This window comes from Aeromonas sp. FDAARGOS 1418, assembly GCF_019048585.1.
Classification (GTDB): domain Bacteria; phylum Pseudomonadota; class Gammaproteobacteria; order Enterobacterales; family Aeromonadaceae; genus Aeromonas; species Aeromonas caviae.
Genome location: NZ_CP077387.1, coordinates 2536582 through 2651924 on the forward strand (window position 1 = coordinate 2536582; position 115343 = coordinate 2651924).

The 115343-nt window shown below is 62.4% G+C and carries 85 protein-coding genes and 1 other RNA gene (1 of these 86 running past the window's edge); 56 read left to right on the plus strand and 30 right to left on the minus strand.

Going from position 1 to position 115343, the window contains the following annotated elements:
- Window positions 1-45 precede the first annotated feature (45 nt).
- The 9 genes from I6L48_RS11995 to I6L48_RS12035 all read left to right on the plus strand — a co-directional run bounded on the left by I6L48_RS11995 (window position 46) and on the right by I6L48_RS12035 (window position 23251).
- On the plus strand, window positions 46-990 hold the full coding sequence (locus tag I6L48_RS11995) for a TIGR01212 family radical SAM protein (RefSeq protein ID WP_216987268.1): 945 nt from the start codon (window positions 46-48) through the stop codon (window positions 988-990).
- A 370-nt stretch (window positions 991-1360) separates the two neighbouring features.
- Window positions 1361-3505 (plus strand): type I secretion system permease/ATPase, encoded by a 2145-nt coding sequence (locus I6L48_RS12000; protein WP_039040368.1) that lies wholly within the window; start codon window positions 1361-1363, stop codon window positions 3503-3505.
- A complete protein-coding gene (locus I6L48_RS12005; RefSeq protein ID WP_113070080.1) occupies window positions 3498-4913 on the plus strand; it encodes an HlyD family type I secretion periplasmic adaptor subunit in 1416 nt (471 codons plus the stop codon). The genes I6L48_RS12000 and I6L48_RS12005 overlap by 8 nt, the downstream gene beginning before the upstream one ends.
- A 35-nt stretch (window positions 4914-4948) precedes the next feature.
- On the plus strand, window positions 4949-6280 hold the full coding sequence (locus I6L48_RS12010; RefSeq protein WP_010675164.1) for a TolC family outer membrane protein: 1332 nt from the start codon (window positions 4949-4951) through the stop codon (window positions 6278-6280).
- Window positions 6281-6379: 99 nt separating this feature from the next.
- Entirely contained in the window at window positions 6380-7138 is a 759-nt protein-coding gene (locus tag I6L48_RS12015; protein WP_223917454.1) for a transglutaminase-like cysteine peptidase, read from the plus strand.
- A 3-nt stretch (window positions 7139-7141) separates the two neighbouring features.
- Window positions 7142-9067 (plus strand): EAL domain-containing protein, encoded by a 1926-nt coding sequence (locus I6L48_RS12020; RefSeq protein ID WP_113070081.1) that lies wholly within the window; start codon window positions 7142-7144, stop codon window positions 9065-9067.
- 267 nt (window positions 9068-9334) lie between these two features.
- Entirely contained in the window at window positions 9335-21850 is a 12516-nt protein-coding gene (locus tag I6L48_RS12025) for a retention module-containing protein (protein WP_254203212.1), read from the plus strand.
- An 87-nt stretch (window positions 21851-21937) separates the two neighbouring features.
- Complete coding sequence (locus I6L48_RS12030) at window positions 21938-22495, plus strand: hypothetical protein (protein WP_109112813.1); 558 nt, start codon at window positions 21938-21940, stop codon at window positions 22493-22495.
- Between the two features lie 54 nt (window positions 22496-22549).
- Window positions 22550-23251, plus strand: coding sequence for an SIMPL domain-containing protein (locus tag I6L48_RS12035; RefSeq protein ID WP_010675156.1), 702 nt, complete (start codon window positions 22550-22552; stop codon window positions 23249-23251).
- 162 nt (window positions 23252-23413) lie between these two features.
- Here I6L48_RS12035 and I6L48_RS12040 read toward each other — a convergent pair whose 3' ends face one another.
- Complete coding sequence (locus I6L48_RS12040; protein WP_039041364.1) at window positions 23414-24790, minus strand: amino acid permease; 1377 nt, start codon at window positions 24788-24790, stop codon at window positions 23414-23416.
- Window positions 24791-25149: 359 nt separating this feature from the next.
- Here I6L48_RS12040 and I6L48_RS12045 point away from each other — a divergent pair, with 359 nt between their 5' ends.
- The gene (locus tag I6L48_RS12045; RefSeq protein ID WP_052814577.1) at window positions 25150-25422 is read left to right on the plus strand and encodes a hypothetical protein; all 273 of its coding nucleotides are present in this window, start codon (window positions 25150-25152) and stop codon (window positions 25420-25422) included.
- 129 nt (window positions 25423-25551) lie between these two features.
- Here the strand turns inward: I6L48_RS12045 and I6L48_RS12050 are convergent, their stop codons facing one another.
- Window positions 25552-26364: a pyruvate, water dikinase regulatory protein gene (locus I6L48_RS12050; protein ID WP_113070083.1), complete on the minus strand. Its 813-nt coding sequence runs from the start codon at window positions 26362-26364 to the stop codon at window positions 25552-25554.
- A gap of 307 nt (window positions 26365-26671) precedes the next feature.
- On the opposite strand from I6L48_RS12050, the gene ppsA reads away from it, so the two are divergent.
- Both ppsA and modF read left to right on the plus strand, forming a co-directional pair.
- A complete protein-coding gene (ppsA, locus tag I6L48_RS12055; RefSeq protein ID WP_113070084.1) occupies window positions 26672-29044 on the plus strand; it encodes a phosphoenolpyruvate synthase in 2373 nt (790 codons plus the stop codon).
- A gap of 118 nt (window positions 29045-29162) precedes the next feature.
- The gene (gene modF, locus I6L48_RS12060; protein ID WP_216987270.1) at window positions 29163-30617 is read left to right on the plus strand and encodes a molybdate ABC transporter ATP-binding protein ModF; all 1455 of its coding nucleotides are present in this window, start codon (window positions 29163-29165) and stop codon (window positions 30615-30617) included.
- Window positions 30618-30828: 211 nt separating this feature from the next.
- Here the strand turns inward: modF and I6L48_RS12070 are convergent, their stop codons facing one another.
- The gene (locus I6L48_RS12070) at window positions 30829-31368 is read right to left on the minus strand and encodes an isochorismatase family protein (protein ID WP_113070086.1); all 540 of its coding nucleotides are present in this window, start codon (window positions 31366-31368) and stop codon (window positions 30829-30831) included.
- Window positions 31369-31437: 69 nt separating this feature from the next.
- Window positions 31438-31824 (minus strand): VOC family protein, encoded by a 387-nt coding sequence (locus I6L48_RS12075; protein WP_113070087.1) that lies wholly within the window; start codon window positions 31822-31824, stop codon window positions 31438-31440.
- Between the two features lie 340 nt (window positions 31825-32164).
- Here I6L48_RS12075 and I6L48_RS12080 point away from each other — a divergent pair, with 340 nt between their 5' ends.
- Window positions 32165-32986 (plus strand): MetQ/NlpA family ABC transporter substrate-binding protein, encoded by an 822-nt coding sequence (locus tag I6L48_RS12080; protein WP_041214971.1) that lies wholly within the window; start codon window positions 32165-32167, stop codon window positions 32984-32986.
- A gap of 53 nt (window positions 32987-33039) precedes the next feature.
- On the opposite strand, the gene I6L48_RS12085 is transcribed toward I6L48_RS12080, so the two are convergent.
- A complete protein-coding gene (locus tag I6L48_RS12085) occupies window positions 33040-33762 on the minus strand; it encodes a phosphatase PAP2 family protein (RefSeq protein WP_113070088.1) in 723 nt (240 codons plus the stop codon).
- A gap of 250 nt (window positions 33763-34012) precedes the next feature.
- Here I6L48_RS12085 and I6L48_RS12090 point away from each other — a divergent pair, with 250 nt between their 5' ends.
- From I6L48_RS12090 to dedD, 7 genes are all read left to right on the plus strand, one after another.
- Entirely contained in the window at window positions 34013-35134 is a 1122-nt protein-coding gene (locus I6L48_RS12090; RefSeq protein WP_045524344.1) for a 4-phosphoerythronate dehydrogenase, read from the plus strand.
- 147 nt (window positions 35135-35281) lie between these two features.
- Complete coding sequence (locus I6L48_RS12095; RefSeq protein ID WP_041214974.1) at window positions 35282-36298, plus strand: aspartate-semialdehyde dehydrogenase; 1017 nt, start codon at window positions 35282-35284, stop codon at window positions 36296-36298.
- Between the two features lie 293 nt (window positions 36299-36591).
- Entirely contained in the window at window positions 36592-38718 is a 2127-nt protein-coding gene (locus tag I6L48_RS12100) for a FimV/HubP family polar landmark protein (RefSeq protein WP_113070089.1), read from the plus strand.
- Between the two features lie 166 nt (window positions 38719-38884).
- The gene (gene truA, locus I6L48_RS12105; RefSeq protein ID WP_042880093.1) at window positions 38885-39694 is read left to right on the plus strand and encodes a tRNA pseudouridine(38-40) synthase TruA; all 810 of its coding nucleotides are present in this window, start codon (window positions 38885-38887) and stop codon (window positions 39692-39694) included.
- Window positions 39695-39813: 119 nt separating this feature from the next.
- On the plus strand, window positions 39814-40677 hold the full coding sequence (gene accD / locus I6L48_RS12110; RefSeq protein WP_010675139.1) for an acetyl-CoA carboxylase, carboxyltransferase subunit beta: 864 nt from the start codon (window positions 39814-39816) through the stop codon (window positions 40675-40677).
- 2 nt (window positions 40678-40679) lie between these two features.
- Window positions 40680-41939, plus strand: a complete 1260-nt coding sequence (gene folC, locus I6L48_RS12115) for a bifunctional tetrahydrofolate synthase/dihydrofolate synthase (RefSeq protein WP_216987271.1) — start codon at window positions 40680-40682, stop codon at window positions 41937-41939.
- Window positions 41940-42118: 179 nt separating this feature from the next.
- Window positions 42119-42925: a cell division protein DedD gene (gene dedD / locus I6L48_RS12120; RefSeq protein WP_069785214.1), complete on the plus strand. Its 807-nt coding sequence runs from the start codon at window positions 42119-42121 to the stop codon at window positions 42923-42925.
- Window positions 42926-43030: 105 nt separating this feature from the next.
- Here the strand turns inward: dedD and I6L48_RS12125 are convergent, their stop codons facing one another.
- The 4 genes from I6L48_RS12125 to I6L48_RS12140 form a co-directional block, all read right to left on the minus strand.
- Window positions 43031-43375, minus strand: a complete 345-nt coding sequence (locus I6L48_RS12125) for a TusE/DsrC/DsvC family sulfur relay protein (protein ID WP_039038798.1) — start codon at window positions 43373-43375, stop codon at window positions 43031-43033.
- Window positions 43376-43497: 122 nt separating this feature from the next.
- Window positions 43498-45639 (minus strand): YccS family putative transporter, encoded by a 2142-nt coding sequence (gene yccS / locus I6L48_RS12130; protein ID WP_113070091.1) that lies wholly within the window; start codon window positions 45637-45639, stop codon window positions 43498-43500.
- Window positions 45640-45903: 264 nt separating this feature from the next.
- Window positions 45904-46560 (minus strand): Bax inhibitor-1/YccA family protein, encoded by a 657-nt coding sequence (locus I6L48_RS12135; RefSeq protein ID WP_216987272.1) that lies wholly within the window; start codon window positions 46558-46560, stop codon window positions 45904-45906.
- Between the two features lie 163 nt (window positions 46561-46723).
- Window positions 46724-47662, minus strand: coding sequence for an AraC family transcriptional regulator (locus I6L48_RS12140; RefSeq protein WP_225159966.1), 939 nt, complete (start codon window positions 47660-47662; stop codon window positions 46724-46726).
- 130 nt (window positions 47663-47792) lie between these two features.
- Between I6L48_RS12140 and I6L48_RS12145 the strand changes: the two genes are divergently transcribed.
- From I6L48_RS12145 to I6L48_RS20970, 3 genes are all read left to right on the plus strand, one after another.
- Window positions 47793-49949 (plus strand): TonB-dependent siderophore receptor, encoded by a 2157-nt coding sequence (locus tag I6L48_RS12145; protein WP_113070093.1) that lies wholly within the window; start codon window positions 47793-47795, stop codon window positions 49947-49949.
- A gap of 97 nt (window positions 49950-50046) precedes the next feature.
- Window positions 50047-51093 (plus strand): alpha/beta hydrolase, encoded by a 1047-nt coding sequence (locus I6L48_RS12150; protein ID WP_042016940.1) that lies wholly within the window; start codon window positions 50047-50049, stop codon window positions 51091-51093.
- Window positions 51094-51286: 193 nt separating this feature from the next.
- On the plus strand, window positions 51287-51490 hold the full coding sequence (locus I6L48_RS20970) for a DUF6719 family protein (RefSeq protein WP_353933824.1): 204 nt from the start codon (window positions 51287-51289) through the stop codon (window positions 51488-51490).
- A gap of 104 nt (window positions 51491-51594) precedes the next feature.
- On the opposite strand, the gene prpF is transcribed toward I6L48_RS20970, so the two are convergent.
- The 4 genes from prpF to prpB form a co-directional block, all read right to left on the minus strand.
- The gene (prpF, locus tag I6L48_RS12155; protein WP_113070095.1) at window positions 51595-52794 is read right to left on the minus strand and encodes a 2-methylaconitate cis-trans isomerase PrpF; all 1200 of its coding nucleotides are present in this window, start codon (window positions 52792-52794) and stop codon (window positions 51595-51597) included.
- A gap of 157 nt (window positions 52795-52951) precedes the next feature.
- On the minus strand, window positions 52952-55570 hold the full coding sequence (gene acnD, locus I6L48_RS12160) for a Fe/S-dependent 2-methylisocitrate dehydratase AcnD (protein ID WP_216987273.1): 2619 nt from the start codon (window positions 55568-55570) through the stop codon (window positions 52952-52954).
- Complete coding sequence (gene prpC, locus I6L48_RS12165; protein WP_113070096.1) at window positions 55570-56727, minus strand: 2-methylcitrate synthase; 1158 nt, start codon at window positions 56725-56727, stop codon at window positions 55570-55572. Before prpC ends, acnD begins: the two co-directional genes overlap by 1 nt.
- 64 nt (window positions 56728-56791) lie before the next feature.
- Window positions 56792-57691, minus strand: a complete 900-nt coding sequence (gene prpB / locus I6L48_RS12170; protein WP_113070097.1) for a methylisocitrate lyase — start codon at window positions 57689-57691, stop codon at window positions 56792-56794.
- A gap of 383 nt (window positions 57692-58074) precedes the next feature.
- Between prpB and I6L48_RS12175 the strand changes: the two genes are divergently transcribed.
- A complete protein-coding gene (locus I6L48_RS12175) occupies window positions 58075-59628 on the plus strand; it encodes a PAS domain-containing methyl-accepting chemotaxis protein (protein WP_113070098.1) in 1554 nt (517 codons plus the stop codon).
- A 103-nt stretch (window positions 59629-59731) separates the two neighbouring features.
- On the opposite strand, the gene I6L48_RS12180 is transcribed toward I6L48_RS12175, so the two are convergent.
- Window positions 59732-61324: a GGDEF domain-containing protein gene (locus tag I6L48_RS12180; protein ID WP_039038778.1), complete on the minus strand. Its 1593-nt coding sequence runs from the start codon at window positions 61322-61324 to the stop codon at window positions 59732-59734.
- An 88-nt stretch (window positions 61325-61412) separates the two neighbouring features.
- On the opposite strand from I6L48_RS12180, the gene I6L48_RS12185 reads away from it, so the two are divergent.
- The 6 genes from I6L48_RS12185 to maiA all read left to right on the plus strand — a co-directional run bounded on the left by I6L48_RS12185 (window position 61413) and on the right by maiA (window position 66959).
- A complete protein-coding gene (locus I6L48_RS12185; protein ID WP_029314720.1) occupies window positions 61413-62057 on the plus strand; it encodes a TIGR01621 family pseudouridine synthase in 645 nt (214 codons plus the stop codon).
- The gene (locus I6L48_RS12190) at window positions 62054-62707 is read left to right on the plus strand and encodes an HAD family hydrolase (RefSeq protein ID WP_216987274.1); all 654 of its coding nucleotides are present in this window, start codon (window positions 62054-62056) and stop codon (window positions 62705-62707) included. Before I6L48_RS12185 ends, I6L48_RS12190 begins: the two co-directional genes overlap by 4 nt.
- A 239-nt stretch (window positions 62708-62946) precedes the next feature.
- A complete protein-coding gene (gene hppD, locus I6L48_RS12195; RefSeq protein WP_216987275.1) occupies window positions 62947-64101 on the plus strand; it encodes a 4-hydroxyphenylpyruvate dioxygenase in 1155 nt (384 codons plus the stop codon).
- Complete coding sequence (locus tag I6L48_RS12200; RefSeq protein ID WP_104454326.1) at window positions 64094-65242, plus strand: homogentisate 1,2-dioxygenase; 1149 nt, start codon at window positions 64094-64096, stop codon at window positions 65240-65242. The genes hppD and I6L48_RS12200 overlap by 8 nt, the downstream gene beginning before the upstream one ends.
- 10 nt (window positions 65243-65252) lie before the next feature.
- Window positions 65253-66251: a fumarylacetoacetate hydrolase family protein gene (locus I6L48_RS12205; RefSeq protein ID WP_216987276.1), complete on the plus strand. Its 999-nt coding sequence runs from the start codon at window positions 65253-65255 to the stop codon at window positions 66249-66251.
- Window positions 66252-66320: 69 nt separating this feature from the next.
- Window positions 66321-66959 (plus strand): maleylacetoacetate isomerase, encoded by a 639-nt coding sequence (maiA, locus tag I6L48_RS12210; RefSeq protein ID WP_216987277.1) that lies wholly within the window; start codon window positions 66321-66323, stop codon window positions 66957-66959.
- A gap of 72 nt (window positions 66960-67031) precedes the next feature.
- Here the strand turns inward: maiA and I6L48_RS12215 are convergent, their stop codons facing one another.
- The 5 genes from I6L48_RS12215 to I6L48_RS12235 all read right to left on the minus strand — a co-directional run bounded on the left by I6L48_RS12215 (window position 67032) and on the right by I6L48_RS12235 (window position 71582).
- Window positions 67032-67655, minus strand: coding sequence for a glutathione S-transferase family protein (locus tag I6L48_RS12215; protein WP_139737036.1), 624 nt, complete (start codon window positions 67653-67655; stop codon window positions 67032-67034).
- Between the two features lie 128 nt (window positions 67656-67783).
- Window positions 67784-68284, minus strand: coding sequence for a thioredoxin family protein (locus tag I6L48_RS12220; protein WP_216987278.1), 501 nt, complete (start codon window positions 68282-68284; stop codon window positions 67784-67786).
- 167 nt (window positions 68285-68451) lie between these two features.
- Window positions 68452-70116, minus strand: a complete 1665-nt coding sequence (asnB, locus tag I6L48_RS12225) for an asparagine synthase B (RefSeq protein ID WP_010675117.1) — start codon at window positions 70114-70116, stop codon at window positions 68452-68454.
- Between the two features lie 206 nt (window positions 70117-70322).
- Window positions 70323-70691, minus strand: coding sequence for a cupin domain-containing protein (locus I6L48_RS12230; protein ID WP_041213049.1), 369 nt, complete (start codon window positions 70689-70691; stop codon window positions 70323-70325).
- 141 nt (window positions 70692-70832) lie between these two features.
- A complete protein-coding gene (locus tag I6L48_RS12235; protein WP_010675115.1) occupies window positions 70833-71582 on the minus strand; it encodes an HAD-IIA family hydrolase in 750 nt (249 codons plus the stop codon).
- A 201-nt stretch (window positions 71583-71783) separates the two neighbouring features.
- On the opposite strand from I6L48_RS12235, the gene I6L48_RS12240 reads away from it, so the two are divergent.
- A complete protein-coding gene (locus I6L48_RS12240; RefSeq protein WP_113070103.1) occupies window positions 71784-72803 on the plus strand; it encodes an adenosine deaminase in 1020 nt (339 codons plus the stop codon).
- A 74-nt stretch (window positions 72804-72877) separates the two neighbouring features.
- Here I6L48_RS12240 and I6L48_RS12245 read toward each other — a convergent pair whose 3' ends face one another.
- The 4 genes from I6L48_RS12245 to I6L48_RS12260 form a co-directional block, all read right to left on the minus strand.
- Entirely contained in the window at window positions 72878-73864 is a 987-nt protein-coding gene (locus I6L48_RS12245; protein WP_113070104.1) for a zinc-binding dehydrogenase, read from the minus strand.
- Window positions 73865-74008: 144 nt separating this feature from the next.
- Window positions 74009-75118, minus strand: coding sequence for an alkene reductase (locus tag I6L48_RS12250; protein ID WP_113070105.1), 1110 nt, complete (start codon window positions 75116-75118; stop codon window positions 74009-74011).
- 175 nt (window positions 75119-75293) lie between these two features.
- Window positions 75294-76835: a TerC family protein gene (locus I6L48_RS12255; protein ID WP_039038766.1), complete on the minus strand. Its 1542-nt coding sequence runs from the start codon at window positions 76833-76835 to the stop codon at window positions 75294-75296.
- A 299-nt stretch (window positions 76836-77134) separates the two neighbouring features.
- Complete coding sequence (locus I6L48_RS12260) at window positions 77135-78061, minus strand: cation diffusion facilitator family transporter (RefSeq protein ID WP_041214996.1); 927 nt, start codon at window positions 78059-78061, stop codon at window positions 77135-77137.
- A gap of 169 nt (window positions 78062-78230) precedes the next feature.
- Here I6L48_RS12260 and I6L48_RS12265 point away from each other — a divergent pair, with 169 nt between their 5' ends.
- From I6L48_RS12265 to I6L48_RS12300, 8 genes are all read left to right on the plus strand, one after another.
- A complete protein-coding gene (locus tag I6L48_RS12265; RefSeq protein ID WP_162726185.1) occupies window positions 78231-81287 on the plus strand; it encodes an FAD-binding and (Fe-S)-binding domain-containing protein in 3057 nt (1018 codons plus the stop codon).
- The gene (locus I6L48_RS12270) at window positions 81287-81775 is read left to right on the plus strand and encodes a hypothetical protein (RefSeq protein ID WP_113070107.1); all 489 of its coding nucleotides are present in this window, start codon (window positions 81287-81289) and stop codon (window positions 81773-81775) included. The genes I6L48_RS12265 and I6L48_RS12270 overlap by 1 nt, the downstream gene beginning before the upstream one ends.
- A 126-nt stretch (window positions 81776-81901) precedes the next feature.
- On the plus strand, window positions 81902-82363 hold the full coding sequence (locus I6L48_RS12275) for a hotdog fold thioesterase (protein WP_216987279.1): 462 nt from the start codon (window positions 81902-81904) through the stop codon (window positions 82361-82363).
- 180 nt (window positions 82364-82543) lie between these two features.
- Window positions 82544-84442 (plus strand): DEAD/DEAH box helicase, encoded by a 1899-nt coding sequence (locus I6L48_RS12280; RefSeq protein WP_201997058.1) that lies wholly within the window; start codon window positions 82544-82546, stop codon window positions 84440-84442.
- 336 nt (window positions 84443-84778) lie between these two features.
- A complete protein-coding gene (locus I6L48_RS12285; RefSeq protein ID WP_216987280.1) occupies window positions 84779-85261 on the plus strand; it encodes a molybdopterin-binding oxidoreductase in 483 nt (160 codons plus the stop codon).
- A gap of 1 nt (window position 85262) precedes the next feature.
- A complete protein-coding gene (locus tag I6L48_RS12290; protein ID WP_201997060.1) occupies window positions 85263-87179 on the plus strand; it encodes a bifunctional diguanylate cyclase/phosphodiesterase in 1917 nt (638 codons plus the stop codon).
- Window positions 87180-87387: 208 nt separating this feature from the next.
- The gene (locus tag I6L48_RS12295; RefSeq protein WP_201997061.1) at window positions 87388-88293 is read left to right on the plus strand and encodes a LysR family transcriptional regulator; all 906 of its coding nucleotides are present in this window, start codon (window positions 87388-87390) and stop codon (window positions 88291-88293) included.
- Between the two features lie 104 nt (window positions 88294-88397).
- Window positions 88398-89591: an MFS transporter gene (locus I6L48_RS12300; protein WP_201997062.1), complete on the plus strand. Its 1194-nt coding sequence runs from the start codon at window positions 88398-88400 to the stop codon at window positions 89589-89591.
- Window positions 89592-89654: 63 nt separating this feature from the next.
- Here the strand turns inward: I6L48_RS12300 and I6L48_RS12305 are convergent, their stop codons facing one another.
- On the minus strand, window positions 89655-90977 hold the full coding sequence (locus I6L48_RS12305; protein WP_151028277.1) for a Na+/H+ antiporter family protein: 1323 nt from the start codon (window positions 90975-90977) through the stop codon (window positions 89655-89657).
- 226 nt (window positions 90978-91203) lie between these two features.
- Window positions 91204-91866: a ribonuclease T gene (rnt, locus tag I6L48_RS12310; RefSeq protein WP_010675098.1), complete on the minus strand. Its 663-nt coding sequence runs from the start codon at window positions 91864-91866 to the stop codon at window positions 91204-91206.
- Window positions 91867-92011: 145 nt separating this feature from the next.
- On the opposite strand from rnt, the gene I6L48_RS12315 reads away from it, so the two are divergent.
- Together I6L48_RS12315 and I6L48_RS12320 are read left to right on the plus strand one after the other, a co-directional pair.
- Window positions 92012-93985, plus strand: coding sequence for a methyl-accepting chemotaxis protein (locus I6L48_RS12315; RefSeq protein WP_216987281.1), 1974 nt, complete (start codon window positions 92012-92014; stop codon window positions 93983-93985).
- 68 nt (window positions 93986-94053) lie between these two features.
- Window positions 94054-94929 carry an OmpA family protein gene (locus I6L48_RS12320; RefSeq protein WP_039038755.1) on the plus strand — a complete coding sequence of 292 codons (876 nt, stop codon included), beginning with the start codon at window positions 94054-94056 and terminating at the stop codon, window positions 94927-94929.
- A gap of 100 nt (window positions 94930-95029) precedes the next feature.
- Here I6L48_RS12320 and suhB read toward each other — a convergent pair whose 3' ends face one another.
- On the minus strand, window positions 95030-95833 hold the full coding sequence (gene suhB, locus I6L48_RS12325) for an inositol-1-monophosphatase (protein WP_039038754.1): 804 nt from the start codon (window positions 95831-95833) through the stop codon (window positions 95030-95032).
- A gap of 200 nt (window positions 95834-96033) precedes the next feature.
- On the opposite strand from suhB, the gene I6L48_RS12330 reads away from it, so the two are divergent.
- From I6L48_RS12330 to emrD, 8 genes are all read left to right on the plus strand, one after another.
- Window positions 96034-96489, plus strand: a complete 456-nt coding sequence (locus I6L48_RS12330) for a hypothetical protein (protein ID WP_039038753.1) — start codon at window positions 96034-96036, stop codon at window positions 96487-96489.
- A 120-nt stretch (window positions 96490-96609) separates the two neighbouring features.
- Window positions 96610-97218: a glutathione S-transferase family protein gene (locus tag I6L48_RS12335; protein ID WP_113070110.1), complete on the plus strand. Its 609-nt coding sequence runs from the start codon at window positions 96610-96612 to the stop codon at window positions 97216-97218.
- Window positions 97219-97249: 31 nt separating this feature from the next.
- Entirely contained in the window at window positions 97250-97912 is a 663-nt protein-coding gene (locus I6L48_RS12340) for a glutathione S-transferase family protein (protein ID WP_052816370.1), read from the plus strand.
- A 195-nt stretch (window positions 97913-98107) separates the two neighbouring features.
- Window positions 98108-99634: an ABC transporter substrate-binding protein gene (locus I6L48_RS12345; protein WP_216987282.1), complete on the plus strand. Its 1527-nt coding sequence runs from the start codon at window positions 98108-98110 to the stop codon at window positions 99632-99634.
- Entirely contained in the window at window positions 99631-100593 is a 963-nt protein-coding gene (locus I6L48_RS12350) for an ABC transporter permease (RefSeq protein ID WP_216987283.1), read from the plus strand. The genes I6L48_RS12345 and I6L48_RS12350 overlap by 4 nt, the downstream gene beginning before the upstream one ends.
- Before the next feature lie 2 nt (window positions 100594-100595).
- Window positions 100596-101402 carry an ABC transporter permease gene (locus tag I6L48_RS12355; protein WP_216987284.1) on the plus strand — a complete coding sequence of 269 codons (807 nt, stop codon included), beginning with the start codon at window positions 100596-100598 and terminating at the stop codon, window positions 101400-101402.
- On the plus strand, window positions 101399-102829 hold the full coding sequence (locus I6L48_RS12360; protein WP_216987285.1) for an ABC transporter ATP-binding protein: 1431 nt from the start codon (window positions 101399-101401) through the stop codon (window positions 102827-102829). Before I6L48_RS12355 ends, I6L48_RS12360 begins: the two co-directional genes overlap by 4 nt.
- Before the next feature lie 271 nt (window positions 102830-103100).
- Window positions 103101-104300 (plus strand): multidrug efflux MFS transporter EmrD, encoded by a 1200-nt coding sequence (gene emrD / locus I6L48_RS12365; protein WP_216987286.1) that lies wholly within the window; start codon window positions 103101-103103, stop codon window positions 104298-104300.
- A gap of 134 nt (window positions 104301-104434) precedes the next feature.
- Here emrD and ssrS read toward each other — a convergent pair.
- Both ssrS and zapA read right to left on the minus strand, forming a co-directional pair.
- A non-coding RNA gene (gene ssrS / locus I6L48_RS12370) (6S RNA) lies at window positions 104435-104617 on the minus strand.
- Between the two features lie 16 nt (window positions 104618-104633).
- The gene (gene zapA / locus I6L48_RS12375) at window positions 104634-104966 is read right to left on the minus strand and encodes a cell division protein ZapA (protein ID WP_010675086.1); all 333 of its coding nucleotides are present in this window, start codon (window positions 104964-104966) and stop codon (window positions 104634-104636) included.
- A gap of 173 nt (window positions 104967-105139) precedes the next feature.
- Here zapA and I6L48_RS12380 point away from each other — a divergent pair, with 173 nt between their 5' ends.
- The 6 genes from I6L48_RS12380 to gcvP all read left to right on the plus strand — a co-directional run bounded on the left by I6L48_RS12380 (window position 105140) and on the right by gcvP (window position 113496).
- The gene (locus I6L48_RS12380) at window positions 105140-105709 is read left to right on the plus strand and encodes a UPF0149 family protein (RefSeq protein WP_042864005.1); all 570 of its coding nucleotides are present in this window, start codon (window positions 105140-105142) and stop codon (window positions 105707-105709) included.
- 187 nt (window positions 105710-105896) lie between these two features.
- Window positions 105897-107120 (plus strand): 2-octaprenyl-6-methoxyphenyl hydroxylase, encoded by a 1224-nt coding sequence (gene ubiH, locus I6L48_RS12385; RefSeq protein WP_216987287.1) that lies wholly within the window; start codon window positions 105897-105899, stop codon window positions 107118-107120.
- A 101-nt stretch (window positions 107121-107221) separates the two neighbouring features.
- Entirely contained in the window at window positions 107222-108442 is a 1221-nt protein-coding gene (locus I6L48_RS12390; protein ID WP_180898920.1) for an FAD-dependent 2-octaprenylphenol hydroxylase, read from the plus strand.
- Between the two features lie 381 nt (window positions 108443-108823).
- The gene (gene gcvT / locus I6L48_RS12395; RefSeq protein WP_010675082.1) at window positions 108824-109921 is read left to right on the plus strand and encodes a glycine cleavage system aminomethyltransferase GcvT; all 1098 of its coding nucleotides are present in this window, start codon (window positions 108824-108826) and stop codon (window positions 109919-109921) included.
- Between the two features lie 76 nt (window positions 109922-109997).
- Window positions 109998-110387, plus strand: a complete 390-nt coding sequence (gene gcvH / locus I6L48_RS12400; RefSeq protein WP_010675081.1) for a glycine cleavage system protein GcvH — start codon at window positions 109998-110000, stop codon at window positions 110385-110387.
- Window positions 110388-110619: 232 nt separating this feature from the next.
- Entirely contained in the window at window positions 110620-113496 is a 2877-nt protein-coding gene (gene gcvP / locus I6L48_RS12405; RefSeq protein ID WP_216987288.1) for an aminomethyl-transferring glycine dehydrogenase, read from the plus strand.
- Window positions 113497-113583: 87 nt separating this feature from the next.
- On the opposite strand, the gene I6L48_RS12410 is transcribed toward gcvP, so the two are convergent.
- A complete protein-coding gene (locus I6L48_RS12410; protein ID WP_216987289.1) occupies window positions 113584-114069 on the minus strand; it encodes a VOC family protein in 486 nt (161 codons plus the stop codon).
- 228 nt (window positions 114070-114297) lie between these two features.
- On the opposite strand from I6L48_RS12410, the gene I6L48_RS12415 reads away from it, so the two are divergent.
- The gene (locus tag I6L48_RS12415; protein ID WP_010675078.1) at window positions 114298-115047 is read left to right on the plus strand and encodes a class I SAM-dependent methyltransferase; all 750 of its coding nucleotides are present in this window, start codon (window positions 114298-114300) and stop codon (window positions 115045-115047) included.
- A 124-nt stretch (window positions 115048-115171) separates the two neighbouring features.
- Here the strand turns inward: I6L48_RS12415 and I6L48_RS12420 are convergent, their stop codons facing one another.
- Window positions 115172-115343, minus strand: the 3' portion of a protein-coding gene (locus I6L48_RS12420) for a hypothetical protein (protein ID WP_216987290.1). It continues 74 nt past the right edge of the window; only the last 172 of its 246 coding nucleotides appear in the window; the start codon falls outside the window, past its right edge — the gene reads right to left on this strand; it ends in the stop codon at window positions 115172-115174.

The window sequence follows — 115343 nt, forward strand, 5'->3', positions numbered from 1 at the left end:
CCGCCGGGCTGCGTCGCTAGAATGACACCTCATTTCGGAGGTGTCATGCAGTTACACGAACTCATCAATACATTTGGCCAGGATCTCAAGCAACGCCACGGCCAGAAGATCCACAAACTCTCCATCCACGGGGCCTTTACCTGCCCCAACCGGGACGGCACCCTGGGCCGGGGTGGCTGCACTTTCTGCAATGTCTCCTCCTTTGCCGACGAGTCGGCCCAGCAACTCTCCGTGGTGCAGCAACTGCTGGCACGCCGGGACGAGGTGACCCGGGCCAGGCGCTATCTGGCCTACTTTCAGGCCTATACCAGTACCTATGCCGAAGTGGAGTACCTTCAGCGCATGTATGAAGAAGCCTTGTCGGTGAGCGACATGGTGGGGCTCTGCGTCGGAACTCGCCCTGATTGTGTACCCGATGCGGTGCTGGATCTGCTGGCAGGTTATCAGGCCCGCGGCTACGAGGTGTGGCTGGAGCTCGGGCTGCAGAGCGCCAACGACAAGACGTTGCAACGCATCAATCGGGGCCACGGCTATGCCGCTTATGCCGATGCCGTTGCCCGAGCCCATCTGCGGGGCATCAAGGTGTGTGCCCACCTCATCGTCGGCCTGCCCGGCGAGGCGCCGATGGACAGCCTGGAAACCCTGCACCGTGTCGTGGAGACCGGCGTCGAGGGGATCAAGCTTCACCCACTGCATGTGGTGGAGGGGAGCACCCTTGGCAAGGCGTGGCAGGCGGGACGGCTGGATGTGTTGACGATGGAGCAGTATGTGGCGGCGGCGGTCGCCATGATCCAGTACACGCCTCCCGAGGTGGTCTATCACAGGGTCTCGGCGTCGGCGCGCAGCCCGACCCTGCTGGCCCCCGCCTGGTGCGAGAATCGCTGGAGCGCCATGACCGCCATTGCCGCGGCGCTGGCACGCTCAGGCCCTCAGGGGCACTGCCTGGGACGCCCTTTTTCTCTCCCTTCCACGGGCGAGTGCCAACTCTAATTTCGTCAAAAAAACAGTGGGTTATTAGATGAAATTCAGTCTTTGGAGTATAGTTTCGTTCAAGTCACCTTGATAAGATGGTCGGCTTGAAAAAAGATATAGTTATCAATAACTCTTTGCAGTTTGTATACCGGGCGGTGTCTCTTCGAACCGGGTGGCATATTTCTTGGCAACACCAGGTGCCTGGTATGTCCCCTCCGTTTCCGGCATGAAAATCTGTGAGGGAGGCGAGACATGCAGTGTCCCGGCTCTGTGCGCTAATCGGGTTGTGGGTCTGGGTGGCGAGGTCTGTTCTGTTTTTCCGGATCGCCGCCGGGCTTTGGATATTCGGCCCCGAGACAACCTTCTGAATCATGTTTGATGGGATGCTATGCAAGCAGAAACCAGCCATATAGATGAACTGTTGGAGTGCCTGGTCTTTTTGACCCGCTTTTACGGGGTGCCCAACAGTCAGGATGCTCTCACCACCGGCTTGCCACTGGTCTCCGGGCGTCTCAGCACGGCGCTCTTCAGTCGTGCCGCCGAGCGGGGCGGTCTCTCTGCCCGCGAAGTGATCCAGCCCCTTGAACAGATCTCCTCCCTGCTGCTGCCCTGCGTCTTGCAGACGCGCAATGGCGGCGCCTGCATCTTGCTTGAATGGAATGAAGAACGGACCCAGGCGAGGGTCATCTTTCCCCAGGCCGGAGACGCGGCCCAATGGGTCAGTCTTGCCCAACTGGGTGACGAGTACAATGGTCGTCTGTTCTACGTCAAGCGGCAGTTCAAGTTTGATGAGCGCTCGCCCAAAGTGCTGGAGACCCGTGATGGTCACTGGTTCTGGAGCACCTTGTTCGAGTCCCGCGGTATCTATCGGGATGTGCTGGTGGCCTCGATCCTCATCAACCTGTTTGCCATCGCCAGCCCCCTGTTCACCATGAACGTCTATGACAAGATTGTGCCCAACCTGGCATTCGACTCCCTCTGGGTGCTGGCGGTTGGAGCCATGGTGGTGTTCACCTTCGACTTCGTGATGCGCCAGCTGCGCAGCTACTTCATCGATATTGCAGGCAAGAAATCCGACGTGCTCTTGTCGGCCAAAATCTTTGCCAAGGTGATGGGCATGAAGATGGAGTCCAGGCCTGCGTCGACCGGTGCCTTTGCCAAGCACTTGCAGGAGTTTGAATCGGTGCGCGAGTTTTTCACGTCGGCCACCGTCTCCACCCTGATCGATCTGCCGTTTGCCATCTTCTTCCTCTTCATCATCTGGATTTTCGCCGGTGTCATGGTGGTGGTGCCCATCATCGCCATCCTGATCCTGGTGGCCTACAGCTTCTACATTCAGGCACCGCTGAAGCAATCCATCGAGGAGGGCTCCCGGCTCGCCTCCCAGAAGAACGCCAATCTGATCGAAAGCATCTCGGGCCTTGAGACCGTGAAGATTTTCGGGGCCGAGAGCATGTTCCAGCACCGCTGGGAGCAGGCGGTGTCCCACATCTCGACCTGGGGCGTGCAGACCCGGCGCATCACCAACTCCATGTCTTCTCTGGCGAGCTACATCCAGCAGGTGGTGACAGTGGGACTGGTGATCGTCGGTGTTTACCAGATCTCGGAAGGGTTGGTGACCATGGGGGGCATGATAGCGGCCGTGATGCTGTCGAGCCGGGCCATCGCCCCCATGGTGCAGCTCTCGGTACTCTCCACTCGCTACAACCAGGCCAAGTCGGCGCTCGAAATCCTGGAGAAGATCATGATGACGCCGGGTGAGCAGGAGGAGGGCAGGCAGTACATCCACCATCCGGTCATCCAGGGGCGCATCGAGTTTGAAAATGTCTCCTTCAAGTATCCGGGCATGGAGAGCAGCACCCTGCACAACATCAACCTGCGCATCGAGCCGGGTGAGAAGGTGGCCATCATCGGGCGGATCGGTGCGGGTAAAACCACGCTGGAGAAATTGCTGATGGGTCTCTACCGTCCGACTGACGGTCTGGTGCGTCTGGACGGCTTTGAGCTGGACCAACTGCCGCCGACCATCATTCGCCGCAACATCGGCTGCGTGCCGCAAGATGTGACCCTCTTCTTTGGTTCAGTTCGGGACAACATCATGCTGGGCAATCCCCTGGTGGACGATGCCCGTGTCTTGCGGGCCGCCAAGCGGGCCGGGGTCACCAACTTTACCAACCGGGATCCCAACGGCCTCGACAGACAGATAGGCGAAGGGGGACGTCAGCTCTCCGGTGGCCAGCGTCAGTCCATCCTGCTGGCTCGCGCCCTGCTCAACGATCCCCCCATTCTGGTGATGGACGAGCCGACCTCCAACATGGACAACCAGTCAGAGATGCACGTGAAGCAGGAGCTGGCGCGGCTCGGCCCCGAAACCACCCTTATCCTCATCACCCACAAGACCTCCATGTTGGATGTCGCTTCCCGGGTCATCGTCGTGGAGCAGGGGAAGATAGTGGCGGATGGTCCCAAAGAGGTGGTGTTGCAGCAATTGAAGGAAGGCAAGGTGCGGGTGCAGGAGACGGCGAATGGCTAACCACTGGTTCAAGAAAACGCCCTCAGATGCGGTCTTGCCTGCACCCGAACATCTCGAGTACGTGGATGACGGCGCGGCCGCCGTGCTGCTGACGACGCCCACCCGTGCCAGAGTCCTGCTGTGGGCCTGCTTCCTGTTTTTTGTCAGCGCCATCGTCTGGGCAGCCTGGGCAGAGCTGGATGAAGTGACAGTCGGCCAGGGCAAGGTGATACCGTCGCGCCAGTTGCAGGTGATCCAGAACCTAGAAGGGGGGATCGTCAAGGAGATCTTCGTCAAGGAGGGGGACATCGTCGAGAAGGGGCAGCCATTGCTTCGCATCGACGATACCCGCTTCAAGTCGGATTTTCGCGAACGGGAGCAGGAGCTGGTCACCCTCAAGGGGGATATCGCCCGCCTGCGCGCCGAAATTCGCAGCGTGGTGGTCAAGAACGAACCCAACCTGGGGTGGCGTGAGCAGGTAGCCATCGACAAGCAACCCATAGAGTTCCCCGAAGGGTACGAGAATGTCTTTGCCGAATATGCCGCCCGTGAAAGGTCGGTGCAGGAGGCGCGGTTAAACAACCTCAAGAACCAGCTCTACATCCTGGGACAGCAGATCGAGCAGAAAGAGCAGGAGACCATAGAGCTCAATGCCAAGATCCGGACCGTGGGCCGCAGCGTTGATCTGGCTCGTCAGGAGCTGAACATCAGCCGTCCTCTCGCAAAAGAGGGTATAGTTCCTCAAGTGGAGCTAATTAAACTGGAGCGGCAGGTCAACGAAATGCAAGGGGAGCTGGAGGCGAACCGCCTGCTGGTGCCCAAGCTCAACTCGGTACTGCGGGAGACCATCTCGAAGCGAAATGATATCGCCCTGAAATTCCGGGCGGACTCCCAGACCGAGCTGAACGAACGTCAAGGCAAGTTGAGCCAGTTGTCGGAGGGTCAGGTCGGCCTCAGGGACAGAGTCGATCGTACCAGTGTGATCGCGCCTCTCAAGGGGACCATCAAGAAGCTCAAGATTAATACGCTGGGTGGGGTCGTTCAGCCGGGCATGGACCTGATGGAGATAGTGCCGCTGGAAGACACCCTGCTGGTTGAAGCCAAGGTGTCGCCCAAGGACATCGCGTTCCTCAGACCCGGACTGGAGGCCGTGGTCAAGATAACTGCCTATGATTTCACTATTTATGGAGGTTTACATGGCAAGGTTGAACAGATAAGTGCCGACTCAATCCAGGATGAGGAGGGCAATTCCTTCTATCTGGTGCGAGTACGAACCGAGAAGAGTTATCTGGGCGATGAGCTTAACGCACTTCCCATCATCCCCGGTATGTTAGCCAGTGCAGATATTATTACTGGTAAAAAAAGTGTCCTAGACTACTTGCTGAAACCCATCTTGAGGGCTAAGCAGTCGGCACTGAGAGAACGATAAGCCAACAATCTAAAAACAACATGACTGGAGATACCATGAAGAAGACGATTGTTGCCATGCTGGTTAGTGGCACCATACTGTTCCCGGGCCTGAGCCAGGCACAGACGCTGGAACAGTCAGTGGCGCAGTCACTGGCTACCCATCCGAAAATCAAGGAAGCTTTTGATCTCTATCAGGCACGACTGTATCAGCATGATGGAGCCAAGGGCGGCTATTACCCCACCATTGATCTGCGTGGTGGCGTCGGTTACGAGAAGACTGACAGTCCCTCGACCCGTGCCGCAGGTCCCAATTCACAGACGATCGATGACTCCATGACGCGCAAGGAGGCCGGGATCAGCCTTCGCCAGATGCTGTTTGACGGCTTTGATGTCAGCAGCAACGTGGCACGGACCGATGCCGCCGCCCAGGCCCAGCGCCTGGCGATGATCTCCGAGGCGGAGAACACGGCCCTGCGCGTGGCCGAGGTCTATCTCAACATGCTGCGTCAGCAGGAGATTCTGGAGCTGTCCAAGCAGAACCTTGAAACCCACGAGCAGATCCGCAGTGACATTCAGAAACGGACCGACTCCGGTCTTGGGTCGACCGCTGACCAGACCCAGATCGACGGTCGTGTGGCTCGGGCTTACTCCAATCAGGCGGCGGCGGAGAACAACTATCGGGATGCCGAGAGTGAGTTCATCCGTGTCGTCAATGAAGTGCCCAAGGATCTCGTTCAGCCAGTACCGAACACCCAGCTCCTGCCAGCAACACTGGAAGATGCGCTGAAGACGGCAACAGAGGTTCACCCGACCCTGCTGTCATCCCTGCAGGACATCGAAGAGGCGAAGTACCAGCATGAAGGCTCCAAGTCAGGGTTCTACCCGAACGTAGCCTTTGAAGTGGATCAGAACTGGAACGAGGACATTGATGCGGTCAAAGGCCGTAACGACGATCTCACCGCCATGGTCCGGATGCGTTACAACCTGTTCCGCGGTGGGTCCGATCTGGCAGAAAGCAAGGCAACCTCTGCGCTCTATTCCCAGGCCAAAGACATTCACATGAATGCCTTCCGTCAGGTGGAAGAGGGGACCCGCCTCGCCTGGAACGCCAAAGAGTCGCTGGCCAAGCAAAAAGTCTTCCTCAAAGAGCACGTGGACGCCAGCTATGACACCGTACAGGCGTACAAGAAGCAATTCGGCCTGGGCCAACGGACCTTGCTGGACGTGCTGAACACGGAGAACGAACTGTTCGAGGCTCGCCGCAGCTACATCACGGCCGAGTACGACTCCCTGTTGGCGGATTATCGTATCCTCAATGCCACCGGTGGTCTGCTCAATGCCCTGAATGTGCAGCAACCGGCTGAATGGCAGGCCAACAACAACTGATGGCCCTGCCACTGATGTCATATCAGGCAAGGGGAATGGCTGCAGCGTGCTGCAGTCATTCTTTTATGCGTCCGGCGGTCAGGGGATGATGGCGGCGTCATGACACAGAAAGAAGTGGCATCGACAGGCTGGAGCCGACGTGATGGGTATCGAGCTGTCGCAGGTGCACGCGCGCCCTGGCGGGTTCGCCTGCTATGGCTGGCCCTGCTGGCGATCCCCCTGCTGCTCAGCGCCAGCCAGCCTCTCTCACCGGAGGATATGAAACTGGTCAAGCGCGCTGAGGAGACCTATGGCCCCAGGGCCGGCAAACGGGTCACCAGCTGGCGCACTTTGGCAATGCAGAACAAGGCGGCGGGGCTGACGGATCGGCAGAAGCTGGAGAAGGTGAACCAGTTCTTCAACCAGATGCGTTTCATCGATGACATCAAGTTGTGGCACAAGAAGGATTATTGGGCGACACCGCTGGAATTTCTGGGCGCAGCGGGGGGAGATTGTGAAGACTTCAGCATTTCCAAGTATTTTACCTTGCTGGAACTTGGCATCCCTGATGAAAAAATGCGAATGGTATATGTCAAGGCATTGGATTATAACCAGTTTCATATGGTCGTTGCCTACTATGAGACGCCTGCGGCAGTACCCCTGATTCTGGACAATCTTGTCGGCTCAATTCGCCCGGCGACCCAACGGGCGGATTTGTTGCCAATTTACAGTTTTAACGGTAGTCACTTGTGGCTGATGAAAGCGCGTGGTCAAGGGGAACTGGCCGGGCAATCATCCCGCTTGGGATTATGGACGGACTTACGCAATCGCATGACATCGGGGCGATTGGCTCGGCCTGCGGTCAATTTGGATGATTAACCTATGACGCTCTACAGACAACTATTGGCAACCATGCTGCTGCTGTTCGGATTGCTGTTTGCCGCCACCTATTGGGTGCAATTCAATTCGACCCGCAACTACCTGGCGCAGCAGCAGGAGACCACCGTCATCAATACGTCCACCGCACTGGGTCTGGCGCTGACCCCCTATCTGGAGAACGGCGACAAGGTCAGTGCCGAATCCGTGATCAAGGCGGTGTTCGACGGGGGTTACTACAAGCTGGTCCGTCTCGATCTGCTGGCCTCCAAGGATGTCATCGAGCTGGAGAACAGCAGCCATATCGAAGGGGTCCCACAGTGGTTCATTGGGCTGGAGCTGTTCCCTGAAGTGGCCAATGAATCGATTTTGACGTCGGGTTGGCTGCAACTGGGCAAGCTGAAGGTCGTCGGCCACCCTGGACAAGCCTACTACGAGCTTTGGAAAGGAATGAGCGAACTGGCCACCTGGTTCCTGGTCGGCTTTCTCGTCACCACTCTCTTGCTGATGCGGGCGCTCAATTATCTGCTCAAACCGCTCAAGCTGATTTGCGATCAGGCGGTTGAAATCGAGCTGCACCATTTCGGCCACGCCATTCCCGAGCCCAAGACCCGCGAGCTGCGGCAAGTGGTACAGGCCATCAATACCCTTTCCAGCAAGCTTGCCGTGCAGTTCAAAGAGCAGGCCGACGAGGCCGAGAATCTGCGAGCCCGCGTCTATGTGGATGCCGTCTCCGGGCTTGGCAACCGCTCTTACTTCGTCGGGCAGGTCAATGCCTGGATTGCGGAGGCCGGGCAGGGCGGGGTCATGCTGGTGGCCGTCGACATGCTGGACGATCTCTATCGGGAAGAGGGCTTTGCTGCAAGGGACAACATGGTCAAATCCATTGCACAGGTGCTCAGGGAATTGCTGGATGGCTGGGATGGCGCGGCGCTGGCCCGGATCTCGGCGACGGAGTATGCCTTGCTCTGCCCCACCGATGATCTGTCTCAGCTCAAGGAGCTGGCGGAGCTCATCAACAGCCGTATCGCCGATCTGGTTGTCAATCCCATGGGAGAAAGCGGTGCGCTGTCCGTCGTCGGCATCGCTGGCCGTGATGGCAATGACGATCTCTCGGCCCTGCTGACGAAGGCGGATAACGCCCTTGGCAAAGCGCGCAATGAGCGGCGCGGTGCCGTCGTGATGGAAGGCGGCAATGAGCAGGGACTGATGGGACGCCTTGCCTGGCGAGACCTGGTGCAGGATGCCATTGCCAGACATCTCTGGCGCTTCAAGGCACAGCCTGCATGCCGCTTCGATGATGGTACCCGCCTGCATGCCGAGTTGTTCGCGGCCATCTCGCGAGATGGAACGGATTACTTCGCAGGGCAGTTCTTGCCTGCGATCGAGCAGTTCAAGATGGGGGCCGAGTTTGACAAGGCGGTGCTGGAAGCCTGCGTCCCCTTGTTCAAGCAGCAACCGGAATTGGTGTTGGCAGTCAATATCACGGCGGGTTCTCTCTGTTCGGATGAGTTCCTGACATGGCTCAGAGGCTATCTGTCGCTGAACGTGGAGCTGAAGGAGCGACTGCTGTTCGAGATCCCGGAAGCGGCCATCATGAAACACAAAGAGTATGTGACTCATCTGGTTGAGCTGTTGCGAGAGCACGGCTTCTTGTGGGGGGTCGATCACTATGGCCGGCACTTCCAGTCCCTCGGCTATCTGGAAGAGCTGACCCCCGCTTATGTCAAGGTGGACCACGGGTATACCAGCCAGGTCATGGAACCAGGCGCCGATACCTCCTTCCTGGCGGCTGTCTGTCGGGCTGCCCACAACGCGGGTGTCATGACCATCGCCACCCGTGTGGAAGATAAACGGCAGGTTGAATTGTTGTCCAGTTTGCATATCGATGGTTATCAGGGGTTCGTTCACCCTGCATTTCCACTGGCATAAGCGGTACAACTCGATAGAAAGGGGCCCATTAAGGGCCCTTTTTTATATCTGTTTAGAATATGTACATCATTTTTACGCGACATATAGGTAATATCACTAAAACTCGCGCTGTTACTTATTTGATTTTTATATGTAAAAAATATTCGTTCGATTCGCTGCATCGGATGAAGTCAAAGAGACTCAACCCTGTACATTTTTGCAACGGAAGCAGGACGGGGGCGTATCTAGAGTGTAGGCATCAAGATCTGTCACCCTGGAGCAATGGATATGCGCACCCAAATCATCGACAAAACCGTGGTCGTCTCTTCCGTAGAAGGCAACGTTCAGATCCTGCTTGCCGATGGCAGCAGTCGCCCTCTCCAGCCTGGCGAGATACTGCAGCCTGGCGCCAGACTCAATATCGCTGATGATGCCAAATTGATGCTGGCGCCCTACGATGACAAACCTGCAGAGGGCAATGGTGTCCCGGCAGGGACAGAGATGCCTCCAGAGGGGCAATCTTCCTCATCGGTTGCCAATCATCAGCAAGGCTCGCCTGAAGTGTCGCCAGAAATTGCGGCGTTGCAACAATCCATCCTGCAAGGGGTTGACCCGACCAAGAACTTCGAAGCCTCTGCTGCCGGTGGGGCACCTGCCGCCGGTGGTGGTGGCGGTATCGGCGGGGTCGCTGGGGCCAGTGGCAATGGTGGTTTTGTTGTCATAGATCGCATCGGAGATGCGACCATAGCCGAGGCCGGATTCGATACCGGCTATGACACGTTGATCGATCAGAATGTGCTGCAGGAAGACGATCTTCTGCCCGAGAATCAGCTCGATGATCAGGATGAGTCTGCTGTTACCCAGGAAGATCAGGCCATCAGTGGCAATGTGCTCGACAACAGCAACAATCCGGATGGTCCCCTTGATACGTCTGTCATTTCCTATAGCTGGGGCAGCAATCAGGGAATTGCTGCCGGCGTTGAGAGCACGCTGGATGGGATTGGTACGCTGATCATCAATGCGGACGGCTCCTATACCTTTACCCCTGCGCTGAACTACACAGGCCCTGTACCTGCGGTCAATTACACCGTAACGGATGGGGATGATACCAACGACGCCACTCTGACCATCACCATCACCCCTGTAGATGAGCCTGTCTCGCTGAATGGATTGCAGGTCGAGGGTGGTGAGCTTGTCCTTGAAGAAGCCGCATTGCCGGATGGCTCAGCCCCCGATGGCGCCGCCTTGACCAAGAGCAGTACCTTTACATTCAATGCGGCAGATGGAGTACAAAGCCTGACACTGGGAGGTGTGACGCTGATCAGCAATGGCCAGGTCTTGACCACCTTCCCCCAGGGGATCCCCAGTCCTTTGGGAAATCAACTGCTGGTGACCGGCGTCAGCTACAACCCGGTGACAGGGGTTGGCAGCGTGACCTACAGCTACACCCTGAACGATAACGAAACACATAACAAACCTGCAAATGATGGGGCTCTGACGGAGAGCTTCAACGTCGTGTTGACGGACCTCGATGGCGACACGACCAGTGCAGGGCTGGATGTCGTGGTGCTGGATGACGTGCCGACGGCGGTGAGCGACGTCAACCTGACGGTGGCGAGCGAGAACAACCTGGTCCTCAATGGCAACGTCATCACCAACGACGTGCAGGGGGCGGATGGCGCGGCGGTGACTGCGGGCACCCTGAGCGGGACCTACGGCAGCCTGGTGCTCAATGCCAACGGCACCTACACCTACACCCTCAACCCGAACGACGGAGACTTCAAGGCGCTGACCGGGGGCGGGGTGGGCAGCGAAGTGTTCACCTACACCCTGACGGATGCGGACGGAGACGTGAGCACGGCGACCCTGACCCTGACCATCAAGAACGACGATGACGGGGTGACCATCACCAACCTGACGCCCAAGGGCGTGGGCGGGGATGCGAAGGTGTACGAAGACGACCTGCTGGCGACCCGCGGCGAGAACGAATCGGCGGGGTCGGACAGCAGCAAGGAGTCGACCACGGTGACGGGGGACTTTACCATCAGCGCGCCGGACGGAGTGAAGACCCTGAGCGTGGGTGGCATCAACATCGTGGTGAACGGGGTGGTGGCGGGCTTCCCGCTGAGCGGGGTGACCACGCCGCTGGGCAACACCCTGACCATCACTGGGTACAACCCGGCGACCGGGCTGGTGAGCTACAACTACACCCTGAACGACAACGGGGCGCACCCGACGGCGGACGGCAACAACAGCCTGTTCGAAGACTTCGCGGTGAGCCTAGTGGACAGCGACGGTGACTCGGCCTCGAACACCCTGAGCGTGCAGATTGTGGACGATGTGCCGACGGCGGTGAGCGACGTCAACCTGACGGCGGCGAGCGAGAACAACCTGGTCCTCAATGGCAACGTCATCACCAACGACGTGCAGGGGGCGGATGGCGCGGCGGTGACTGCGGGCACCCTGAGCGGGACCTACGGCAGCCTGGTGCTCAATGCCAACGGCACCTACACCTACACCCTCAACCCGAACGACGGAGACTTCAAGGCGCTGACCGGGGGCGGGGTGGGCAGCGAAGTGTTCACCTACACCCTGACGGATGCGGACGGAGACGTGAGCACGGCGACCCTGACCCTGACCATCAAGAACGACGATGACGGGGTGACCATCACCAACCTGACGCCCAAGGGCGTGGGCGGGGATGCGAAGGTGTACGAAGACGACCTGCTGGCGACCCGCGGCGAGAACGAATCGGCGGGGTCGGACAGCAGCAAGGAGTCGACCACGGTGACGGGGGACTTTACCATCAGCGCGCCGGACGGAGTGAAGACCCTGAGCGTGGGTGGCATCAACATCGTGGTGAACGGGGTGGTGGCGGGCTTCCCGCTGAGCGGGGTGACCACGCCGCTGGGCAACACCCTGACCATCACTGGGTACAACCCGGCGACCGGGCTGGTGAGCTACAACTACACCCTGAACGACAACGGGGCGCACCCGACGGCGGACGGCAACAACAGCCTGTTCGAAGACTTCGCGGTGAGCCTAGTGGACAGCGACGGTGACTCGGCCTCGAACACCCTGAGCGTGCAGATTGTGGACGATGTGCCGACGGCGGTGAGCGACGTCAACCTGACGGCGGCGAGCGAGAACAACCTGGTCCTCAATGGCAACGTCATCACCAACGACGTGCAGGGGGCGGATGGCGCGGCGGTGACTGCGGGCACCCTGAGCGGGACCTACGGCAGCCTGGTGCTCAATGCCAACGGCACCTACACCTACACCCTCAACCCGAACGACGGAGACTTCAAGGCGCTGACCGGGGGCGGGGTGGGCAGCGAAGTGTTCACCTACACCCTGACGGATGCGGACGGAGACGTGAGCACGGCGACCCTGACCCTGACCATCAAGAACGACGATGACGGGGTGACCATCACCAACCTGACGCCCAAGGGCGTGGGCGGGGATGCGAAGGTGTACGAAGACGACCTGCTGGCGACCCGCGGCGAGAACGAATCGGCGGGGTCGGACAGCAGCAAGGAGTCGACCACGGTGACGGGGGACTTTACCATCAGCGCGCCGGACGGAGTGAAGACCCTGAGCGTGGGTGGCATCAACATCGTGGTGAACGGGGTGGTGGCGGGCTTCCCGCTGAGCGGGGTGACCACGCCGCTGGGCAACACCCTGACCATCACTGGGTACAACCCGGCGACCGGGCTGGTGAGCTACAACTACACCCTGAACGACAACGGGGCGCACCCGACGGCGGACGGCAACAACAGCCTGTTCGAAGACTTCGCGGTGAGCCTAGTGGACAGCGACGGTGACTCGGCCTCGAACACCCTGAGCGTGCAGATTGTGGACGATGTGCCGACGGCGGTGAGCGACGTCAACCTGACGGCGGCGAGCGAGAACAACCTGGTCCTCAATGGCAACGTCATCACCAACGACGTGCAGGGGGCGGATGGCGCGGCGGTGACTGCGGGCACCCTGAGCGGGACCTACGGCAGCCTGGTGCTCAATGCCAACGGCACCTACACCTACACCCTCAACCCGAACGACGGAGACTTCAAGGCGCTGACCGGGGGCGGGGTGGGCAGCGAAGTGTTCACCTACACCCTGACGGATGCGGACGGAGACGTGAGCACGGCGACCCTGACCCTGACCATCAAGAACGACGATGACGGGGTGACCATCACCAACCTGACGCCCAAGGGCGTGGGCGGGGATGCGAAGGTGTACGAAGACGACCTGCTGGCGACCCGCGGCGAGAACGAATCGGCGGGGTCGGACAGCAGCAAGGAGTCGACCACGGTGACGGGGGACTTTACCATCAGCGCGCCGGACGGAGTGAAGACCCTGAGCGTGGGTGGCATCAACATCGTGGTGAACGGGGTGGTGGCGGGCTTCCCGCTGAGCGGGGTGACCACGCCGCTGGGCAACACCCTGACCATCACTGGGTACAACCCGGCGACCGGGCTGGTGAGCTACAACTACACCCTGAACGACAACGGGGCGCACCCGACGGCGGACGGCAACAACAGCCTGTTCGAAGACTTCGCGGTGAGCCTAGTGGACAGCGACGGTGACTCGGCCTCGAACACCCTGAGCGTGCAGATTGTGGACGATGTGCCGACGGCGGTGAGCGACGTCAACCTGACGGCGGCGAGCGAGAACAACCTGGTCCTCAATGGCAACGTCATCACCAACGACGTGCAGGGGGCGGATGGCGCGGCGGTGACTGCGGGCACCCTGAGCGGGACCTACGGCAGCCTGGTGCTCAATGCCAACGGCACCTACACCTACACCCTCAACCCGAACGACGGAGACTTCAAGGCGCTGACCGGGGGCGGGGTGGGCAGCGAAGTGTTCACCTACACCCTGACGGATGCGGACGGAGACGTGAGCACGGCGACCCTGACCCTGACCATCAAGAACGACGATGACGGGGTGACCATCACCAACCTGACGCCCAAGGGCGTGGGCGGGGATGCGAAGGTGTACGAAGACGACCTGCTGGCGACCCGCGGCGAGAACGAATCGGCGGGGTCGGACAGCAGCAAGGAGTCGACCACGGTGACGGGGGACTTTACCATCAGCGCGCCGGACGGAGTGAAGACCCTGAGCGTGGGTGGCATCAACATCGTGGTGAACGGGGTGGTGGCGGGCTTCCCGCTGAGCGGGGTGACCACGCCGCTGGGCAACACCCTGACCATCACTGGGTACAACCCGGCGACCGGGCTGGTGAGCTACAACTACACCCTGAACGACAACGGGGCGCACCCGACGGCGGACGGCAACAACAGCCTGTTCGAAGACTTCGCGGTGAGCCTAGTGGACAGCGACGGTGACTCGGCCTCGAACACCCTGAGCGTGCAGATTGTGGACGATGTGCCGACGGCGGTGAGCGACGTCAACCTGACGGCGGCGAGCGAGAACAACCTGGTCCTCAATGGCAACGTCATCACCAACGACGTGCAGGGGGCGGATGGCGCGGCGGTGACTGCGGGCACCCTGAGCGGGACCTACGGCAGCCTGGTGCTCAATGCCAACGGCACCTACACCTACACCCTCAACCCGAACGACGGAGACTTCAAGGCGCTGACCGGGGGCGGGGTGGGCAGCGAAGTGTTCACCTACACCCTGACGGATGCGGACGGAGACGTGAGCACGGCGACCCTGACCCTGACCATCAAGAACGACGATGACGGGGTGACCATCACCAACCTGACGCCCAAGGGCGTGGGCGGGGATGCGAAGGTGTACGAAGACGACCTGCTGGCGACCCGCGGCGAGAACGAATCGGCGGGGTCGGACAGCAGCAAGGAGTCGACCACGGTGACGGGGGACTTTACCATCAGCGCGCCGGACGGAGTGAAGACCCTGAGCGTGGGTGGCATCAACATCGTGGTGAACGGGGTGGTGGCGGGCTTCCCGCTGAGCGGGGTGACCACGCCGCTGGGCAACACCCTGACCATCACTGGGTACAACCCGGCGACCGGGCTGGTGAGCTACAACTACACCCTGAACGACAACGGGGCGCACCCGACGGCGGACGGCAACAACAGCCTGTTCGAAGACTTCGCGGTGAGCCTAGTGGACAGCGACGGTGACTCGGCCTCGAACACCCTGAGCGTGCAGATTGTGGACGATGTGCCGACGGCGGTGAGCGACGTCAACCTGACGGCGGCGAGCGAGAACAACCTGGTCCTCAATGGCAACGTCATCACCAACGACGTGCAGGGGGCGGATGGCGCGGCGGTGACTGCGGGCACCCTGAGCGGGACCTACGGCAGCCTGGTGCTCAATGCCAACGGCACCTACACCTACACCCTCAACCCGAACGACGGAGACTTCAAGGCGCTGACCGGGGGCGGGGTGGGCAGCGAAGTGTTCACCTACACCCTGACGGATGCGGACGGAGACGTGAGCACGGCGACCCTGACCCTGACCATCAAGAACGACGATGACGGGGTGACCATCACCAACCTGACGCCCAAGGGCGTGGGCGGGGATGCGAAGGTGTACGAAGACGACCTGCTGGCGACCCGCGGCGAGAACGAATCGGCGGGGTCGGACAGCAGCAAGGAGTCGACCACGGTGACGGGGGACTTTACCATCAGCGCGCCGGACGGAGTGAAGACCCTGAGCGTGGGTGGCATCAACATCGTGGTGAACGGGGTGGTGGCGGGCTTCCCGCTGAGCGGGGTGACCACGCCGCTGGGCAACACCCTGACCATCACTGGGTACAACCCGGCGACCGGGCTGGTGAGCTACAACTACACCCTGAACGACAACGGGGCGCACCCGACGGCGGACGGCAACAACAGCCTGTTCGAAGACTTCGCGGTGAGCCTAGTGGACAGCGACGGTGACTCGGCCTCGAACACCCTGAGCGTGCAGATTGTGGACGATGTGCCGACGGCGGTGAGCGACGTCAACCTGACGGCGGCGAGCGAGAACAACCTGGTCCTCAATGGCAACGTCATCACCAACGACGTGCAGGGGGCGGATGGCGCGGCGGTGACTGCGGGCACCCTGAGCGGGACCTACGGCAGCCTGGTGCTCAATGCCAACGGCACCTACACCTACACCCTCAACCCGAACGACGGAGACTTCAAGGCGCTGACCGGGGGCGGGGTGGGCAGCGAAGTGTTCACCTACACCCTGACGGATGCGGACGGAGACGTGAGCACGGCGACCCTGACCCTGACCATCAAGAACGACGATGACGGGGTGACCATCACCAACCTGACGCCCAAGGGCGTGGGCGGGGATGCGAAGGTGTACGAAGACGACCTGCTGGCGACCCGCGGCGAGAACGAATCGGCGGGGTCGGACAGCAGCAAGGAGTCGACCACGGTGACGGGGGACTTTACCATCAGCGCGCCGGACGGAGTGAAGACCCTGAGCGTGGGTGGCATCAACATCGTGGTGAACGGGGTGGTGGCGGGCTTCCCGCTGAGCGGGGTGACCACGCCGCTGGGCAACACCCTGACCATCACTGGGTACAACCCGGCGACCGGGCTGGTGAGCTACAACTACACCCTGAACGACAACGGGGCGCACCCGACGGCGGACGGCAACAACAGCCTGTTCGAAGACTTCGCGGTGAGCCTAGTGGACAGCGACGGTGACTCGGCCTCGAACACCCTGAGCGTGCAGATTGTGGACGATGTGCCGACGGCGGTGAGCGACGTCAACCTGACGGCGGCGAGCGAGAACAACCTGGTCCTCAATGGCAACGTCATCACCAACGACGTGCAGGGGGCGGATGGCGCGGCGGTGACTGCGGGCACCCTGAGCGGGACCTACGGCAGCCTGGTGCTCAATGCCAACGGCACCTACACCTACACCCTCAACCCGAACGACGGAGACTTCAAGGCGCTGACCGGGGGCGGGGTGGGCAGCGAAGTGTTCACCTACACCCTGACGGATGCGGACGGAGACGTGAGCACGGCGACCCTGACCCTGACCATCAAGAACGACGATGACGGGGTGACCATCACCAACCTGACGCCCAAGGGCGTGGGCGGGGATGCGAAGGTGTACGAAGACGACCTGCTGGCGACCCGCGGCGAGAACGAATCGGCGGGGTCGGACAGCAGCAAGGAGTCGACCACGGTGACGGGGGACTTTACCATCAGCGCGCCGGACGGAGTGAAGACCCTGAGCGTGGGTGGCATCAACATCGTGGTGAACGGGGTGGTGGCGGGCTTCCCGCTGAGCGGGGTGACCACGCCGCTGGGCAACACCCTGACCATCACTGGGTACAACCCGGCGACCGGGCTGGTGAGCTACAACTACACCCTGAACGACAACGGGGCGCACCCGACGGCGGACGGCAACAACAGCCTGTTCGAAGACTTCGCGGTGAGCCTAGTGGACAGCGACGGTGACTCGGCCTCGAACACCCTGAGCGTGCAGATTGTGGACGATGTGCCGACGGCGGTGAGCGACGTCAACCTGACGGCGGCGAGCGAGAACAACCTGGTCCTCAATGGCAATGTCATCACCAACGACGTGCAGGGGGCGGATGGTGCGGCGGTGACTGCGGGCACCCTGAGCGGGACCTACGGCAGCCTGGTGCTCAATGCCAACGGCACCTACACCTACACCCTCAACCCGAACGACGGAGACTTCAAGGCGCTGACCGGGGGCGGGGTGGGCAGCGAAGTGTTCACCTACACCCTGACGGATGCGGACGGAGACGTGAGCACGGCGACCCTGACCCTGACCATCAAGAACGACGATGACGGGGTGACCATCACCAACCTGACGCCCAAGGGCGTGGGCGGGGATGCGAAGGTGTACGAAGACGACCTGCTGGCGACCCGCGGCGAGAACGAATCGGCGGGGTCGGACAGCAGCAAGGAGTCGACCACGGTGACGGGGGACTTTACCATCAGCGCGCCGGACGGAGTGAAGACCCTGAGCGTGGGTGGCATCAACATCGTGGTGAACGGGGTGGTGGCGGGCTTCCCGCTGAGCGGGGTGACCACGCCGCTGGGCAACACCCTGACCATCACTGGGTACAACCCGGCGACCGGGCTGGTGAGCTACAACTACACCCTGAACGACAACGGGGCGCACCCGACGGCGGACGGCAACAACAGCCTGTTCGAAGACTTCGCGGTGAGCCTAGTGGACAGCGACGGTGACTCGGCCTCGAACACCCTGAGCGTGCAGATTGTGGACGATGTGCCGACGGCGGTGAGCGACGTCAACCTGACGGCGGCGAGCGAGAACAACCTGGTCCTCAATGGCAATGTCATCACCAACGACGTGCAGGGGGCGGATGGCGCGGCGGTGACTGCGGGCACCCTGAGCGGGACCTACGGCAGCCTGGTGCTCAATGCCAACGGCACCTACACCTACACCCTCAACCCGAACGACGGAGACTTCAAGGCGCTGACCGGGGGCGGGGTGGGCAGCGAAGTGTTCACCTACACCCTGACGGATGCGGACGGAGACGTGAGCACGGCGACCCTGACCCTGACCATCAAGAACGACGATGACGGGGTGACCATCACCAACCTGACGCCCAAGGGCGTGGGCGGGGATGCGAAGGTGTACGAAGACGACCTGCTGGCGACCCGCGGCGAGAACGAATCGGCGGGGTCGGACAGCAGCAAGGAGTCGACCACGGTGACGGGGGACTTTACCATCAGCGCGCCGGACGGAGTGAAGACCCTGAGCGTGGGTGGCATCAACATCGTGGTGAACGGGGTGGTGGCGGGCTTCCCGCTGAGCGGGGTGACCACGCCGCTGGGCAACACCCTGACCATCACTGGGTACAACCCGGCGACCGGGCTGGTGAGCTACAACTACACCCTGAACGACAACGGGGCGCACCCGACGGCGGACGGCAACAACAGCCTGTTCGAAGACTTCGCGGTGAGCCTAGTGGACAGCGACGGTGACTCGGCCTCGAACACCCTGAGCGTGCAGATTGTCGATGACGTGCCGACGGGCAACGATGATGCTGACAGTGCCACTGAAGGTGTGTTCACTCCGGTGACGGGTAATGTCATTACCGGGGCGGGGACCATCGGCGGCACAGCCGGTGCCGGGGTGGACGTCATGGGGGCGGATGGTGCGGCAATCAGCCAGGTCGTGAGCTCGAACGGCAATTCAGACAGTAATCCTGCCGGTGGATTCACTGTGACCGGGCTGTATGGGACGCTGACCATGGGGCTGGATGGCGAATACAGCTATACGCTCACGGCGGCATCGGTTCCCGTGGGGGCCTCAGAGGTATTTACCTACACGCTCAAAGATGGCGATGGTGATACGGATCCGGCAACTCTGACCATCAATATTGCTCAGGATACCCGTGTCCCTGTATTGACCATCGGCAATGCGACGGTTGATGAGGAGGGACTGCCTGAGGGGACGGCCGCCAGTGGTAATTCGGAGATATTCAATGGCAGCTTCACCATCAACACCCAGGGGGAAAATCTGACTACCTTGACCATCGGTGGGCAGGCTTACAACTTGACCAGTGGCGGCAGTCAGACCTTGATCAACAATACGGAAGGAATGCTGACGGTAACCGGTGTCAGCGGACCCACGGCCGGTGTCTACACGGTGAACTATACCTACACGCTCAAAGACAATGTGCTGACTCACAACGTTCAAGGCAACAGTGATACAGCGAATGGTCCGAGTTTCGTCGTGTCGGCTACGGATGCCAGTGGCGACAGTGGCACGGGTAACCTGCAGGTTGTGATCAGTGATGATGCCCCCATTGCCAATGCTGTTACCAATGCAGGCCAGGCGACTCAGGTGCAGAACACGAATCTGATGTTGATCCTCGATATTTCCGGCAGTATGGGTGATCCATCGGGCTATCAAGGCATGACTCGGATGCAGGTGATGCAAAAGTCCGCTTTGGAGCTGCTGGACAAATACAGCGCCTACGGCAGCGTCATGGTCAATATCGTGACCTTCTCCACTTCAGCCGCCAATCCGACCGGGGTGTGGGTCTCGGTCGATGTAGCCAAGGCCATCATCCTTGGCCTTACCCCCACGGACTCGACCAACTACGATGATGCACTGAACGAGGCAATCAAAGCCTTTGGCGATACAGGTAGACTCGCTAATGCGCAAAATGTCTCTTACTTCATGTCGGATGGTCTGCCAAATGCCAACTCGTTGAGCGGTACCCCCGCCACAGTTCCTGATGGCAACAACTCGCTTGGCGGTGGGAACGGGATCGATGGTGACGGCACGACACTGAGCGGTGAAACCAAGGACTGGGCCGATTTCCTGACGGCGAACAACATCAATTCATACGCGCTCGGGATGGGCTCGGGAGCGACCCAGTCTGCACTGGATCCCATTGCCTACAACGGGGTCAGTGGTGCCAGCCCGGCGAATACCACCGCAGTGGTGGTGACTGACTTCAGCCAACTGACCGCGACCCTTTTGAGCACTGTGGTAGCTCCGCCCCTGGCAGGACAACTGATCAACGGGGTAGCAGTGAGTGCTGGGGCCGACGGTGGCTGGCTCAATGCCATTACCGTGGGCGGGGTGACTTATACCTACAACCAGAAGACGGACTCCGCTGGCGTCTCGGGAGGAACATCAGTCGGGACTTTCAATACAGCGACCAATGAATGGACCATTACACTTGCAGGCGGCATCCTCAAGGTGGATATGGACAACGGCGCCTACACCTATACTCCGCCGACATCCATTCCGGTCGGGGGGATAAACCAGGTCGTGGGTTACAGTGTGATAGACAATGATGGGGATACTGCGTCCAGCACCTTGTCCATCGTTATCAACCCGGCGGTCGGTCCTACCGTGGTTCGTGATGACTTTATCATCACCAACCAGGACCCGGCGACCATTCCGGATTGGGCTCTGCTTGCCAATGACACCGGGCCTCTGGCTGCGACCCAGATGATCACGGGCGTCTCGGGAGCCGTTGGAGGGACCGTCACAGACAATGCAGGCTCGGTAACATTTGATGATACCTCCGGCAATGCGACTCCCAACTCTTACGAGGGTTCGTTCAACTACACCAATAGCACGACCACAGATACGGCCAAGGTGTATGTGGATGTGCAGAGCGGTTTGACACTTACCGGGAGCTATCTCGATGAGATCCTTATTGGGGGATCTGGAAACGATACGCTCAACGGCAATGCCGGGAACGACATCCTGCTTGGGGGGCTCGGCAACGACACCTTGAATGGCGGCAACGGCAATGATACGGCCAGTTACTTCGACAGTGCTGCTGGGGTCACGGTCACAGTCAATGGCGCCAATCAGAATACCGGAGGGGCAGGGACAGACAGCCTGAGCAACATGGAAAACCTGGTAGGGTCCATGTTCAACGACAGCCTGACCGGCGATGGCAATGCCAATGTCCTGAGCGGACTGGCAGGTAACGACATCTTGAGTGGTGGTGGTGGCGACGACCTGCTGATTGGGGGTACCGGCAGTGATACCCTGACTGGTGGGGCTGGCAAGGATACCTTCAAATGGATGGCAGGTGATGCAGGAGGCACGGATACCATCAAAGACTTCACCACGGGGGCCAATGGAGATGTTCTGGACCTGAGTGAACTGCTCAGTGGTGAGCATGCCGATGCGAGCACACTGGATCACTATCTTACCTTTGCTCCTGGTCCGGGCAGTGGCAAGTCGACTCTGACCATTGATCTGGATGGCGCGGGAAGTGGCACCACGACTCATACCATCCTCTTTGACAACGTGGATCTGACGGCTGGCAAATCCAATCTGCAGATCATTCAGGATCTGCTGGATCAGGGCAACCTCAAGGTCGATCCGTAAGCAGGGTATGGGGGCCGGGTGTGCCCGGCCCCTGTTATTTGATGGAGTGGGCAGATAAGATAGCTGCAGTATCAGGAGAGGGTCACCATGCAGTCATTCAACTGGGTCGACATCGACGGCATTCGCTATAGCTGGAACGGGCAGGACAATATCGTCTGCACCGGCCGCTTTGGCTATCAGGCCACGATGACGGGTGACACGCTCAACGGTCTGGAGCTGGAGAGCGAAGATGGTGAGGTGGCGGGGTTGCTGAATGTGGACTTTGCCGCTTCTCGTATCAGCTTCACGCCTGCAGAGGATGCGCCCCTGCCCCATATGATGGTGCTGGTCGGCCATGAGTGGGGGCAGCAGGAGTATTCGTTGCAGAGCCTGAGCGATACCTCCTTGCAGGGGCTGCTCAGCCACGGTGAGGAGCTTGACTGGGGGGGGCTGGCCGTCGTGACGACGTCCGAGCCGAATCTGCCATCACAAGGTCATGTTCTGTCGTGGGATTCGTTCCACTTTGAGGATGAATCGCTGTTTGGCAGCCCGGCGCCTGCTTCCGTGATGACAAGCCATGGCAATTCAGGAGGAGGGGAGATCAGCATCAATATCGACATGACCAATCAGGTGCTGGACCAGATCCCGCCGACACACGATATATGAATCCCAATCGACGACATGCATAATGACCTCCATCTAAATGATGGAGGTTTTTTTATGTGGCGTCCCCTTCTTACCCTGTCCGCGCTGGTTGTCAGTGCTCCGTTGCTTGCCATCGAGGTTCCTCAGGCCCCCCATCTGGTCGTCAGTGGCTATGCGGAGCAGAAGGCTGAACCAGACATGCTGACGCTCAATGTCGCCGTCACGGCACTGGAGAAGCAGGGCATCAAGGCCAAACAGCAGGTAGATACCAAGGTAGCAGCCTTCTTTGGCCAGCTGGAGAGCCTCGGCATCAAGCGCAGCGACGTGGAGGCTGGCAATCTGGTGATCTCCCCCGAGTATCAATATCCCCAGAACAAGCAGCCTGAAATGGTGGGTTACCGTGCCCAGCGCCAACTGGCCGTCAAACTCTATCAACTCGACAAACTCAGCCAGTTGATGGATACCGCCCTCAAGGCGGGTCTGGAGTCCGTGACCCAGATAGAGTACGGCCTGAAGTCACCACAGGTCATCAAGGAGCAGGCCCGGCTTGGTGCTGTCGCTGATGCCACGAGCAAGGCGGAATCCCTGGCCAAGGCTTTCGGCATGAAGCTTGGCAAGGTGTATAGCGTCGAATACCGCAACAGTTCCCCCATGCCGGTCTATACCCGTGCCATGAAGGCCGCGGCAGCCCCTGCCGCCGACATGATGGAAAACAGCTATCAACAGCAGCAGATCAGCATCACTGACAATGTAGAAGCCGTCTTCCTGCTGGAATAACACAGCCCCTTTGTCCATCACTCAAACCCGAGGCAACCCCTCGGGTTTGTCATTGCAGGGACTGGCAGGACAAGCGAGCCGCGAACTGGGTCAGGTGAAACGGGAATGGAATAAAAAAATGCCGGTCACTGACCGGCATTTTTGTTGGAGGAGGCTCGATGCCTAGCCCAGGTTGGTCGCCAGCTTGCGTTGGCTCTTCTGTTTGAGCAGATAGCCGATACCGAGTACCAGGACCCAGGCCGGGATCAGCTCGACCGAGATGCGGGTGCCGTCGTTCATGTACATGATCACCAGGATGGCGGCCATGAAGGCGAGGCAGAGGTAGTTGCCAAACGGGCTCCACAGTGCCTTGAACTTGGTGGTGACGCCTTCTGCAGCCTTCACCTTGCGGAACTTGAGGTGCGCCAGGCTGATCATGGCCCAGTTGATGACCAGGGCGGAGACCACCAGGGACATCAGCAGACCAAAGGCCTTGCCCGGGATCAAATAGTTGATGAGCACGCACAGCAGGGTGGCCGCGGCCGAGATGGTGATGGCGGTCAGGGGCACGCCGCTCTTGCTGGTCTTGAGCAGGGCCTTGGGGCCGTTGCCCTGCTTGGCCAGGCCAAACAGCATGCGGCTGTTGCAGTAGACGCAGCTGTTGTACACCGACAGCGCGGCGGTCAGCACCACCAGGTTAAGTACGTTGGCTACCAGGTTGCTGTCGAGCGCATGGAAGATCATCACGAACGGGCTGCCGCCTTCCACTACCTTGCCCCAGGGATAGAGGGAGAGCAGTACGGTGAGGGCACCGATGTAGAAGATGAGGATGCGGTAGATCACCTGGTTGGTGGCCTTGGGGATGCTCTTCTCGGGATTGTCCGCTTCCGCTGCCGTGATGCCGACCAGCTCCAGACCGCCGAAGGAGAACATGATGAAGGCCATGGCCATCACCAGCCCGCCGACGCCGTTGGGGAAGAAGCCCCCCTGGGCCCAGAGGTTGCTGACCGTGGCCTCGGGGCCGCCGCTGCCGGAGAACAGCATCCAGCCGCCGAATCCAATCATGCCGAGAATGGCGACCACCTTGATGATGGCGAACCAGAACTCCATCTCGCCGAACGCCTTGACGTTGGAGAGGTTGATGGCGTTGATCAGCACGAAGAAGAAGGCCGCCGACATCCAGGTCGGGATCTCGGGCCACCAGTACTGGACATAGATACCGACTGCCGTCAGCTCGGCCATGCTCACCAGCACATAGAGCACCCAGTAGTTCCAGCCGGAGGCGAAGCCGGCGAAGTCACCCCAGTACTTGTAGGCAAAATGGCTGAATGAGCCGGCAACCGGCTCTTCCACCACCATCTCGCCCAGCTGGCGCATGATGAGGAAGGCGATGAAGCCGCCGATGGCATAACCCAGCAGCACCGCAGGGCCCGCCATCTTGATGGTGTCGGCAATGCCGAGGAACAGGCCAGTACCGATGGCACCGCCCAGTGCGATGAGCTGGATATGGCGGTTTTTCAAACCGCGCTTGAGCTCCTCGCCGTGTTGTTGAAGATCCATGCTTCCTTCCTTACGTCGCTGAAATCACTCGGCTCGCGTCCCGTCAGCCACAGCACGTCCTCTGCCTGGCGCGGCATCTTGTGCCGAAAACGTGACGAAATCCGTATTTATATCGTTACGGTTTGCCGCTGGCTGTTTTTTGTAGCGGCTACCAACCCGAGCAGAATAGTGATAATCGACCGACCATGCACCTGTTTTCCTCATCATCGGCTGCTGTTTTGTGCGCCATGCAGGTTTTTCATGATCTGGAAAGGGGTTTTGAGAGTGATTGCTGGTTTTATGTTCGAATGGATTTCCATATCTTGACTCTGTCCGGTTTTCATGGCCTTGTTGCCCTTTGATAAAAAGGGACTCATATGATGGAGCGCATAGTAGGTGGCCTGGTGATGGCCGTGCTCTGGCTCGGGATCTGGCTATCCCCCATGTTGCTGACGATGGCGATGAGCAGCCTTGTTGTCTGGGGCTGGCTGGGAGCGGATTACCTGGTGAATCACATCGCCATGGTGCTCATCCTTGCTGCCGGGATGGGGCTGGTGCCAGCCTGCTGGCTGAGCGAGCGAGTCCGCAAGGGCAGGGGACTCATTAATTTTCACGGCATGTTGATGAACAACAAGGAACTCAACAAGCCCTGAGCCTGCTTGCCCCGCGAGTGATGGGATGCCAGCGATGATGCTGGCATCATTTTTTCATCCTGTTCTTCTGTTTCGTTATCTTGCCACTCATCTGTTTCATGGTGCGTTGTGCTGTCACAGCCTTGCAGGTTAGCAGAGCTGGCGGCGAAGGCCGGTTGCTTCCAGGATCTTGGCGCTGATCTCCTCGACCGAGTGGGAGCTGGTATCGAGGAAGCGGATCGCCTCCTGGCGGAACAGCCTCTCGACGCTGGCCAGCTCCTGTTTGCATTGATCAAGTGAGGAGTAGCGGCTGTTGGCGCAGCGCTGGTTGCGGATCTCGTGCAGCCGCTGCGGCATGATGGTGAGGCCGAACAATTTGTGGCGATTGGCCTTGAGGGCGGCGGGCAGCTCCAGCGATCCCATGTCCTGCTCGATAAAGGGATAGTTGGCGGCGCGAATGCCAAATTGCAGTGCCAGATAGAGGCTGGTCGGTGTCTTGCCGCAACGGGAGACCCCGATGAGGATGATGTCTGCCTCGTCATACTCCCTGGTGGTGATGCCATCGTCGTTGGCCAGCGCAAAGTTGACCGCTTCGATGCGATCGTCGTACAGCTTGCGGTTTTCCATGCCATGGGTGCGATGCAACCTGGGCTCGGCCTTGATACCGAGCTCCTGTTCGAGAGGGCTCACGAAGGTGTTGAGAAAATCGTGGCTGCTGGCCTGGGCCTTGAGCACCTCTTCACGCACCATGGGGTCGACGATGGTGTGAAACAAGATGGGGCGCACCCCGGTCTGGCGAAACTGCTCGTCAATGCGTGCCCGTACCTGGCGCGCTTTCTCCTGGGTCTCGACAAAGGGGATGGTGACCTGCTCGAAGGCCAGGGGAAACTGGCTCAACACGGCGTGGCCGAAGACTTCGGCGGTGATGGCGGTGCCGTCGGATACATAGAATACGGTGTGCACTGCGGACTCCTGTGGTGCGCTCCAGGGGGCGGCGAGAAATAAGTATCTCTCGAAACCATATCGTTTTTGTCAACAGATCTGCCATGCCCAAGTTGTGAACTCGCTTGCAAACCTGAGTCGTTACCTTTTTGTGTCGCTATTGTAGAATGCCTGTGTCAAACGACCATCCCCAACTCTTGCTCGGGGATTTTTTTGACAATAAATAGAAAACGTTTTCATGGTCGTTGGCAACAGACACTAACAAAAACACACGACTTGGCACAGCAGGTGAATTGTCACCCTGGCCCCCCAACCTGGAGACATGCAAATGCAACAGTACGTACTCTGGTACGAACAGCTCGGTATGCAGGACGTTGAACGCGTCGGCGGCAAGAATGCATCCCTTGGCGAGATGATCAGCAACCTCTCGGGGGCCGGCGTGTCCGTGCCGGGCGGGTTTGCGACCACGGCCTTTGCGTTTAACGAGTTTCTGGAGTTAAGCGGCCTCAACGGCAAGATCCATGATCTGCTCGACAGTCTGGATGTGGATGACATCGCCGCCCTCAACCGGGCCGGTCAGCAGATCCGCGACTGGGTGGTGGAAGCGCCCTTCCAGCCCGCTCTGGAGCAGGCGGTACGCGAGGCCTATGACAAGCTGAGCGCGGGGCTCGAGGCCTCCTTTGCCGTGCGCTCCTCCGCCACTGCGGAAGACATGCCGGATGCGTCGTTTGCCGGTCAGCAGGAGACCTTCCTCAACGTGCGCGGCATCGATGCCGTCATGACTGCCATCAAGCATGTGTTTGCCTCTCTGTTCAACGATCGCGCCATCTCCTACCGGGTCCATCAGGGCTATGACCACAAGGGGGTCGCTCTCTCCGCCGGGGTACAGCGCATGGTGCGCTCGGATCTCGCCGCCTCCGGCGTCATGTTCACCCTGGACACCGAATCCGGCTTCAACGACGTGGTCTTCATCACCGGCGCCCAGGGCTTGGGCGAGATGGTGGTGCAGGGGGCCGTCAACCCGGACGAGTTCTATGTGCACAAGCCGACCCTCAAGGCCGGGCGCCCCGCCGTGGTGCGCAAGACGCTGGGCTCCAAGCTCATCAAGATGACCTACTCCGGGGATGCCGGTCATGGCCGTCAGGTGAAGGTGGTCGACACCACCGATGCCGAGCGCAACCGCTTCTGCATCACGGACGAGGAAGTGATGGCCCTGGCAAAGCAGGCCCTCATCATCGAGCAGCATTACGGTCGTCCGATGGACATCGAGTGGGCCAAGGATGGTCAGGATGGCAAGCTCTACATCGTTCAAGCCCGTCCGGAAACCGTGCGTAGCCGCCAGGAAGCCAATACTCTCGAGCGCTTTGCCCTCAAGCAAACCGGCAAGGTGCTGATCGAGGGGCGCGCCATCGGCCACAAGATTGGCGCGGGTCCGGCCCGTGTCATCTCCTCCATCAGCCAGATGGATGAAGTGCAGTCTGGCGATGTGCTGGTCACCGACATGACCGATCCGGATTGGGAGCCCATCATGAAGCGCGCTTCCGCCATCGTCACCAACCGGGGTGGACGCACCTGCCACGCCGCCATCATCGCCCGGGAGCTCGGCATTCCGGCAGTGGTGGGTTGCGGCAACGCCACCGACCACATCCAGGATGGTCAGCTCATCACCGTCTCCTGCGCGGAAGGGGATACCGGCTTCATCTATGACGGCGAGCTCGACTTCGATGTGGCGGTGACCGAGGTGGGCAACATGCCGCGCCTGCCCATCAAGATCATGATGAACGTCGGCAATCCGGACCGCGCCTTCGATTTTGCCCAGTTGCCGAATGCCGGCGTGGGCCTGGCCCGCCTCGAGTTCATCATCAACCGCATGATCGGGGTCCACCCCAAGGCGCTGCTGGAGTTCGATCAGCAGACCCCGGAACTCCAGGCCACCATCACCAGGATGATCGCGGGCTACGAGAGCCCACGGGAGTTCTACGTGGCCAAGCTGAGCGAGGGGATCGCCACCCTGGCGGCCGCCTTCTGGCCTGAGCGGGTCATCGTGCGGATGTCGGACTTCAAGTCCAATGAGTACGCCAACCTGGTGGGGGGCCGTGGTTACGAACCCCATGAAGAGAACCCCATGATCGGTTTCCGTGGCGCGTCGCGCTACATCGCCGACAGCTTCCGCCCCTGCTTCGCCCTCGAGTGCGAGGCGATGAAACGGGTGCGGGATGTCATGGGGCTGACCAACGTCGAAGTGATGATCCCCTTCGTGCGCACCCTGGGTGAGGCGGAGCAGGTGGTGGAGATACTGGCCGAGAACGGCCTGCGCCGTGGCGAGCGCGGCCTGAAAGTCATCATGATGTGCGAACTGCCCTCCAATGCGCTGCTGGCGGACAAGTTCCTCGAGCACTTCGACGGCTTCTCCATCGGTTCCAACGACATGACCCAGTTGACCCTGGGGCTGGATCGGGACTCCGGGCTCATCGCCCACCTGTTCGACGAGCGCAACGAAGCGGTCAAGGCACTGCTGGCCATGGCCATCGCCGCCGCCCGCAAGGCGGGCAAGTACGTGGGGATCTGCGGCCAGGGGCCGTCCGATCACCCGGACTTCGCCGCCTGGCTGGTCGAGCAGGGGATCGATTCCGTGTCGCTCAACCCCGATACCGTGGTCGACACCTGGCTCTATCTGGCCGAGCAGCACAAGGCCGGCTAAACCCGTCCCCGCTTTTTGATGACACGGCGCCGCAATGGCGCCGTTTTTGTCTACGCCCCCCTTTTTCTGTTAAAAGGGGAAAGAGCAAGGCGCTCCGCACCCATCACAGGACGATCCCATGACCTCATTGCAGTGGCAATCCGCCACCCTGGCCCTGCGTGGCCACCACACCCTGGTTATTCCCGAACTCTGTCTCACTCCGCAGGCCTGCTGGGCCTTCGTCGGCAGCAACGGCAGCGGCAAGACGGCGCTGGCGTCGGTCCTGTGCGGCGAGCTGGTCGTGCGTGCCGGAGCGGTATCGGGCCGAGTCCGGGCCGAGCGACTCTCGTTCGAGTCGCAGCAACAGCTGGGGGAGCTGGACTGGCAGCGGCGCAATACCGACATGCTGGGAGAAGAGGAGGAGGCGGGGTATCGGGTATCGACCCTGATGCTAGAGGCGGGGGACGAGGAGCATGAGGCCCGCGCGCTGCTGGCCCGTTTTGGCATCGAATCCCTGTGGGAGCGCCCCTATCGCTACCTCTCGAGCGGGGAGGGGCGCAAGCTGCTGCTGGCTCGCGCCCTGCTGGGTCGGCCCGAGCTGCTGGTGCTGGACGAACCCTTCGATGGCCTGGATCAGGGGGCCAGGGCTTCTTTGATGATGTTGCTGGCCGACCTGGTGTCAGAGGGGCTGCGCCTGGTGGTGATCGTCAACCGTTTTGACGAGATCCCGCCCTTTGCCACTCACCTCGGCCTGCTCGGCGAGTGTCGTCTGCTGCTGGCGGGGGAGCGCGAGGCGGTGCTCGGCAGCCAGGAGGTGGCCCAGCTGGCACGCGCCGAAACCACGTCCCCCCGTTTGCCGCCCCCGCTGACGACACCCGAGCCCTTGCCTCCCGGCCCTCGGGTCGTCATGAAAGCCATGCGTATCGCTTATGGGGATCAGGTGATCATCGATGGGCTCGACTGGATCATTGCCGAGGGGGAGCACTGGCAACTGGTGGGACCAAATGGGGCTGGCAAGTCGACCCTGCTCTCCCTCATCACCGGGGATCACCCGCAAGGTTACAACAATGAGCTCCATCTGTTCGGACGGCGGCGGGGCAGCGGCGAGAGCATCTGGGAGATCAAGCGTCACATCGGGCTCGTGAGCCCGGCGCTGCATCTGGACTATCGTGTCAGCTGCCCGGTGCAGACAGTGATCCTCTCCGGTTTCTACGACTCCATCGGGCTTTATACCCGGCCGGGAGATCGTCAGCTGGCGCTGGCCAACGCGTGGCTGGCCCTGATGGGGCTGGCCGACCAGGGGGTGCAGCCTTTCCACTCTCTCTCTTTCGGTCAGCAGCGACTGGTGCTGATCGCCCGTGCCCTGGTCAAGCATCCGCCGCTGCTCATCCTGGACGAACCCCTGCAGGGACTGGATCCCCTCAACCGTCACCTGGTGCGGGAGATGGTGGCGCGCCTCGTTGGCGAGGGAACCCAGCTGTTGTTCGTTTCCCATCATGCCGATGATGCACCCCCCGGTCTGACCCACAGGCTGAGCTTCGTGCCAAGGGAGGAGGGAGGATACGACTATCTGCAGGAGCGTCTGGGGAGCTGAGCCGCCCGGGCGGCATGGTCAGAGAGGGGCTGGTTCGGCGAGGAGCGGCGGCATCCCCAGCAGCGTCCAGCACCGCCCGAAGAAGAGCATGATCCCCAGCCAGAGCCAGGCCAGATAGTGACGGGTGGCGGCCATCCCCGTCACCGTCACCATGAGAGCCGTAAGGCGATAGGGGCGAACAGAAAGGGCGCCATATTGTCCATCATGGCGGTCATTTCACCAGGGAGAGGATCTGGCGAAATGCCGGATGGCGGCAATCTCCCATCAGATCAAAGAGACACATCTCCACCGACGTCAGCGCAGCTCCCCTGGCCGCCAGCTGAGTGATGGCGAGATCTCGGTTGGCAAGGGTGCGGGACGACACCGCATCCACCACCAGCGAGACCCGGGCGCCCTTGGCGAGAAGCCCCTGCACGCTCTGGTAGACGCAGATATGGGTCTCGATGCCACATACCAGCCAATGCTCGACCCCGCTCTCGGCCAGGGCGGTCGCCACAGTGGGCTCCCCCAGGGCGCCGAAGCTGTATTTGGGCAGCACAAGATCGCCTGCCTGCAGCGATTGCAATTCGGGCACGGTGGCACCGAGCTTGTCCGGGTTCTGCTCCAGCCAGAGCACCGGCAGGCCCAGCGCCCGGGCCCCTTGCACCAGCCTGGCGGTATTGGCAATCAGGGTGTCGCTCTCCTCGACCAGACGGGCCAGTTTGCCCTGGATATCGACCACCAGCAGGCCAGTGGTGTTTTGCTCAAGCATGAATGTCTCCTTGTCTGTGGCGGACTGCCTCGCCTGAAGTCTTTCGTTGGCTGACTCAGTGGCGCTGCTTCACTCGCTTGCCGTGCCTGGGCATTCAAGGTAGGTCATCGCCTCGATGTTGTTGCCATCGGGATCGCGCAGGAAGGTGGCGTAGTAATTGGGGGCATAGTGGGGACGCAGCCCCGGCAGCCCATTGCAGGCAAAACCTGCCTTGATCCCCGCGTGATGGAACGCATCCACCTGGGTCGCGTCGTCGGCCCTGAATGCGAGATGGCAGGAGGCGCCCTGCTGCCCCCGCTCAATCAGGAAGCCCACGTGATCGCGGCCCATCAGGCCAAAACCGGCCGCCGTCTCATCAGACCATTTGAGTTCTATCAAAAGAGGAGCCAGTACGGTGGCGTAGAAGTGCTGACAGGAGTCAAAACGCACCACCTTGATTTCAACATGATCGAACACGGTGACTCCTTGTGTGGCCTGGGTGTAGAGCAGCCCATCAGGCCCTCATGGGAACCGTTGAAATGGGTATCGAATGACCACAATAAGTTAGTTTGACGCCAGGCAGGGAGAGGGCAAGGCGCATAACTGCGCGCTCTGTCAAAGATTTTTCATCCAGTTGCGGGATGCGCTTTGCTCCGCGCTGGCCAAGCTTGCCCGGTTTTGTTGCTTGGCGAAGGCTACGAGCTCTGTTATGGTGTGCTCAATTAGCCGTTTGGATGGCTAGATGGTTGTGCGCTGACTGCTTGTTCGCGCCCCCGACCGCTCACCGTTTTGATGATCATGTTGACAGGGAGTTTTTATGCAACGTCGTTCCTTCTTCACCCTTTCCGCCCTGGCGTTGCTCGCCAGCAGCCTGCCGCTGTCCGCCTTTGCCATCGATGAGGCGAAGAAAGAGATCGTCATCGGCACCACGGTTGGCGACTTTGCCGACATGGTGACCGACTCTATCAAGCCGCAGCTCGAAGCCAAGGGCTACAAGGTCAAACTGGTGGAGTTCACCGATTACGTGACCCCCAACATCGCTCTGGCGGACGGGTCGCTTGACGTCAACTGCTTCCAGCACAAGCCCTATCTGGAGAGCTTCGCCAAAGACCGGGGTCTCTCTCTGGCGCCCATCACCCAGGTGCCGACCGGCCCCATGGGGCTCTACGCCGGCAAGCTGGGGGATCTGAAGGCGGTGAAAGAGGGAAGCACGGTCGCCATCCCGAACGACCCCACCAACCAAGCGCGGGCGCTGCTGATGTTGCAGGATCTGGGCTGGCTGAGCCTCAAGGAGGGGATCAATCCCCTCAAGGCGAGCGAGTTCGACGTGGTGAAGAACCCCCACAACCTCAAGCTGGTGCTGCTGGAGGCGGCGCAGCTGCCGCGCTCCCGTGAGGATGTGGACTTCTCCGTCATCAACGGCAACTTTGCCGCCTCAAGCGGGATCCCGTTCAGCTCCGGCCTCTTCCTCGAGCGCAGCTATGACTTCATCAACTGGGTGGTGGTCAAGAGCGCCGATGCGGGCAAGCCGTTCGCCAAGGATGTGGCGGCCGCCTACAACTCCCCTGAATTCAAGGCTTATGCCGCCAAGCGCTTCGTCGGCTACAAGTATCCCGAGGGCTGGCAGCAGAAGGGGTGAGTGGCGTACAAGCGATAAAAACGGGCACCCAGGTGCCCGTTTTTTATTGGAGGTCAGTAGTGGCGCAACCACCAGCGGGCGGCCAGGAGGGCGGTGAGGCTGCCAAGCAGGGCGCTTGCCAGCACATCCAGGGGCCAGTGCATGCCGATAAGGGTGCGCGAGAGGCCGATCCCGATGGCCCAGAGCGGCAGCAGCCAGGCCCCGGCGGGTGCCCGGGCCAGCCAGATCAGGCCGAAGAACTGGGCGAGGCTCATGGCGGCGATGCTGTGACCGGAGGGAAAGGCATAGTTGACCTCTGCCTGCCAGTGCTGGCCGAGCCAGGCGGGCAGCGCCAGCAACTGGGTCGCGGCGTGGACCTGTTCACTGCGAAGGGCCTGGCTTCCTCCATAGAACTGGCGGATGGCGGGGATCAGCTCCTGGCTCTCCAGCCAGATGAGGTAGGGCCTGGGCTCCCCGGTCAGCAGCTTGATGAGGCTCTTGATGACCCAGTCGCTCGCCAGCACGGCAAAGAGGGCGCCAGCCAGCGCCAACAAGGCGCGACTGTCCAGCGTCAGCTTGTGTCTTGTGAGCAGCAGCAGGGCGGCGATGGTGAAGACCAGCCCCGGCAAGTCCACCATGCGGGTGAGGGCGTAGGGCCACCATAGCCAGCCCGATTGCAGGGCCTGGGTCATGAACGGCTGCCAGGGCAGGCAGACGAGCAGCAGCAGGGGGAGGAGCAGGAGGGCATTGAAATGAAGCACCTTGCGGCGTGGCAACGAAGAGGAGTGAGTCGGCATCAAGGGGTCCGGTTCGGTGGCGCGAGCGGCTAAAAAGAGGCGTCATTGTGCCAGTCAGGTTGCTCTGGTCAAGGCGAAGGGGGCGAGGGCAACAGGCTGTTACATATGATGCTGCCGGACATCGTGCCCGCACCTGAGGCCGGAAGGCGGAAAGATGGCCGCAGAGCGGTCTGCCAACAAGCCTCTGAAAATCCGTCGCGTTTGGGCTAGAATGGCGCGCCTGTGGCCCCTGTGGACGAGATGCGTGCCGATGAAGATCGTCGTTGATGAAAATATGCCCCATGCGGTGGAGCTGTTTGCGGAATTTGGTGAAGTGGTTCCCCTGCCGGGACGAGAAATAAGGGCCGCGGATCTGCAAGAGGCGGATGTGCTGCTGGTGCGCTCCGTGACCCGGGTCAACGAAGCGCTCCTGGCGAGTTGCCCCAGGCTGGGGTTTGTCGGTACGGCCACCATCGGCACGGATCACATCGATCAGGGGCTGCTGGCGGCGCGGGGCATCCCCTTCTTCAGCGCCCCCGGCTGCAACAAGGTGTCGGTGGGGGACTACGTGCTCTCCGCCCTGCTGGTTCTGGCGGAACGCCATGAGCTGACCTTGAGCGAGATGAGCCTCGCCGTCATCGGTGCCGGCAACACCGGCGAGAGCGTGGCCGGCAAGGCCGAGGCGCTCGGGATGAAGGTGCTGCGCTGCGACCCGCCCCTGGCCCGTAGCGGCGCCGCTGGCGACTTCGTGGATTACCGCACCGCCCTGGATGCCGACATCGTCAGCTTCCATGTCCCCTATCTTCGTGAAGGGGATGAGGCCACCTTCCACCTGCTGGGAGCCGAGGAGATCGCCGAGCGTCCGGCCGGGCAGATCCTCATCAACGCCTCCCGCGGCGAGGTGTGGGACAACCGTGCCCTGCTTGTCCGCCAGCAGGGACCCCATCCCCTGCGACTGGTGATGGACGTGTGGGAAGGAGAGCCGGAGCCCCTCAATGAACTGGTGCCCCATACCGAGCTGGCCACCCCGCACATCGCCGGTTACAGCCTGGAAGGCAAGGCCCGTGGCACCTGGATGCTCTATGAGGCGCTGTGCCGGCAACTGGGGCGCACCCCGCGCCAGGATCTGCAATCCCTGCTGCCTGCCCCAGAGGTGCGCGAGCTGACGCCGGGGCAGCCGGCGGATCAGGCGCTCATCAAGCAGCTTGTCCACCTTGTTTATGACGTGCGCCGTGACGACGCCCGTTTTCGCAACCGGATCGGGCTGCCCGGCAGCTTCGATGAGCAGCGCAAGCGCTACCCCGAGCGGCGCGAACTTGGCGCCCTGCAACTGAAAGGGCCCTTCGCCGACGACAGATTGGCCCGACTGGGCTTTGCCGTCTCGGAGCAATAAACCCGATTTCAACAAGGGGAAGGGCTTGCCCAGGCGGCGCTTCCCCCCGGCCCGGCATCATGGCGGGCCTGTCATCAAACCGATACGCGTGCCAGCCGGGGCCCTCATGCCCGGCCCCGACGGGCCGCATCACAGGAGAACAGATCAGTGAGTCAGCAATTCAACGTAGCGGTATTGGGTGCCAGCGGCGCCGTGGGTCAGGCCATGATCGAGATCCTGGAGGAGCGCGCCTTCCCGGTAGCGACCCTCTATCCGCTCGCCTCCAGTCGCAGCGCTGGGGACACGGTGCGTTTTGGCGGCAAGAACGTCGACATCCTTGATGTGGAGGCCTTTGACTGGAGCCAGGTGGAGATTGCACTCTTCTCCGCCGGTGCCGAGGTCTCGGCCAAATGGGCGCCCATCGCCGCCGAGCACGGCTGCATCGTCATCGACAACACCTCCTGCTTCCGCTACGACGAGGACATTCCCCTGGTCATTCCGGAAGTGAACCCGGACGCGCTGGCCGATTTTCGCAACCGCAACATCATCGCCAACCCCAACTGCTCCACCATCCAGATGCTGGTGGCCCTCAAGCCCCTGCACGACGAGGTGGGCATCAGCCGCATCAACGTGGCGACCTACCAGTCCGTCTCCGGTTCCGGCAAGGAAGGGGTGAGCGAGCTGGCGGGCCAGACCGCCCACCTGCTCAACGGCCGCCCGGTGGAGCCGACCCTCTATCCGCAGCAGATCGCCTTCAACCTGATCCCGCAGATCGATGCCTTCACTGACAACGGCTACACCCGGGAAGAGATGAAGATGGTGTGGGAGACCCAGAAGATCCTGGGGGATGCCAGCATCGCCGTGAACCCTACCTGCGTGCGGGTACCGGTCTTCTACGGTCACGCCGAGGCGGTCCATGTGGAGCTGCACCAGCCGCTGGACGCCGAGCAGGTCAAGGAGCTGTTGCGCAATGCCCCGGGCGTCACCCTGTTTGATGATGAAGGGGACTACCCGACCCCGGTGCGCGATGCCACCGGTCAGGATGACGTGATGGTCGGGCGGGTACGCCAGGATATTTCTCATCCGAGTGGTATCAATATGTGGATCGTGGCCGATAACGTTCGTAAGGGCGCGGCGACCAACAGCGTGCAGATTGCCGAACTGCTGGTACGCGATTACCTCTGAGGCCGGATGTCGGCCCCGGGCGGGGAGGGAACCCCGCCTTGATGTGGGCGCCCTGGCCCCGGTATGTGACCGGGAACCCACTCTCCGGTTTTTGGAATACCGTGTGATATCAGTGGACTAGGTTTTTTTCTACACTCTGGTTCGCGTCTGGGGCTGCTTTCTGGTCGCCGCCGGGCGCGAAATATGTCGGATCGCTGGCTTGAGACCGGCGCCTGATTTATATTGAGCCGATTGTTTTGGGGTAACTATCCAGATTTTTCAATGTGATAGGGCCGTCATACGAAGGAACGAATATGGGACATTCCCGCATAACGCTGGCAACGCTACTCGCATTGGGGCTTCTGGGCACGGTTCAGGCCGAAGAGGGGGCGCGAGAACCCTTCTTTGTCGAACTCAAGGGACCGGATGGCTCACCGCCCCCCGCGGTGCAACCAGAGCCCCGGGCCCAGCCCGTGGCGCCCGTCACCCTGCCCAGAGCCCAGCCCATCGTGCGTCAGGTGCCTGCTGCGTCGGCTGGCAGTTATGGTCCCGTGCGTCCCACCGACACCCTCTGGAGTCTGGCGAGCAAGCATCGCCCGTCCAACCGGGTAAGTGTCTACCAGACCATGGTGGCCATCTATGACAAGAACCCCCGAAGCTTCGCAGACGGCAACATCAACCATATTCTGGTGGGTTCCCACATCCTGCTGCCCACCGCCGCAGAGGCGGGGCGCATCACGGATGCCGAAGCACGCCGTCGCTTCAACAGCGACAACGCGAGCTGGAAGGGGCTGAGCCCCAAATACCTGGCCAACAAGCAATCCCACGTCGCCCAGCCGGTGGCGAGCAAGCCTGCTCCGGCCAAGCCGACTGTGGTGGCCAAGAGCACACCGCCCAAGGCGGCGCCGATCCCGGCGGCACCCAAGGCGACGGCTCCTGCCCCCGAGGTGAAGGAGACCACCAAAGCGGTCGTCTCCACTCCCGTGGTGGTGAGCGCTGCTGCGAGCAGCGCCGTCAGCACGGCGCCGGCGCCCCTGCCCGCCACTGCGGTGGGCAAACCCTCCACCGAGATGGCGCTGGCCCTGGAGGATGCCAACGCCCAGCTCGGCCAGGTCACCGAGATGAACCACAGGCTCAAGCTGCGTCTGCAAGCCCTGACCGAAGAGGTGGAAACCCTCAAGGCCCAGTTGCAGGATCAGACCGCCCTGCAAAAAGAGGTGGCGGAACTCAAGGCCAATCCGACGCCTCCCGTGGTGGCGCCGGTGCCCAAACAGAGCTGGCTGATGGAGCTGCTCTCTTCGCCGCTCAATCTCGCCATGATCATCCTGCTGCCGGTGCTCCTGGTGCTTGCCCTGGTCACGCTCTGGCTGCGTGCTCGTGCCCGCCGCGAGCTGGAAGAGCAGGAGAAGAGCCTCTCCGAGTCGACCTCCATGGTCATGGGAGACGAGAACAGCGAGTTTGATCAGTTGATGACGGTGGGCATCGCGGATGACGAGCCCCTCCATGGCATGCCGGATCTCAACGAGCCGGAAGTGAGCAGGAAGCAAGATGGCGCCAGTGCTGCCGCCGATATCATCTTCCGGGATGACGAGACGGCGCTCTCCGCTTTTGATGTGGAGCCTGCGGTGACGACGGCGAACCGGGATCCGGATCTGGTGCCCGAGCTGGATCTGGCCCACGAGGGGGACTTCGATCTGCCCGTGGTGCCGGAACTCGATCTCTCCGACGAGCCCACCTCCTCTGCTCGTGGTCATGACGAGATCATGACCGAGGAGGAGCTGCAGGCCGCTCTGTTTGCCGAGCTGGACGCGGATCTGGAAGCGGATCTGGCCCAGGCCCAGGAGGAGAGCCGCAGCCAGCGTGACGAGACACTGGCCAACTTCGATCTGAGCGATCTAGAGACCGGGTTTGGCGAGCCGACCGACGATGAGCTTGCCACCAAGGCGCCGCACATCGACGAGACGGGGTTTGGCAAGGACGATGTGGACGACATGCTGGCCGAGCTCGGGCTGGAGCCTACCAAGCCGACGGCGTCCGAGTGGGATCCCAGCGAGCTGGCCCTGGCGGACTTCGAGGATGCCTTCGCCGAGGTGGAGTCCCATCAGGGGGAGGTGAAACCCCGCGAACAGGTGCAAGACAGCGACTTCGTTGAAATCGACAAGCTGCTGGCCGATGCCGATGCCAGCAGCACGGAGCAGGAACCCTATCAGGGCTTCTCCCTGGATGTGGGGCTGGACGGTTTCCCCGAGGTGCTGCCGGAGTCCAACGGCTTTGATGTGGATGCCGATGACGGCGGGGTGGGGGCCAAGCTGGATCTGGCCCGGGCCTACCTCGAGATCGACGACAAGGAGAGCGCCCGTGAGCTGCTGGAAGAGGCGGTGGCCCAGGGCAGCGAGCACCAGCGCAGTGAGGCGCAGAAGCTGCTCAAGCGCCTGGGCTAGGCAGGCCCTTGTCATCCATGCACCAGAGAGGGCAGCCCGCGGGCTGCCCTCTCTCTTTGGGGGCCCCGCACCGCGGCCTCGCCCGGTCTGGGACTTTTGAGCCCGAGCGCGTATAATCCGCCCCGTTTCTTTCACTGCATCCTTTCATCAGAAGACACCGTTACCCATGCGAATTGCCCTTGGTATTGAATATGACGGCAGCCGGTACTTCGGCTGGCAGCGCCAGCGCGAAGTGATCAGCGTTCAGGAGGAGCTGGAAAAAGCCCTCAGCCGCATCGCCAACCACCCCGTCTCCATCCAGTGTGCCGGTCGCACCGATGCGGGGGTGCATGCCACCGGCCAGGTGATCCACTTCGATACCGAGTCGAACCGCGCAGAAGGCGCCTGGACCCTGGGGCTCAACTCCAACCTGCCCCCTGACATCGCCGTGCGCTGGGTCAGGGAAGTGGACGAGCATTTCCATGCCCGCTTCAGCGCCACCGCCCGCCGCTACCGTTACGTCATCTACAACCACAACTACCGCCCGGCGATCCTGAGCCAAGGCGTCAGCCACTACCACGAAGCCATCGATGCGACGCTGATGCACCAGGCGGGCCAGAGCCTGCTGGGGGAGCATGACTTCAGCACCTTCCGGGCCGTCGCCTGTCAGTCCAACACCCCCTGGCGCAATGTGACCCACCTGTGTGTCAGCCGTTCCGGCCCCTACATCGTGCTCGACATCAAGGCCAACGCCTTCCTGCATCACATGGTGCGCAACATCACCGGCTCCCTGCTGCTGGTGGGGCAGGGGCTTCAACCGGTGGAGTGGATTGCCGAGGTGCTGGCGGCGAAGGATCGCAACCTGGCGGGCCCGACCGCCAAGGCGGGCGGCCTCTATCTGGTGGATGTGGATTACCCGGCCGAATTCGGGTTGCCCCGGCCGCCCCTCGGCCCGCTGTGGCTGCCGGACTCGGCACCGGGTACGACCAGTTTTTAGTAACTGGGCCCGAAAATTTGTGGTTTAATGATCCGTCGTTTATTGCCATCGAGCCGTTAAGTCATTGAACAATCAAGGCTCGATGTGTTTTGTCAGGCACAAATGCATTAAGGAATTCCATGAGCTGGCTTGAGAAGATCCTTCCCAAGAGCAAGATCACCACACCGCGTCGTCACAACATTCCGGAAGGGGTGTGGACCAAGTGTACTGCTTGCGAACAGGTGCTCTACCGGGCAGAGCTGGAGCGCAATCTCGAAGTGTGCCCCAAGTGTGACCATCATATGCGCATCAGCGCACGTGCCCGTCTCGAGAGCTTCCTCGACGCCGAGGGACGCAGCGAAGTCGCGGCCGAGCTGGAGCCGCAAGACATCCTGAAATTCAAGGATTCCAAGCGCTACAAGGATCGTTTGTCTGCCGCCCAGAAAGAGACGGGCGAGAAGGATGCGCTGGTGGTGATGAAGGGCACCCTCAAGGGGGTACCGGTCGTCGCCTGTTCATTCGAGTTCTCCTTCATCGGGGGCTCCATGTCCTCCGTGGTCGGTGCCCGCTTCGTGCGCGCCGTCGAGGAGAGCATCAAGGAGGGCCGCGGCCTGGTCTGCTTCTCCACCTCCGGTGGTGCGCGGATGCAGGAAGCCCTGTTCTCCCTGATGCAGATGGCCAAGACCAGTGCGGCCCTAGATCGCCTCACCAAGGCGGGCCTGCCCTTCATCTCCGTGCTGACCGACCCCACCATGGGTGGCGTCTCCGCGAGTCTGGCCATGCTGGGTGACATCAACGTAGGCGAACCCAAGGCGCTGATCGGCTTTGCCGGCCCCCGCGTCATCGAGCAGACCGTGCGCGAGAAACTGCCGGAAGGCTTCCAGCGCTCCGAGTTCCTGCTGGAGAAGGGCGCCATCGATCTCATCATCGACAGGCGCGAAATGCGCAACCGTCTGGCCGGTCTGCTGGCCAAGCTGATGAACACTCAGGTCATCGAAGACTGAAGATGAGTTCACACATGCAACAATCCCAAAGCCGGTCGCTGGTCGACTGGCTTTCTTATTTGGAGCAGATCCACCCGGCCAACATCGACATGGGGCTGGAGCGGGTCGGCACGGTTGCCCGCCGAATGGGCCTCACCGAACTGCCGTTCAAGGTGATCACGGTGGCGGGCACCAACGGCAAGGGCTCTTCTTGCGCCATGGCGGCCAGCATCCTGATGGCCGCTGGCTACCGGGTCGGTGTCTACTCCTCCCCCCATCTGCTGCGCTTTACCGAGCGGGTGCGCGTCAATGGCCAGGAGCTGGCTGATGGCGATCACTGCGCGGCCTTTGCCGAGGTGGAAGCCGCCCGGGGCGACATCGCCCTTACCTTCTTCGAGTTCGCCACCCTGGCAGGTCTGTGGCTGTTTCGACGCGCCGCGCCCGATGTGCTCTTGCTGGAAGTGGGGCTGGGGGGGCGGCTCGATGCCACCAATGTGGTGGAGTCCGACGTCGCCCTGATCACCTCCATTGCCCTGGATCACTGCGACTGGCTCGGGGATACCCGGGAGGCGGTGGCGATGGAGAAAGCCGGCGTCTATCGCAAAGGTAAACCCGCCATCAGCGGGGAGCCCAATCCGCCGTCGACCATCGCCAGCGAAGCGGCGCGCCTCGGCGCCTGCCTGCGTCAGGTCGGCATCGATTTTCGTGGTGACGAGCATGAAGGTGACTGGGATTATCACGGCCTGCACCACTGGTCGGGATTGCCCAAACCGGCCCTGCCGCTGATGAATGCGGTCACCGTGCTGGCGGCCCTGGAGTCCCTCGGTCTGCCATTGGCGGAGTCCGCCATCCGCGACGGCCTGGCCAATGCCCGCCTGGCTGGCCGGATGCAGCAGTTGCAAACCTCGCCGCTGGTCATCGTCGACGTGGCCCACAATCCCCACTCTGCGGCCTATCTCGCCAGCCAGCTGCGTCAGCGCCCCGGCAAGGGCAAGCGCCGCGCCGTGGTTGGCATGCTCAAGGACAAGGACATGGCGGGGTCGCTGGCCGAGCTTGACGGTCTGATTGACGAGTGGTTCCTGGCAAGCCTCCACGGCCCGCGCGCGGCCACGGCCGACCAGTTGGCGACGGCCCTTGGCAGCGGCCGGGGCGCGGCGCTCACCTTTGCCAGCGTGGGGGATGCCTACGGCGCCGCCTTGGCCGCATCGAGTCCTGACGATATGGTCATTGTGTTCGGCTCGTTTTACACTGTCGCCGACGTGCTGGCTCTGGGCTCGGTCTGAGCCGTTCGCTCCCCTGGCTCCGTCAACGTGACGACGGGCCGGGTTTTGCACTGGATAATCCCCTTTCAGGCCAAGTGGGTGGCGAGGGACCCGGCTTCGCCAGCCGGCGTGAGGGGAGGCGTTCTTTGCGAAGTGTGCAAGATTGCAATGGATCCTAAGTAACATGGGTGGAAATTAACTTGGCTTCGAAGTTTCAAAACAGATTGGTGGGGACCGTCATCCTGGTCGCCCTGGTGGTCATCTTTCTGCCGGACCTGATGGACGGCAACAAGCTGGAGCAGAAGGACGAGGCCTTCGCCAAGATCCCCCTGCGTCCGGAGCTGGAGCCCGCCAAGCCTGCGCTTCAGGTCTCGGCGGCGAGCACCCTGCCGGCCGAGCATCTGGCGAGTCAGCAGCAGGCCTCTGCCGCGACCCAGTGGCAGGTAGAGGAGATTGGCGATACCGTGACCCTGGCCAATCAGGGGGGAGCCAATCCAGCGGGAGCCAGTCAGGCTCCCATCACCCAGCAGCAGCCGGTACAGGCCGTGGCGCAACCCAAGCCCCAGCCCAAACCCGAGCCCAAGCCGGAAGTGATCGCCAAGAAACCGGTGGAGCAGCCCAAACCCAAGCCGGTGCCAACCAAGCCGGTAGAGGTGCAAAAACCGGTGGAGGCCAAGCCACAGGCGGGCCAGATCAAGACCATGGATGATCTCATCGCGAGCAAGATGGCCCAGCCGACTACGGCACCGGCGGCAGCAGCCCCGGCTCAGGGGAGCTGGATCCTGCAGCTTGGCGCCTTCAAGAATGCAGACAGCGTCAATGCCCTGGTGAGCAAGCTGAGGGCGGCGGGCTACTCGGCCCAGACGTCGCCGAGAACCCCGGTGCAGGGGCAGATCAACCGGGTCTTCATCGGGCCGGATGTCTCCAAGGCCAAGTTGCAGGGCATGCAGAGCCGGATCAGCCAGATGACGGGCTTGAGCGGCTCCGTGGTGGCATACAACCCCTGACAGGACGATGAAATGAAAAGACCGCGCCTCATGGCAACATGGGCGCGGTCTTTTTTTGTGTCCAACACGGGGGAGGCAGTGTGGCTATCGGGCTGCCGAGGAGGACTAGATGCACTTCACCGGCTTGGGGAGGCCTGCGATCTTGGTGGCCTGCTTGGCGGGGCCTTCCGGGAATAACTTGTAGAGGTAGCGGCTGTTGCCCTTCTCCGGGCCGTACTGCTTTTCCATCGCCTTGACCAGGGCGCGGATGGCGGGGGAGGTGTTGAACTCCAGATAGAAGGCCCGCACGAAACGCACCACTTCCCAGTGGGGATCCTCCAGCACTATCCCCTCTTTCTCGGCCAGCACCAGGGCCAGCGCCTCGCTCCATTGCTCGCTGTGGCGCAGATAGCCCTGGGCATCGGTCTCGATGAGTTGGCCGTTGAACTGCAAATGGTGTGGCTCGGACATGACGCTTCCTCGAAAAGGCTATCTCAATGGGGCGGGCATGGTAGCGCCTTGCGTCCCGTCCGGCAACCGGGGCGGCGCTTGGCGCCTGCCTCGGGTGGGACTGGCCCGGCGGCTATGTCCGGCTAGGTTCGCCCCTGACCTGTCAGCAACTGGCCGTCGTTGGCCAGCACCAACAGCTCGTCTGCCAACTGGCTGATGAGGGAGAGCTGCTGGCTCAGCATCAGCTGCTCCTCGCTGCTCTCCGGAGCGATGGCCGGACAGGCTCCCGTGAGTGGCGTCGGCATCTGCCCCGCCAGGTGATCGGCGGCCTGCTCCAGGGTCTGGCTGATGTGGCGGCTTATCTCCTCCAGCCCCTCGATGGGCTCGAGTTTGTCGCGATGGGCCCCGAGCGCCGAGATATAGGAGAGCAGGGCATGGTTGCGCCAGGTGAGGGTAAAGCAGAGATCCAGGAAGCGGCGGCGCTTACTCGGCTCCACCAGCATGCTCTGCCAGGCCATGGCCAGCTCGCTGTCGGCGAGGTGGGCACACTTGCGGGCCACCCGGTAGTCCAGGGATTCATCCCGTTGGCGATGCAGGCTGGCGAGTACCGCCGAGAGGTACTTCGCATTGGCGGACAGGGAGTTGGCGATAAGGGTCGGCAACCGCTTGTATTGCCAGTCGGGCCAGAGCCAGGCCACCAGGGCGTAGGAGAGCAGGCAGCCGAGCAGGGTATCGAGCAGGCGGGGTCCCAGGATGGCGAAGCCGATGCCATCCAGCAGGTTGAACGCCATCAGCACGTAGAGGGTGATGAAGCAGACGGCGGCGCTGTAGTTGCTGCGCACCTGGGTGAAAAACAGGAAGGCGGCCAGCCCCATGATCCCCAGTTGCAGGTGCAGCTCGGGGAAGAACCAGAGCACGGGCACGCCGATGAGGATACCGGCAAAGGTGCCGAGCATCCGCTGCACCAGACGACGGCGGGTGGCGCTGTAACTTGGCTGGCAGACGAACAATACGGTGAGCAGGATCCAGTACCCCTTGTCCAGGTGAAACGCTTGCAGAATGCCATAGCCCACGACCAGCCCGAGGGAGAGCCGCAGGGCATGGCGAAACACCATGGAGTTCGGGGTCAGGTGCTGCCTGAGCAATGCCAGCAGGGGCAGGGCGACCGGCCGTGCCAGGGGAGGCAGGCTGGTGGGGGGGGCTGCGGGGTTTTGCAGCTCTTCGGCGCTTTGCAGCAACTGGTTGATGCTGGCCAGGTTGCGACGCAGGAACTTCATCGGTGTCAGCAGGGTCTTGGGGTAGTGCTGCTTGAGGTGGGTGAACTCCAGCTGATCGCCGAGGGCCTCCAGGGTCCAGTGAATGCGTTTGTGGTGGGTGTAGGGCTTGTGCACCAGGATGGCGTAGCCAAGCTGCTGACAGGCGTCGGCAAGCTGTGACAGCACCTCCTGGAAGCCGTCGAGGACGATGCCCTGCTTGAGCTCTGCTTCCAGCTTGCTGTAGGGGTAGTGGCTGGAGGTAGCCCGCTCCTGGATCTCCAGGGCAAGCAGGTAGAGGCGCAGCAGGCCCGCGAGCTCGGGGGCAACTCCGTGGCGGCCGGGGGCATGAAGACGGGCATTGAGCGCCGTCTTGGCCTGGTTCAGGGCATTGACCAAGTTGATGTTGAGCTGGGCCAGATTGTGGCGGATGGCCTGGGCGCCGTGTTCGTCGGCCGGGAAGAAGCGAGATTTCTCCTGCAAATAGCGGGCGAGGGCGAAGTAGCTCTGGGCCAGTTGCTCGTGCAGGGTCTTGTAGGGCAGCAGCCAGAGCCAGACCAGGGACACCAGGCCGTACCAGAGGGCCCCGGCGCACAGGGCCAGCGGCTGATAGAAGAGATCCGGCGCCTTGGCGGCCCCCAGCATGGTGTAGATGGCAATCAGCAGGGAACCAAAGCTGATGGTGGCGTAGCGCTGGCCGAGGGCGCCCACCATCACGAAGAGGAAGGTGGAGCCCGCGAGCCCGATGGCAAAGAGCCAGGGTGTGGGGAAGAGATACTGCACGCACAATGAGGCGAACAGGAAGCAGAGCAGGGTCATGGCGAGGTTCTTGACCCGGCCCCAGAGGCTGTCGTCGGTCTCGGCGATGGCGCCGGCCACCACCCCGAGGGAGAGCAGCACGGTGAGCTGGATGTCACCGGTTGCTAGCGCGAAGGCGAGCAGCCCCGCGATGGCGAGCAGGACCTTGAGGGCGAAATAGATGTGGCTGTCTGTCAGCAGCCGGCGCAGCAGGCCGGAGAAATCCATCGGCATGCTAGGCACCACCCTTGAACGAGGTGAAATCGATGTGGCTGTCGGTCAGCAGACGGCGCAATAAACCTGAGAAGTCCATGGGCATGGGATGAAGGCAACCCTTGAGCGAAACGAAAGCGACAGCATAACCTGTCGATAACGAAACGGCCCTGATTTGGATCAGGGCCACTTCGCTTCATATCCTTGATTTGCAACTTATCCTGACAGAAATGGGCGCCAATAAAAACCCCGCCGAAGCGGGGTCTTGTGCATATCAAGCATCCATCAGTTGCGGTTGCCGCCAAGCAGGCTCAGCAGGCTCAGGAAGATGTTGTAGATGGAGACATACAGGGTGACGGTGGCAGAGATGTAGTTGGTCTCGCCGCCGCGCACGATCTGCTGGGTGGTCAGCAGGATGGCGCCGGAGGAGAAGAGCATGAACATGGCGGACAGGGCCAGGCTCAGGGCGCTCATCTGCAGGAAGATGTTGGCGACCATGGCAACCAGCAGTACCCAGAACCCGACGAACAGCATGCCGCCGAGGAAGGAGAGGTCCCGCTTGGTGGTCAGGGCATAGGCAGACAGGCCGAAGAAGGTGAGCGCAGTACCGCCCAGCGCCGTCATCACGATCTCGCCGCCGCCATTGTTCATGTACATGTTGATGATGGGGCCGAGGCTATAGCCCAGCAGGCCGGTCAGAGCGAAGGTGAACACCAGCCCCATGCTGTTGTCACGGTTCTTCTCGGTCAGGAACATCAGACCGTAGACACCGATGAGGAACACGGCCCAGTGCAGGGGCGGCATGTTCATGACGGTCGCTACCCCGGCTACCACGGCTGAGAAGCCAAGAGTGAGGGAGAGCAGCATGTAGGTGTTGCGCAGCACCTTGTTGGTGTCGCGCACGGCACCCTGGGTGCCAGTGTAGATAGAACGGGTATCCATCTTGATGTCCTCTTGATTTCCGGGGTGAAGCGACCAAATGTGCTTCGTTAACGCATTGTATGCACTGAATGTGTGGATGACGAGCGCTGATTTCAAGCGTCACCCCACCTGCGTAGAGCCTACTATCCCAGAGCAAAGATGTATTGCGCATGAACAAGGAGGCTCAAGGCATTGCAGAGGGCGCCAGCTCCTGCTCTTTACCCTGTCTGGCGATCCGCGTCGGAGAGAAGCCGAACTGCTTTCTAAACGCCGTGATGAAATTGGCCACATGGTCATAGCCGGCGTGGGCGGCGGCCCCTTGCAGAGAGAGGCTGCGCGCCTCCAGCCTGGCCCGCGCTTCTTGCAGCTTTCGCTGGCGAAGGTAGCGCTGCAGGCTCATGCCCAGCTCTTTTTTTGCGGCTCGCTGCAAGGTGGAGACGCTCATGCCGAGGGTGGCCGCGATCTCGGTCAAGGTCATCTCGTCCACTTTTTCATCCCTGAGCAGCATCTTGAGGCGTGTCGGTTGCTCGTTCTGGCGCTGGCAACAGGGGGAGGCGGCTTGCTGGAGGTTGGTCATCAGGCTCTCCCAGACACTGAGGGCAAAGGCCTTGCGCATCAGCATCTCGGAGGCGTTCTGGCTGCTGGTGAGATTGAGCGCTTCCGCAATCTGTCCAAGGGCCGCGGGCAGGGTCCAGTCGACGCGGCTCAGATGGCGGCTGAAGGTCTGTGCGAAAGCCTTGCGATGCGCCTGTACCAGGTTGTGGGCGAGCCAGGTGTGGTCCAGGGAGAGGACGATGCTGCGGCTGCGCACCTGGGCTTTGGCCACCCCCTGCACGATGTCGGGCTCGGTATAGAGGATGGCGGTTGCCACTATGGGGTCGGACTCGTGGAAGCGGCACCCCTTGAGCCTGTGAGTGGCGCCATAGGTCATCAGGGCCCGGCTCTCGAGGGGAATGGCGATGATCAACTGCGGCGGCAACTCCCGCTCGGTGGCGAAGTCTGCCTTGTGAACGATGTCCTTGTTGTGAAAGCGAAGACCCTCCTGGATCACCAGGTTCTCCACCCTGCCGGTGAAACGGCCTCGCTGGCGTGCGCTGGTATCCCTTGCCACTGTGTCAGTCATGTGCAATTTGACCATGTCGAAGAGTGAAATGACCACACCGCAAAACTGCGGCGGAAGATGGAGTGATATATTAGCCCCCGGAAAATTAAATGAAAATGATTATCATCTCTATCTTGGGGTCACTGTTACTATGGTTGTCTTGAAGGATAAAGCGCGAAGCCCGCTGGCGCTGGCCATCTCTGCCGCTCTGGCCGTCACCGTTGCCGCCCCGGCAGGGGCACACACACCGGACATCAAGCCGGACGAAACCCTGGTCGTCTATGGCAATCCACTCTACGGGATGTCGCCGTCGGAGGAGACGGGAGGCTATGGGGTCGACTCGGCCACCGTCGGCACCAAGACGCCGGCGGCCCTCAAAGACATCCCCCAGTCGATCACCGTGTTGACCAACGACTACATCGAGGAGCGCAACTTCGTGGCGGTGGACGATCTGGCCAAGTTCACGCCGGGTCTGCGCACCCTGGTCAACGACAGCGGTCGCTCCTCCATCTTCTCCCGCGGCTATGAGTACGACGAGGTGAACCTCAACGGCCTGCCATCGCCCATGCAGAGCAAGTACGGCACCCTGCCGTCGCTGGCGGCGGTGGATCGGGTGGAGATCATGCGGGGGCCCTCCGGCCTCTTCAACAGCACCAGCGAGCTGGGGGGCGTGATCAACATGGTGCTCAAGCGTCCGACCGACGCCTTCAAGGGCTCGGTCACGGCGCGCTATGGCAGCTGGGACAGGCATTACCTGGAGGCGGACATGGGGGGCGCACTCAACGACGAGGGTTCCCTGCGCGGTCGCGTCGTGGTGGCCAACGCCGACATCAAGAACCAGGTGGACTACAACAACAACGACAACGGTACCTACTACGGCACCCTGGAGTTCGATCTCTCGGATCGTACCCGCCTCTCCGTCTACGCCCTGCACCAGACCAAGGACATCCTGCCCACCAACGGCCTGCCGGCGTACAAGGACGGCTCCCTGCTCGACATCGGCCGCAGCACCTACCTGGGGTCGGCTGAAGACTTCTTCGACGCCGACACCACGGATGTGGGGGCCTCGCTGCAACACGCCTTTGCCAACGGCGGGGTGGGTCAGGTCTCGGCCCGCTACATGGATCACGACATGCGGCTGGAGCAGACCTTCACCAACGGCCCCGTGGACGCGGCGGGCAACACCGGGCTGATGTTCAACGGCCAGGGGAACCAGCAGAAGAACATGGCCTTCGATGCCAACTACAGTCAGATGTTCGATCTGTTGGGGCACAAGAGCGAGTTTGTGCTGGGCTCCGACTACAAGCGCTACGAGTCGGACATCCAGACCTACACCAACCGCAACCTCGGCAAGATCAATGTGTTCGATTTCGACCCGACCCGTGTCGCCAAGCCGGACTACAGCTACACCAAGAATGACCATGAGGAGCAGTCGGAGCTCGGTCTGTATGGCAAGGTGACCTGGCGTCTGCTGGAGCCGCTCGCGGTGATCACCGGGGCCCGCGTCTCCTGGTACGATCTGGATGCCGTCAGCACGACCCTGAGTTCCGGAGCCCAGAGTGGCGAGTCCAGTGCGTTCAACGGCAAGCTCACCCCCTACGCGGGGGCCGTCTATGACCTGAGCGACGAACACGCCTGGTATGCCAGCTACTCCAAGGTGTTCAAGCCCCAGACCAGCCAGGACGAGAGCGGCAACCTGCTCAAGCCCCGGGAGGGCAGCCAGTGGGAAACCGGCATCAAGTCCTCGCTGCGTGACGGCCTGCTCAACACCCGGGCGACCCTCTTCCTGATGAAGGACGACAACATCGCGGCCCAGGCCTACGACGATCAGGGCATTGCCATCACCAACACCTACTGGGCGACCGGCAAGGTGGAGACGCAAGGGGTGGAGCTGGAGGCGAGCGGCTATCTCAGCCAGAACTGGATGGTGATGGCCGGCTATACCTTCACCGACATCGAGGAGAAGGCCGGGGATCACAACCCGAAATTCGACACCATTCCCCGTCACGCCCTCTCCCTCTGGACCGACTACCACCTGGCCGACTGGGTGCAGGGGCTGCACCTCGGGGCAGGCATGACGGCGGTGAGCGACTACGGCTTCAACCAGAAGGGGGTCGAGACCCATCAGGGGGGCTATGCCCTGTTCGATGCGGCGGTGCGTTACGAGATCAACGACAGGATGCAGGCGACCCTGAACCTCTACAACCTGCTCGACCGGGAGTACTTCTACCGGGTCGGCTCCACCAGCACCTTCAACATGTACGGCGAGCCGGCGAACCTGATGGCAGGCTTCACCTACAAGCTGTAACAACCGACGACAGCAGGGCCTGCGGGCCCTGTTGTCGTCTCTGTGCGCCGCCCTACGGGGGATCCCCAAGGCTGGCGACACAATCCTGGTTCATCTCATGACAAGACTCATCATCCTGCTGCTCACCATGATCACACTCTCTTCTGCCCAGGCAGACATGCTCCACTACGCCCAGCGCTTCACCCACCATTCGGCCCTGCTGGGGGAGACGCGGCAATACAGCGTCTCCCTGCCCCAGGAATATGAACGCGAGCCCGGGGCTCGGTTCCCCGTGCTCTATCTGCTCGACGGGGAGAAGAGTCTGCTGGAGGTTGTCGGCATCACCCGGGCCCTGCGGGCCGGGCTCAATCCGGCGATCCCCCCCCTCATCATCGTCGCGGTCCACAACACCGACCGGATGCGGGATTACACCCCGAGCCACACCATGACCTTGCCCAATGGGTCACCGGCGGGGCCCGGCTATGCCGTGACGGGGGGCGGGCCCCGATTCCTGCGCTATCTGAGTGAGGAGCTGCGCCCCCTCATCGAGGAGAGGTTTCGGACCCGGGCGCCGGCCCTGCTGGTGGGCCACTCCCTCGGCGGCCTGCTGGCGCTCGATGCACAGGCGCAAGACGGCGGCCAGTTCCAGGGGGTGATCGCCATCGACGCCAGCCTCTGGTTCGATTACCCCCGCAATTACGAGCGCATCGCGTCGGAGTTGACCGGGCCGCTCAAGCACGCCTCCTCGCTGTTCATGGCGGTGGCCAACAACCCCTTCACCCCGGGATTCGGGCGCTCGGCGTTTCACCGGGATCGCCTGCAGCAGTTTGCCCGGCAGGTGGTGGCAGCGCCCGGCGCAAACCTGAACGTCACCAGCCGCTACTTCGAGGAGGAGGATCACCACAGCGTCTACCACCCCGCCGTCTATCAGGGACTCCAGTGGCTGTTTCAGGGCTATCGGCTGGATCTGGCGCCCGGTCACTTCAGCCGACAGGGGGTGATCGCCCGCTTTGATGCCCTGAACCGCCACCTCGGCAGCGCACTGCGCCCGGAGCTGGGGAGCCTGCGGGACATCAGGGAGAAGGCCGTGCGCTGGCCGCAGATGGCGATCTCCGTGGACGAGGCCGATGCCCTACTGACCCACTACTACGGGTCGAAGCCGTGAAAAGCCGATATTTTTGCCTGTGTCTGGAATCGTCACAACGGCGCCGGAGACGGGTGTCGGTCCGGCGCCATCCCTGGGTACACTGCCGAAACGAGGGGCGCCGGGTCGGTGCCCCGACAGAGGCAGGGAGTGAGCGATGGCGGTTGCAGGAAAGAGGGGAAGCATGCTGGCCCTGTGGTGCAGTACACTCCTGATGTCGGGGTGCAGTGGGTTTGCGCCTGCGCCCATTCCCGTCACCTATCTGAGTCAGGATCCGCCCCCAGGCAGGCTGCCCCTTGGGGAGACCGCCTATGTGGATGACGGTCGCTGCCCACCCGGGCAGGTCAAGCGGCTCATCGGCGGGGACGCGAAGCACAATGTGCCAAGAAAGGTGGAGTGTGTGGCAAGACCACAATGATGATGTGATTTCCACAGCCTGAAACATCCAAGAAAGAGCCCTGAGGCAGTCGCCTTGGGGCTCTTTTCGTCTGGCTGGCCTGGTCGGTGTGATGCCGCAGCGGGCTAGAAGGCATCTCCAGGGACCCGCACCCAGCCTTCCATCAGGATGCGGGCGGAGCGGGACATCACCGCCTTGGTGACCGTCCACTGTCCCGCTACCTGCTCTGCCTGGGCTCCGACTCTCAGGGTGCCGGAGGGGTGACCAAAGCGCACCGCTTCGCGCTCGCCGCCCCCGGCGGCCAGATTGACGAGGGTGCCGGGAATGGCCGCCGCTGTGCCGATGGCCACGGCGCAGGTGCCCATCATGGCGTGGTGCAGCTTGCCCATGGAGAGGGCCCGCACCAGCAGATCGATCTCGCCGGCAATAATCTCCTTGCCGCTGGCGGTGCGGTAATCCTTGGCGGGGGCGATGAAGGCAATTTTCGGGGTGTGCTGGCGAGTGGCCGCCTCTTCGGGGCGCTTGATGAGCCCCATGCGCAGGGCACCGGCAACCCGGATCGCCTCGAAGCGGGCCAAGGCCTCGGGGTCCGTGTTTATCTGCTCGCGCAGCTCGGTGCCCTCATAACCGATGTCCTCGGCGTTGACGAACACGGTGGGGATGCCTGCTCTGATCAGGGTGGCTTTCAGTACGCCGCTCTTTACCACAGACGCGGGCACCTCCAGATCGTCCACCAGATTGCCGGTTGGGAAGAGGGCGCCGCCGTCTTCACCCTCGTCGGACGGGTCGAGAAACTCCAGCACGATCTCGGCGGCGGGGAAGGTCACCCCGTCCAGCTCGAAATCGCCTGTCTCCTGCACCTGGCCGTTCGTCACCGGCACGTGGGCGAGGATGGTCTTGCCGATATTGGCCTGCCAGATGCGCACCTCGCAGGTGCCGTTCTCCGGGATGCGGGACGGGTCCACCAACCCGGCATGGATGGCGAAGGCCCCGGCGCCGGTGGAGAGGTTGCCGCAGTTGCCGCTCCAGTCCACGAATGCCTTGTCGATGGCGACCTGGCCGTAGAGGTAGTCCACATCGTGATCGGGTTGCTGGCTTTTGGAGAGGATCACGCACTTGGCTGTGGAGGAGGTGGCCCCCCCCATGCCGTCCATGTGAGCGCCGTAGGGGTCGGGGCTGCCGATGACCCGCAGGAAGAAGGCATCCCGTGCCGGGCCCGGCTGCTGGCAGCGCTCGGGCAGGTCAGATAAGCGAAAGAAGACCCCCTTGCTGGTGCCGCCGCGAAGGTAGGTGGCCGGGATTTTTACTTGTGGTATGTGGGCCATAGAGAGTGTCCTGAAAAGAGTCATGGATCCTGCTCCCTCTGGGAGAAGGTACCCGAAGGGCGGATGAGGGGGATTTCCCCTCACCCCAGCCCTCTCCCAAAGAGAGAGGGTGCTTTATGCCTTCCCCTTTTTCAAAGGGGCGGAGCGGGGTTGCGATTTAGCTTGCGGCCTTTTGCGCGGTCGACGCCAGGAAGTCCTGGGCGAAGCGTTGCAGCACGCCGCCCGCCTCATAGACCGAGACCTCCTCGGCGGTGTCGAGGCGGCAGGTCATGGGCACCTGGATCACTTCCCCGCTGCGACGGCGGATCACCAGAGTGAGATCGGTGCGCGGTTGGCGCTCCCCCACCACGTCATAGGTCTCGGTGCCATCGAGGCCCAGCGTGAGGCGGGTGGTGCCCGGTTTGAACTCGAGCGGCAGCACCCCCATGCCGATGAGGTTGGTGCGGTGAATGCGCTCGAAGCCTTCCGCTGCGATCACCTCCACCCCGGCAAGGCGCACCCCCTTGGCCGCCCAGTCCCGGGACGAGCCCTGACCGTAGTCGGCACCGGCCACGATGATGAGGGGCTGCTTGCGTGCCATGTAGGTCTCGATGGCTTCCCACATCCGCATCACTTTGCCGTCCGGCTCGACGCGGGCGAGGGACCCCTTCTGCACCACGCCGTTCACTACCGCCATCTCGTTGACCAACTGGGGGTTGGCGAAGGTGGCGCGCTGGGCGGTCAGGTGATCGCCGCGGTGGGTGGCGTAGGAGTTGAAGTCCTCCTCCGGCAGGCCCATCTTGTGCAGATATTCCCCCGCCGCGCTGCCGGGCAGTATGGCGTTGGAGGGGGACAGGTGATCCGTGGTGATGTTGTCCGGCAGCAGCGCCAGTGGCCGCATCCCCTTGAGGGTGCGCTCGCCCGCCAAGGCACCTTCCCAGTAGGGTGGGCGGCGGATATAGGTGCTCTGCGGACGCCAGTCGTACAGGGGCGCCACTTTCGGGCCCTGGTCTTCCTCTATGGTGAACATGGGGATATAGACCTGGCGGAACTGGGACGGCTTGACCGATGCCTTGACCACGGCGTCGATCTCTTCATCAGACGGCCAGATATCCTTGAGGCGAATCTCCTGACCGTCCACTACCCCCAGCACATCTTTTTCAATGTCGAAACGGATGGTGCCTGCGATGGCGTAGGCCACCACCAGGGGGGGCGAGGCGAGAAACGCCTGCTTGGCATAGGGATGGATGCGGCCGTCGAAGTTGCGGTTGCCCGAGAGCACCGCCGTGGCGTAGAGGTCCCGCTCGATGATCTCCTGCTGGATGGCGGGATCCAGGGCACCGGACATGCCGTTGCAGGTGGTGCAGGCAAACGCCACGACGCCGAAGCCGAGCTGTGCCAGCTCATCCATCAGCCCCGCCTCTTTCAGGTAAAGCGCGACCGTCTTGGAGCCGGGGGCCAGGGAGGATTTGACCCAGGGCTTGCGCACCAGGCCGAGCCGGTTGGCGTTGCGGGCCAGCAGGCCTGCGGCAATCACGTTGCGCGGGTTGCTGGTGTTGGTGCAACTGGTGATGGCCGCGATGATGACGGCGCCATCGGGCAAGAGGCCGTCCGCCTCCTGGGCGCGAGCCTTGTCCAGATTCACCGCGATACCGCGCTCCGCCAGGGCGGAGACCGGCAGGCGGCGATGGGGGTTGGAGGGGCCCGCCAGGGTGCGCACCACGCTCGACAAGTCAAAGTGCAGCACCCGCTCGTACTGGGCGCTCGCCAGGGCATCGGCCCAGAGGCCGGCCTCCCTGGCATAGGTTTCCACCAGCCTGACCTGCTCGTCGTCACGGCCGGTGAGCTTGAGGTAGTCGAGGGTCTGCTGGTCGATGAAGAACATGGCCGCGGTAGCGCCGTATTCCGGTGCCATGTTGGAGATGGTGGCCCGATCGCCGAGGGTGAGGGCGGCGGCGCCCTCGCCACGAAACTCCAGATAGGCCCCGACTACCTTCTGCTGGCGCAGGAATTCGGTGAGCGACAGCACCAGGTCCGTGGCGGTGATGCCGGGTTGCGGCTTGCCGGAGAGCTCGACGCCGACGATCGAAGGCAGCCGCATCCAGGAGGCGCGCCCCAGCATCACGTTCTCGGCTTCCAGCCCGCCCACCCCCACCGCGATGACGCCGAGGGCATCCACGTGGGGGGTGTGGCTGTCGGTGCCGACGCAGGTATCCGGGTAGGCCAAACCGCGATCGGCGTGGATGACAGGGGACATCTTCTCCAGGTTGATCTGGTGCATGATGCCGTTGCCAGGCGGGATCACCTCGATGTTCTTGAACGCCTGCTTGGTCCAGTCGATGAAGTGGAAGCGATCCTCGTTGCGCCGATCCTCGATGGCGCGGTTCTTCTCGAACGCCTGGGGGTCAAAGCCGCCGCACTCCACGGCGAGGGAATGGTCGACGATGAGCTGCACCGGCACCACAGGGTTCACTTGGGCGGGCTCTCCCCCCTGCTCGGCGATGGCGTCGCGAAGGCCCGCCAGATCCACCAGGGCGGTCTGCCCCAGGATGTCGTGACACACCACCCGCGCCGGGAACCAGGGAAAGTCGCGATCGTGCTTGCCATGGACTATCTGGCCGAGGCACTCGCCGAGGATGGTCGGATCGCACCGACGCACCAGGTTCTCGGCGTGGACGCGGGCGGTGTAGGAGAGCCTGTCCCAGGCGCCGGGGGTGATGGCGTTCACCGCCTCCCGGGCGTCGAAGTAGTCGAGCTGTGTGCCGGGCAGGGGCTTGCGATATTGCGTGTTGATCATCACTTGCGCTCCTTGAGCGGCACGAACTGGAGATCCTCCGGACCGACGTAGTTGGCGCTCGGGCGGATGATCTTGCCGTCTATGCGCTGCTCGATGACGTGGGCCGACCAGCCTGAGGTGCGGGCGATGACGAACAGCGGGGTGAACATGGCGGTGGGCACCCCCATCATGTGGTAGCTGACGGCACTGAACCAGTCGAGGTTCGGGAACATCTTCTTGACTTCCCACATGGTGGATTCCAGCCGCTCGGCGATATCGAACATCTTGGTGTTGTGCTGCTCCTGGCTGAGCTCGCGCGCCACCTCCTTGATCACCTTGTTTCGCGGATCGGAGACGGTGTAGACCGGGTGGCCGAAGCCGATGACCACTTCTTTTTTCTCGACCCGGGCGCGAATGTCGGCCTCCGCCTCGGCGGGGTTGTCGTAGCGCTTCTGGATCTCGAAGGCCACCTCGTTGGCGCCCCCGTGCTTGGGCCCGCGCAGGGCACCGATGGCTCCCGTGATGCAGGAGTACATGTCCGAGCCGGTGCCGGCGATGACGCGGCCGGTGAAGGTGGAGGCGTTGAACTCATGCTCGGCGTAGAGGATGAGAGAGGTGTGCATGGCGCGCACCCAGGAGGCACGGGGCTTTTCGCCGTGCAGCAGGTGGAGGAAGTGGCCACCGATGGAGTCGTCATCGGTTTCGACGAAGATGCGTTTGCCGTTGTGGCTGAAGTGGTACCAGTAGAGCAACACGGAGCCGAGACAGGCCATCAGCTTGTCGGCGATGTCCCGGGCGCCCGGGTGGTTGTGATCGTCCTTCTCAGGCGACAGGCACCCCAGCACGGAGACGGCGGTGCGCATCACGTCCATGGGGTGGGCGGAGGGAGGCAATTGCTCCAGGGCGGTCCTGACCCCGGTGGGCAGGCCGCGCAGGGCCTTGAGCTTGGCCTTGTAGGCGGCGAGCTCCGCCACATTGGGCAGATGGCCGTGCACCAGCAGGTGGGCTATCTCTTCAAACTCGCAGCTGGTGGCCACGTCCAGGATGTCGTAGCCACGGTAGTGCAGGTCGTTGCCGGAGAGGCCCACGGTACACAGGGCCGTGTTGCCGGCGGCGGTGCCGGAGAGGGCGACGGATTTCTTCGGCTTGAAGCCGGTGGTTTCGGGCAGGGCGCTCATCACATGTTTCCTCATTCAGTCCGTTGAAGCGCCAGCCGCCAGCATGAGGCGGCTGGTCGCCGTCTTATTCCTTGGTCGACAGATCCTGGGTGAACAGCCTGTCCAGGGTCTGCTCGTAGTGGTGGTAACCGAGAAAATCGTAGAGGGACTCCCGGGTCTGCATGGTGTCGACCACGGCGCGCTGGTGGCCGTCACGGCGAAGCGTCTGATAGACATTGAGGGCGGCCTGGTTGGCGGCGCGGGCGGCGCTCAGGGGGTAGAGCACCATGTCGACGCCATGCAAGGCGAGCGCCTCCTTGTCAAACAGATCGGTCTTGCCGAACTCGGTCATGTTGGCGAGGATCGGCACCCCGGCCGCCTGCTTGAAGCGATCGTACTGATCCAGCTCGGTGACCGCCTCGGCGAAGATCATGTCGGCACCGGCCTCCACATAGGCTGCGGCCCGCTCCAGGGCCGAGCCCAGCCCTTCCACCGCCAGGGCGTCGGTGCGGGCCATGATGACGAAATGTTCGTCCTGGCGGGCATCCACTGCGGCCTTGATCCTGTCCACCATCTCCGAGACCGTGACCACCGCCTTGTTCGGCCTGTGACCGCAGCGCTTCTGGGCCACCTGATCTTCCATGTGGACGGCGGCTACACCGCCACGCTCGAAGGCGCGAATGGTGCGGGCGATGTTGAAGGCGCCCCCCCAGCCGGTGTCGATGTCCACCAGGAGTGGCACCTGGGTGGCAGCCGTGATGCGTTCGGCATCGATGAGCACGTCATTCATGGAGGTCATGCCGAGATCCGGCAGGCCATAGGAGGCATTCGCCACCCCTGCGCCGGAGAGATAGAGGGCCTGGAAGCCGCTGCGCTCGGCCATCAGCGCCATGTAGGCATTGATGGTGCCGACAATCTGCAGGGGCTTTTCGTTGGCCAGGGCCGTGCGAAAACGCCTGCCGGCCGAGGGGGAGAGGTTGGACATGGTGACTCCTTTCATGGGGTGCGTGTCTGCTGGATGTGTAGGGTGAACGGTACCATCTCACACTACGTTTACGTTAACGTCAATTATGCTTAGGTCCAAGATCGCATCAAGTGCGCTCTCCCCTGACGGGGTTCCCTGCAACGCCAGTATCACAGACTCGTTGGAACCATTTTGGGGTGTGATGCATCGTGCGGGAGAGAGGTGAACCTGGGAAAATGTCGAGTGTTTTTTGGCCAAATCGGGGCATTTGGGGTCAAAATCTTGCGCGGCGTCAAACAGGATGCAAATTGTGCCTCAGCCATCCTCCCCGACTGGGTCTCTGCGTTGCTTGCCCGTAGGCGTTTGGCTACGCTCAGTGGGTGATCAAACAAGGGGTGTGCGCCATGAAGAAAAGCCAGGTTCATCTCATCGACGAAGAGGTGGATTTTCCTGCCAATGAACAGCTGGTCTCCACTACGGACCTGCAGGGTGTGATCACCTACGCCAATGATCACTTCTGCCGGGTAGCGGGGTACAGCCGGGCCGAGCTCATCGGCCAGCACCACAACATGGTTCGCCACCCGGACATGCCCAAGGCCGCCTTTGCTGACCTCTGGGGCAAGCTCAAGCAGGGCAAACCCTGGCGCGGCATGGTGAAAAACCGCTGCAAGGATGGGCGTTACTATTGGGTGGATGCTTATGTCACCCCTATCTTCGAGCAGGGGCGGATCAATGGCTACCAGTCGGTCCGCAGTCGCGCCGCGCCGGAGATGAAAGCCGTGGCCGGGCGCACCTATGCCAGATTGAAGAGCGTGGAGCGGGGGGAGCGAAAGGGCGGATTGAGCCTGCGCCCGATGCGCCACGGGCTGGCCATCATCGGTGTCTTGCTGATGCTGGCAGGGGGGGCCTATCTGATGGGGCCCTGGGGGCCGCTGTTCACCCTGTTGCCTCTCTTGTGGCTGGCCCTGATCTATCGTGACACCCTCATCACCACCCCCCGTTATCTGCGACAGCTCGCGGACGAATATGACAGCCTGACCCGGCTCATCTATTCGGGGGAGGATGCCAGTGCTATTGCAGACTTCCACATCAAGCTGTTGCAGGCCAGGATCCGCACCGTCCTTGGACGAGTGGACGATGCGACCCTCTCCCTGCAGGATCTCGCGGTGCATCTGAAAACAGCCTCCAGCGAGGCGAGCGCCGACATCGCCGAACAGGATGTCCAGACCCAGCAGGTGGCGACGGCCATCACCGAAATGGCGGCGACAGCCCACGAGATTGCCCGCAATATCCTGGAGACGGACAACCAGATAGCCCAGGCCAAGGCGCACTGCCAAAACACCGACCAGCAACTGGAAGATACCCAGCACAGGGTGACGGAGCTGGCCACCCAGGCAGAGCATGCCTTCACGGCCGCCGTGGCACTGGCGGAGGAGTCGGATCGCATCGGTGTGCTGATGAGCGAGATCCAGGGCATTGCGGATCAGACCAATCTGCTGGCGCTCAACGCCGCCATCGAGGCGGCGCGGGCAGGGGAGCAGGGGCGAGGCTTTGCGGTGGTGGCGGACGAGGTGCGAACCCTTTCCACGCGCACCCACAAGGCGACCGAGCAGATCCAGAGCAGCATAGGCCAGATCCAGCGTACCCTGAACGGCTGGAAGGGCATGATGCAGCAGAACCTGCAACAGACCCAATCCTGCGTGACCCTGACCCGCCAGGGATCAGAGAGCCTGCATCAGGTGCTGGCGGAAATAGAACGGGTGGTGGACCTCTCGGCCCAGATCTCGACGGCGGCAGAGGAGCAGCAGGCGGTGGTGGAGGACATCAGCCGCAACGTCAACGCCATCTCCCAGCACTCCCACACCAACAGCAACAAGATGCAGGACATGGACGCCTCGAGCGACATCCTGCTCACCAAGGCTCGCCAGCTCAAATCCCTGGGGCAGACCTTCGGGTAAGAGCGGTCAGACTCATGCAATGCAGGAAGGCCACCCCTGGGGTGGCCTTCCTGTTTATTGGTTTCACGGGGGTATCGGCTCTGTGTGCCGGGAGATGAGCCAGTCAGCCGGACTGCTCCGCCAGCGTGATGACGCGGCCACCCTTGTCACAATACATGGCCCTGTCGGCCTGGATGAGCCACTGCTCCGGGCTCCAGTCATGCTGGTAGTGGCTGACGCCGATGCTGATGCCCACCTGCATCGGCTGGTCATTGACCACGAAGGGGGCCTGCATGGCCTGGCGGATCACGGCGGTGACCTCCTCTGCCTGACGGATATCGTAGCCAGGCAGCAGCAGGATGAACTCGTCCCCCGCCAAGCGGGCAAAATAGCACTGGTGGCCGATGGCGTCGTGGATCCGTCGGGCCAGCTGGCAGAGGATGGCATCCCCCTGGCTGTGGCCGAAGTTGTCGTTGATGCGCTTGAAGTCATTGAGATCACAAAACAGCAGGCAGCCCGGATTGTCGCTTTGCACCTGGTGTTTCAACTGCTCCATCAGGCTCAGGCGATTGGGCAGTCCGGTAAGGGGATCGAGGCGGGCCAGTTGCAGTATCTCCTGCTCTCGCTGTTTGCGCAGGGCCACTTCCTGGTTGAGCCGCTTGTTGCTCATCAGAAGATAGAGGGAGAGCAGCAGGATGAGACCACCAACACCCAGGCTTAGCAGGAACCATGGACGCCAGAAGATCCACTGTTCTGAGGGAACCTGATAGAGGAAACGGGTCAGGGAGACCGGTTTGGCAAGGAGGCCTATCTCCACCAGCTGCTGCATGATGTGAGCGAAGCGATCCGGATTCATATACCCGATCTCCACATAGAGCGGCTGGATCATCTCCTTGCTCATCTGCAACTCGTATTCCATGTGGGCCTGGCTGCGGTTGACGCCATACTCCGTGCGCAGCAGGGCGATGGCTTCCTCGGGGTGGGTGAGGGCATAGCGCCATCCCTTGAGGCTGGCTGCACGAAAACGTGCCACCCGCTCCGGATTGAGCCGCTCCTGTGCCTGGGTGGTGAAGAGAATGTCGCTGTAGAAATCGATGCCGTAGTTGCGAGGGTTGATGACGGACACCGAGATGCCGCGCTCTTCCAGATAGAAGGGCTCATTGCTCAGATAGGCGTTGAAGATGTCTATCCGGCCGGCGATCAGATCGTCGATGTTGACCGAAGTGGGTACCGGGATGAGCTGGCGCTCGTGAAGCCCCTGATAGTAGAGGGTGGCCAGCAGTTCGGCATCCTGATGACCCGGAAACATCATGATCCGTTTGCCACGCATGTCCGCAACGGTGAGAATGCCGCTGTCGCGGCGTGCCAGGAAGATGGAGGGAGAGTGCTGGTAGACGCTGGCCAGCGCCAGCAGCGGCTTGCCCTGGGCGTAGTGGGTCAGCACCTCGGTGTTGCCGACGCCAAAGTCGGCGCGTCCGGCCAGCACCTCCTGAACCGGACTTATTCCCTTGCCACCTGGCCTTATCTCGACATCCAGACCAGCGTCGGCGTAATACCCCTTGGCCTTGGCCATGTGATAGCCCACAAACTGGGGCTGATGCAGCCAGCGCAACTGCAATACCACCTTCTCCGGCAGATCACGTGTCCGTTCACTGGCCTGGAGGGGCGAGAAGCAAGTGATGCCAAGCAACAACAGCCAAAACAGGCATTTTTTCATTCGTGCGATTCTTGTGCTGAGGGTCCATGAAGATGGCCTGCAGGCCTGCATTCAAGTTCTTAACAAGTAACATTCTAAAGGGTTATACATGTACCGGATACAATTGCAGCACAAAGATTTCATGGTGATCAACAAGCGTCCGGGCATTGGCATGCACGATGATGCCGGCGAGCCGGGTCTCGTCAATCGGGTCAGAATGGATACCGGTCTTGACCTCTATCCGGTCCATCGACTGGACAAGATGACCTCTGGGCTGGTGCTGCTGGCCCGCACCGCCGAAGCGAATCGCGCCCTCAGCATGGCTTTCGCGGCGCGGGAAGTGAGCAAGCAGTATCTGGCCCTCTCCGATCGCAAGCCGAAGAAGAAGCAGGGCTGGGTGAAGGGTGACATGGAGAAAGGGCGAGGCGGCAGCTGGATGCTGAGCCGCACCCAGGATAACCCGGCCATCAGCTGGTTCGACTCCGTTTCGGTGCGCGAGGGGCTGCGCCTTTATCGCATCAAGCCCCGGACCGGCAAGACCCACCAGATCCGGGTGGCCTTGAAGAGCGTGGGAGCCCCCATCCTCGGGGATGAGCGTTACGGCGGCACGGCGGCGGATCGCGGTTATCTGCACGCCTGGCGCCTCGCCTTCACCCTGGCAGGTGAGAGCTTCGATCTCGTCTGTCCGCCCGATGAGGGGGCGCTGTTCCTCCTGCCCGAGTTGCATGCCGCCATCGCAGAGATCACCGAATGAGCGCTGCAGCCGCGAGAGTCCCAGCCCGCGGCTGGATCCTGGCCGACTTCGATGACACCCTGGCGCCGGATGACAGCCATGCGGGGTTGCTGCGTTTCATCTTGCGCCGCCGTATCTGGCCGCTGCTGCTGTGGCCACTGATGGCGTTCGGTGCCGTGCTCTATCTGCTGCCAGGTCAGCGCAGTCGCGGCATTGCACTCATCTGGTGGGCCATCACCCTCGGGCTATCCCCCCTGGCCTGGCGCGCCCTGGTACGGCAGTACAGCCTGACCCGGCCCGGCCTGTATCGGGAGGCGCGAGCCCTCCTGACGGGGGAGGGGTGCCGCTGCTGGGTCATCTCCGCCAGTCCCCGCGCCCTGGTCCGTGCCCAGCTCCATCGTCAATTGCCAAGGCCCCCTCACCGCATCATCGGCTCGCGGATGGGTTACCGTTTTGGCGGCCTGGTGCCGCGCTTCTATTGCCATGGCAGGCACAAGCTGCTGCCGGAGCTCCTGACCCTGGAGGCCGCACTCACCCTGAGTGACAGCTTGCACGATCTGCCCCTGCTGGCGTTGGGGGAGCAGGCTTGGCTCATCAACCCGCAAAGGACTCGATTGCTAAAGGCGAGGGCGGTGCTGCCCCATATCGAACCCCGTTATTGGTCGCTGTAAGGCAAAGCTGACAGCCTTGCGGGACGCTAACGAGCGCAGTGCAAGGTTGGGGCTGAGATGTCACATTTCATTTACATTTTTTGGCGCAGATCCCCGCCAAACTATCTGAACGCCGCCCCTTCTCATTCCCTGCGCTCGCCACTCTAATGAAACAAGTTGTTAACAATGCCGTGCGGGCTGCCTGTCGAGCCCTTGCGGCGTGAACCGTTTCGTTATCAGTTCATCGCAAGGAGCGCATCATGACCACCCCTTCTTCCCGTACTCACACCATCAACCCCCTTGGCACCGACGGGTTTGAGTTCGTCGAGTACACGGCGCCGGATCTCAAGGACATTGCGGCTCTCAAGGCGCTGTTCGTCTCACTGGGCTTTGCCGAAGTGGCCAAGCACAGGCACAAGCAGTGCTGGCTCTATCGCCAGGGGGACATCAACTTCGTGGTCAATGCCGAGCCCCACTCCCAGGCGGAGGAGTTTGCCCGGGCCCATGGTCCGAGCGTGTGCGGCATGGCGTTTCGGGTGAGCGATGCCGGCCGCGCCCAGCAGTACGCCATCGGCCAGGGGGCCAAGCCGTTTGTGGGCAAAATCGGCCCCATGGAGCTCAACATCCCCGCCATCTACGGCATCGGCGAGAGTACCCTCTCCTTTGTCGATCGCTATGGTGAGCGGGGCTCCATCTATGACGTGGACTTTATCTTCTACCCCGACTGGCAGGCCCGCATGGCCGAGGTGGACGCGGGGCTTTATGAGATCGACCACCTGACCCACAACGTCCATCGCGGCAACATGAACCTCTGGTCGAATTTCTACGAGCGGATCGGCAACTTCCGGGAAATCCGCTACTTCGACATCGAGGGCAAGCTAACCGGATTGCACTCGCGCGCCATGACGGCCCCCTGCGGCAAAATTCGCATTCCCATCAACGAGTCGGCGGACGACAAGTCCCAGATAGAGGAGTACCTGCGCCAGTACAAGGGGGAGGGGATCCAGCACATCGCGCTCGCCTCTGCCGACATCTATCACACCATCCGCACGCTCAGAGGGCGGGGAACCGGCTTCATGCCGACGCCGGACACCTACTACGAGAAGGTGGACAGCCGGGTCGCGGGTCATCAGGAGGATCTGGCGGCGCTGAAGGCGCTGCGCATCCTCATCGACGGCTCGCCGACGAAGGACGGCATCCTGCTGCAGATCTTCACCGATACCGTGATCGGGCCTGTGTTCTTCGAGATCATCCAGCGCAAGGGCAACGAGGGCTTTGGTGAGGGCAACTTCCAGGCACTGTTCGAATCCATCGAACTGGATCAGATCCGCCGTGGCGTGCTGGACGGATCCACGCAAGGGGAGGTGAACAGTGCCGCTCAGGGCCAGAAAAACGGAGAACCGAGCGATGCGTAACTGGATAAGCTTCCCCCATCGGGAGGGAACCCACTCCCGCCAGGCCCATGCCGATCTGCCGGAGCAGGCCATCTATGAGCGCGAGCTGGGGCGCTCGGGCTTCTTCGGTCCGGCCACCCACATGCACCACAAGCATGCTCCCACCGACTGGGTCAACTGGGAAGGGCCGCTTCGGCCACGGGCGTTTGATCTGAACGATCTGCAGGAGGAGGTGAGCTCCCTCTCCCCCTGGGTGATGCCGGATATTCTCAGCAACCCCCACTGCCGCTACCGCATCTGGCGCCTGCATGAGCCCATGCCGTTTCTGGTGCGAAACGCCGATGGCGACGAGCTCCTGTTCATTCACGAGGGGAGCGGAGAGTTCTACTGCGACTACGGACACCTCATCTTGAGAGATGGCGACTATGTGGTGATCCCCCGTGGCACCATGTGGCGCATCGAGCCCACCGCGCCCCTCTTCATCCTGATGATAGAGGCGACGGAAGACAGTTATCAGCTGCCGGACAAGGGACTGGTGGGCAATCACGCCATCTTCGATCCGGCGGCCCTGGACGTGCCCGCCATCAACGAGCGCTTCCTGGCCCAGCAGGATGAAAACCCCTGGTCGCTGCAGATCAAGCGCCACGATCAGGTCTCGGTCGTCACCTGGCCGTTCAACCCGCTGGATGCACAAGGGTGGCACGGGGACTTGTGCGTGGTGCGCCTCAACTGGCGGGATATCCGCCCGCTGATGAGCCACCGCTACCACCTGCCTCCCTCGGCTCACTCCACCTTCGTGGCGAGCCGGTTCGTGGTCTGCACCTTCGTGCCGCGTCCCATCGAGAGTGACCCAGGCGCCCTGCGGGTGCCCTTCTACCACAGCAACGACGACTTCGACGAAGTGCTCTTCTACCACGCCGGGGACTTCTTCAGCCGGGACAACATCAAGCGGGGCATGGTCACCTTCCACCCTGCCGGCTTCACCCATGGTCCCCATCCCAAGGCCTTTGCGGCGGGACTGGCTCATGCCAAGACCTTCACCGACGAGGTGGCGGTGATGCTCGACACCCGGGATGCCCTGGCCGTCGGCCCGATCTGCGAAGGGGTCGAACACCCCGGTTATGTCACCAGCTGGCAGCGTCCAGAGACGCTCGGCAAATAAGGAATTCGATATGAAACTGGCAACCCTGAACAATGGCAAGCGCGACGGCGCCCTGGTGGTGGTGAGCCGCGATCTGGCGCGCGCCGTCCACGTGACGACCATTGCCCCGACCCTGCAGTCGGCCCTCGACCAGTGGGGCGAAGTGGCGCCGCAATTGGCGAAGGTTTATCAGCGACTCAACGAGGGCGCCTGCCCCGACGCCTTCCCCTTCGATGAGACCGCCTGCCTCTCCCCGCTGCCTCGCGCCTACCAGTGGATTGACGGCAGTGCCTACGTCAATCACGTGGAGCTGGTGCGCAAAGCGCGCGGCGCCGACATGCCAGAAAGCTTCTGGCACGATCCCCTGATGTATCAGGGAGGCTCTGACAGCTTCCTGCCGCCCCGTGGCCCCATCGTGATGGGCTCCGAGGAGTGGGGCATCGACTTCGAGTCTGAAGTCGCCGTCATCACCGACGACGTACCCATGGGCACCTGTTCGCAGGGGGCGGCGAGCCACATCAAGCTCTTGATGCTGGTCAACGACGTGAGCCTGCGCAACCTCATTCCCGGGGAGCTTGCCAAGGGCTTCGGCTTCTTCCAGTCCAAGCCCTCCAGCAGCTTCTCGCCGGTGGCCATCACCCCGGACGAGCTGGGGGATGACTGGCGCGATGGCAAGGTCCACCTGCCCCTGGTGACCCACCTCAACGGCGCCCTGTTCGGGCAGCCCGACGCCGGGGTGGACATGACCTTCACCTTCCATGAGCTGATTGCCCATGCCGCCAAGACAAGGCCGCTCGGGGCGGGCTGCATCATCGGCTCGGGCACCGTCTCCAACTACGACAGAAGCCGGGGATCCTCCTGCCTTGCCGAGCGGCGGATGCTGGAAATTATCGAGTCAGGTCAAGCCACTACACCCTTTCTGCGCTTTGGTGATACAGTGTCCATCGCGATGCAGGATCGCAACGGGATGAGTCTGTTTGGCACCATTTTGCAGCGGGTCACGCAAGCAACGGCCGAGCGGGCGAGCTAGGAGAGCCCGACCCCTGGAGGGGCGGGCGACACGGCAGGTGGCAGACACCTGCCACCACAGGGACACACTATGCTGCAGTTGTTTGGATATTGGCGCTCATCGGCCAGCTTTCGCGTGCGTTTGGTACTGCAACTCAAGGGGCTCGATTATGAGCAGCACCCGGTCAACTTGCGGCAGGGTGAGCAGAAGGAGAAGGCCTACCGCCGGGTCAATCCCCAGGGGCTGGTGCCGTTTCTCGTGGACGATGACGTGCATCTGGGTCAGTCGGTGGCCATCATGGAGTACCTCGACGAGACCTATCCCGCCTACCCCCTGATGCCCTCCGCCCCCATCGAACGTGCCCGGGTGCGCCAGATAGTCAACATGATCGCCTGTGACACCCACCCCCTCAACAACCTGCGCGTGCTGCACCACCTGGAGCAGGAGCTGGGGCAGAGCAAGATGGCGCGGGATGCCTGGTATCGCCACTGGATTGACGAGACCTTCACCGCGCTGGAGCAGCTTCTCATGACCACCGCCGGCATCTATTGCGTGGGCAACGAGGTCACCCTGGCGGACTGCATGCTGGTGCCCCAGGTCTACAATGCCCGCCGCTTTGACATGACCCTGGATGACTACCCCACCATTGCGCGCATCGTCGCCAACTGCGAGCAGTTGCAGGCCTTTATCAAGGCCGCCCCCGCCAATCAGCCGGATGCCCAGCCCTGAAGCTGTGCAGACCGGGCCAGCGCGTTGGCCCGGTCTGCCGTCTCTTTCCTTGCCCGGGTTATCTTGCTCGCCTCAGGGCGTGCCATTGGCCCCATAGCGTCGAAACCCCGGCCGCTCTTTCAGTCGCTGGTAGTAGTCGTCCACGGCGGGTAGCGACGGGCGATCATAGGGCGTCTCCAGCCAGCGGTTGACTGACAGCCCGATGGGAATGTCTGCCAGCGAGAAGTGCGGACCGGCCACATATCCTCCGGTTGTTTGAAGCTGTCTCTCCAGGATCTCCATGCAGTGAGACCACTGCAGGCAAGCTGCATGAAGGGCCTGATGGTCTTGATGCTGGGGGGAGCGTCTCACCAGCGACAGGAAGGCGTAGCGCCAGGCGGTGTTCAAGTCCGATGCCTGCCAGTCAATCCATTGATCGACCCGAGCCCTGGCTCTCGCCTCGGCGGGATAGAGTGCATTGGCACCATGGCGCGTCGCCAGGTAGCGGATGATGGTGTTCGACTCCCACAGCGTAAAATCCTCATCCTGAATGACGGGCACCATAGCATTGGGGTTGAGCGCCAGAAACGCCGGGGTGTCCGTGGGTTTGAAGCCGGATCCCCACTCCTCCAGCTCGAAGGGGAGGGCCAGTTCGGCGCAAGTCCACAGTACCTTGCGCACATTGATTGACGACGCCTTGCCCAGTATTCGCAACATCTTTTTCGTCCTTGTCCGGGGTGATGGATGGCCTGTTTGTCGCAGACATGCCACTTCCCTGTTTGCGTAGCCATCAAGGCCCTGCACTGTCACTGACCGTGCGGGGCCCTGTTTTATGGACTGGCGAGTCAGCCGTGGGTGGTCCTGGGCTGGAAATAGGCGATAAATTTGCCGAGTTTCTCCCCGTCGTAACTCTTCCCCTTCTCCAGCAGCCCGGTGTTGAAGGACTCGAGCAGCCTGCCCGTGGCATCCAGCACGTAGAAGTGGGGGACCCCCAGATACTCGGGATAGGCTTTCAGGAAGGATTCATTCTTGTTCTGCTCGCTGACGTTCACCTTGACCACCACGAAGGTGCGGTTGAGCTGGCCGGCGAGATCGGGTTCCCGGTCCAGAAAGCGGTTCATCTCCTGGCACCAGCTGCACCATTCGCCCCCCACCAGCAACAGGACTTTCTTGCCCTCGGCACTGGCCTTGGCGGTAGCGGCGGCGAGATCGCGGGCCGGATCCCGCGTCTCGTCATAACCCTGGCTGTAATCGGGCAGGCTCTGACTCCAGAGGTGGTCGCCCGCGCAGGCGGCGCCATTGAAAAGGAGGGAGCCCAGTATCAGGGGCAGTAACAGTCGTTTCATGGTCTCTTCCTTGTGTCGTTATCTTTGCTTCCAGGCGCAGACAATGTGACACGAGGCGTTTCCTGCGCCAAGCCGCAAACAGGGAAGGGGAAGGCAAAAAGCGGCAATGGAATGGCAGAAAACAACAAAGCCCCTCGAGAGGGGCTTTGTATTCAGGTCAGGGGCGATCAGTAACCCTGCTGGTGGACGTCCATCACGGCGCGACCGGAGGGGTCGGCCATCTCCTTGAACTTGGCATCCCATTCGAGCGCGGTCGGGGTGGAGCAGGCGACCGACTTGCCGTAGGGCACAGTGCGGGCGGCGGACTCCAGCGGGAAGTGCTCGTCAAAGATGGCGCGGTAGTAGTACGCCTCCTTGGTGAGCGGGGTATTGACGGGGAAGCGGAAGGCCGCCGCCTCGAACATCTGATCCGTCACCTCTTCCTCGACCATGGCTTTCAGGCTGTCAATCCAGGAGTAGCCCACGCCGTCGGAGAACTGCTCCTTCTGGCGCCACGCCACTTCGTGGGGCAGCAGATCCTCGAAGGCTTCCCGCAGGATGTGCTTCTCGATCTTGCCCTTGCCGCACATCTTGTCGGCGGGATTGAGGCGCATCGCCACGTCCATGAACTCCTTGTCGAGGAAGGGCACGCGGCCTTCCACGCCCCAGGCGGCCATGGACTTGTTGGCCCGCAGGCAGTCATAGAGGTGCAGGGAGGCGAGCTTGCGCACGTTCTCCTCGTGGAACTCACGGGCGTTGGGGGCCTTGTGGAAGTAGAGGTAGCCGCCGAACAGCTCGTCGGAGCCTTCGCCAGAGAGCACCATCTTGATCCCCATCGCCTTGATGTAGCGGGCCATCAGATACATGGGCGTGGAGGCGCGGATGGTGGTGACGTCATAGGTCTCGAGGTGATAGATGACGTCCCGCAGGGCATCCAGCCCTTCCTGCACGGTGAAGTGGATCTGGTGGTGGATGGTGCCCAGGTGATCGGCCACCTTGCGGGCGGCGGCGAGATCCGGCGACCCTTCCAGGCCGACGGCGAAGGAGTGCAGCTGGGGCCACCAGGCTTCGCTCTTGCCATCGTCTTCCACCCGGCGGGCGGCATAGAGCTTGGTGATGGCGGAGATGACGGACGAATCCAGACCACCGGAGAGCAGCACGCCATAGGGCACGTCGCACATCAGCTGGCGCTTGACCGCCGCTTCCAGGGCCGCTTTGAGCTCGGCCTTGTCGCTGACGTTGTGCTCGACCGGCGCGTATTCCATCCAGTCCCGTTTGTACCACTGTTTGAGCTCGCCATCCTTGCTCCACAGGTAGTGTCCCGGCGGGAAGGTTTCGACGCTCTTGCACACGGGCACCAGCGCCTTCATCTCGGAGGCGACATAGAAGTTGCCGTGTTCGTCGCGGCCGGTATAGAGGGGGATGATCCCCATGTGGTCGCGACCAATCAGGTAGGCATCCTGCTCGGCGTCATAGAGGATGAAGGCGAAGATGCCGTTCAGATCGTCCAGGAACGCCGGGCCTTTCTCCTTGTAGAGGGCCAGCAGCACTTCACAGTCGGAGTGGGTCTGGAACTGGAAGTCGACCTTGAGGTTCTTCTCCAGCTCCTTGTGGTTGTAGATCTCGCCGTTGACGGCCAATACGTGCGTGCGCTCGGGGTTGTAGAGAGGCTGTGCGCCGTTGCCCGGATCGACGATGGCCAGACGCTCGTGCACCAGGATGGCCTTGTCGGAGCTGTAGACGCCGGACCAGTCAGGCCCGCGGTGACGCAGTCGCTTGGACATCTCCAGGGCCGATTTGCGCAGGGCAGTGGCGTCGGTCTTGATGTCCAGAATGCCGAAAATAGAACACATTGGCGGTAATCCTCTTGATTTTTATATGAGCCCCCCACGTTTGGGCTCGAAATTCCATTTACATTCCTCGCCAATCACAATGCCTAGCGGAAAACCCTTTTGCAAGCGGGAAAACCGCAGAAAATCATGCCGTAAGCGTCAAGTTGCGCCAGAGGATGGCGGCCGTCCGGCCGCCTGAAGAGAGAGGGTCAGGGTTGACGTGCGCGTCAAGTCGCGGCGGGTTCGAAGATAACATAGAGCTTGCGGCAAGGGGTGAGGGTCTCCCACTGCCCGACAAAACCGGCGGGAATGACGAACTGATCCCCCGGTTTTAGGTGCAGCCGGCCGCCCTGCTCGTCGTGGATCACCGCCTCCCCTTCCAGCATCTGGCAGTATTCGTGTTCGGTATAGTGAACGGCCCAGCAGCCCGGCTCGCAAGCCCAGAAGCCCACGTGAAACTGCTGGCTCGGGTCTGAGTAGTGGTTCCATGCCGTCTGGCTCGGCGTTCCGGCCCTGATGCGCTCGGGGGCGGGCATCAGCGGGGTGGGGGAGACAGTGTGCTTGTCCAGCAGGATCCAGTCGTTCAGGCTCTTCATGGTGCGTCCTTGAGTGGCGAAGGAGCATCCTGCTCCCGTTTAGTTTGTTTAACGATGTTGCGCTTACGTTAAACGAAACGGGCCCCCTTTGCCAAGGGGGCCCGTGCAGGCTGAAGGCTACCGGAAGGGCGGCACCCGGGATCAGACGATGTCGATGTCCACCACGGAGTCGAAGATGTGGTTCGGTCGAAACGGCATGCGGTCGATGTCCGCCACCTTGCTCACCCCGGAGAGCACCAGCACCGTCTCGAGACCGGCCTGGAAGCCTGCCAGGATGTCGGTGCGCAGGTTGTCGCCGATGATGATGGTGTCGTCGGAGTGGGCCTCCATCCGGTTGAGGGCCGCGCGAATGATCCAGGCGCTCGGCTTGCCGACATAGAAGGGCTTCTTGCCGGTCATCCGCTCGATGGGGGCGCACAGGGCGCCGCAGGCCGGGTACATCAGGGGGCCGTGGGTGTCGGGGTTGGTGGCGATGAAGCGGGCCCCCTGATCCACGAACTTGGCGCCCTGCTGCATCATGGTCCAGTTGTAGTTGCGGGTCTCCCCCACCACCACGAAGTCCGGGTCGATGTCGGTGATGGTAAAGCCGGCCTTGTAGAGCTCGTGGGTCAGGGCCCCTTCGCCAATCACATAGGCCTTCTTGCCATCCTGGCGCTTGAGAAAGTCGGCGGTGCCCATGGCGGAGGTGTAGAAGCACTCCTCGGGCACCTCTATTCCGGCGGAGCGGAAGCGGTTTTGCAGATCTTTCTGGGTCTGGGCCGGGTAGTTGGTGAGGAACAGGAGCTTGCTGCCCTGCTCCAGCAGGCGGTGGACGAAGCGGTCGGCGCCGGGAATGAGATCGTTGTTGTGCAGGATGACGCCGTCAATGTCACAGATGACGTTTTTCTTCATGAATTCTCCTTGTAGGGCGCAAGAGCGGGGACAGGGCATCCCTCTGTTCGTCTCTTCAATCGGTTATGGTTTTTGTGCCGCCATTATAAGGCCCTTTGATGACAAGTCTCCTCCGGCGGGCCAGATGGGTGCACAATGAAGGCGAAGGGAGGGCGCCGCCCCGGTGGTGTCCGCACGGAGTCTGACGATGGAGCCGTCATCATGGAGCACTTTATTGCCGGCTTGCCCAAGCTGGAACTGCACCTGCATATCGAGGGGACCCTCGAACCCGAGCTGATGTTCGCCCTCGGTCAGCGCAACGGGGTGGCGCTGCCCTGGCCCGATGTTGGCAGCCTGCGCGCCGCCTATGAGTTCGACGGCCTGCAATCCTTCCTCGATCTCTACTACCTCGGTGCCAGCGTGCTCATCCACGAACAGGATTTCTTCGACCTCACCTGGGCCTATCTCGAGCGCTGCGTTGCCGATCACGTGGTGCACGTGGAGATCTTTTTCGACCCCCAGACCCACACCGCCCGCGGCGTGCCCTTTGCCACCGTGCTGGGGGGCATCGAGCGGGCGCTACAGGCTGGCGAAGCAGCCTTTGGCATCAGCTGGCGGCTCATCATGAGCTTCCTGCGCCACCTGAGTGAAGAGGCGGCATTCGCCACCCTGGCAGAGGCCACGCCGCACCTGGCGCGCCTGCACGGGGTCGGCCTCGATTCGGGGGAGCAGGGCAACCCGCCCAGCAAGTTTGCCCGGGTCTTCGCTCGCTGCCGCGAGCTGGGGCTGCCGCTGGTGGCCCATGCCGGCGAGGAGGGACCTGCGGACTACATCTGGCAGGCGATCCGGGAGCTCGGAGTGCAACGCATCGATCACGGGGTGCGCTGCGTCGAGGATCCCGCGCTGTTGAGCTACCTGGCCGACACCCGGCTGCCCCTCACCGTCTGCCCCCTCTCCAACGTGCGGCTCAGGGTGTTTGACCAGATGGCCCATCACAATGTGCTGAGGCTGCTGGAGCAGGGGCTCTGCGTCACCGTGAACTCCGACGATCCCGCCTATTTCGGGGGATACCTGGGGACCAACTTCCAGGCCCTGGCCGACGGGCTTGGCGCCAGCCAGGAGCAGCTGTGCCGCCTCAGTCTCAATGCCGTGGAGGCGAGCTGGCTGAGCCTCGCGGACAAGGTGCGTCTGACCCGGGACATTCGCCTCCATGCCGCCCTGCACGGGGTGAGCCTGCACTGAGCAGGTCGCCTTGCACACCTTGAATGGAGGAGGCCCGCTATGGCGGGCCTCTTTGAGCCATCGTTGGGCGGGTATCAACCCACTCTCACCAGATACTTTTCCCCTTGTCCCTCCTGCTTGACGCGAGTGAGAAGGGAGGGCAGGGCGTCGAAGTCGCCCACCACCAGCGGCGGCAGGGTCAGCTCGCCGCTCGCCATCTGCGCCATCATGGCGACACCGGCCGCCACCAGACGGCTCCACTGTTTGTCCGAGCCAAAGGCGTGCTGGGCGCCGAGGGCAATCTCGTGCAATGAGTGGCAATGGCTAAAGGCGGGCAGCGGGTTGCGCGCGATGCGCCCGAGCACCGTCACCATGTGGCCGTAATAGCCAAGGGCAGGCAGCAAGGCTTCTGCCTGCTGGCTGGAGACCAGATCGATGATCCCATCGAAGGGTTCACCGCCGTTGGCGGCCTGCAACTGGGCCAGCCAGTCGGGATCCCGATAGTCCGCCACCCCCTGCACGCCTAGCTGTTTGAGCCACTGGTGGTGGCGCGGGCTGGCGCTGGCAAAGACGCGGGCCCCCTGCTTAAGGGCAAGTTGCACCGCGAAGCGGCCGACACTGCTGCCAGCCCCCGTGATGAGCAGGGCCTCCCCGTGCAGGTGAGGCAGCTTGGCCAGCGCCTGCCAGGCGGTGAGGCCGGGGCAGGGGAGCGCGGCGGCCGCCTCGTCGCTCAGGGCATCGGGCACCGGCATCAGGGCGCGAGCCGGCACCAGGGTGTGGCGGGCAAAGCTGCCGCCGTGGCGCAGGTCGGTGTGATAGGCGACCCGGGTGCCGGGGCGCAGGTGGGTGACGTTGGCCCCCAGTGTCACCAGGGTGCCCATGCCATCGACGCCGGGCACATGGCCTGGCTGCCAGTGGGGATGACCCTGTTCGATGAGTTTCCAGTCCACCGGATTGAAGGCGATGATCCGGTTGGCGACGAGGACCTCGTCGGGCCCGGGGGTGGGGAGCGCTTGCCGGGTGAGGGTGAGCTGGTCCGGTTCGCCGGGGGCGTGCCAGCACCAGGCCTGGGTATGGGTCATGGTGACTCCTTGGATGAGAGGGGTGGGTGCCTTGATTGAATTACATGGCGTAACAATGCCTTGAATTACTGTTGCACTGGCAAGACAACAAGGCGAGCCCCCTGTTGGAGGGCCCGCCCTGGAAGAGGTTCGGCGCCAGCCGCCCTATGCCCGCTCTGCCCCATAGACGGGGTAATCGGTCAGCCCTTTCTCGCCGCCGCCAAACAGGGTGGCGGGATCATGGGGGGCGAACGGATGGCCGTGGCGCAGGCGGTTCGGCAAGTCGGGGTTGGCCACGAAGGGGCGACCGAAGCCAATCATGTCGGCCCAGCCCGCCTCGATGGCGGTGCGGGCGCGTTCCCCATCGTACTTGCCGGCGTAGATGAGGGTGTTGGGGAAGGCGTCGCGCAGCCCCTGCTTGAAGCTCTCCGCCATCAGGGGGGCGTCGTCCCAGTCCGCTTCGGCGACGTGCAGATAGACCACGCCGAGCTGGCCCAGCAGGCGTGCGGCGGCCAGATAGGTCTCCTGGGGGTTGGCATCCACGGTGCCGTTGAGGGTGGTGAGCGGCGCAAGGCGTACCCCGACCCGGTCGGGACCGATCTCGTCACAGACCGCCTCGGTCACCTCTTTGAGGAAACGCAGCCGGTTTTCGAGCGAACCGCCATAGCCGTCGGTGCGGGTATTGGACTCGGAGTCGAGGAATTGGTTGATGAGGTAGCCGTTGGCGGCGTGCAACTCGATGCCGTCAAAGCCCGCCTCCATGGCGTTGCGGGCGGCCTGGCGAAACTGCCCCACCACGGCGTCGATGTCGGCCTGGGTCATGGCGCGCGGGGTGACGGTCTCCACAAACCCCGGGGCATCGCTGCCGTTGTCGACGAACACCTTCACTCCCTTGGCCTGGATGGCGGAGGAGGAGAGGGGCTGGGCGCCGCCGATGTTGTCAGGATGGGTGACCCGGCCCACGTGCCAGAGCTGGGCGAACATGATGCCCCCCTCGGCGTGGACCGCGTCTGTTACCTGCTTCCAGCCTGCCACCTGCTCGGCGCTGTGGATGCCCGGCGTCCAGGCGTAGCCCTTGCCCAGGGGATCTATCTGGGTGCCTTCGCTGATGATGAGGCCGGCCCCGGCACGCTGGGCGTAGTAGGTCGCCATCATGGCGTTGGCCACGTCCCCGGGCTGGCTGGCGCGGGAGCGGGTCATGGGGGGCATGACGATGCGGTTGGCAAGGTGCAGCTGGCCGAGGCGAAGGGGGCAGAACAGGGGATCGTGGTGCATGATGGATTCCTCAATCTTTGGGAGTGAGGTGACTTTAGAGGGGATTGTTATTGTGAAAAAGAGGGGGGATTGCAGAAGAGAATTGCCGTTATCGCAGCAATGGCCCGGGAGGGGCCGGGCTCGGGCCAGAAAAAAGAGGGCCAAAGGCCCTCTTTTGCTGCATTGCCACCGATGATCAGGGGGAGAGTGGGGTGACCCGTACTCGCTCGATGCGCCGCTCGCTCACGGCCATGACCTCGAAGCAGAACTGGCCGAGGTGCAACTGCTGACCGACGTCGGGCAGGCTGCCGAAGTGGGAGAGCAGCATGCCCGCCAGGGTCACGTACTCGTCGCTCTCGCTCACCAGCCCGTCGCAGTTCAGTGCCTGCTCCACCTGATGGATGTTGGTGGTGCCGTGGATGAGCCAATGCTCGCCCTCGCGCACCACATCGGGGGTCTCGTCCTCGTCCGGCAGCTCGCCGACGATGGCCTCCAGCAGATCGTGGTTGGTGACCAGCCCCTGGATGACGCCAAACTCGTCCGCCACCAGAATGAGGCTGCCCCTGGCCTGACGCAGCTCCGCCAGCAGCCGGATCACGTTGATGGTCTGGGGCACGATGACGGGCTCGTTCTGTCTGGCAAGCGCTGCCAGGGATTGCCCCTCGTTGAGGGCAAACAGCAGATCCCGAGCCTTGACCACCCCGATGATCTCGTCCAGCTCCCCGTCACAGACCGGGAACAGGCTGTGGGGGGCCCGTTGCAGCAGGGCGCGGATCTCGTCCTCGCTGTCGCTCACGTCGATCCACTCCATCTCGGAGCGTGGGGTCATGATGGTGCGAATGGAACGCTCGGCCAGCGACAGCACGCCGCTCACCATGTAACGCTCCTCTTCACCGAAACCGGGGGGCAGGGGCTGAGCCTGCACCTCTTCTTCGTCTTCCTGCGGGTGGGCGGAGCGCTTGTTCCCCCCCATCAGCTTGAAGATGGCGGCGGTGGTGCGCTCGCGCAGGGGCTGGCGCGCCTCATGGCGCAGGGCACTGCGCTGGGCGAGCTGGTTGAAGAACTCGATGAGCACCGAGAAGCCGATGGCCGCGTAGAGGTAGCCCTTCGGAATGTGGAAGCCGAAGCCCTCCGCCACCAGGCTGAAGCCGATCATCAAGAGGAAGCTCAGGCAGAGCACCACCACAGTGGGGTGGGCGTTGACGAAGCGGGTCAGGGGCTTGGAGGCGAGCACCATCACTACCATGGCGATGGTCACGGCCGCCATCATGACGCCGAGGTGATCCACCATGCCGACGGCGGTGATGATGGAGTCCAGGGAGAAGACCGCATCCAGCACCAGGATCTGGGCGATCACCACCCCGAACCCGGCATAGACGCCGGTGCCGCCTTGCTCCTCGGGCTTGGCCTCGAGTCGCTCATGCAGCTCGGAGGTGGCCTTGAACAGCAGGAAGAGGCCGCCTCCCATCAGGATGAGATCCCGACCGGAGAAGGGGTGATCCCAGATGTGCAGCAGAGGAGCCGTGAGGGTGACCAGCCATGACATGATGGTGAGCAGTCCCAGGCGCATCAGCAGGGCCAGGGAGAGACCGATGATGCGCGCCTTGTCCCGCTGGGCGGGGGGCAGTTTTTTCACCAGGATGGCGATGAAGACCAGGTTGTCGATCCCGAGAACGATTTCCAGGATGATCAGGGTAAGCAGACCGACCCAGATTGACGGGTCCAGCAAGAATTCCATGTGATTGACCTCAATGAAGACAGATGCAGTGAATCGTGGTCACGGCGTGGCCGTGGTGACGGAGACGATCGCTTCAGAGGCGTTGGTTGAGCAGGTACAGATAGGCTTTGATGGGAAAAGACGAAGGGCTACTTCGGGGATTGTCCATGATGGGCAATAAAACCTCGGGTCAAAAGTGAGCCCTGATGATAACGACTCGCCGCCATTTGGCAAGGGGGTCTGGACGCGCAGGGGGAGGCGCTCGCCCAACAGGGCAACAGGGACAGGCGGAGCTTGCCAGGCAAGCCCCGCCTTGCGGCTTACAACCAGCGTTTTTCCCGGGTGAAGCAGACCGAGAGCCAGGCGTCTCCCAGGGTGTCGCCGAGGCGAGACCAGAGCTCCTGGCGCAGGGCATCCTGGCGCTCGACGGGCCACTCCTGGCCGGGGGCCACCAGGATGTTGAGCTCGAGATCGAAGCGGCGGCCGCTTTTTGCCAGGTGGCTGTAGCACTCGACCCCATGGCGCAGGCGCAGGGCTTCGACTTCGCTGGCCACCAGCCGGGAGACATCCCCCTTGGGGGCAATCTTCAGCACTTCCCGCAGGTTGCGACCGAGCACCTTGATGGGGATGAGGGTGGCACACAGGGCCAGCAGCGAGACCAGCACCGGGTCTATGTAGCGGTTGTAGTGGCCGTAACCCAGGGTATCGAGCCCGATGGCGACCAGAAAGCCGATGAGCAGGGTGGCGCTGAGCAGGGTATCCACCAGCCACTCCTTGGAGTCCACCCGCACCAGCTCGGAGTTGACCCGCTCGGCCACGTCGGCCTCGATGAGATAGAGGATGCCGCAGAAGAAGGTGGAGACGACGGCATAGATGAGGGCGTGGCCGAGATCGATCTCCCGTCCTCCTGCCAGCAGGGAGGTGATGCCGCCATAGAGGGCGCCGAGGCAGAGCAGCAGAATGATGGCGCCGTTGATGACGTTGGCGATGGGTTCGAAGTGGGCGTAGCCGTATTGGAAACGGGCGTCGGAGGGGCGGGTGACCAGGTAGGCGGTGATGAGCCCAAGGCCCGTCATGCCCATGCTGAACAGGGTGAAGATGCCGTCCAGCATGATGGCGTTGGAACCGACGAAGAGGCCATAACCGATCCCGAAAATGGCAAAGGTGATGCAACCAAACAGCGACAGGGTCAGCGCCTGTTTTTCGGTGCGAATAAGCGTACTGATAACATGGCTGTAGTGAGCCATAAAAGTCCTCCTTTCAAATGGTGAAGATTGCGCGCGCAAGCGGTTTTCTAGCTGATATACTGCCCGCTCACATGTGAGCGGACTGGTTCGGACACCCGCAAAGAGGCAGGTCCGAACGGTCGTTGTCGCCGGAATGCCGGCATCAAGCAAAGGATGGGAACAAGGATTCATGATCCCGAGACTCGATTACCAGGACAGTTTGTCACCTACAACCCTGCAGTTTCTTGAGTTGCTGGCGCGATCAGCATTTCGTGGTGATATCGAAAAGTCTTATGCAAGCCGGTTGGCGATGGCGACGGATAACAGCGTCTATCAGGTCGTACCTCAGGCGGTTCTCTATCCGCGCAGCGCGGATGACATAGCGGTGATGCTCAAGCTGGCCCAGGGGCCCGAGTACGCAACCTTGAGTTTCTTCCCTCGCGGCGGCGGTACCGGCACCAATGGTCAATCCTTGGGCGGCGGCATTATCGTCGATCTCTCGCGCCATATGAACCAGATCATGGAAATTAATCTGGAAGAGGGCTGGGTGCGGGCCCAGGCCGGGGTGGTCAAGGATCAGCTCAACGCCTATTTGAAGCCCCACGGCTACTTCTTCTCGCCGGATCTCTCCACTTCCAACCGGGCCACCTTAGGGGGCATGGTCAACACCGATGCCTCGGGGCAGGGCTCCTTGGTGTACGGCAAGACCTCGGATCACGTGCTCGGCCTCAAGGCCGTGCTGGAAAACGGCGATCTCATGGCCACCGAGCCGGTGACCGGCCAGCGTCTGGCGGATAAGCTGGCGCTGGAGAACCGGGAGGGGGAGATCTATCGCACCCTCTATCGCATCGGCCGCGAGCGGCGCGCCGATATCGAGGCCACCTTCCCCAAGCTCAACCGCTTTCTGACCGGTTACGATCTCAAGCACCTCTATCAACCCGAGAGCGACACCCTGGACGTCAGCCGGGTGCTGTGCGGTTCGGAAGGCTCCTTGGGCTTCATCACCGAGGCGAAGCTCAATATCACCCCCATTCCGCGTTACCGCACGCTCGTCAACGTCAAGTACGACAGCTTCCCCTCCGCGCTCAGAAACGCCCCCTTTATGGTACAGGCCCACGCCCTGTCGGTGGAGACCGTGGACTCCCGGGTGCTGGGACTGGCCCGCGCCGACATCATCTGGCACTCGGTGAAGGATCTCATCCAGGATGTGCCGGGCAAGGATCTGCAGGGGCTCAACATCGTCGAGTTTGCGGATACCGACGAGGCCGAGCACAAGGCCAAGGTGGCGGAGCTGTGCCGACGCATCGACGGTCTGCTGGCGCGTGGTGAAGCTGGTGTCATTGGCTATCAGGTGTGCGACCACCTGCCGAGCATCGAGACCATCTATGGCATGCGCAAGAAGTCGGTGGGGCTGCTCGGCAACGCCGAGGGGCGCAAAAAGCCGGTGGCCTTCACCGAAGACACCGCCGTGCCGCCGGAATCCCTGGCGGACTTCATCATGGAGTTTCGCGCCCTGCTGGATGCTCACGGCCTTGACTACGGCATGTTCGGCCACGTCGATGCCGGGGTGCTGCACGTGCGCCCGGCGCTGGACTTGTGCGATCCCGAGCAGGAGGTGCTGCTGCGGCGCATCTCGGATCAGGTGGTGGCGCTCACCGCCAAATACGGCGGCCTGATGTGGGGGGAGCACGGCAAGGGCTTTCGCTCCGAATACAGCCCCGCCTTCTTCGGCGAGCTGTGGGAAGAGCTGCAACGGGTCAAGGGGGCATTTGACCCGGCCAACCGCATCAACCCGGGCAAGATCTGCATGCCTTATGGCAGCGGCGCTTCGCTTGTCTCGGTGGACGGGCCCAAGCGCGGCAAGTTCGACCGCCAGATCCCGATTGCCGTGCGCGAGAGCTATACCCGGGCCCTCGATTGCAACGGCAACGGTCTCTGCTTCACCTTCGAGACCGACTCCCCCATGTGCCCCTCGGTCAAGATCAGCCGAGACCGCCGTCACTCCCCCAAGGGGCGGGCTGGCCTGATGCGTGAATGGCTGCGCCAGTTGGCGGAGCAGGGCTTCGATCCCCTTGCCGAAGAGGTGGCGCTGCAAAGCGGCGGTCTGCGCTTCAAGCAGATCGTCGATAAGTTCCGCAATACGGTGGCCCGCGCCCGGGGCGAGTATGACTTCTCCCACGAGGTGATGGAGGCGATGGAGGGGTGCCTTGCGTGCAAGGCATGCACCAGCCAGTGCCCCATCAAGGTGGATGTACCCACCTTCCGCGCCCGCTTCATGCAGCTTTATCACAGCCGCTATCTGCGCGGCCCCAAGGATTACTTCGTGGGCACGGTAGAGAGCTATGCGCCCCTGCTGGCCAAGGCGCCGAAACTGGTCAACTTCTTCCTCGAAAAAGAGTGGGCCCAGAAGGCGACCGAGAAGAGCATCGGCATGGTGGATGTGCCGCTGCTCTCCGTACCGACCCTGGCCGAGGAGCTGCGGGATCACCGCGCCCGCTATTTCGATCTGCCGGGCCTCGAGGCCATGAGCCCCGAGCAGCGCCAAAAAGTGGTGCTCATCGTGCAGGATCCCTTCACCAGCTACTACGACGCCCCCGTGGTGCGTGACCTGGTGAAGCTGGCCAGCAAGCTGGGCTATCAGCCCTACCTGCTGCCGTTCAAACCCAACGGAAAGCCTCAGCACGTGAAGGGATTCCTGCGCGCCTTCGCCCGTACCGCTGCCAGCAGCGCCCAGTTCCTCAACAAGGTGGCGGCCCTCGGCATCCCCATGGTGGGGGTCGACCCCTCTCTGGTGCTCTGCTACCGGGACGAGTACGTGAAGGCGCTCGGCCCCGCCCGCGGTGATTTCCAGGTGCTGCTGCCCCAGGAGTGGCTGCTCTCCCTGCCTGACGAGGCGCTGCCGCTGCGGGAAGAGGCTGCCGCCGACCCCTGGTATCTGTTTGCCCACTGCACCGAGAAGACCGCCAAGCCCACCACCCACGGTGACTGGAGCACCCTGTTCGGCCGCTTCGGTGCGCGTTTGCAGCCGGTGTCGGTGGGTTGCTGCGGCATGGCGGGCACCTATGGTCACGACGCCAAACAGGTGGAGAACTCCAAGGGGATCTACGGTCTGAGCTGGGCCGAGCCCCTGGCTCGCCTGCCGCAAGCCCGTTGTCTGGCCACCGGTTATTCGTGCCGCAGCCAGGTCAAGCGGATGGAGGGGGAGAAGCTCAAGCACCCGCTGCAGGCCCTGCTGGAACTGCTCTGATGCTCCACTTTCCCAAGGGATTCCGGGTGCCGAAGGCCTATCGGCACCCGCATTTTCTGTTGCTCCCCACCACGCCGTCCCAGGCCGTGGTGGAGTTTGTCGCCATCCTGCGCGAGCGGGAGCAGCTCCATCAGCTGTTTCGCCCGGACGATGTGTGGCCCTCCGCCCATTTCAGCCTGAGTCAGCACGAGGCCGATTTGGAGTGGCAGCACTCCGAGTTTCTGGCCAAGCGCTCCTTTGCCTATGGCCTCTGGAGCCCGGACAGGGAGCCCCACTTCTGGGGCGGGGTTTACCTCTATCCGTCGGTACTGCCGGAGGTGCAGGTGGAGCTCTTCTTCTGGAAGGTGGCCGAGGCGCCGCTTATGGACAGCGAACTCGAAGCCGAACTGCGCGCCTGGCTCGGCAAGGTATGGCGCTGGTCCGAGCCGCGTCTGCCGGGGCGGGACGGCCCTTGGGCCGAGTGGCCAGGGGTGACCTATCCCTGGTGAGGGTCAATCTCGATGCAAGATGCCCCGGCGTGGGCATCTTTTTTTTTGTGCCCTTTTGGCCGACACTGCTGGTTTGCCACTACAGCGCAGCGATAACCCGTTGATCACGCAAGGAGTCCGCTCACCATGAGTCAAGAAAGCAGCCCCATCTGGCGCAAACCCATGAGCCTGGAGGGGCTCAACGCCAGCTCCCGCAACACCCTGATGGCCCACCTCGACATCGTCTATAGCGCCTTTGGCCCCGACTGGCTGGAGGCCACCATGCCGGTGGATCACCGCACCCATCAACCACTCGGCATGCTGCACGGCGGCGCCTCCGTGGTGCTGGCGGAAACGCTGGGATCGCTTGCGGCCAATATGGCGGTCGAGCCTGACAGTTATTGTGTGGGTCTGGAGGTGAACGCCAACCATCTGCGAGCCAAGCGGGAAGGGGTGGTGACGGGGCGCTGTATGCCGCTGCATCTGGGGACCACGACTCAGGTGTGGCAGATCGAAATTCGGGATGAACGTGGTCGTTTATTGTGCACCAGCCGATTGACCATGGCGGTGCTCAAGCACAAGCGGGACAAGGACTCTGGCGAAGCGTGATCCGCAATAACGCATCATGAGTGAAAAATAAGCAAGCCATAGTCGCGAGATCCCTCTATAATTGCCAACGTCTTGAGACACCTATCACATTTTTCAAGACAGCAGAACAAAGTGGCGCTATAATCGCCGCCTTTTTGCTATTCCGCGGTGTTAGCCGCCTGCCTTAATCTGGAAGAATCTATGTCTGATACCGAACAACTGCCCCTTTTTAGTGAGCTTGGACTGGCCGCGCCCGTATTGAAAGCGCTGCAGGACGTGGGCTATGAGCGCCCGTCTCCCATCCAGGCCGCAGCAATTCCCCACCTGATGGCGGGACACGATCTGCTGGGGCAGGCACAAACCGGTACAGGGAAGACCGCTGCTTTTGCCTTGCCTCTGTTGTCTCGTCTGGAAGCTGGTAACCGCAACACCCAGATCCTGGTGCTGGCCCCGACCCGCGAGCTGGCCCTGCAGGTGGCTGAGGCATGCCAACGCTATGCCCACCACATGCCCGATTTCCACGTGCTGCCCATCTACGGCGGCGCTTCCTACGAAACCCAGACCCGCGCCCTGCGTCGCGGTGCCCAGGTTGTCGTGGGTACCCCGGGCCGCGTGATGGACCTGATCCGTCGCAAGAACCTGGACCTCTCCGGTCTGAAAGCCCTGGTGCTGGACGAAGCGGACGAAATGCTGCGCATGGGCTTCATCGACGACGTGGACTGGATCATGGATCAGTGCCCGGCCGGTCGTCAGGTTGCCCTGTTCTCCGCCACCATGCCGGAGCAGATCCGTCGTGTTGCCCAGAAGCACCTGAAGCAGCCCAAAGAGATCAAGATCGCCTCCAAGACCGCGACCGCCACCACCATTCGCCAGCGTTACTGGCAGGTGACCGGTCTGCACAAGCTGGACGCCATGACCCGTCTGCTGGAAGTCGAACCCTACGAAGCCCTGCTGGTGTTCGTACGCACCAAGAACGCCGCCGAAGAACTGGCTGGCAAGCTGGCTGCCCGTGGTCATGCTTGTGAAGCGCTGCACGGTGACATCCCGCAGAAGCTGCGTGAGCGTACCGTCGACAAGCTGCGTCAGGGCCAGCTGGACATCCTGATCGCCACCGACGTGGTTGCTCGTGGTCTGGACGTTGAGCGCATCACCCACGTGGTGAACTACGACATCCCCTACGACACCGAGTCCTACGTTCACCGTATCGGCCGTACCGGCCGTGCCGGCCGCAAGGGCGAAGCCATCCTGTTCGTGGCACCGCGCGAGCGTCGCATGCTGCGTGCCATCGAGCACGCCACCCGTCAGGCCATCGAACCGATGAAGATGCCGAGCACCGAGGACATCAACCAGCACCGTCTGGCCAAGTTCAAGGAGCGCATCCGCGAAACCATGATGGGTGAAGAGCTCGAGATCTACCACAACCTGGTGAACGAGCTGATCGAAGAAGATTCTGCCGATCCGCTGGAGCTGGCTGCTGCACTGGCCAAGCTGGTACAGGGCGACCAACCGCTGCTGCTGGATGACTCCATTCCGGATCCGGTGTTCAACGCCGGCAACGATCGCGGTGGCTTCGAGCGTCGTGAGTTCAACGACCGTGGCGGTCGTGACTTCGGTGACCGTGGCGATCGTCCGGCCCGTCGCATGCCGTCCCTGGAGCCGCGTCCGCTGAAAGACAACCCGGACGTGGAGATGGAGCGCTACCGCGTCGACGTGGGCGCCCATCACGGCGTCAAGCCGGGCCAGATCGTGGGTGCCATCGCCAACGAAGCGAACATCGAGAGCCGCTTCATCGGCAACATCGACATCGCCGATGACTTCTCCACCGTCGATCTGCCCAAGGGTATGAGCGCCGAGGTGCTGGAAGTGATCAAGAAGGCCCGTGTCTGCCAGCGTCCGCTGCAGATCACCCGTTACACCGAAGTGCCGGCCGGTGGCAACACTGCTCCCCGTCCGCCCCGTGGTGATCGTCCGTTCCGTGGCGACCGTCCTTTCAACAAGGATCGCCGTCCGCAGGGTGACCGTCCCTTCAACAAGGATCGCCGTGAAGGCGGTTTCGACAAGGGTCGCAAATTCGGTGGCAACAAGCGCCGCGACAGCTAAACCCTGACTGCACTGATGAGAAGGCCGCTCCATGGAGTGGCCCTTTTTGTGTCTGTTTTTCAGATGCGTAGCGAAGATTGTCACCTTTTCCCGGCCGTGGTGGGCATCCGGTTTGATGAGGAGCCAGTGAAAGAAAAATGGTGCAATCCATTTGCCTGGGGGTGGCGCCTGGTGTCATTCTTTGGGATGCGATTGGATACTTTTGGAAGGCGCAGAATCGTTGCTGGTTGCAAACGACTGCGACTTTGGTCTGAAGGTGCATTCTGTTGTTTGCATATGAGTCAGCAGAGTGAAGAGTGAGATGAATAAATAAACCGTATGACAGGGAGGTGCGTGATGGGCAAGTGGCTTGGCAAGGTGTCGCTGATATCTGGATGGCTCGTGTCGGGTATGGTGTTGGCGGAGGAGCCCTTCTTCAGAATTGCGGGGGCGGGGTGCTGCAATGGCAAGGGGGAGGTGGTGCTGACCCGTGCCGAGTTTGAGGCCTTGCCGCAGACGGAGGTTAAGACGGGGACGCCCTGGACCGAGGGGGAGCACCTCTATCGCGGGGTGTTGCTGCGGGACCTGGTCAGGATCTACGGTCTCAAGAGCCAGGAGGTCAAGGCCCTCGCGGTCAATGAATATTGGGCCGCACTGCCGCTGGAAGACGGGGAGAAGTACCCGGTGCTGGTGGCCGAGAAGCAGGATGGCAAGGCTCTGACCCTGCGCAACAAGGGGCCGCTCTGGGTCATTTATCCCCTCACCGACCATCCCGAACTCAACAAGGAGCTCTATCACAGCCGGATGGTGTGGCAGCTGACGGCGCTGGAGAGCAAATAAGATGCTGAGCAGCAAGCTCTTGAGCCTGATCCTGATGGTGACCACCTTTTTGGGGGTGACCCTCTGGTCGGTCTGGAACTATGACCGCGCGTTCAATGAGGTGACGCGCTACACCCAGCTCTCCGCCTGGGCACTGGCCCAGCTCGAGCTGGAGATCCACGCCTTCGAGAAGGGCTTGCAGCTCTATCGTGCCGGTGCCGTCAGCCGGGAGGAGATGAACAAACGCTTTGACATTGCCTGGAACCGGCTCGATGTCTTCCTGCACGGGAAGGAGGCAAAGTCGGTCAGGGCCCGATTCGGTGCGGACAAGGCGGTCGGCAAGATCCTCGCTCTCTTCGAACGCTATGAGCAGGATGTGGTGCAAGGGGAGCCGGATTCCCCCGCACTCAAGATGTTCACGGCCGCACTCGATGACGAGATGCGCGGGGTGCGGGACGTGATGGTGAAAAACTTTACCGGGCCTTCTGCCATCGCCCAGCGTGAGCTGCTCAACGAGTCGAGAACCCAGAACTTCTTCATCCTGGGGTTTCTGATGCTGGCGACCATGGTGATGTTGATGGTGCTGTTTCGCGAAGTGCGTCGCCAGCATTTTCTGGCGTGGAACGACCCTCTCACCCGTCTCCCTAACCGGGCGGCGCTCATCAAGCACCTCCAGCAGTGGACCAGCCACCCCGGGCGGCGCAGCAGCATCACCGTCTGCCTCATGGATCTGGGGCATTTCAGGGAGGTCAATAACAGTCTGGGTTACGAAGTGGGGGACGCCTTGCTCAAACGGCTTGCGGCGCGGATCAAGGCCGCCTCTGGCCAGGGGATCTTCGTTGCCCGTACCGGCAGTGACGAGTTCACCCTCATCATCACCGGCACCATGCCCACCTATCTGCGCTTCCCGTTTCTGGAGCAACTGCGCAGCGAGCTGGCGGATCTGGTGTTTGCCGCCGATCCGGCGCACCGGGTGCGGGTCTTCATGGGCACCAGCCAGTATGTGAAACCGGATCATTCACCGGAAGAGATGCTGTTGTTTGCCGATATCGCCCTCGACAGCGCCAAGCGCAAACGGCTGAATGACAATGTGCTCTTCTCCAGCAGCATGTATCAGCACTATCAGCGCAAACGCCGGCTGTCGACCGAGCTGCGGGAGCTTATCCACTGCCCGCAATGCCCGCAACTGGCCCTTTACTATCAGCCCATCGTGCGCGGCCAGAGTGTAGTGAGGCTGGGGGCCGAGGCGCTGATCCGCTGGCATCATCCGGAATATGGCTTTATTGCCCCCCTCGACATCATCTCGCTGGCAGAAGAGAACGGGTTGGGCGAGGCGCTCGGGGGCTGGATCATCCGGCGCATGCAGCTCGATCTGTCCGGCTTCCCGGAGGAGGTGCTAGCACCGCTCGAGATCTCCATCAACCTTTCCAACTCCATGTTCAACATGGGGTTGGCCAGGGAGATTGAAGAGAAGATGGAAGATGGGCCGTTGGGGCTGCACCAGTTGATAGTGGAGCTGACCGAAACCATCGCCCTCGATGACATCGCCCTCAGCAAGCAGATCATTCACTCCCTGCGCCAGATAGGGGTGCGGGTGGCCCTCGATGACTTCGGGACCGGCTGGTCCTCGTTCTCTTACCTGCGTGAACTCTCTTTCGACAAGCTCAAGATCGACCGCTCCTTCATCACCGCCATCGACAAGGATCCCCGTCAGGCGCTGTTCGTCGAGACCATCACCACGTTGTCGCACCAGCTGGAGGTGCAGGTAGTGGCAGAGGGGGTGGAGACCTGGGAAGAGCTCAGGGCGGTGCTCGAGATCGGGGTGGACGAGATCCAGGGGTACTTCTACTCGAAGCCCTTGCCGCTGCCGGAGTTCATGCAGTTCTGTCACCGCTATTTCGCCCACAGCGCCGCCATTCAGGAAGTGGCACTGGGGTAGCCTTGGGGCAATCGAGCCCCTGTAGCCTTGTCTTCGAGTCCCTCTGTTCGATTGTTCCTGGTTGATATTTCATCCCGACACCTTTCTCCCATGGCAGGACCGCCCTTGACGCGGTTTTCTTGTGCCTCCTGCCAGAACGAGGGTGCGAGAGGGCAGGCCCGGTGCTACCTTGTGCCACGAACAGTGCCACAGGGCAGAGGAGCCATAAATGGATCGCTTGGGGGTGATGGAGGTGTTCGTGCTGGCGGTGGAGACCGGCTCGTTTTCGGCGGTGGCCCGCCGACTGGGGATGGGGCAACCCACGGTTTCCAGATTGATTGCCCAGCTTGAGGCGCACCTTGGCAGCCGCCTGTTGCTGCGTTCGACCCGGGGGCTGGCGCCCACCGAGGCCGGAGAGGCCTACTATCTGCGGGCGAGAGAGATCCTGGCCCAGGTCAACGAGGCCGATGCCATGGTGCAGCAATGCCGGGCCGGGCTGAGTGGACGCCTGCGGGTGAGCGCTCCCGTCACCTTCGCCCGCCTGCATATCATTCCCCATCTTGCCGGTTTTCTGGTGGCTCACCCGGGACTGGATCTGGAGATCCTGCTGGATGACGGCAATGTGGATCTCATTTCGGCGGGCATCGAGGTGGCTCTGCGGATCGGCAAACAGGCCGACTCGTCGCTGGTCGCCCGCTGTCTCGCCCGAAGCGACATGCGGGTGTTGGCGACGCCGGCCTATCTGGCCGCCAAAGGAGAGCCTGAGACCCCTCAGGCTCTGCAACAGCATGATCTGGTGCTTTACAGTCCACGGCCCGGAGTGGGGCAACAGTGGCGATTTCGCCGCGGCGTCGAAGAGAAGGTGGTTTCCGGAGAAGGCAGGCTGACGGTCTCGGCGGCCGAGGGCATGCGCGCAGCCGTGCTGGCAGGACTGGGGCTCGGTATCGCCTCGGAGTGGATGTTTGCCCCCGAGCTTGCCCGCGGCGAGGTGGTGGCGGTGCTGCCCGAGTGGCAACTGCCCATGCAGGAGCTCTGGACCCTGCTCCCGGCAGGTCGCCAGCCTGGTGCCAAGGCGAGCGCCTTTCTGGCATTCGTGACCGGCCTGCCCGGGGTGGGGCATGCACCAGCGGAATAACTGTTATGGTCCCCACCGCTCTACTGGTGGCGACGCTCCCCGGGTAGGCTGTGCGCATGGGGCCCGTATCCTGGCGGGAGCCCTTCTAACACGAGGAGAAGATCATGAGTACATCGCCTTCTGCCGGAGGGGCCGCAACCCCCGGCCCCTCCCTGCTCTTCGCCATGGCCCTGTCATGCGGCCTGGCAGTTGCCAACATCTACTACAACCAGCCCATGCTGGCGGTGATGGCGCAGGACTTTCCCGGGCACTCGGGCATGCCATTGATCGCCATGCTGACCCAGCTCGGCTATGCCATGGGTCTGCTTTTGCTGGTGCCGCTTGGCGATGTGGTCGAGCGCCGCTGGCTCATTCCGGGGCAGTTTGCACTGATCGCGCTGGCCTCCCTGCTGGCGGCCACGGCCACGAGTGCTACCACCTTGATGCTGGCCTCCGTCCTGCTCGGCATCGGGGCCACGGCGGCCCAGCAGATAGTTCCGGTGGCGGCGACCCTGGCAGATCCCGCCCGCCGTGGTGCCGTGGTCGGCAGCGTGATGAGCGGCCTGCTGGCCGGGATACTGCTCAGCCGCACCGTCGCCGGCCTGGTCACCGCCTATGGCAGTTGGCGCGCCATGTTCTGGCTGGCCATTCCCCTGGCCCTGTCGGGGGCCCTGCTGATGGTCAGGATGATACCGTCCGGATTGTCGCGCTCTCCCCTCGGTTATGGCCGTCTGCTTCATTCTCTGGTCGGTCTGTGGCGCGAGGAGCCCGCCCTGCGCCGCGCGACCCTGACCCAGGCCTTGCTGTTTGCCTCCTTCAGCGCCTTCTGGACCGTGCTGGCGTTCTACCTGGCCGAACCTGCCTATGGGTTGGGGGCCGACATGGCGGGTCTGTTCGGCGTCATCGGGGTGGTTGGGGTGGTGGCGGCCCCTCTGGCAGGCCGGATGGCGGATCGGTTGGGGGCCAGACCAGTGGTATTGGCCGGTGCCGTGCTGGTGGTGCTTGCCTGGATCTGCTTCGAGCTGTGGCTCTCTCTGGCCGGGCTGGCGTGCGGGGTCATCTTGCTGGATCTCGGAGTGCAGAGCGCACTCATCGCCCATCAGCAGCGCATCTATGGTCTGAGACCTGAGGCTAGGGGGCGCATCAATACCCTCTTCATGACCGGCATGTTCCTGGGGGGAACCCTCGGCTCCAGCCTGGGGATGCTGGTCTGGCAACAGGGTCACTGGCTCGGGGTGGGAGCAGCCGGCATGGGGTTGGCCCTGGTGGCCTGTCTCTGCGCCCTGGCCGGCAGGCGGGGGCTGCAACCGGCCATCTGAGGTATGTGCAAGACAAGAAAGGCGACCTCGGGGTCGCCTTTTGTCTGTCTGCTCGGGATGGTCTCAGAGCACCATGGCGGCAATCCAGCCGAAGATCACCAGGGGGATGTTGTAGTGGATGAAGGTTGGCACCACGCTGTCCCAGATGTGGTCGTGCTGACCGTCCGCATTGAGGCCCGATGTGGGGCCGAGCGTCGAGTCGGATGCGGGGGAACCCGCGTCCCCCAGCGCGCCCGCGGTGCCCACCAGGGCGATGGTCGCCATGGGCGAGAAGCCGAGGTGGATGCACAGGGGCACATAGATGGTGGCGATGATGGGCACGGTGGAGAAGGAGGAGCCGATCCCCATGGTGATGAGCAGGCCCACCAGCAGCATCAGGAAGGCCGCCAATCCCTTGTGACCTGCCATCATGGTGGAGACGGACTGCACCAGACTCTCCACCCCGTGGGTCTCCTTCATGACGGCGGCGAAACCTGCGGCGGAGATCATGATGAAGCCGATGAGGGACATCATGCGCACACCCTGGGTGAAGGCATCCTGGCTCTCGCGGAATTTGATGACGCCGCCGCAGGTGAAGATGATGAAGCCTGCGAGCGCCCCCAGCACGATGCTGTTGGTCATCAGTTGCAGGCCGAGTGCCACGGCGATGGCCAGCAGGGCGACCCAGATGTGGTTGAGATTGAGCTCGACCGTCTCCGGTTCGGCGGCCAGGATCTTCTCCAGATCATACTGACGCGGCTTGCGGTAGCTGAAGAAGACGGCGATGAGCAGGCCGAGGAACATGCCGAATACCGGGATGGCCATCGCCAGGGGCAACTGGCTGAATTCCACCGGTACGCCGTTGTCGACGAGATTCTTGGCCAGGATGTTGTTCAGGAAGATGCCGCCAAAGCCGACCGGCAGCAGCATGTAGGTAGCGGTCAGGCCGAAGGTGATGACGCAGGCCACCTGACGGCGGTCGATCTGCATCTGGGCCATGACATGCAGCAGCGGCGGGATCAGGATGGGAATGAAGGCGATGTGCACCGGGATCAGGTTCTGGGAGGAGACGGAGACCGCGAGCACCGAGGTGAGCAGCAGGCTCTTGACCCAGAGAATGCGGGTGCTGCTGGCATCCTTGCCGAGCTGGTTGATGACCTTGCGGGCCAGCAGATCCGTGATGCCGGAGCGGGAGATGGCTACCGCGAAAGCCCCCAGCATGGCGTAGGAGAGGGCGATTTCTGCACCGCCGCCCAGGCCGCCGGTGAAGGTGCTGAGGGTCTGCTCGAGGGAGAGTCCGCCGAGCAGGCCACCCACGATGGCACCGATGGCGAGGGAGACCACCACATTGATCCGCAGCAGGCTGAGCACCAGCATCAGCGCCACCGCGATAACAACAGGATTCATTTGATTTCCTTATGGATTGTGTTGCTGTCAGTCGTGTGAAAGCCAGCTAGTTTGCGAAAAACAGGCTAAATGTCGAGAAAAAAATCGGCAGATCCCGGCCAAGGGACGCATCTTCTGCTGGCGGTGAACGGGAACCGGGAAAATGGCCCTTCTTCATTGCCCAGACAGGTCCCCTCATGCAGACAGGCTGCCATGGGCAGCCTGTCTGGGCAGGGGCTGGGAGTGTTCAGCCCTCGTCTTCGGTGTCCGTCGTTTCATCCGGGTTGGCCAGAGGCCAGCCTCCCAGGCTCTTCCAGCGATTGACGATGTGGCAGAAGAGCTCTGTGGTGCGCTCGGTGTCGTAGAGGGCCGAGTGGGCCTCTTTGTTGTCAAAGGGAATATTGGCGCTCTGACAGGCCTTGGCCAGCACCGTCTGTCCCAGGGCAAGACCCGAGAGGGCGGCGGTGTCGAAGGTGGCGAAGGGGTGGAACGGATTGCGCTTGAGGCCGGCCCGCTCGGCGGCGGCCATCACGAAGCCGTGGTCGAAGGTGGCGTTGTGGGCCACTATGATGGCGCGACCACAATCCTGCTCCTTCATGCCCTTGCGCACCCCCTTGAAGATCTCGGTGAGTGCTTCCTTCTCGTCCACCGCGCCCCGCAGCGGGTTGAAGGGGTCGATGCCGGTGAACTCCAGCGCCGCTTTCTCCAGATTGGCGCCCTCAAAGGGCTGGACATGAAAATGGAAGATCTGGTCAGGGACGAGCCAGCCCTGCTCATCCATCTTGAGGGTGTGGGCGGCTATTTCCAGCAGGGCATCGGTCTTGGCATTGAATCCGGCGGTTTCAACATCGATGACGACGGGGTAAAAGCCGCGAAAACGGCCCTTGAGGGTGTGAACGGCGTCGGTCATGGTATCTCGGTCGGCGTGAAAGGAGGCGGCATTATGGCAAAAAAGCGTGCCCTTGTCCCTTATCTGCCGCCATGGGACGGCAAGAGGACCATTTTGAAACACCTGTGCTTATAATGGGCGACGTCAACCATGGAGGGAGAGGACGATGAAGAAGCTGGGATTGGCACACAAGATGATGTTGGTGGTCTGTCTGCCGCTGTTGGCCCTGCTGTTTTTCTCCGGCCGGTACGTCTATGAACGTTATCGGGTCGAACAGGAGATGAGCGGCGCCCTGGTCGCGCTGGCGGTGGTGAAGGAGGCGGCGCAGCTGGCCCATGAGCTGCAACGGGAGCGCGGCATGTCGGCCGGCTTCCTCGGCTCTGGCGGCAACAAGTTTCGCGATGCGCTGCCTGCCCAGCGCAAGGTGGTGGACAGCCTGTTGCAGCGTTTTCATCAGGATCCTGCCTTGCTGGCGCTGACGGAGGTGCAGCAGGGAGTGGCGGGACTCACCGCCATGCGTGAGCGGGTCAGCGCCCTGGGGGTCGAGGTGGCGGAACAGGTCGGTTTCTATACTCGCCTCGTGACCGCTTTGCTGGCGGTGGTGGACAAGATAAGCGTCGACAGCATGGATGCCACCATCGCCCTGCAGACCAATGCCTACGCCGCCTTCCTGCAGAGCAAGGAGCGTGCGGGGCTGGAGCGGGCGACGCTCAGCAACGTCTTTGGCCGTGACAGCTTCACGCCTGCGCTGCTGCAGCAGTTCATCTCCCTGCTGGCGGCCCAGAACACCTATCTCGAACGTTTCCAGGCGGTGGCGAGTCCCGCCCAGCGTCAGTTGCTGAACGACAGCCTCGCCTCATCCGTGGTGGCCAAGGTGGCCGCCATGGAGAAACTGGCCCTGGACAAGGCGGCAAGCGGCGGTTTTGGTGTCGATGCGGAGGCCTGGTTTGCCTTGAGTACCGACAAGATAGGCCTGCTCAAGGAGATAGAAGACAGCCTTTATCAACAGCTCTTCGAGCGGGTTGAACAGATGCGGGTCGGGAGTGCCAGTGACTTCTGGTGGGGGGCGGCTGGCGTGTTGCTGTGCATCGTCCTGACCTCCTTCGTCTGCTGGCGGGTGGTGCGGGATCTGCATCTGGGCTTCATGGCCCTGCACCAGACCTTCAAGCGCCTGGTGCAGGAGAACGACCTGACCGTTCGGGTCGACTGGCGATCCGGGGATGAGCTGGGGGCCCTGGCGCGGGATCTGAACCATTTCCTCGGGCACCTGGAGAGTTTGCTGCTGGCTGTGCGCCACTCCTGTGACGTGCTGATACGCAGCGCCGCCAGCTCGGCCGAAGTCATTGCCGAGGTGAATGCCGGCGTAGTCAGGGGATGCGGGCAGGTGGATCTGGTGGCGACTGCCGCCACCGAGATGGCATCGACTGTCGCGGAGATTGCCCGTAACGCCACCCAGACCTCCCAGGCGACTCAGCAGGCCATCGGCCGGGCGAAGCAGGGTGACAAGGAGGTGGATCAGACCATCCACACCATCCAGCAGGTGGCGGGCACGCTGGTGGATACCCGGCACCTGGTGGACAGCCTGCATCGGGATACCGAGTCGGTGGGGGAGGCCTTGAGCCTCATCAAGCAGATCTCGGACAGAACCAACCTGCTGGCCCTCAATGCCGCCATCGAGGCGGCCCGTGCTGGTGAATCCGGGCGCGGTTTTGCAGTGGTGGCCGACGAGGTGAGAGCGCTTGCCTCCCGTACCCAGCAGGCGGCGGATGACATAGAGCGGATGCTGGGCCGCTTGCGCCAGGGGGCCAACGAGGCGGTGGCTGCCATGCACACGGGGACCGAACAGGCGGGTCTTAGCGTGACGGAGGCCAAGCGGGCGGGGAGCGAGCTGACCGACATCGTCAACGAGGTGCGCAAGGTGAGCGACATGACGGCCCAGGTGGCCACCGCCACCGAGGAGCAGCGTTACGTGACCGACGACATCCAGCAAAACGTGATGACCATCCGCGATGTGTATGAAGCCCATCGCCAGCACTCCCATACCCTGCAACAACACAGTGCCGAACTGGATGCCCTGGCCCGGGATCTGGCGGGACGCATCGCCAGCTTCAAGCTGATGGCCCCTTCTTCCCCCCACTGAGCGTTTTGACCTAAAGCTTGTCCTGCCGCTGCCGATAGATAATTCGAGATAGTGTGGAGGACAAGCCGTTGAATGCTTGGGTGTTGGGGTTGATCAGCATATCAGTGAGTATGCAGTTGCAGGCGGGTGTGACCGAATTTGGCGCCGGTCTGGATCAATCCGTCTGGCGCCTGACCTCTGATACCCAGGTGGAGTGCAGGTTGGAGCATCCTATTCCCCGCTGGGGAACCGGGGCCTTTGTCAGCCGGGCCGGGCGCAAGATCAATCTGGATTTCGAGCTCAAGGGGCAGCGACCCCAGGCGCGTACTCAGACAGTGAGCCTCGGGATCATGCCCCCCAGCTGGCGTCCCGGGGTGGCCGGGCGACAGATCAGCCAGTTGCAGTTCTATCAGCAGTTTGACGGCCTGGTGGCGGGGCAGACCGCCTGGACCATGCTGGACGAGCTGGAAGGAGGGCGTATGCCGACTTTCCAGTATCGCGACTGGTATCGTCAGGACAGGCCGGTGCGGGTATCGCTCTCGTCGGTCAATTTCAGGGTCAAGTACCAGGCGTTCATGGACTGCCTGAGTGGCTTGCTGCCCTACAGCTTCAACGACATCGCCTTCAGCGTGCTCTCCTATGACAAGAACAGCGATCAGTTGTCACCGGCCTCCAAGCGGCGGCTGGCGATGATCGGTGATTATGTGAAGGCAGACAAGAGCATCGATGTGGTGGTGATCGACGCCTACAGCGACAGCTATGGAGGCCGCTGGCCAAACCAGAAGCTCTCCGAGAAGCGGGCGGATGCCATCAAGCAGGTGTTTGTGGATCTCGGTATCGAGGAGGGCAAGATCTCGGTGGAAGGGCACGGTGAGAAACAGCACGTGGCCTCCAACGAAACGGAAGCTGGCCGAGCCAAGAACCGCCGGGTGGTGATCAACATGGGACGCAACGGCACTATCTGATCCCGTTGAGTCATCGAGAGGGGCGGGATTTTCGCTGTAGTCAGGAATAAAAAATGCCAGTCGGCGAACCGACTGGCATTTTTTTCGCGGGTATCCGGGATTACTTGGCCAGGGATTCCGGCAGGTTTTCGCGGATCTTGCCGAGCATCTCTTTCAGCACGCGGGGGTTGGCCACCACGATGTTGCCGGAGTTTTCGTAGTTGTGACCACCGACGAAGTCGGTGACGATGGCGCCGGCTTCCTTGGCCAGCAGCTCACCGGCGGCGGTGTCCCAGGGCTTGAGGCCGATTTCCCAGAAACCGTCGACGCGGCCAGCGGCCACATAGGCGAGATCCAGCGCGGCGGAGCCAGCACGACGGATATCGGCACACTCGATGAACATGCTCTGGAACATCTTCAGATAGGGTTCGATGTGGTGCTTCTGCTTGAACGGGAACCCGGTGGCCAGGATAGTGCCGGAGAGCTCTTTGGCCTTGCCGACACGGATGCGGTAGCCGTTCAGCTGGGCGCCGCTGCCACGGGTGGCAGTGAACAGCTCGTCACGGATGGGATCGTAGACAACGGCTTGTTCGGTCTTGCCCTTGACGCGCAGAGCGATGGAAACGGCAAAGTGCGGAATGCCCTTGACCAGGTTGGTCGTGCCATCCAGTGGGTCGATGATCCATTGGTAGTCCGGATTGGTACCGGCAATCTCGCCAGACTCTTCAGCAACGATGCTGTGTTCCGGGTAAGATTTTTTGATGGTGTGAATGATGGCCGCTTCGGCGTCACGGTCAACGTTGGTCACGAAGTCATTGCTGCCTTTCTGGATAACCTCGATGTTCTCGGGTTGAGAAAAGGCTTTTACTACTACTTGACCGGCGTTGCGCGCAGCGCGCACGGCGATATTCAGCATCGGATGCATAGGTTCACCACTGGATGTTAAAGAACGGGGGATAAAAGGACGCGACATCTTACCAAGATATTCGGGAATAGCAACTGCTATGCCCTCATTCGGTCAGGGGGGTGACTGACAGATCTGACGGCTCCAATAAAGACCTGTAATCAACTAGTCTTATCGCGACAGCCGGATAACAGGCTGTGGTGAGCATAGGGATATGAGCCATGAATCTGTCATTAGTCAGTCAGAAACCGTCGTCGCCGACGACTCTGGGTGTGTTGGCCGCACTGCGTGCCGCCAGCGAAGAGAGCGATTATGTCACCGAGGTCCGGGTGGCGCAGCCCCAGCAGTGGCAACCGTCGAAGGACGAAGCGGCGATCCTGCTGCTGGAAGAAGAGGGCGCTGCCTGGCCTGCTCCGCTCTGGCCTGCAGGAGGCAGTGCACTGGGATTGCCGGTGCTTCCCCTGTTGGTGCATCGACAGTATGAACATCCTCCACAGGGGCCGGATGTCAGGGATCCGCATTTTTATTTCGTCTCCAACGGTATTCTGCTGGATGAGGCCGAACTGGCGGATCCTGCCTGCAGCCTGGTGCTGCAAAGCAAGTTTGAATCCTATTTCCCGCTGCTTTCCCGTCTTATCTTGCTGCGCCAGCGCCAACCAGGGGTACTGAGCAGCTAATCATCTCCCCCTCGATGCGGGCTGTTCAAGGGGCACAATATTTGTCATAACTGACCGATATTGTGCCGCTTTGCTATGGCCTGCGCAGCGGCTCACTGTGTGTTCGTCGACGGAGGTGACATGAAGGTTTATGAGCTGAGACGAGCCCCCAATGCCCGTCGGGTCAGAATGTTTCTGGCGGAGAAGGGGATCGAGATGGAATATCAGCAGGTCGATCTGGGGGCGGGGGAAAACCTGGCGCCCGCCTTTTTGACCAAGAACCCGGCCGGGCGCATTCCTGTGCTGGAACTCGATGACGGAACCTGTCTGAGTGAAACCCTGGCCATCTGTCGCTATTTTGAAGAGCTCCACCCCGAGCCGAACCTGTTTGGCAGTACCGCGCTGGAGCGCGCCACCATAGAGATGTGGAGTCGCTTCATCGAGTTCAAGCTCTGGCTGCCGACCGGTATGGCGTTTCGTCATATCACCGGTTTTTACAAAGACCGGGAGCGGGTCTTCCCCGAATGGGGGGAGGAGTGCAAGCAACAGGCTCAGATCTGGTTTGACAAGCTTGATGCCCGTCTTGCCGAGGTGCCCTATATTGCGGGGGAGCGCTTCACCATCGCCGACATTCTTGCCCTCTGTACCATTGATTTTGGCAAGGTGGTTGGCCTGCGTATCACCCCCGAACAGCCTCGTTTGCAGGACTGGCATGACCGGGTGAGTGCCCGGCCCAGCGCCCAGGCTTGATCCTTTCCCCTGAACGTTCAAGGAGTCCAAGATGATAGAGTTGTACACTGCCGCCACGCCCAACGGGTTCAAGGTGTCGATCGCCCTCGAAGAGCTGGGGCTGCCCTACAAGGTCATTCCCCTTGATTTCGCGACCATGGAGCAGAAGAAGCCCGAGTTCCTGGCCATCAACCCCAATGGCCGCATCCCGGCCATCATCGATCGGGACAATGGTGACTTCGCGGTGTTCGAGTCCGGCGCCATCCTTATCTATCTGGCGGAAAAAACCGGCAAGTTGCTGCCGCAGGATCCCAAGCGCCGCTCCCAGGCCATCCAGTGGCTGATGTTCCAGATGGGAGGCGTCGGTCCCATGATGGGGCAGGCCAACGTCTTCTATCGCTATTTCCCCGAGAAGATCCCGGCCGCCATCGAGCGTTACCAGAAGGAGGGGCGACGCCTGTTCGAGGTGCTCGACGGTCATCTGGCACACCATGAGTATCTTGCGGACGAGTACAGCATCGCCGACATCGCTACCTGGCCCTGGGTGCGCATCCACGACTGGAGTGGTATCTCCATCGAGGGGTTGGTGCATTTGCAGGCCTGGATGGCACGCATGGAAGCCAGGCCCGCCTGCCAGAAGGGCATCACCATTCCACCGCGCAATGAGAGCCCCGAGGATCAGGTCAAGCGGGCGCAGCAGATGGTGACTCGCTGACACCATCATGATGGCCCTGACGGGCCATCTTTTTTATTCCCCTTTGACTCCCCGTTGTTTGACGATCTGCATCGCAGTCGCTTTTTGTCTTTCAAATAAGCCATTTATCAAAAATCAAAAGTCATTCTTCCTGATTAATTGTTATGTTATAACGCCATTTCTTTGGTTGATGAACATGAAGCTTGGATGGAAAGGATGACAAAAAAATGCACCGCAGCCGGGTGGTTCGCCCTGGCTCTGATGGCAGGAACGACTGCTGCCGACGGCAAACCGCTTGCCATGGTGGGGCCCTGGGAGATCCACAGTGTCGACCCCGCCAGCAACGGGGTCTTCTTTACTCGCATGCAGGTGGCGGAGACCCTGGTAGATGTCGATGGGAAAGGCAATCTGCAACCCGGGCTTGCCAGTGAGTGGTCGCGTAGCGATGACGGTCTGCAGTGGCGATTCACGTTGCGCCCCGGGGCCCGTTTTCACGATGGCAGCGAGGTGAGCGCCGAGCAGGCCGCTTTTGCCCTGCAACAGGCCTGGCGCAAGCCCGGCGTGATGACCAGCGCTCCTATTGCGTCCATCGGGTCTGGAGATGGCGTCTTGAAGGTCACCCTGAGCGAACCCTTCGCCTCCCTGCCCGCCGTGCTGGCCCACCCCAGCACCCAGATCCTGGCGAAGGCCGCCTACGATACCAAGGGGGAGGTAACCCAGGTGATAGGCTCTGGCCCCTACCGCATCACCCGCCTGCAACAACCCCAGCGGATAGAGACTGTGCGTTTCGACGGCTGGCAGGGGGCCAGGCCCGCAATCGAGGTGGTCAGCTACCTGACGGTGGGGCGTGCAGAGAGCCGCACCCTGATGGCCGAGAGCGGTCAGGCCGACATCGCCTGGGGGCTGGATCCGGTCAGCATCCGCCGCTTGCAGCAGGCGTCACGGGTCTCCATCGCCTCGGTCACCCTGCCACGAACCATCCAGCTCAAGCTCAATGGCGCCGATCCTCGTCTGAGCGATCCGGTGGTGCGCCGTGCCCTGAGTCTCGCCATCGATCGTCGTGGTATGGCAGCCGCCCTGCTGCGGGATCCAGAGATGGCGGCAACCCAGCTCTTTCCTCCCACCCTGGGGGAGTGGCACCAGCTCGGGTTGACGCCGCTTGCCTATGACGTCAAGGCGGCCCGGGCGGCCTTCGCGGCGGCAGGCTGGCAGCCGGGGGAGGACGGTGTGCTGCGCAAGGGGGAAGAGCGCTTCGCCCTGACCCTGCGTACCTTCCCTGACCGTCCGGAGCTGCCGCTCCTCGCCACGGCACTGCAGGCGCAGTGGAAGGCGGTAGGGGTGGAGCTCAAGGTGGCGGTGGGCAACTCGAGCGAGATCCCGGCGGGCCATCAGGACGGCTCCCTCCAGCTTGGTCTCTACGCCCGCAATTATGCCCTGGTACCGGATCCCCTGGTCACGTTGCTGGGGGACTTGGCCCCTGCCGGTGCGGACTGGGGGGTGATGAACTGGCACTCCCCGGCCATGACGCAAACACTGACCCGCCTTGCCACGCAAGCCTTGTCGCCCACAGACGCCGCCGCGGCTCGCCGGGAGATAGCCACGACATTGCAACAGGAGTTGCCGCTCCTGCCCATCGCCTGGTACCGCCAGAGCGCGGCGGTCAGTCGGGGGCTGGAGGGGTTTGAACTCGATCCCCAGGAGCGCAGCTATGGCCTGGACAAGTTGACATGGAGCGCACGATGACAGCGACACCCTTGTCTCGCGTCATGGGGATACTGGGTCAGCGTCTGGTGCAGGCGCTGGTGGTTGCCCTGCTGGTGGCCGGACTCTGTTTTCTGATGGTGCAGTCCCTGCCCGGAGACATCGCCTTTCGCATCGCGGCGGGTCGTTATGGCTATGACTATGTCACCGCCGAGGCGGCCAACGCGGTGCGCAGCGAGCTGGGGCTGGCCGGCTCGGCCCTTGCCCGTTTTGGCGACTGGCTGTGGGCCTTGCTGCAAGGGGATCTCGGCAGCTCCCTGGTGACGGGCGCACCGGTCGCCGCCGACGTGGGTCATCACCTGGGCGCCACCCTGACGCTCGCGAGCACCTCCGTGGTGCTGGCGCTGGTGGTGGCGCTGCCGCTTGGCAGCCTGAGTGCGCTGCGCCCGGGGGGATGGTGTGATCGCCTGACCCTGGGCTGGAGCGTGCTGATGCGTGCGTTACCCCCCTTCTTGCTCGGCCTGGTGCTCATGGTGATGCTCTCGGTGGAGCTGGGCTGGGTCAGTGCGGCAGGGCACGGGGAGGGGAGCAACCTGCTGCTGCCCGCCCTGACCCTGGGATTGGGGCTCTCCGGCGTGCTCTCCCGGGTGGTACGTGAAAGCGTGCTCACCGTGGTGCAGTCCGGTTATTACCGATTTGCCCTCACCAAGGGGCTTTCGCCGGCCCGGGTTTTCTGGCGTCACGGTCTGCGCAACACCGGGGTCAGCATCATCGCCTATACCAGCGTGCAACTGGTGCTGCTCATCGAGGGGGTCGTGGTGGTCGAGAGCCTGTTTGCCTGGCCCGGGATCGGCCATGCGCTGGTGCACGCCATCTTCTGGCGCGATATCCCCATGGTTCAGGGGACAGTGCTGGTGCTGGCGGTGCTCTTCGTGCTGCTCAATACCCTCACCGATCTGCTTTGTCTTGCCATTGACCCCCGTGGTCCCAAGGAGTCCTGATCATGTCGTTGTCTGTCAAAACGGGGCTGGGCCTGCTCCTGCTGGTGGTGCTGTTTGCCCTGCTGGGCCCCGTGCTCTGGCCCGATCCGGCGGCTCAGGATCTGGCACAGTTTCTGGCTGATCCCTCCTGGCAGGAGCCCCTCGGGCGGGATCAGATGGGGCGCAGCCTGATGGCGCGCCTCGCGGCGGCGACCCGGCTCTCCCTGCTGCTGGGACTGCTGTGCGTCATCACGGCGGCGCTGTTGGGGTCATTGCTGGGCTGGCTCTCGGCCTGGCGCGGCGGCTGGGTCGACGCTCTGCTGCGCAGCCTGGCCGACGGCGTGCTGGCCCTGCCAGGCCTGTTGCTGGTGCTGCTCTTCTCCGCCATGGCCCAGGGTGGCTTTGCCATCCTCTATCTCGGGTTGGCCATGGCCCAGTGGGTGGAGTATTACCGGGTGGTGCGTGCCCGCAGCCGGGGGCTGCTCGCCTCGCCCCAGGTGGAGGCGTCCCGTTTGCTGGGATTCGGCCATGCCCATGTGGTGCGGCGCCATCTCTGGCCCGAGCTCGCCCCCCAGTTGCTCACCATGATGGCCTTCGGCCTAGCGGGTGCCATTCTAACCCTCTCTACCCTGGGCTTTGTCGGAGTGGGCATTCAGCCGCCAACGCCCGAGCTGGGGCTGATGATGACGGAGGCGCTGCCCCACTATCAGGAGGCTCCCCGTCTGTTACTGGCCCCCATTCTTGTCATGGGGCTGATGTTGCTGGCCCTGGTGCTGCTTCATCAGACGCGCGGCCTTGACATGCCATCTTCACAAGGAGCCACCTCATGACGGCCATTCATATCAAGGGGTTGCAGGTCGATGATGGCCAGAAAACCCTGTTGCAGGCGCTGGATTTCACCATTCATCCCGGCACCGCCCTGACCCTGATCGGGGAGAGCGGTTCGGGCAAATCCCTGTTGGCTCATGCCCTGATGGGGACCTTGCCAGCCCCCCTGACAGGCCGGGGCGAGATGGTGTCGGGTGGCCGCCATCACAACCTGGCCGACACGCCTCGTCTGCGCACTCTCTGGGGGCGGGAGCTGGCGATGCTGCCCCAGGAGCCGGTGCTGGCGCTGGATCCCACCATGGGGTTGCTTGCCCAGGTGGAGGAGGGGTGGCTGCCAGGGGGTAAGGAGGCCCGATCGCGGGCCCGCGCCGCCCTCGAGCGGCTTGGACTGGCCGGGCGGGAGGGCGCTTTTGTACACCAGCTCTCAGGAGGCATGGCCCAGCGCGCGGCCTTTGCCGCCGCCACCCTGGGGGAGGCCCGTCTGCTGGTGGCCGACGAGCCCACCAAGGGGCTCGACAGCCGGGCCGCAGCCAGGCTGGGTGCCTTGTTGCTGGGCTACCTGGCCCGTGGACGCCATCTGCTGACCATCACCCATGATCTCTCCCTGGCTCGCGCATTGGGGGGCTGGGTGCTGGTGGTCAAGGGAGGAGAGATCGTGGAGCAGGGGCCCGCCGAGCGTGTGCTGCACATGCCATCCCATGCCTATACCCGGGCCCTGCTGGCGGCGGAGCCCTCCGCCTGGCCCGAGGCGACCATCCCTCCCACCGGTGACTGGCTCATCCGCGGGAAGGGGCTTGCCATGGGATATGGGGATCAACCCCTGTTCACGGGGCTGGACCTTGCCCTGGCGCAAGGGGAGCGAATGGCCATCATGGCGCCGAGCGGCGCGGGCAAGAGCACCCTCGGCAACGTGCTGCTGGGTCTGCAACGCCCCCTGCAAGGGGAGGTGCTGCGCCGGGAAGGGATAGCCCCCTGCCGCTGGCAGAAGCTCTATCAGGATCCGGTGCAGGCCTTTGCCAGCCGGGTGCGCCTCGCCACCCAGTTCGATGATGTGCTGCGTCTGCACAGGCTGCCTCGCCATCGGCTTGTCGACTATCTGGCCCGGTTGGGGCTGGATGAACGGCTGCTGACGCGCCTGCCAAACCAGGTCTCGGGAGGGGAGCTGCAGCGGCTGTCGCTTATCCGGGCCCTGCTGCTGCGCCCCGTGCTGCTGTTCGCCGATGAGCCCACGTCCCGGCTCGATCCCTTGAGCCAGCAACAGACCATCGCCTGTATGCTGGAGGAACTGGGAGAGATAGGCTGCGCCCTGCTGCTGGTGACCCATGACGAGGGGCTGGCCGGCAAGGTTGCCCCTCGTTGTCTGAGACTGGGGGAGGTAGGTTCCCCCATGTTCGAAGGCGCGTCGGCCGAGGTGAGAAGAGTGGGGTAAAGAGGGGACAGGATGAATCCTTCCCCCATGATGAGATGACAGTGACGGGGCCTTGGGCCCCGTCGCATTAGAAAAACTTGGGTAAGCAGATTATAAAGTTTCGTTCGTTTTTTGTGATATGAATCACTAAGATTGTCGTAAGCCAGAGAGCGTCCTGCTGCTGGCGGGTGCGGGTCCTCCGCCTTGTTCCTCTTCAACGACCTTTGTCAGACACCTCCTGCAGATCCCTGCCCGGAGGGTGGCGGCTTTTTGATTTTTTTCGGACGACAGTATGTATCGGCACAGCTTCTATCCCCTGTTTTTCCTGACCATTCTGATGGTCGCCGTGGGTCAGATGACCCAGACCCTCTATGTGCCCTCCATTCCCATGATGGCGGGGGACTTCCATGTGGCCTCCGGCCAGCTGCAGGCGGTGATGGCCTGCTACCTCATTCCCTACGGCCTCTCCCAGTTCGTTTATGGCCCCTTGTCGGATCGCATCGGTCGTCGTCCTGTGCTCATAATCGGCATGATTATCTTCCTGGTCGGCACCCTCACCATCCAGCTGATCCCGAGCTTCACCGCCCTGCTGGCGGGCAGCCTGATCCAGGGGCTGGGCACCGGGGCAGGGGGCGCCATGAGCCGGACCGTGATGCGCGACCGTTACAGTGGCGCCGAGCTCAACCGTGCCAACAGCCTGGTAAGCATGGGGGTCATCTTCTCCCCCCTGCTGGCACCTGTGCTGGGCGGCTGGCTCACCGATCTGTTCAACTGGCGTGCCGGCTACTGGTTCCTGTTCGGTTTTGGTGCCCTGACCACCCTGGCGCTGCTGGCCTGGTTTGGGGAGACGCTGCCAGCATCCGCCCGCCAGCATTCGCTGCGGGTGGGCGCCGCCTATCGTCATGTGCTCGGCAACCCGCGCTTTCAGGGCAACCTGCTCTGTCTGATGGCCACCTTTGCCGGCCTCGCAGTATTCGAGGCGGCGGCCGGGGTGTTGCTGGGGGACGTGCTCAAGCTGAGTGCCCGCACCGTCAGCGTGCTGTTCGTGCTGCCGCTGCCCGGTTATCTGTTCGGCGCCTGGCTCTCCGCCAGACTGAGTTTTCGCCTGAGCCAGGGCAAGCTGATGCGCCTTGGCATCGCCTTCCTGGCCCTGGGGTCGCTCATCATCCTGGTACCCGGGCTGCTCGGCATGGTGAGCGCTGCCTCCCTCGTGGGCGGGGCTGCGGTCTACTTCATTGGCAGCGGCATTCTCTATCCGACCGCCACCTCCTGTGCCATCGAGCCCTTCCCGGGCCAGGCTGGCACCGCGGGAGCCGTGCTCGGGGGCATGCAGAATCTGGGGGCTGGCGTGGTAACCCTGCTGGCCGCCAGCTTCCCGATGACGGGGCAGGTGACCCTGGGGGCCATCATGACGGTGATGGTGCTGATCGTGGCCTTGAGCTTTGTGTGGCTGCGCCACCACGGCGCGCCCCACGAGCAGATGGCCGTCTGACACGGCCAAGAGCCCGCCCCGTTGGCGGGCTTTTTACTGCCTCCTGCCGGGTGGCGAGACGCCGCAGGGGAGTGGAAGGGGGATACCGCGCAGGCAAAGAAAAAGCCCGTCGTGATGACGGGCTTTTTTTGGGTAGGTACCCCGGAGATGCCGTTGCCGGTTTGGGCCCTTGAACCGTCGGTTCAAGGCGGAGATCTAATCTGGCCGCAGGCTTCTCGGTCGGGCCGAGCATGCTCAATAGCCAGAAGGCAGACCCCCTGTTTGGTATGAATATCGGCTCGGGGACTTGAACCGGCTGACAAACACTCCAGGGAATTTCAAAACTCGGTGCGATTAGGGCTGTTGCGCCTCTTCGCTGGATTCACCGTATTGTCCGTGCTCGATCAATGCGGCTTCGATGGTGCGTTGCAGCATCTTGATCCGCTTGTCCATGGTCTCAGAGTATTGGTGGTTTTTCTCTTTTTCAAGGCAGAGCTCGTGACAGAAATTGAGCGCTGCCATGACGGCCAGCTGTTCGTTGCTGGAGACCTTGGAACGTTGACGAAGCTCGATGAGCTTGTCGGTCAGCTGGTCGGCGGCCTGGCGCAGGGCATCTTGTTGTCCCAGGGGACAGGACACCTTGTAGGGACGTCCCAGAATGACGATTTCTACGGCCTCTATGCTCATGCCTTCCTCAATACGGCGGGGCTGATTTCCGCCTTTATCCACGTGGACAACTGGGCGGGACTATATAGCGCAGATGCAGAAGTTTCAAGGCCTTGCTGGCTCTGGCAGGGGGAGAATGCTAGGATCTCGGCCATAAATTCTGCATATTTGCCTGAACTTTGAGCGGATCCTAGATGAGCAAAACAAACCCCCTGAAATACGCCGCCGTGGCGGACCTGATGGCACAGCACGACCTCATGGCGACGGCCGTCGAGGCCCATGGCGTGATCTGCGGCCTGGTGTGCGGTGGCGTGGCCCTGGACGACAAAAGCTGGCAGCCCCATTTCAATGATCTGATCAACGACGGTTTCGGTCTGCCGGCACCGGTGCGCCAGGTGATGACCGACCTCTATCACGAGGTGATCGAGAGCCTGATGGCACAAAAGGGCGTCGAGCTGCTGCTGCCAAGCGACGAGGCGCCGCTCGATGAGCGCATCGACTCGCTGGTGGACTGGTCCCAGGCCTTCCTGGCCGGCTTTGGCGTGGTGCAACAGGAGCTCTCCAAGGCATCCGAAGAGCTGCAGGAGATGATTCAGGACATCGCCAGCATCACCCAGGTCTCTGCCGAATTCGATCAGGAAGATGAAGAGAACGAAGCCTCCTTCCTGGTGCTCTACGAACACGTGCGCCTCGGGGTCATGATGGCGTTCGAGGAGTTTGGCAAGCGCCCGGCCGCACCGAGCACGCCGCCGACCCTGCACTGATCTGCCTGCCCATCGGGTCAATGAAAGAGCGCATCACGGCGCTCTTTCTGTTTTACAAGGGGTGAGAGCAGGGGAGGTACTCTGCTAACCCATGGTGCCAAAGCGGTTTTTTGCCCGTGGCTTCGCATCCCGTTCGCCACCTTTGTGGTAGGATTGGCCCACGTTTTTTCGCCTATGCCCTCTTCTCATGTCTCAATCTGATCTGGTTCACGTCGACGTGGCTATCGTCGGCGGTGGTATGAGCGGTGCCGTGCTGGCCCTCTCCCTTGCCGCCCTGAAAGGACAGGATGGCGCCCCCCTGCAGATCCTGCTGCTGGAGGCGAGTGCGCCCGAGCTCAATGCTCATCCCGGTTTCGATGCCCGTGCCATCGCGCTTTCCGCCGGTACCTGCGAGGCGCTGGCCCGTCACGGCCTCTGGCCGCACCTGGCGCCCCACTGCTCCCCCATCACCCATATCCATGTGTCGGATCGGGGCCACTGCGGCCAGACCCGGCTGTCGGCGGCGGAGTATGGCCTGCCCGCCCTCGGTCAGGTGATCGAGCTGTCGGCGGCGGGCATCGTGCTGCAAGAGGCGATTGCCGCCAGCCCGCAGATCCGTATGTTGTGCCCGGCCAGGCTTGCGGCCATCGACCCCGACGAGGGGGGAGTGACGCTCGCCCTGGAGGGGGGCGCGCGCTACCGCACCCGGCTGCTGGTGGCGGCCGACGGGGGCCACTCCTTCGTGCGCCAGCATTTCAAGATGCCGGTCAGTCGCCACGATTATGGTCAGAGCGCCATCATCGCCACCGTCAAGACCGCCGAGGATCCCGCCGGACGGGCCTTCGAGCGCTTCACCGACGGAGGGCCGCTGGCCCTGCTGCCCATGCAGGACGGCCTCTCTTCCCTGGTGTGGAGCGTCCCGCGGGACGAGGCACAGGGGCTGCTTGCACTGGATGACGCCGCCTTTCTCGCCCGTCTGCAGCAGGCTTTTGGCTGGCGCCTCGGGCGCATCGAGCGTACCGGCGTGCGCCACCTTTATCCGCTGGTGCTGACGGTGGCCGACTACCCGCTGGCCCAGCGCACCGTGCTGGTGGGCAACGCCGCCCACCTGCTGCACCCCATCGCCGGTCAGGGGTTCAACCTCGGCATGCGGGATCTGGATGTGCTGACCCGGACCCTGGCCCGTGCGCTCACGGCGGGGGAAGACATCGGTGGCTTTGAGGTGCTAAGCGGCTACTGGCAGCATCGGCGGGACGATCAGGCCCAGACCGTCTGGCTCACGTCCTCCCTGGCCCAGCTCTTCTCAAACCATCACGCTCCCCTGGTGGTGGGCCGCAATCTGGCGCTCTCCCTGATGGGCAGAGTGCCCTGGATCAAGGCACCGCTCGCCTCCCGCACCCTGGGATTCGTGGGCGAGGTGTGCGGCCAATAAGCGCTGTCGCCCTGGGCGGCAAAGACGATTTCGAGCAAGAGGCACGCCTGTGGGCGTCACCTCGCAGATCCTGGCGACCCGCCCGGAAAGGACACAAGAGAATGCAGATGCAAGATGTGGATGTGGTGATCGTGGGGGGGGGCATGGTGGGCCTGGGGCTCGCTGCCGCCCTCAAGAACCGGGCGATCAAGGTGGCCATCGTGGAAGGCCGGCTGCCCGATGCAACGCTCGGTGAGACGCCGGACAACAGGGTCAGTGCCCTGAGCCTCGCGAGTCAGCACATCCTGCAAGGAGTCGGCGCCTGGGACGGCATAGTGGCGCGCCGCCTGCAGCCCTACGAGAAGATGCAGGTGTGGGAGCAGGACAGTTTCGGCCACATCGATTTCGATGCCGCCAGCCTGCGTCAGGGGGCCCTTGGCCACATCGTCGAGAACCGGGTGATCCAGCTTGCGCTGCTGGACGCCATCGCGGGGGCCAGCAATATCCAGATGCTGACCCCGGCCCGGGCCACCAGCCTGCAGTGCGGGCCAGCGGGCGCCCTGCTGCTGCTGGAAGATGGCCAGGCCCTCTCGGCCAAGCTGGTGGTGGCCGCCGACGGCGCCCACTCCTGGGTGCGCCGTCAGGCAGACATTCCCCTCACCAGCTGGGATTACGGTCATCACGCCCTGGTGGCGACGGTGCGTTGTGCCGAGCTCCATGAGGCGGTGGCGCGCCAGATCTTCACCCCTCAGGGGCCGCTCGCCTTCCTGCCCCTGTGGCAGCCCGACCTCTGCTCCATCGTGTGGTCTGTGCCCGCGGCCCGCGCCGAGGCGCTCTGCGCCCTGGATGACGACGGCTTCAACCGCCAGCTCACCGCCGCCTTTGATGGGCGCCTCGGGCTGTGCAAGGTGGAGGGGGCTCGCAGCGCCATTCCGCTCACCGCCCGCTACGCCCGCGACTTTGCCCGCGAGCGCCTGGTGCTGGTGGGGGATGCGGCCCACACCATCCACCCGCTGGCGGGGCAGGGGGTGAATCTGGGCTTGCTGGATGCCGCCGCCCTGGCGGAGCAGATCCTCATTCATCACGGCAAGGGCGCGGACATCGGCCTGCTCGCCAACCTGCGGGGCTATGAGCGCTGGCGCAAGAGCGAGGCGGCGCGCATGCTGGCGGCCATGGAGGGGCTCAAGCGACTGTTTGCGGGCAGCAACCCCCTCAAGAAGCTGGTGCGCGGGGTGGGGCTTCGCGCCGTCGACGGTCTTGGTCCCCTCAAGCAGGGCATGATCCGGGCCGCCATGGGGTTGGATGGGGAGCTGCCCACCCTGGCCAAAGGTGAAAAAATCTAATATTACCCCGGGGTTTTAACAAAAAAACTAATCTGACAGGGCGAGATGCCCCTTCGGGGTGTCAGCCTTTAATGTTGGCGAGAAGCGAAACGTTTTTCTGTAAATTGTGACGGGACGGTAAAAATCAACATTAAATCCCGCAATGGCGTGGTTTTGGCTGTTTTTATCACTGTTTTTGCCTTAGTGTCTGGTGTCAGTGAGTCGGGTGAGGATTAGTTTTTTTTGAGCGGTGCCCCGGCACGCTTGTCATATAATCCGCTCCGTTCAAGGAATCACTCCTGCCCGCCCGGGCGGGAACGAGCACAGAGCTTGTGGTCCGTAGTTCCCGACGAGCCGGGGCGGATTGCGAGTGTTGTCGCGAACGCTTAAGGAAACACAGCGATGATCCAGACTACTGTATTGCATCCGAAACACCTGGAAGCGGGTGCCAAGATGGTGGACTTCCACGGTTGGGAGATGCCCATCAACTACGGTTCCCAGTTGGAAGAGCACCATGTGGTGCGCACCGATGCAGGCATGTTCGATGTCTCCCACATGACCATCGTCGATTTGACCGGCGAGCGGGTCAAAGCCTTCCTGCAACACCTGCTGGCCAACGACGTGGCCAAACTCACCGTCCCCGGCAAGGCCCTCTACAGTGGCATGCTCAATCCGGAAGGCGGCGTCATCGATGACCTCATCACCTATTTCCTGACCGATACCTTCTACCGCCTGGTGGTGAACTCCGCCACCCGCGAGAAGGATCTGGCCTGGATCCGCCATCACGCCATCGACTTTGCCGTGAGCGTGACCGAGCGCCCCGAGCTTGCCATGATCGCTGTGCAGGGCCCCCACGCCAAGGCCAAGGCGGCCAAGGTGTTCACCCCCGAGCAGAATGCGGCGGTCGAAGGCATGAAGCCCTTCTTCGGTGTGCAGGCCGGGGATCTCTTCATCGCCACCACCGGCTACACCGGCGAAGATGGCTACGAGATCGTGGTCCCCCAAGAGAAGGCATGCGATCTGTGGCAGGCCCTGCTGGACAACGGCGTGGCCCCTTGTGGCCTGGGTGCCCGTGATACCCTGCGCCTGGAAGCGGGCATGAACCTCTACGGTCAGGACATGGACGAGTCAATCTCTCCGCTTGCCGCCAACATGGCCTGGACCCTGGCCTGGGAGCCTGCCTCCCGCCAATTCATCGGCCGCGCCGCCCTGGAAGCCCAGAAGGCCGCCGGCAACCAGCCCAAGCTGGTGGGTCTGGTGATGGAAGAAAAGGGCGTGCTGCGTGCCGGCATGCCGGTCACCTTCACCAGCGAGAGCGGCGAGACACGGGAAGGGGTGATCACCTCCGGCTCCTTCTCGCCCACCCTGGGTTACAGCATTGCCCTGGCGCGGGTGCCCCGTGATATCGGCGAACAGGCCCAGGTGGAGATCCGCAAGAAGCAGGTCACCGTGAAAGTCACCAAGCCGGCCTTCGTGCGCAACGGCCAGCCGTTGGTGTAATCATTGATTGCGGTGAGGGTTGACCTTCGCCGCCCCATTTTTGTTGAAGCGATCCAAGAGCATAAAGGAAGCACAAATGAGCCATATCCCGAGCGAACTGAAATATGCCACCTCCCACGAGTGGGTCCGTGTTGAAGCCAACGGCGAAGCCGTGGTCGGCATCACCGAGCACGCCCAGGATCTGCTGGGGGACATGGTGTTCGTCGATCTGCCGGAAGTGGGCAAGCAGGTGAGCGCCGGTGAAGATTGCGCCGTGGCGGAGTCCGTCAAGGCCGCCTCCGACATCTACAGCCCGGTGAGCGGCGAGATCCTGGCCGTCAACGAAGAGCTGGAAGGCAGCCCCGAGCTGGTCAACTCCGACCCCTACGGCGCCGGCTGGCTGTTCCGCATCAAGCTGGACGACGCGGGCGAGCTCGCCAACCTGCTGGATGCCGAAGGCTACCAGAACGTGGTGGACGAAGAGTAATGCCCCCGGGCCCTGCCAACACAGCAGGGCCCACTTGTATGATTGCCATCCTGCGGCCATGGCGGTTGCAGGAAGGGTGCAGCCTTTGCGCCTTCGGGATGCCCTTGCCGCATTCCCCGTCTGCCCGCGGCGGACACAGAACATGAGTGGAGCCGGTATCGACCGGCTACAGGAACATCAGGTCTTGGTTATCAGGATGTCATGCCAGGACCTATTACCAGGAAATAGGGAAATGACCCAGTCACTGTTTGAACTCGAGCAAAAAACCGATTTCATCCGCCGTCATATCGGCCCGGGTGAGGAAGAACTGCGGGCCCTGCTCGCCACCGTGGGTGCCGAGAGCCTGGACGATCTGATTGAGCAGACGGTCCCCGCCGCCATCCGTCGTCTGGGGCCGCTTGGTATCGGCGCCCCCATGACCGAAGTGGAGGCCCTGGCCAAGCTCAAGGGCTATGCGGCCAAGAACCAGATCGCCAAGAGCTACATTGGCATGGGTTACCACGACACCCACGTGCCCCACGTCATCCTGCGCAACGTGCTGGAAAACCCGGGCTGGTACACCGCCTACACCCCCTATCAGCCCGAGCTGGCCCAGGGCCGTCTCGAAGCCCTGCTCAACTTCCAGCAGCTCACCCTGGATCTCACCGGCATGGATCTGGCGAGCGCCTCCCTGCTCGATGAAGCCACCGCCGCCGCCGAAGCCATGGCGCTGGCCAAGCGCATGGCCAAATCCAAATCCAACCTCTTCTTCGTGGCCGACGACGTTCACCCCCAGGTGATCGACGTGGTCAAGGAGCGCGCGGTCCACTTCGGTTTCGATGTGGTGGTCGGCCCTGCGGGCGAGGCCGTGAGCGAAGAGGTATTCGGTGCCATGTTCCAGTACCCGGGCACCACCGGCAATGTGACCGATCTGCGTTCCCTCATTGCCGCCGTCCAGGCCCAGAAGGGGCTGGCCTGCGTCGGGACCGACATGCTCTCCCTGCTGCTGCTCAAATCCCCAGGTGAACTGGGTGCCGACGTGGTGTTCGGCAGTGCCCAGCGCTTCGGTGTGCCCATGGGTTACGGTGGCCCCCACGCCGCCTTCTTCGCCACCCGCGACGCCTACAAGCGCTCCATGCCGGGTCGCATCATCGGCGTCTCCAAGGATGCCCGTGGCAAGAGCGCCCTGCGCATGGCCATGCAGACCCGCGAGCAGCATATCCGCCGCGAGAAGGCCAACTCCAACATCTGTACCGCCCAGGTGCTGCTGGCCAACATGGCGAGCTTCTACGCCGTCTACCACGGTCCGGTGGGGCTGAAAACCATCGCCTCCCGCGTGCACCGTCTGACCACCATCTTGGCGCTCGGCCTTACCGCCAAGGGCATGGCCCTCAAGCACGGAAGCTGGTTCGATACCCTCACAGTACTGACGTCGGACAAGGCTGCACTCATTGCCAAGGCCGAAGGGCTCGGCATCAACCTGCGCGCGGATCTCGATGGTGCGGTCGGTGTGTCCCTCTCTGAAACCACCACCCGAGGCGACGTGGCCGAGCTGTTCGACCTGTTCCTTGGGGCGGGTCACGGCCTTGATGTGGAGACCCTCGACCAGGCCGCCCAGACGCATCAGGCGATCCCGCAGGATCTGCTGCGCACCGACGCCGTGCTGACCCACGAGGTATTCAACAAGTACCACTCCGAGACCGAGATGCTGCGCTACATCCACCGTCTCGAAGCGAAAGATCTGGCCCTGAACTACGCCATGATTTCTCTCGGCTCCTGCACCATGAAGCTCAACGCCACCGCCGAGATGATCCCGGTGACCTGGCCTGAATTCGGCAAGCTGCACCCCTTCGCGCCGCTCAAGCAGACCCAGGGTTACCAGCTGCTGCTGGCAGATCTGGAAGACTGGCTGGTGAAGGTGACCGGCTACGATGCGGTCTGCATGCAGCCCAACTCCGGCGCTCAGGGCGAATACGCGGGCCTCTTGGCCATCAAGAAGTACCACGAGTCTCGCGGCGAGGGGCATCGCGATGTCTGCCTCATCCCGGCCTCTGCCCACGGCACCAACCCGGCCTCCGCCCAGATGGCGGGCCTCAAGGTCATCGTCACCGCCTGTGACAAGGCCGGCAACGTGGATCTGGACGACCTGCGCGCCAAGGCCGCCGAGGTCGGAGACCAGCTCTCCTGCCTGATGGTGACCTACCCCTCCACCCACGGGGTGTACGAGGAGACCATCAAGGAGGTGTGCGACATCGTTCACCAGTATGGTGGTCAGGTGTACCTCGACGGCGCCAACATGAACGCGCAGGTCGGGCTGACGGCACCAGGCTTTATCGGCGCGGACGTCTCTCACCTCAACCTGCACAAGACCTTCGCCATTCCTCATGGCGGTGGCGGTCCGGGCATGGGCCCCATCGGCGTGAAGAAACACCTGGCACCGTTTGTGGCCGGTCACGCCGTGGTCAAGACCGAACTGGCGAGCCGTGACAACGGCGCCGTGTCTGCCGCCCCGTTCGGCTCGGCCAGCATCCTGCCCATCAGCTGGATGTACATCACCATGCTGGGGGACGAGGGGCTCAAGAAATCCACCCAGGTCGCCATCCTCAACGCCAACTACCTGGCCAAGAAGCTCGGCGAGTCCTTCCCCGTGCTCTATACAGGTCGCAACGGCCGGGTGGCCCACGAGTGCATCCTGGACATCCGCCCGCTCAAAGAAGCCAGTGGCATCAGCGAGATGGACGTGGCCAAGCGCCTGATGGACTACGGCTTCCACGCGCCGACCATGAGCTTCCCGGTAGCGGGCACCCTGATGGTCGAGCCGACCGAATCCGAATCCAAGCGCGAGCTGGATCGCTTCGTGGAAGCCATGACCGCCATCCGCGCCGAGATCGCCCGGGTGCAGGACGGTCACTGGAGCCTCGCCGACAACCCCCTGGTCCATGCGCCGCACACCCAGGACGACGTGATGGATGCAGAGTGGAACCGTGGCTACAGCCGCGCCGAGGCGGTCTTCCCGTCCGACGCCGTGCGCGCCAGCAAGCTGTGGCCGTCGGTCAACCGCATCGACGACGTCTATGGCGATCGCAACCTGTTCTGCTCCTGCGTGCCCACCGAGGATTACGCCAAGTAATCGCGGCGCCGTGAAGGGCTGACAGCCAATATGCACAAGGCCACCCCCAGGGGTGGCCTTGTTGTGTGTGGCGCCCGTGCGAACGGGCTACTCGCCCCGGCGCGCCGCCTCGATGGTGGCAATGTCAATCTTGCCCATCTGCATCATGGCCTCGAAGGCGCGTCTCGCTGCCTCGGGGTCGGGATCGCTTATCGCCTCGATGAGGACCTGAGGGGTGATCTGCCAGGAGATGCCCCATTTGTCCTGACACCAGCCGCACTCGCTCGCCTGACCGCCATGGTCGATGATGGCGTGCCAGTAACGATCCGTCTCGGCCTGGTCCTGGGTAGCCACCTGAAACGAGAACGCCCAGTTGTGGCTGACCCCGGGCCCGCCGTTGAGGCCGAGGCAGGGGATCCCCATCACCCTGAACTCGACCGTCAGCACATCCCCTTCCTTGCCAGCGGGATAGTCGGCCGGGGCCCGGTGTACGGCACCGACGGCGGAGTCGGGGAAGAGGCTGGCGTAAAACCGTGCCGCCTCCTCGGCATCCCCGTCATACCAGAGGCAAATCCTGTTCTTGATTGGTCTCATTGTGTCGCAGCTCCATCCTGGTGATTGTCCTTCGACGCCCGTGAGCGGGCGCCCCGATGGGTATCCTGCCGCCCGCAGCGCCTGCTGTTTTGCTGGGTGGCAAGCCAGCCTGTACACCGTTTGCCACCCGCTTGGGGCTTGCATGATGGGGTCAAGTGTAGTGGCATGGGGATCCTGGTCACCAGGCCGGGAGCCGGCATGAAGGCCGCAGCAAGAGAGGAGTCTGCCATGGACAGTACCCAGCGATTCTCGACCCGGGTCGAGGCCTATGTGAAATATCGACCCGGTTATCCCGCCGCCATGCTGGATTTTCTGGCAAGGGAGCTGGCCATGGGGCCAGAGGCCCAGGTGGCGGACATCGGCGCGGGCACCGGCATCCTGACCGCCCTGCTGGCCCCCCGGGTCGCGCGGGTCTGGGCGGTGGAGCCCAACGACGATATGCGGGCAGCCGCCAAACGGCTGCTCGCCCAGGTGGGGAACATCGGCTGGCTGCACGGCAGTGCGGAAGCCACGGGCCTACCCACGGGGGCGATGGATCTGGTGACGGTCGCCCAGGCGTTTCACTGGTTCGATCGCGCGGCTTTTCGGCAGGAGTGCCAGCGGCTGCTCAAGCCCGGTGGCCAGGTCGCCCTCATCTGGAATGACAGGCTGACGAACACCCCGTTTCTCAAGGCCTATGAAGAGGGGCTGCACGCCTACTCGGGGGATTACGAGGAGGTCAATCATCGCAACCTCGGTGAGGCGGATTTTCGCGCCTTCTTCACCGGGGAGTACCGGCTCGATCGCTTCGAGAACAGTCAGCTGTTCGATCTTGACGGGGTGCTTGGACGGCTCAACTCCTCCTCCTATGCGCCTGTGGCGGGCACGCCGGCCCACGATCAGATGACGGCGCTCGTTCGCCGCGAGTTTGCTCGCCATGCTGTTGACGGCAAGATAGCCTTCAACTATTGCACCCTGGTCTACAGTGGCCGGGTGTAGCCCCGTTCAGCGCTGACATCCGCAGTGAAAAGGCCCCCGCCAGTGATGGCGAGGGCCTTGTTTCATTTTGGCGGTCTGTATCCGGGCGATGCGAAAGAGACCGTCGCGCGGCGAAGGGGCGGTATCAGCCCTGATCGATGCCGAGAATGGCCATGGCCTTGGCCAGGGTATCGACCGATTCCTGATGCTTGCCCGCGTTGTGCAAGGTCTCTCCGTCCGCCCTCAACTGCTTCACCTCGGCCAGTTGCTCGGCACTGAGGGCGGGGCCTGCGGCCAGGGCGTCGTCTATCTTCTTC

Coding starts and splice junctions, on each gene's coding strand:
- ppsA (WP_113070084.1), top strand. CDS start 26,672: ATGCAACAGTACGTACTCTGGTACGAACAGCTCGGTATGCAGGACGTT.
- I6L48_RS12150 (WP_042016940.1), top strand. CDS start 50,047: ATGACAAGACTCATCATCCTGCTGCTCACCATGATCACACTCTCTTCT.
- emrD (WP_216987286.1), top strand. CDS start 103,101: ATGTATCGGCACAGCTTCTATCCCCTGTTTTTCCTGACCATTCTGATG.
- accD (WP_010675139.1), top strand. CDS start 39,814: ATGAGCTGGCTTGAGAAGATCCTTCCCAAGAGCAAGATCACCACACCG.
- I6L48_RS12040 (WP_039041364.1), bottom strand. CDS start 24,790: ATGGATCTTCAACAACACGGCGAGGAGCTCAAGCGCGGTTTGAAAAAC.
- I6L48_RS12335 (WP_113070110.1), top strand. CDS start 96,610: ATGAAGGTTTATGAGCTGAGACGAGCCCCCAATGCCCGTCGGGTCAGA.
- I6L48_RS12005 (WP_113070080.1), top strand. CDS start 3,498: ATGGCTAACCACTGGTTCAAGAAAACGCCCTCAGATGCGGTCTTGCCT.
- I6L48_RS12035 (WP_010675156.1), top strand. CDS start 22,550: ATGTGGCGTCCCCTTCTTACCCTGTCCGCGCTGGTTGTCAGTGCTCCG.
- I6L48_RS12410 (WP_216987289.1), bottom strand. CDS start 114,069: ATGAGACCAATCAAGAACAGGATTTGCCTCTGGTATGACGGGGATGCC.
- I6L48_RS12300 (WP_201997062.1), top strand. CDS start 88,398: ATGAGTACATCGCCTTCTGCCGGAGGGGCCGCAACCCCCGGCCCCTCC.
- I6L48_RS12255 (WP_039038766.1), bottom strand. CDS start 76,835: ATGGAATTCTTGCTGGACCCGTCAATCTGGGTCGGTCTGCTTACCCTG.
- I6L48_RS12125 (WP_039038798.1), bottom strand. CDS start 43,375: ATGTCCGAGCCACACCATTTGCAGTTCAACGGCCAACTCATCGAGACC.
- suhB (WP_039038754.1), bottom strand. CDS start 95,833: ATGCATCCGATGCTGAATATCGCCGTGCGCGCTGCGCGCAACGCCGGT.
- I6L48_RS12415 (WP_010675078.1), top strand. CDS start 114,298: ATGGACAGTACCCAGCGATTCTCGACCCGGGTCGAGGCCTATGTGAAA.
- modF (WP_216987270.1), top strand. CDS start 29,163: ATGACCTCATTGCAGTGGCAATCCGCCACCCTGGCCCTGCGTGGCCAC.
- truA (WP_042880093.1), top strand. CDS start 38,885: ATGCGAATTGCCCTTGGTATTGAATATGACGGCAGCCGGTACTTCGGC.
- I6L48_RS12140 (WP_225159966.1), bottom strand. CDS start 47,662: ATGACTGACACAGTGGCAAGGGATACCAGCGCACGCCAGCGAGGCCGT.
- I6L48_RS12275 (WP_216987279.1), top strand. CDS start 81,902: ATGAGTCAAGAAAGCAGCCCCATCTGGCGCAAACCCATGAGCCTGGAG.
- I6L48_RS12265 (WP_162726185.1), top strand. CDS start 78,231: ATGATCCCGAGACTCGATTACCAGGACAGTTTGTCACCTACAACCCTG.
- I6L48_RS12295 (WP_201997061.1), top strand. CDS start 87,388: ATGGATCGCTTGGGGGTGATGGAGGTGTTCGTGCTGGCGGTGGAGACC.
- I6L48_RS20970 (WP_353933824.1), top strand. CDS start 51,287: ATGTCGGGGTGCAGTGGGTTTGCGCCTGCGCCCATTCCCGTCACCTAT.
- zapA (WP_010675086.1), bottom strand. CDS start 104,966: ATGAGCATAGAGGCCGTAGAAATCGTCATTCTGGGACGTCCCTACAAG.
- I6L48_RS12245 (WP_113070104.1), bottom strand. CDS start 73,864: ATGACCCATACCCAGGCCTGGTGCTGGCACGCCCCCGGCGAACCGGAC.
- I6L48_RS12070 (WP_113070086.1), bottom strand. CDS start 31,368: ATGCTTGAGCAAAACACCACTGGCCTGCTGGTGGTCGATATCCAGGGC.
- I6L48_RS12085 (WP_113070088.1), bottom strand. CDS start 33,762: ATGCCGACTCACTCCTCTTCGTTGCCACGCCGCAAGGTGCTTCATTTC.
- I6L48_RS12080 (WP_041214971.1), top strand. CDS start 32,165: ATGCAACGTCGTTCCTTCTTCACCCTTTCCGCCCTGGCGTTGCTCGCC.
- I6L48_RS12280 (WP_201997058.1), top strand. CDS start 82,544: ATGTCTGATACCGAACAACTGCCCCTTTTTAGTGAGCTTGGACTGGCC.
- I6L48_RS11995 (WP_216987268.1), top strand. CDS start 46: ATGCAGTTACACGAACTCATCAATACATTTGGCCAGGATCTCAAGCAA.
- I6L48_RS12315 (WP_216987281.1), top strand. CDS start 92,012: ATGAAGAAGCTGGGATTGGCACACAAGATGATGTTGGTGGTCTGTCTG.
- I6L48_RS12025 (WP_254203212.1), top strand. CDS start 9,335: ATGCGCACCCAAATCATCGACAAAACCGTGGTCGTCTCTTCCGTAGAA.
- I6L48_RS12205 (WP_216987276.1), top strand. CDS start 65,253: ATGAAACTGGCAACCCTGAACAATGGCAAGCGCGACGGCGCCCTGGTG.
- I6L48_RS12015 (WP_223917454.1), top strand. CDS start 6,380: ATGACACAGAAAGAAGTGGCATCGACAGGCTGGAGCCGACGTGATGGG.
- I6L48_RS12215 (WP_139737036.1), bottom strand. CDS start 67,655: ATGTTGCGAATACTGGGCAAGGCGTCGTCAATCAATGTGCGCAAGGTA.
- I6L48_RS12090 (WP_045524344.1), top strand. CDS start 34,013: ATGAAGATCGTCGTTGATGAAAATATGCCCCATGCGGTGGAGCTGTTT.
- rnt (WP_010675098.1), bottom strand. CDS start 91,866: ATGACCGACGCCGTTCACACCCTCAAGGGCCGTTTTCGCGGCTTTTAC.
- I6L48_RS12100 (WP_113070089.1), top strand. CDS start 36,592: ATGGGACATTCCCGCATAACGCTGGCAACGCTACTCGCATTGGGGCTT.
- I6L48_RS12270 (WP_113070107.1), top strand. CDS start 81,287: ATGCTCCACTTTCCCAAGGGATTCCGGGTGCCGAAGGCCTATCGGCAC.
- prpC (WP_113070096.1), bottom strand. CDS start 56,727: ATGAGCGCCCTGCCCGAAACCACCGGCTTCAAGCCGAAGAAATCCGTC.
- I6L48_RS12345 (WP_216987282.1), top strand. CDS start 98,108: ATGACAAAAAAATGCACCGCAGCCGGGTGGTTCGCCCTGGCTCTGATG.
- folC (WP_216987271.1), top strand. CDS start 40,680: ATGAGTTCACACATGCAACAATCCCAAAGCCGGTCGCTGGTCGACTGG.
- I6L48_RS12175 (WP_113070098.1), top strand. CDS start 58,075: ATGAAGAAAAGCCAGGTTCATCTCATCGACGAAGAGGTGGATTTTCCT.
- I6L48_RS12000 (WP_039040368.1), top strand. CDS start 1,361: ATGCAAGCAGAAACCAGCCATATAGATGAACTGTTGGAGTGCCTGGTC.
- prpB (WP_113070097.1), bottom strand. CDS start 57,691: ATGTCCAACCTCTCCCCCTCGGCCGGCAGGCGTTTTCGCACGGCCCTG.
- I6L48_RS12145 (WP_113070093.1), top strand. CDS start 47,793: ATGGTTGTCTTGAAGGATAAAGCGCGAAGCCCGCTGGCGCTGGCCATC.
- I6L48_RS12250 (WP_113070105.1), bottom strand. CDS start 75,118: ATGCACCACGATCCCCTGTTCTGCCCCCTTCGCCTCGGCCAGCTGCAC.
- I6L48_RS12030 (WP_109112813.1), top strand. CDS start 21,938: ATGCAGTCATTCAACTGGGTCGACATCGACGGCATTCGCTATAGCTGG.
- I6L48_RS12190 (WP_216987274.1), top strand. CDS start 62,054: ATGAGCGCTGCAGCCGCGAGAGTCCCAGCCCGCGGCTGGATCCTGGCC.
- I6L48_RS12010 (WP_010675164.1), top strand. CDS start 4,949: ATGAAGAAGACGATTGTTGCCATGCTGGTTAGTGGCACCATACTGTTC.
- I6L48_RS12200 (WP_104454326.1), top strand. CDS start 64,094: ATGCGTAACTGGATAAGCTTCCCCCATCGGGAGGGAACCCACTCCCGC.
- I6L48_RS12180 (WP_039038778.1), bottom strand. CDS start 61,324: ATGAAAAAATGCCTGTTTTGGCTGTTGTTGCTTGGCATCACTTGCTTC.
- I6L48_RS12390 (WP_180898920.1), top strand. CDS start 107,222: ATGCAGATGCAAGATGTGGATGTGGTGATCGTGGGGGGGGGCATGGTG.
- I6L48_RS12355 (WP_216987284.1), top strand. CDS start 100,596: ATGTCGTTGTCTGTCAAAACGGGGCTGGGCCTGCTCCTGCTGGTGGTG.
- yccS (WP_113070091.1), bottom strand. CDS start 45,639: ATGCCGATGGATTTCTCCGGCCTGCTGCGCCGGCTGCTGACAGACAGC.
- prpF (WP_113070095.1), bottom strand. CDS start 52,794: ATGGCCCACATACCACAAGTAAAAATCCCGGCCACCTACCTTCGCGGC.
- I6L48_RS12290 (WP_201997060.1), top strand. CDS start 85,263: ATGCTGAGCAGCAAGCTCTTGAGCCTGATCCTGATGGTGACCACCTTT.
- I6L48_RS12045 (WP_052814577.1), top strand. CDS start 25,150: ATGGAGCGCATAGTAGGTGGCCTGGTGATGGCCGTGCTCTGGCTCGGG.
- I6L48_RS12305 (WP_151028277.1), bottom strand. CDS start 90,977: ATGAATCCTGTTGTTATCGCGGTGGCGCTGATGCTGGTGCTCAGCCTG.
- gcvH (WP_010675081.1), top strand. CDS start 109,998: ATGAGCCATATCCCGAGCGAACTGAAATATGCCACCTCCCACGAGTGG.
- gcvP (WP_216987288.1), top strand. CDS start 110,620: ATGACCCAGTCACTGTTTGAACTCGAGCAAAAAACCGATTTCATCCGC.
- I6L48_RS12350 (WP_216987283.1), top strand. CDS start 99,631: ATGACAGCGACACCCTTGTCTCGCGTCATGGGGATACTGGGTCAGCGT.
- I6L48_RS12020 (WP_113070081.1), top strand. CDS start 7,142: ATGACGCTCTACAGACAACTATTGGCAACCATGCTGCTGCTGTTCGGA.
- maiA (WP_216987277.1), top strand. CDS start 66,321: ATGCTGCAGTTGTTTGGATATTGGCGCTCATCGGCCAGCTTTCGCGTG.
- I6L48_RS12380 (WP_042864005.1), top strand. CDS start 105,140: ATGAGCAAAACAAACCCCCTGAAATACGCCGCCGTGGCGGACCTGATG.
- I6L48_RS12285 (WP_216987280.1), top strand. CDS start 84,779: ATGGGCAAGTGGCTTGGCAAGGTGTCGCTGATATCTGGATGGCTCGTG.
- hppD (WP_216987275.1), top strand. CDS start 62,947: ATGACCACCCCTTCTTCCCGTACTCACACCATCAACCCCCTTGGCACC.
- I6L48_RS12360 (WP_216987285.1), top strand. CDS start 101,399: ATGACGGCCATTCATATCAAGGGGTTGCAGGTCGATGATGGCCAGAAA.
- I6L48_RS12240 (WP_113070103.1), top strand. CDS start 71,784: ATGGAGCACTTTATTGCCGGCTTGCCCAAGCTGGAACTGCACCTGCAT.
- I6L48_RS12235 (WP_010675115.1), bottom strand. CDS start 71,582: ATGAAGAAAAACGTCATCTGTGACATTGACGGCGTCATCCTGCACAAC.
- gcvT (WP_010675082.1), top strand. CDS start 108,824: ATGATCCAGACTACTGTATTGCATCCGAAACACCTGGAAGCGGGTGCC.
- I6L48_RS12220 (WP_216987278.1), bottom strand. CDS start 68,284: ATGAAACGACTGTTACTGCCCCTGATACTGGGCTCCCTCCTTTTCAAT.
- ubiH (WP_216987287.1), top strand. CDS start 105,897: ATGTCTCAATCTGATCTGGTTCACGTCGACGTGGCTATCGTCGGCGGT.
- I6L48_RS12340 (WP_052816370.1), top strand. CDS start 97,250: ATGATAGAGTTGTACACTGCCGCCACGCCCAACGGGTTCAAGGTGTCG.
- I6L48_RS12330 (WP_039038753.1), top strand. CDS start 96,034: ATGAATCTGTCATTAGTCAGTCAGAAACCGTCGTCGCCGACGACTCTG.
- I6L48_RS12230 (WP_041213049.1), bottom strand. CDS start 70,691: ATGAAGAGCCTGAACGACTGGATCCTGCTGGACAAGCACACTGTCTCC.
- I6L48_RS12185 (WP_029314720.1), top strand. CDS start 61,413: ATGTACCGGATACAATTGCAGCACAAAGATTTCATGGTGATCAACAAG.
- acnD (WP_216987273.1), bottom strand. CDS start 55,570: ATGATCAACACGCAATATCGCAAGCCCCTGCCCGGCACACAGCTCGAC.
- I6L48_RS12135 (WP_216987272.1), bottom strand. CDS start 46,560: ATGGATACCCGTTCTATCTACACTGGCACCCAGGGTGCCGTGCGCGAC.
- I6L48_RS12260 (WP_041214996.1), bottom strand. CDS start 78,061: ATGGCTCACTACAGCCATGTTATCAGTACGCTTATTCGCACCGAAAAA.
- asnB (WP_010675117.1), bottom strand. CDS start 70,116: ATGTGTTCTATTTTCGGCATTCTGGACATCAAGACCGACGCCACTGCC.